Origin of the sequence: Cryobacterium glucosi (assembly GCF_004402235.1) — a bacterium.
GTDB classification, from domain to species: domain Bacteria; phylum Actinomycetota; class Actinomycetes; order Actinomycetales; family Microbacteriaceae; genus Cryobacterium; species Cryobacterium glucosi.
This window is the reverse complement of record NZ_SOFS01000045.1, coordinates 1-114154: the sequence shown is the minus strand read 5'-3', so window position 1 is coordinate 114154 and position 114154 is coordinate 1. Positions and strand designations below refer to the sequence as shown.

General features: G+C 69.1%; 105 protein-coding genes, 2 pseudogenes and 2 riboswitches (1 of these 109 cut by a window edge). Of the genes and pseudogenes, 48 read left to right on the top strand and 59 right to left on the bottom strand.

Going from position 1 to position 114154, the window contains the following annotated elements; translation table 11 throughout:
- Positions 1-228, bottom strand: the start of a protein-coding gene (locus E3O46_RS17835; RefSeq protein ID WP_134562251.1) for a carboxylesterase/lipase family protein. Its footprint begins 1395 nt before the window's first position; only the first 228 of its 1623 coding nucleotides appear in the window; the start codon lies at positions 226-228; its stop codon lies beyond the left edge, outside the window.
- Between the two features lie 58 nt (positions 229-286).
- On the opposite strand from E3O46_RS17835, the gene E3O46_RS17830 reads away from it, so the two are divergent.
- Positions 287-1564, top strand: coding sequence for a uracil-xanthine permease family protein (locus E3O46_RS17830; RefSeq protein ID WP_134562249.1), 1278 nt, complete (start codon positions 287-289; stop codon positions 1562-1564).
- 181 nt (positions 1565-1745) lie between these two features.
- On the opposite strand, the gene E3O46_RS17825 is transcribed toward E3O46_RS17830, so the two are convergent.
- From E3O46_RS17825 to E3O46_RS17815, 3 genes are all read right to left on the bottom strand, one after another.
- Complete coding sequence (locus E3O46_RS17825) at positions 1746-2078, bottom strand: peptidase (protein WP_134449566.1); 333 nt, start codon at positions 2076-2078, stop codon at positions 1746-1748.
- Positions 2075-3265: an inorganic phosphate transporter gene (locus E3O46_RS17820; protein WP_134449565.1), complete on the bottom strand. Its 1191-nt coding sequence runs from the start codon at positions 3263-3265 to the stop codon at positions 2075-2077. The genes E3O46_RS17825 and E3O46_RS17820 overlap by 4 nt, the downstream gene beginning before the upstream one ends.
- Positions 3266-3456: 191 nt before the next feature.
- Complete coding sequence (locus E3O46_RS17815) at positions 3457-3930, bottom strand: 8-oxo-dGTP diphosphatase (protein WP_134562247.1); 474 nt, start codon at positions 3928-3930, stop codon at positions 3457-3459.
- 38 nt (positions 3931-3968) lie between these two features.
- Here E3O46_RS17815 and E3O46_RS17810 point away from each other — a divergent pair, with 38 nt between their 5' ends.
- Positions 3969-4223 (top strand): mycoredoxin, encoded by a 255-nt coding sequence (locus E3O46_RS17810; RefSeq protein WP_134449563.1) that lies wholly within the window; start codon positions 3969-3971, stop codon positions 4221-4223.
- A 141-nt stretch (positions 4224-4364) separates the two neighbouring features.
- Here the strand turns inward: E3O46_RS17810 and E3O46_RS17805 are convergent, their stop codons facing one another.
- From E3O46_RS17805 to nudC, 7 genes are all read right to left on the bottom strand, one after another.
- Entirely contained in the window at positions 4365-5393 is a 1029-nt protein-coding gene (locus E3O46_RS17805) for a 6-phosphofructokinase (protein ID WP_134449562.1), read from the bottom strand.
- 106 nt (positions 5394-5499) lie between these two features.
- A complete protein-coding gene (locus E3O46_RS17800; RefSeq protein ID WP_134449561.1) occupies positions 5500-7680 on the bottom strand; it encodes a DEAD/DEAH box helicase in 2181 nt (726 codons plus the stop codon).
- Positions 7681-7906: 226 nt separating this feature from the next.
- Positions 7907-8236, bottom strand: coding sequence for a DUF6804 family protein (locus tag E3O46_RS17795; protein WP_241975349.1), 330 nt, complete (start codon positions 8234-8236; stop codon positions 7907-7909).
- Positions 8236-10119, bottom strand: coding sequence for a DUF2207 domain-containing protein (locus E3O46_RS17790; protein WP_134562245.1), 1884 nt, complete (start codon positions 10117-10119; stop codon positions 8236-8238). The genes E3O46_RS17795 and E3O46_RS17790 overlap by 1 nt, the downstream gene beginning before the upstream one ends.
- A 9-nt stretch (positions 10120-10128) precedes the next feature.
- On the bottom strand, positions 10129-11616 hold the full coding sequence (locus tag E3O46_RS17785) for an SDR family oxidoreductase (protein WP_134449560.1): 1488 nt from the start codon (positions 11614-11616) through the stop codon (positions 10129-10131).
- A 933-nt stretch (positions 11617-12549) separates the two neighbouring features.
- Complete coding sequence (locus tag E3O46_RS17780; protein WP_134449559.1) at positions 12550-14265, bottom strand: ATP-dependent helicase; 1716 nt, start codon at positions 14263-14265, stop codon at positions 12550-12552.
- Positions 14256-15278 (bottom strand): NAD(+) diphosphatase, encoded by a 1023-nt coding sequence (nudC, locus tag E3O46_RS17775; RefSeq protein ID WP_134559129.1) that lies wholly within the window; start codon positions 15276-15278, stop codon positions 14256-14258. Before nudC ends, E3O46_RS17780 begins: the two co-directional genes overlap by 10 nt.
- Before the next feature lie 92 nt (positions 15279-15370).
- On the opposite strand from nudC, the pseudogene E3O46_RS18805 reads away from it, so the two are divergent.
- A pseudogene (locus tag E3O46_RS18805) lies at positions 15371-16063 on the top strand (phosphotransferase); the annotation flags it as partial.
- Positions 16064-16416: 353 nt separating this feature from the next.
- On the opposite strand, the gene E3O46_RS17765 reads toward E3O46_RS18805, so the two are convergent.
- On the bottom strand, positions 16417-19845 hold the full coding sequence (locus E3O46_RS17765) for an ATP-dependent DNA helicase (protein ID WP_134562263.1): 3429 nt from the start codon (positions 19843-19845) through the stop codon (positions 16417-16419).
- An 83-nt stretch (positions 19846-19928) separates the two neighbouring features.
- Positions 19929-23369 (bottom strand): ATP-dependent helicase, encoded by a 3441-nt coding sequence (locus tag E3O46_RS17760; protein WP_241987457.1) that lies wholly within the window; start codon positions 23367-23369, stop codon positions 19929-19931.
- A gap of 98 nt (positions 23370-23467) precedes the next feature.
- Between E3O46_RS17760 and E3O46_RS17755 the strand changes: the two genes are divergently transcribed.
- On the top strand, positions 23468-23692 hold the full coding sequence (locus tag E3O46_RS17755) for a DUF3107 domain-containing protein (protein ID WP_134449555.1): 225 nt from the start codon (positions 23468-23470) through the stop codon (positions 23690-23692).
- A 7-nt stretch (positions 23693-23699) separates the two neighbouring features.
- Positions 23700-24008 carry a hypothetical protein gene (locus E3O46_RS17750; protein ID WP_134449554.1) on the top strand — a complete coding sequence of 103 codons (309 nt, stop codon included), beginning with the start codon at positions 23700-23702 and terminating at the stop codon, positions 24006-24008.
- Between the two features lie 104 nt (positions 24009-24112).
- Here E3O46_RS17750 and E3O46_RS17745 read toward each other — a convergent pair whose 3' ends face one another.
- Positions 24113-24859 (bottom strand): ferritin-like fold-containing protein, encoded by a 747-nt coding sequence (locus E3O46_RS17745; RefSeq protein ID WP_134449553.1) that lies wholly within the window; start codon positions 24857-24859, stop codon positions 24113-24115.
- A gap of 186 nt (positions 24860-25045) precedes the next feature.
- Between E3O46_RS17745 and E3O46_RS17740 the strand changes: the two genes are divergently transcribed.
- Positions 25046-26593, top strand: a complete 1548-nt coding sequence (locus tag E3O46_RS17740; protein WP_134562243.1) for a DEAD/DEAH box helicase — start codon at positions 25046-25048, stop codon at positions 26591-26593.
- Between the two features lie 171 nt (positions 26594-26764).
- Here the strand turns inward: E3O46_RS17740 and E3O46_RS17735 are convergent, their stop codons facing one another.
- Complete coding sequence (locus E3O46_RS17735) at positions 26765-27634, bottom strand: PHP domain-containing protein (protein ID WP_134449551.1); 870 nt, start codon at positions 27632-27634, stop codon at positions 26765-26767.
- Between the two features lie 105 nt (positions 27635-27739).
- Here E3O46_RS17735 and E3O46_RS17730 point away from each other — a divergent pair, with 105 nt between their 5' ends.
- Complete coding sequence (locus E3O46_RS17730) at positions 27740-29287, top strand: aminopeptidase P family protein (protein WP_174775142.1); 1548 nt, start codon at positions 27740-27742, stop codon at positions 29285-29287.
- A 101-nt stretch (positions 29288-29388) separates the two neighbouring features.
- Here the strand turns inward: E3O46_RS17730 and E3O46_RS17725 are convergent, their stop codons facing one another.
- Positions 29389-30036 carry a YflT domain-containing protein gene (locus E3O46_RS17725; RefSeq protein ID WP_134449549.1) on the bottom strand — a complete coding sequence of 216 codons (648 nt, stop codon included), beginning with the start codon at positions 30034-30036 and terminating at the stop codon, positions 29389-29391.
- A gap of 54 nt (positions 30037-30090) precedes the next feature.
- Here E3O46_RS17725 and E3O46_RS17720 point away from each other — a divergent pair, with 54 nt between their 5' ends.
- The 3 genes and pseudogenes from E3O46_RS17720 to E3O46_RS17710 all read left to right on the top strand — a co-directional run bounded on the left by E3O46_RS17720 (position 30091) and on the right by E3O46_RS17710 (position 33368).
- Entirely contained in the window at positions 30091-31422 is a 1332-nt protein-coding gene (locus tag E3O46_RS17720) for a magnesium transporter MgtE N-terminal domain-containing protein (protein ID WP_134449548.1), read from the top strand.
- Positions 31409-31933, top strand: a pseudogene (locus E3O46_RS17715) (DUF1003 domain-containing protein); the annotation flags it as partial. The gene E3O46_RS17720 and the pseudogene E3O46_RS17715, both read left to right, overlap by 14 nt.
- A 235-nt stretch (positions 31934-32168) precedes the next feature.
- Positions 32169-33368 (top strand): P-loop NTPase, encoded by a 1200-nt coding sequence (locus E3O46_RS17710; protein WP_134562239.1) that lies wholly within the window; start codon positions 32169-32171, stop codon positions 33366-33368.
- A 100-nt stretch (positions 33369-33468) separates the two neighbouring features.
- Here E3O46_RS17710 and E3O46_RS17705 read toward each other — a convergent pair whose 3' ends face one another.
- From E3O46_RS17705 to ppk2, 3 genes are all read right to left on the bottom strand, one after another.
- Entirely contained in the window at positions 33469-34461 is a 993-nt protein-coding gene (locus E3O46_RS17705; protein WP_134559116.1) for a bacteriorhodopsin, read from the bottom strand.
- A gap of 90 nt (positions 34462-34551) precedes the next feature.
- Positions 34552-34887, bottom strand: a complete 336-nt coding sequence (locus E3O46_RS17700; protein WP_134449544.1) for a DUF7882 family protein — start codon at positions 34885-34887, stop codon at positions 34552-34554.
- Positions 34888-34945: 58 nt separating this feature from the next.
- Positions 34946-35779: a polyphosphate kinase 2 gene (gene ppk2 / locus E3O46_RS17695; protein ID WP_174774610.1), complete on the bottom strand. Its 834-nt coding sequence runs from the start codon at positions 35777-35779 to the stop codon at positions 34946-34948.
- Positions 35780-35901: 122 nt separating this feature from the next.
- Here ppk2 and E3O46_RS17690 point away from each other — a divergent pair, with 122 nt between their 5' ends.
- Positions 35902-36801 (top strand): helix-turn-helix domain-containing protein, encoded by a 900-nt coding sequence (locus tag E3O46_RS17690; protein WP_134562237.1) that lies wholly within the window; start codon positions 35902-35904, stop codon positions 36799-36801.
- A 24-nt stretch (positions 36802-36825) separates the two neighbouring features.
- Here E3O46_RS17690 and E3O46_RS17685 read toward each other — a convergent pair whose 3' ends face one another.
- Positions 36826-37215 (bottom strand): twin-arginine translocase TatA/TatE family subunit, encoded by a 390-nt coding sequence (locus E3O46_RS17685; RefSeq protein ID WP_134449542.1) that lies wholly within the window; start codon positions 37213-37215, stop codon positions 36826-36828.
- A gap of 85 nt (positions 37216-37300) precedes the next feature.
- Here E3O46_RS17685 and E3O46_RS17680 point away from each other — a divergent pair, with 85 nt between their 5' ends.
- Positions 37301-37933 carry an O-methyltransferase gene (locus tag E3O46_RS17680; protein ID WP_134449541.1) on the top strand — a complete coding sequence of 211 codons (633 nt, stop codon included), beginning with the start codon at positions 37301-37303 and terminating at the stop codon, positions 37931-37933.
- A 93-nt stretch (positions 37934-38026) separates the two neighbouring features.
- On the opposite strand, the gene E3O46_RS17675 is transcribed toward E3O46_RS17680, so the two are convergent.
- From E3O46_RS17675 to dapE, 3 genes are all read right to left on the bottom strand, one after another.
- Entirely contained in the window at positions 38027-38203 is a 177-nt protein-coding gene (locus E3O46_RS17675; protein WP_134449540.1) for a DUF3117 domain-containing protein, read from the bottom strand.
- Positions 38204-38307: 104 nt separating this feature from the next.
- On the bottom strand, positions 38308-39498 hold the full coding sequence (locus E3O46_RS17670; RefSeq protein ID WP_134449539.1) for a hypothetical protein: 1191 nt from the start codon (positions 39496-39498) through the stop codon (positions 38308-38310).
- A gap of 107 nt (positions 39499-39605) precedes the next feature.
- Positions 39606-40733 carry a succinyl-diaminopimelate desuccinylase gene (dapE, locus tag E3O46_RS17665; protein ID WP_134559145.1) on the bottom strand — a complete coding sequence of 376 codons (1128 nt, stop codon included), beginning with the start codon at positions 40731-40733 and terminating at the stop codon, positions 39606-39608.
- Between the two features lie 74 nt (positions 40734-40807).
- On the opposite strand from dapE, the gene dapD reads away from it, so the two are divergent.
- On the top strand, positions 40808-41788 hold the full coding sequence (gene dapD / locus E3O46_RS17660) for a 2,3,4,5-tetrahydropyridine-2,6-dicarboxylate N-succinyltransferase (protein WP_134559112.1): 981 nt from the start codon (positions 40808-40810) through the stop codon (positions 41786-41788).
- Positions 41789-41860: 72 nt separating this feature from the next.
- On the opposite strand, the gene E3O46_RS17655 is transcribed toward dapD, so the two are convergent.
- The 4 genes from E3O46_RS17655 to E3O46_RS17640 form a co-directional block, all read right to left on the bottom strand.
- Entirely contained in the window at positions 41861-43171 is a 1311-nt protein-coding gene (locus E3O46_RS17655; RefSeq protein WP_198413359.1) for a citrate synthase, read from the bottom strand.
- Positions 43172-43388: 217 nt separating this feature from the next.
- Positions 43389-44495 carry a succinyldiaminopimelate transaminase gene (dapC, locus tag E3O46_RS17650; RefSeq protein WP_277612987.1) on the bottom strand — a complete coding sequence of 369 codons (1107 nt, stop codon included), beginning with the start codon at positions 44493-44495 and terminating at the stop codon, positions 43389-43391.
- 6 nt (positions 44496-44501) lie between these two features.
- Complete coding sequence (gene fdxA, locus E3O46_RS17645; protein WP_104099174.1) at positions 44502-44819, bottom strand: ferredoxin; 318 nt, start codon at positions 44817-44819, stop codon at positions 44502-44504.
- An 83-nt stretch (positions 44820-44902) separates the two neighbouring features.
- A complete protein-coding gene (locus E3O46_RS17640) occupies positions 44903-46051 on the bottom strand; it encodes a PIG-L deacetylase family protein (protein ID WP_134562235.1) in 1149 nt (382 codons plus the stop codon).
- A gap of 103 nt (positions 46052-46154) precedes the next feature.
- On the opposite strand from E3O46_RS17640, the gene efeU (E3O46_RS17635) reads away from it, so the two are divergent.
- The 6 genes from efeU (E3O46_RS17635) to E3O46_RS17605 all read left to right on the top strand — a co-directional run bounded on the left by efeU (E3O46_RS17635) (position 46155) and on the right by E3O46_RS17605 (position 52825).
- The gene (gene efeU, locus E3O46_RS17635) at positions 46155-47012 is read left to right on the top strand and encodes an iron uptake transporter permease EfeU (protein ID WP_134449536.1); all 858 of its coding nucleotides are present in this window, start codon (positions 46155-46157) and stop codon (positions 47010-47012) included.
- Between the two features lie 195 nt (positions 47013-47207).
- Positions 47208-48401: an iron uptake system protein EfeO gene (gene efeO, locus E3O46_RS17625; protein ID WP_134562231.1), complete on the top strand. Its 1194-nt coding sequence runs from the start codon at positions 47208-47210 to the stop codon at positions 48399-48401.
- Positions 48401-49819 carry an iron uptake transporter deferrochelatase/peroxidase subunit gene (gene efeB, locus E3O46_RS17620; RefSeq protein ID WP_134562229.1) on the top strand — a complete coding sequence of 473 codons (1419 nt, stop codon included), beginning with the start codon at positions 48401-48403 and terminating at the stop codon, positions 49817-49819. Before efeO ends, efeB begins: the two co-directional genes overlap by 1 nt.
- Positions 49820-50041: 222 nt before the next feature.
- Positions 50042-50908: an iron uptake transporter permease EfeU gene (gene efeU, locus E3O46_RS17615; RefSeq protein ID WP_134449622.1), complete on the top strand. Its 867-nt coding sequence runs from the start codon at positions 50042-50044 to the stop codon at positions 50906-50908.
- A 50-nt stretch (positions 50909-50958) separates the two neighbouring features.
- Positions 50959-51735, top strand: a complete 777-nt coding sequence (locus E3O46_RS17610) for an alpha/beta fold hydrolase (RefSeq protein WP_134562227.1) — start codon at positions 50959-50961, stop codon at positions 51733-51735.
- A gap of 64 nt (positions 51736-51799) precedes the next feature.
- Positions 51800-52825 (top strand): NADPH:quinone reductase, encoded by a 1026-nt coding sequence (locus tag E3O46_RS17605; protein WP_134449532.1) that lies wholly within the window; start codon positions 51800-51802, stop codon positions 52823-52825.
- A gap of 37 nt (positions 52826-52862) precedes the next feature.
- Here E3O46_RS17605 and E3O46_RS17600 read toward each other — a convergent pair whose 3' ends face one another.
- From E3O46_RS17600 to E3O46_RS17575, 6 genes are all read right to left on the bottom strand, one after another.
- A complete protein-coding gene (locus tag E3O46_RS17600) occupies positions 52863-53309 on the bottom strand; it encodes a hypothetical protein (protein ID WP_134449531.1) in 447 nt (148 codons plus the stop codon).
- 98 nt (positions 53310-53407) lie between these two features.
- Positions 53408-55318: a translational GTPase TypA gene (typA, locus tag E3O46_RS17595; RefSeq protein WP_134449530.1), complete on the bottom strand. Its 1911-nt coding sequence runs from the start codon at positions 55316-55318 to the stop codon at positions 53408-53410.
- 234 nt (positions 55319-55552) lie between these two features.
- Complete coding sequence (locus tag E3O46_RS17590) at positions 55553-57301, bottom strand: dipeptide ABC transporter ATP-binding protein (protein WP_134449529.1); 1749 nt, start codon at positions 57299-57301, stop codon at positions 55553-55555.
- Positions 57298-58245, bottom strand: coding sequence for an ABC transporter permease (locus E3O46_RS17585; protein ID WP_134559103.1), 948 nt, complete (start codon positions 58243-58245; stop codon positions 57298-57300). Before E3O46_RS17585 ends, E3O46_RS17590 begins: the two co-directional genes overlap by 4 nt.
- Positions 58235-59164, bottom strand: coding sequence for an ABC transporter permease (locus tag E3O46_RS17580; RefSeq protein ID WP_134449527.1), 930 nt, complete (start codon positions 59162-59164; stop codon positions 58235-58237). The genes E3O46_RS17585 and E3O46_RS17580 overlap by 11 nt, the downstream gene beginning before the upstream one ends.
- Before the next feature lie 124 nt (positions 59165-59288).
- Positions 59289-60899: a peptide ABC transporter substrate-binding protein gene (locus tag E3O46_RS17575; protein ID WP_134449526.1), complete on the bottom strand. Its 1611-nt coding sequence runs from the start codon at positions 60897-60899 to the stop codon at positions 59289-59291.
- Between the two features lie 237 nt (positions 60900-61136).
- Between E3O46_RS17575 and E3O46_RS17570 the strand changes: the two genes are divergently transcribed.
- Positions 61137-61532 carry a thiol-disulfide oxidoreductase DCC family protein gene (locus E3O46_RS17570; protein ID WP_134449525.1) on the top strand — a complete coding sequence of 132 codons (396 nt, stop codon included), beginning with the start codon at positions 61137-61139 and terminating at the stop codon, positions 61530-61532.
- A gap of 26 nt (positions 61533-61558) precedes the next feature.
- Positions 61559-62371: a CPBP family intramembrane glutamic endopeptidase gene (locus tag E3O46_RS17565; RefSeq protein WP_134562257.1), complete on the top strand. Its 813-nt coding sequence runs from the start codon at positions 61559-61561 to the stop codon at positions 62369-62371.
- Positions 62372-62532: 161 nt separating this feature from the next.
- Here E3O46_RS17565 and gcvP read toward each other — a convergent pair whose 3' ends face one another.
- The 5 genes from gcvP to E3O46_RS17540 form a co-directional block, all read right to left on the bottom strand.
- Positions 62533-65448: an aminomethyl-transferring glycine dehydrogenase gene (gene gcvP, locus E3O46_RS17560; protein WP_241975351.1), complete on the bottom strand. Its 2916-nt coding sequence runs from the start codon at positions 65446-65448 to the stop codon at positions 62533-62535.
- Between the two features lie 133 nt (positions 65449-65581).
- Positions 65582-65953, bottom strand: coding sequence for a glycine cleavage system protein GcvH (gene gcvH / locus E3O46_RS17555; protein ID WP_134562225.1), 372 nt, complete (start codon positions 65951-65953; stop codon positions 65582-65584).
- 98 nt (positions 65954-66051) lie between these two features.
- Positions 66052-67179: a glycine cleavage system aminomethyltransferase GcvT gene (gene gcvT, locus E3O46_RS17550; protein ID WP_134449522.1), complete on the bottom strand. Its 1128-nt coding sequence runs from the start codon at positions 67177-67179 to the stop codon at positions 66052-66054.
- Between the two features lie 66 nt (positions 67180-67245).
- Positions 67246-67347: riboswitch (glycine riboswitch) on the bottom strand.
- Position 67348: 1 nt separating this feature from the next.
- A riboswitch (glycine riboswitch) is annotated at positions 67349-67444 on the bottom strand.
- 149 nt (positions 67445-67593) lie between these two features.
- Positions 67594-68196, bottom strand: coding sequence for an LON peptidase substrate-binding domain-containing protein (locus E3O46_RS17545; protein ID WP_134449521.1), 603 nt, complete (start codon positions 68194-68196; stop codon positions 67594-67596).
- Positions 68197-68257: 61 nt separating this feature from the next.
- On the bottom strand, positions 68258-69934 hold the full coding sequence (locus E3O46_RS17540) for an ABC-F family ATP-binding cassette domain-containing protein (protein WP_134562224.1): 1677 nt from the start codon (positions 69932-69934) through the stop codon (positions 68258-68260).
- 92 nt (positions 69935-70026) lie between these two features.
- Here E3O46_RS17540 and E3O46_RS17535 point away from each other — a divergent pair, with 92 nt between their 5' ends.
- The 3 genes from E3O46_RS17535 to E3O46_RS17525 all read left to right on the top strand — a co-directional run bounded on the left by E3O46_RS17535 (position 70027) and on the right by E3O46_RS17525 (position 72555).
- Positions 70027-70377 (top strand): LysR family transcriptional regulator, encoded by a 351-nt coding sequence (locus tag E3O46_RS17535; RefSeq protein ID WP_134449519.1) that lies wholly within the window; start codon positions 70027-70029, stop codon positions 70375-70377.
- 112 nt (positions 70378-70489) lie between these two features.
- Complete coding sequence (locus tag E3O46_RS17530; protein ID WP_134449518.1) at positions 70490-70990, top strand: DUF2231 domain-containing protein; 501 nt, start codon at positions 70490-70492, stop codon at positions 70988-70990.
- 122 nt (positions 70991-71112) lie between these two features.
- Positions 71113-72555: an FAD-binding oxidoreductase gene (locus tag E3O46_RS17525; protein WP_134562222.1), complete on the top strand. Its 1443-nt coding sequence runs from the start codon at positions 71113-71115 to the stop codon at positions 72553-72555.
- Between the two features lie 32 nt (positions 72556-72587).
- On the opposite strand, the gene E3O46_RS17520 is transcribed toward E3O46_RS17525, so the two are convergent.
- Both E3O46_RS17520 and E3O46_RS17515 read right to left on the bottom strand, forming a co-directional pair.
- Positions 72588-72953: a zinc ribbon domain-containing protein YjdM gene (locus E3O46_RS17520; protein ID WP_134449516.1), complete on the bottom strand. Its 366-nt coding sequence runs from the start codon at positions 72951-72953 to the stop codon at positions 72588-72590.
- A 38-nt stretch (positions 72954-72991) separates the two neighbouring features.
- Positions 72992-73420 (bottom strand): DUF1761 domain-containing protein, encoded by a 429-nt coding sequence (locus E3O46_RS17515; RefSeq protein ID WP_166787384.1) that lies wholly within the window; start codon positions 73418-73420, stop codon positions 72992-72994.
- Positions 73421-73672: 252 nt separating this feature from the next.
- Between E3O46_RS17515 and E3O46_RS17510 the strand changes: the two genes are divergently transcribed.
- On the top strand, positions 73673-74365 hold the full coding sequence (locus E3O46_RS17510; RefSeq protein WP_134559091.1) for a hypothetical protein: 693 nt from the start codon (positions 73673-73675) through the stop codon (positions 74363-74365).
- Between the two features lie 63 nt (positions 74366-74428).
- Here the strand turns inward: E3O46_RS17510 and E3O46_RS17505 are convergent, their stop codons facing one another.
- Positions 74429-75001, bottom strand: coding sequence for an HhH-GPD-type base excision DNA repair protein (locus E3O46_RS17505; protein ID WP_134562220.1), 573 nt, complete (start codon positions 74999-75001; stop codon positions 74429-74431).
- Positions 75002-75239: 238 nt separating this feature from the next.
- Here E3O46_RS17505 and E3O46_RS17500 point away from each other — a divergent pair, with 238 nt between their 5' ends.
- The 5 genes from E3O46_RS17500 to E3O46_RS17480 all read left to right on the top strand — a co-directional run bounded on the left by E3O46_RS17500 (position 75240) and on the right by E3O46_RS17480 (position 80971).
- Positions 75240-76352 (top strand): hypothetical protein, encoded by a 1113-nt coding sequence (locus tag E3O46_RS17500; protein WP_134562218.1) that lies wholly within the window; start codon positions 75240-75242, stop codon positions 76350-76352.
- A 48-nt stretch (positions 76353-76400) separates the two neighbouring features.
- Positions 76401-79115 (top strand): winged helix-turn-helix domain-containing protein, encoded by a 2715-nt coding sequence (locus E3O46_RS17495; RefSeq protein ID WP_134562216.1) that lies wholly within the window; start codon positions 76401-76403, stop codon positions 79113-79115.
- Between the two features lie 111 nt (positions 79116-79226).
- Entirely contained in the window at positions 79227-79913 is a 687-nt protein-coding gene (locus E3O46_RS17490; protein WP_134562214.1) for a hypothetical protein, read from the top strand.
- 33 nt (positions 79914-79946) lie between these two features.
- A complete protein-coding gene (locus tag E3O46_RS17485) occupies positions 79947-80198 on the top strand; it encodes a hypothetical protein (protein WP_134562212.1) in 252 nt (83 codons plus the stop codon).
- Positions 80195-80971, top strand: a complete 777-nt coding sequence (locus E3O46_RS17480) for a DUF2306 domain-containing protein (RefSeq protein WP_241987456.1) — start codon at positions 80195-80197, stop codon at positions 80969-80971. The genes E3O46_RS17485 and E3O46_RS17480 overlap by 4 nt, the downstream gene beginning before the upstream one ends.
- A 22-nt stretch (positions 80972-80993) precedes the next feature.
- Here E3O46_RS17480 and E3O46_RS17475 read toward each other — a convergent pair whose 3' ends face one another.
- From E3O46_RS17475 to E3O46_RS17465, 3 genes are all read right to left on the bottom strand, one after another.
- Positions 80994-82445, bottom strand: coding sequence for an HNH endonuclease signature motif containing protein (locus tag E3O46_RS17475; protein ID WP_166791100.1), 1452 nt, complete (start codon positions 82443-82445; stop codon positions 80994-80996).
- Between the two features lie 175 nt (positions 82446-82620).
- A complete protein-coding gene (locus E3O46_RS17470; RefSeq protein WP_134562208.1) occupies positions 82621-83085 on the bottom strand; it encodes a phage tail protein in 465 nt (154 codons plus the stop codon).
- A gap of 93 nt (positions 83086-83178) precedes the next feature.
- Positions 83179-83829: a hypothetical protein gene (locus E3O46_RS17465; RefSeq protein WP_134562207.1), complete on the bottom strand. Its 651-nt coding sequence runs from the start codon at positions 83827-83829 to the stop codon at positions 83179-83181.
- A 231-nt stretch (positions 83830-84060) separates the two neighbouring features.
- Here E3O46_RS17465 and E3O46_RS17460 point away from each other — a divergent pair, with 231 nt between their 5' ends.
- A complete protein-coding gene (locus E3O46_RS17460) occupies positions 84061-84843 on the top strand; it encodes an SDR family oxidoreductase (protein WP_134562205.1) in 783 nt (260 codons plus the stop codon).
- A gap of 220 nt (positions 84844-85063) precedes the next feature.
- On the opposite strand, the gene E3O46_RS17450 is transcribed toward E3O46_RS17460, so the two are convergent.
- The 3 genes from E3O46_RS17450 to ychF all read right to left on the bottom strand — a co-directional run bounded on the left by E3O46_RS17450 (position 85064) and on the right by ychF (position 87523).
- On the bottom strand, positions 85064-85738 hold the full coding sequence (locus E3O46_RS17450; RefSeq protein WP_134562203.1) for an SDR family NAD(P)-dependent oxidoreductase: 675 nt from the start codon (positions 85736-85738) through the stop codon (positions 85064-85066).
- Between the two features lie 100 nt (positions 85739-85838).
- Positions 85839-86063, bottom strand: a complete 225-nt coding sequence (locus E3O46_RS17445; RefSeq protein ID WP_134562202.1) for a hypothetical protein — start codon at positions 86061-86063, stop codon at positions 85839-85841.
- A gap of 386 nt (positions 86064-86449) precedes the next feature.
- On the bottom strand, positions 86450-87523 hold the full coding sequence (gene ychF / locus E3O46_RS17440) for a redox-regulated ATPase YchF (RefSeq protein ID WP_134449502.1): 1074 nt from the start codon (positions 87521-87523) through the stop codon (positions 86450-86452).
- Positions 87524-87586: 63 nt separating this feature from the next.
- On the opposite strand from ychF, the gene E3O46_RS17435 reads away from it, so the two are divergent.
- From E3O46_RS17435 to E3O46_RS17425, 3 genes are all read left to right on the top strand, one after another.
- The gene (locus tag E3O46_RS17435) at positions 87587-88204 is read left to right on the top strand and encodes an exonuclease domain-containing protein (RefSeq protein ID WP_134449501.1); all 618 of its coding nucleotides are present in this window, start codon (positions 87587-87589) and stop codon (positions 88202-88204) included.
- 25 nt (positions 88205-88229) lie between these two features.
- Positions 88230-88841, top strand: a complete 612-nt coding sequence (locus tag E3O46_RS17430) for a hypothetical protein (protein WP_134449500.1) — start codon at positions 88230-88232, stop codon at positions 88839-88841.
- Between the two features lie 100 nt (positions 88842-88941).
- Positions 88942-90297: a DNA recombination protein RmuC gene (locus E3O46_RS17425; protein WP_134558098.1), complete on the top strand. Its 1356-nt coding sequence runs from the start codon at positions 88942-88944 to the stop codon at positions 90295-90297.
- 126 nt (positions 90298-90423) lie between these two features.
- On the opposite strand, the gene glpX is transcribed toward E3O46_RS17425, so the two are convergent.
- Complete coding sequence (glpX, locus tag E3O46_RS17420; RefSeq protein WP_134449619.1) at positions 90424-91356, bottom strand: class II fructose-bisphosphatase; 933 nt, start codon at positions 91354-91356, stop codon at positions 90424-90426.
- 246 nt (positions 91357-91602) lie between these two features.
- Between glpX and fbaA the strand changes: the two genes are divergently transcribed.
- The 3 genes from fbaA to E3O46_RS17405 are packed head-to-tail and all read left to right on the top strand — an operon-like array spanning position 91603 to position 94226.
- Complete coding sequence (gene fbaA, locus E3O46_RS17415; protein WP_134449498.1) at positions 91603-92628, top strand: class II fructose-bisphosphate aldolase; 1026 nt, start codon at positions 91603-91605, stop codon at positions 92626-92628.
- Between the two features lie 19 nt (positions 92629-92647).
- Positions 92648-93697 (top strand): class I SAM-dependent methyltransferase, encoded by a 1050-nt coding sequence (locus E3O46_RS17410; RefSeq protein ID WP_134562200.1) that lies wholly within the window; start codon positions 92648-92650, stop codon positions 93695-93697.
- Positions 93675-94226 (top strand): DUF6264 family protein, encoded by a 552-nt coding sequence (locus tag E3O46_RS17405; RefSeq protein ID WP_134562198.1) that lies wholly within the window; start codon positions 93675-93677, stop codon positions 94224-94226. Before E3O46_RS17410 ends, E3O46_RS17405 begins: the two co-directional genes overlap by 23 nt.
- Positions 94227-94270: 44 nt before the next feature.
- Here the strand turns inward: E3O46_RS17405 and E3O46_RS17400 are convergent, their stop codons facing one another.
- Complete coding sequence (locus tag E3O46_RS17400; RefSeq protein WP_134449618.1) at positions 94271-95311, bottom strand: 4-hydroxy-3-methylbut-2-enyl diphosphate reductase; 1041 nt, start codon at positions 95309-95311, stop codon at positions 94271-94273.
- A gap of 89 nt (positions 95312-95400) precedes the next feature.
- Between E3O46_RS17400 and xseA the strand changes: the two genes are divergently transcribed.
- Genes xseA through E3O46_RS17375 form a run of 5 tightly spaced genes read left to right on the top strand, consistent with a single transcriptional unit; the run spans position 95401 to position 99753 of the window.
- Positions 95401-96687 carry an exodeoxyribonuclease VII large subunit gene (gene xseA / locus E3O46_RS17395; protein WP_134562196.1) on the top strand — a complete coding sequence of 429 codons (1287 nt, stop codon included), beginning with the start codon at positions 95401-95403 and terminating at the stop codon, positions 96685-96687.
- Positions 96688-96697: 10 nt separating this feature from the next.
- Positions 96698-96943, top strand: coding sequence for an exodeoxyribonuclease VII small subunit (locus E3O46_RS17390; RefSeq protein ID WP_370294584.1), 246 nt, complete (start codon positions 96698-96700; stop codon positions 96941-96943).
- Positions 96940-97602, top strand: coding sequence for a DUF4245 domain-containing protein (locus E3O46_RS17385; RefSeq protein WP_134558101.1), 663 nt, complete (start codon positions 96940-96942; stop codon positions 97600-97602). Before E3O46_RS17390 ends, E3O46_RS17385 begins: the two co-directional genes overlap by 4 nt.
- A 23-nt stretch (positions 97603-97625) precedes the next feature.
- Complete coding sequence (locus E3O46_RS17380) at positions 97626-98285, top strand: carbonic anhydrase (protein WP_370294599.1); 660 nt, start codon at positions 97626-97628, stop codon at positions 98283-98285.
- A gap of 52 nt (positions 98286-98337) precedes the next feature.
- Entirely contained in the window at positions 98338-99753 is a 1416-nt protein-coding gene (locus E3O46_RS17375; protein WP_277612986.1) for a class II fumarate hydratase, read from the top strand.
- An 80-nt stretch (positions 99754-99833) separates the two neighbouring features.
- Here E3O46_RS17375 and E3O46_RS17370 read toward each other — a convergent pair whose 3' ends face one another.
- From E3O46_RS17370 to E3O46_RS17360, 3 genes are all read right to left on the bottom strand, one after another.
- Positions 99834-101132 carry a PhoH family protein gene (locus E3O46_RS17370; RefSeq protein ID WP_241984953.1) on the bottom strand — a complete coding sequence of 433 codons (1299 nt, stop codon included), beginning with the start codon at positions 101130-101132 and terminating at the stop codon, positions 99834-99836.
- Positions 101133-101378: 246 nt separating this feature from the next.
- Positions 101379-102500, bottom strand: coding sequence for an aminotransferase class V-fold PLP-dependent enzyme (locus E3O46_RS17365; RefSeq protein WP_134562192.1), 1122 nt, complete (start codon positions 102498-102500; stop codon positions 101379-101381).
- A gap of 8 nt (positions 102501-102508) precedes the next feature.
- Positions 102509-103294, bottom strand: coding sequence for an isoprenyl transferase (locus tag E3O46_RS17360; RefSeq protein ID WP_134449490.1), 786 nt, complete (start codon positions 103292-103294; stop codon positions 102509-102511).
- A gap of 68 nt (positions 103295-103362) precedes the next feature.
- Here E3O46_RS17360 and trhA point away from each other — a divergent pair, with 68 nt between their 5' ends.
- The gene (trhA, locus tag E3O46_RS17355; protein ID WP_134449489.1) at positions 103363-104118 is read left to right on the top strand and encodes a PAQR family membrane homeostasis protein TrhA; all 756 of its coding nucleotides are present in this window, start codon (positions 103363-103365) and stop codon (positions 104116-104118) included.
- Here the strand turns inward: trhA and E3O46_RS17350 are convergent.
- On the bottom strand, positions 104109-104411 hold the full coding sequence (locus E3O46_RS17350; protein ID WP_134562190.1) for a hypothetical protein: 303 nt from the start codon (positions 104409-104411) through the stop codon (positions 104109-104111). The two genes, trhA and E3O46_RS17350, sit on opposite strands and share 10 nt — an antisense overlap.
- The gene (mca, locus tag E3O46_RS17345; RefSeq protein WP_174774567.1) at positions 104408-105271 is read right to left on the bottom strand and encodes a mycothiol conjugate amidase Mca; all 864 of its coding nucleotides are present in this window, start codon (positions 105269-105271) and stop codon (positions 104408-104410) included. Before mca ends, E3O46_RS17350 begins: the two co-directional genes overlap by 4 nt.
- Positions 105272-105340: 69 nt before the next feature.
- Between mca and E3O46_RS17340 the strand changes: the two genes are divergently transcribed.
- Both E3O46_RS17340 and greA read left to right on the top strand, forming a co-directional pair.
- Positions 105341-105772, top strand: coding sequence for a DUF4307 domain-containing protein (locus E3O46_RS17340; protein WP_134449487.1), 432 nt, complete (start codon positions 105341-105343; stop codon positions 105770-105772).
- Between the two features lie 144 nt (positions 105773-105916).
- Positions 105917-106408 (top strand): transcription elongation factor GreA, encoded by a 492-nt coding sequence (gene greA, locus E3O46_RS17335; RefSeq protein WP_134449486.1) that lies wholly within the window; start codon positions 105917-105919, stop codon positions 106406-106408.
- Positions 106409-106504: 96 nt separating this feature from the next.
- On the opposite strand, the gene ilvA is transcribed toward greA, so the two are convergent.
- Together ilvA and E3O46_RS17325 are read right to left on the bottom strand one after the other, a co-directional pair.
- Positions 106505-107740 carry a threonine ammonia-lyase gene (gene ilvA, locus E3O46_RS17330; RefSeq protein ID WP_134449485.1) on the bottom strand — a complete coding sequence of 412 codons (1236 nt, stop codon included), beginning with the start codon at positions 107738-107740 and terminating at the stop codon, positions 106505-106507.
- Entirely contained in the window at positions 107737-109080 is a 1344-nt protein-coding gene (locus tag E3O46_RS17325) for an AI-2E family transporter (protein WP_134449484.1), read from the bottom strand. The genes ilvA and E3O46_RS17325 overlap by 4 nt, the downstream gene beginning before the upstream one ends.
- A gap of 59 nt (positions 109081-109139) precedes the next feature.
- Here E3O46_RS17325 and E3O46_RS17320 point away from each other — a divergent pair, with 59 nt between their 5' ends.
- Entirely contained in the window at positions 109140-110351 is a 1212-nt protein-coding gene (locus tag E3O46_RS17320; RefSeq protein ID WP_134562188.1) for a winged helix-turn-helix domain-containing protein, read from the top strand.
- 9 nt (positions 110352-110360) lie between these two features.
- Here E3O46_RS17320 and E3O46_RS17315 read toward each other — a convergent pair whose 3' ends face one another.
- On the bottom strand, positions 110361-111245 hold the full coding sequence (locus E3O46_RS17315) for a M48 family metalloprotease (RefSeq protein WP_134449482.1): 885 nt from the start codon (positions 111243-111245) through the stop codon (positions 110361-110363).
- A 12-nt stretch (positions 111246-111257) separates the two neighbouring features.
- The gene (locus tag E3O46_RS17310) at positions 111258-111824 is read right to left on the bottom strand and encodes a LemA family protein (protein WP_134449481.1); all 567 of its coding nucleotides are present in this window, start codon (positions 111822-111824) and stop codon (positions 111258-111260) included.
- Positions 111825-111995: 171 nt separating this feature from the next.
- Here E3O46_RS17310 and E3O46_RS17305 point away from each other — a divergent pair, with 171 nt between their 5' ends.
- Both E3O46_RS17305 and E3O46_RS17300 read left to right on the top strand, forming a co-directional pair.
- Positions 111996-112802 (top strand): ABC transporter ATP-binding protein, encoded by an 807-nt coding sequence (locus E3O46_RS17305; RefSeq protein ID WP_134449480.1) that lies wholly within the window; start codon positions 111996-111998, stop codon positions 112800-112802.
- The gene (locus E3O46_RS17300; protein ID WP_134449479.1) at positions 112799-113533 is read left to right on the top strand and encodes an ABC transporter permease; all 735 of its coding nucleotides are present in this window, start codon (positions 112799-112801) and stop codon (positions 113531-113533) included. Before E3O46_RS17305 ends, E3O46_RS17300 begins: the two co-directional genes overlap by 4 nt.
- Positions 113534-113588: 55 nt before the next feature.
- Here the strand turns inward: E3O46_RS17300 and E3O46_RS17295 are convergent.
- The coding region (locus tag E3O46_RS17295; RefSeq protein WP_134562186.1) for a family 1 glycosylhydrolase at positions 113589-114154 on the bottom strand (566 nt) is incomplete at its 5' end.

Below are 114154 nucleotides of genomic sequence, written 5' to 3'. Positions count from 1 at the left end.
CTGCGGGGAGACGGGTCCCCAGTCGGTCGCGTCGCGCACGCCCGGCCAGGCCGCCGGCGGCTGCGGGGCCCGGAACCGCAGCGGTCCGACGGGCGCAGCGGCATAGGGGATGCCCCGCCAGGCGCGTACGCCCCGCACCCGGATCCCGCGCACCAGGCCGGTCCCGATCCGCACCGTCAGTGCCGCGTCAAGCGAGTCGTCGTGGGCAGGCTGAACGGTTCGGGTCACTGTCCGATCCTAATTCTTCACTACGATCGGAATACGTCCCACTACGAAACGAGCGACAATGGCACTGCCCTGGACCCTGCACGGCGACGGAAAAACGGTCGGGGTCGGGGACGTGGTCGGGCCGGGTGAGCGCCTGAACTGGCCGCTCACGATCGGGATCGGCGCCCAGCACGTCGTCGCGATGTTCGGTGCGACCTTCCTCGTTCCGCTGCTCACCGGCTTCCCGCCGAGCACCACCCTCTTCTTCTCCGGCGTCGGAACGCTGCTCTTCCTGATCATCACGAAGAACAAGCTGCCGAGCTACCTCGGCAGCTCGTTCGCCTTCATCGCCCCGATCACCGCGGCCGTCACGACGGCGGGCATGGGCAGCGCCCTGTTCGGCATCCTCGCCGTCGGCGCGCTGCTCGCGATCATCGGCGTCGTCGTGCAGGTCACCGGCACCGGCTGGATCGACGCGCTGATGCCGCCCGTCGTGTCCGGCGCGATCGTCGCCCTGATCGGCTTCAACCTCGCCCCGGTCGCGAAGGCCAACTTCGCCCTCGCACCCCTGACCGCCGTGATCACCCTGGCCGCGGTCATCCTCTCGACCGTGCTGTTCCGCGGCATCCTCGGTCGCCTCTCGATCGTGATCGGTGTCGCGGTCGGCTACCTCGCCGCCGTCCTCTCCGGCCAGGTCGATTTCTCGAAGGTCAACGACGCCGCCTGGATCGGGCTGCCGCCGTTCACGCTGCCGACGAACCCCTTCGAGAACGCCGCCGTGCTCGGGGTGCTTCCCGCGTTCCTGCCGGTCGTGCTCGTGCTCGTCGCCGAGAACGTCGGCCACATCCGCGGCGTCGCCCAGATGACGGATGCGAAGGTGAACCGGTTCACCGGGCGCGCCCTGATGGCCGACGGGCTCGCGACGATGCTCGCCGGGTTCAGCGGCGGCTCGGGCACGACGACCTACGGCGAGAACATCGGCGTGATGGCCGCGACCCGGATCTACTCGACCGCCGCGTACTGGGTCGCCGGCCTCGTCGCCGTGCTGCTCGGCCTCTCCCCCAAGATCGGCGCGGTCATCAACACCATCCCCGCCGGGGTGCTCGGCGGCGTCACGACCGCCCTCTACGGCCTGATCGGCATCATCGGCGTCAAGATCTGGCTCGACAACAAGGTCGACTTCAGCCGCCCGGTCAACCAGTTCACGGCCGCGACCGCGCTCATCATCGGCATCGCCGACTACACCTTCACCGCCGGTTCGCTGAGCTTCAACGGCATCGCGCTCGGCACGGTCGCCGCGATCGTGATCTACCACACCATGACCGTGAACGGCCGGCTCCGCCGCACCGACCGCTGACCCGCTGACCCGCGACACCGTCGTTCGACGCAACGTCGGAGTTTTTCGCGACACGCCGCATCCCCGGGCAGCGGATGCCGCGGGTCGCGAAATTCTCCGACATAACCGAGCCTGAGCCCCGACCGGGGAGCCGCTCCGAGCACGCGCGACCGGTCACGCGGACCGTGCGTGCGACATCCGGTCAGCGGTGCAGCGCGGGCACGATCAGGTAGACGCCGTACAGCACGGCCGCGACGCTGACCGAGAAGCAGGCATAGGCTCCGACGAGCGCGAGGCGCTTCTGGAACACGGTCAGCGGGTTCGCGGTCGCCGATTTGCGCCGCCGCTTGGCCTCTTTGGCCGCCCGCTTGGGCGTGAGCACCGTGATCGCGCCGGTGAAGGACGCCGGATCCACCACGAGCGCGCGGCCGGCACTCGTCAGCAGCCGGAGTCCGAGGGAGTACAGGCTCACGACGAGGGTCGACGAGAGGAGCGAAGCCCCGGCGACGACGAAGAATGCGCCCCAGTCGATCACAGCGATACCTTCTTCCGGTCGCGGCGCGCGATTCGCCTGGGCGTCTTCTTGATCTTCACGACGAGGGCGGCGTCGTCGATGTCGTGGAGGTTGTCGTGGGTGATGCGGGTGCGCCGCGACTGCCGGAACAGCAGGGCGACGATGACCGAGCCGAGGACCAGGTCGATGACGAGCCCGATCGGCCCGAGCAGGGTGAAGCCTGCGGCGAACGCGCCCATGACCGCGGAGGCGGGCAGGGTCAGCAGCCAGCCGAGCGCGATCTGGCCGGCCATACCCCAGCGCACGGTCGCCCCGCGGCGGCCGAGGCCGGAACCGATGACGGAGCCGGAGGCGACCTGGGTGGTCGAAAGCGCGAAGCCGAGGTGGCTCGAGGCGAGGATCGTCGCGGCCGTGCTCGTCTCCGCGGCGAAGCCCTGGGCGGGCTTGACGTCGGTGAGTCCCCTGCCCATCGTGAGGATGATCCGCCAGCCGCCGGTGTACGTGCCGATCGCGATGGCGAGCGCGCACGTGCAGATGACCCACCACTGCGGGCCGCTGCCGACCGCCTGGAATCCGCCGGCGATGAGGGTCAGCGTGATCACGCCCATCGTCTTCTGCGCGTCATTGGTGCCGTGGGCGAGGGCGACGAGGGAGGACGAGAAGATCTGCGCGTACCGGAAGCCACCCCGGCCGTCCGCCTTGCCTGCGTCACGACGCGTGATGAAGTAGGCGAGCCTGGTCGCGACGAGCGCGACGACACCGACCGTGACCGGTGCGATCAGGGCGGGCAGGATCACCTTCGCGAAGACGACGGTGAAGTCGACCGACTGGACGCCGATGCCGATGATGGCCGCGCCGATCAGGCCGCCGAAGAGTGCGTGGCTCGAGCTCGACGGCAGGCCGCGGAGCCAGGTGATCAGGTTCCAGACGATCGCGCCGATGAGCCCGGCAAAGATGATCTGCGGCGTGATCTGCACCCCGCCGTTGCCCTCGCGGATGATGCCCCCCGACACGGTCTTCGCGACCTCGGTGGAGAGGAATGCGCCGACGAGGTTGAGCACGGCTGCGAGGCCGACGGCGACCTTTGGCCGCATCGCCCCGGTCGCGATGGGCGTCGCCATCGCGTTCGCGGTGTCGTGGAAGCCGTTGGTGAAGTCGAAGACGAGGGACAGCGCAATGACGAGCGCGACGATCAGGGTGAGATCCACCGGAGGCTTTCTTGTTCGGCTGCAACAGGGTGCAGCCGAATCCGCGCTGCTTCCCGGACGCCGGACGGACAAGCGACCTAACGATCCTGACACTCCCGGGAGGTCAGGTCAATTCAGCGGGAATACTGCTCGCGTTCAGACGCCGTTCACCGGCGGCCCCTGCCCGCCCAGCCGCCCGCCCGGCTGCCCGCTCAGCTGCTCGCGACCACCGTCGCCAGGTCCGCGCCGAAGGTGAACGTGCGGCGCACGGGCACGCCAGCGAGCACGCCAGGCAGCCAGTGCCTGGCATCGTCCCACATCTCGTCGAGGGGCAGCGCTGCGACGTCGAACCAGACCGGGTTGAGTTCGTCCGATTCCCGGGGAGTGCCGCTCCAGTCGCTGCATACGAAGACGGACGATTCCTGGCTCCATGCCTCCCGGTGCGGGAACAGGTAGGTCAGCACCCCGAGGGCGGTGAGAGCGGATGCCGCGACGGAGAGTCCGGACTCCTCCTCGATTTCGCGCACCGCGGCATCCACCGCGGTTTCACCGGGTTCGAGCTTGCCGCCGAGGCCGACGATGTTGCCGAGGCCGAGGCCCTTCTTCTTCCGGCCGAGGAGCACCTGGGTGCCTCCGGCGGGCAATTCGCGGGTGAGGTAGCACACGCACACCTGGGGCAGGGTCATGGACCCAGCTTAACGGCGGGGTTTGTTAGGCTGCGCCTATGAATTTCGTTCCCGAATCGGGCACCATCACCATGTTCACGACCAACTGGTGCGGCTATTGCTCCCGGCTGAAGTCCCAGCTGGACAAGGCCGGCGTCGGCTACACCGAGGTCAACGTCGAAGAAGTCGACGGCACGAGTGAGCTCGTGATGAGCCTGAACGGTGGAAACCGCACCGTGCCGACGGTCCTGTTCCCGGACGGGTCGAGCGCGACCAACCCCTCGCTCGCGCAGGTCCAGGCCAAACTCGCCTGACCCTCTCCTCCCCGGTTCCACCAGCTGAGGGGTCGCAAATCGACCTTGTAACACGCTGAGGGGTCGCAATTCGACCTTCCCGTGTGCTGCGAAGGTCGATCTGCGACCCCTCAGGGATGCGATCGGGTGATGGTGCCGGATCTAGCCGAAGAGGACGGCGGCCTCGTCGTAGCGTGCCTGCGGGACGGTCTTCAGGCCGATCGTGGCGTCGGCGATGCTGACGATCTCGATGTCGGTGCCCTTGAGCGAGACCATGGAGCCCCACTGGCCGGCGTGGATCGCGTCGACGGCGGCCATGCCCAGGCGGGTGGCGAGCACGCGGTCGTATGCCGACGGGGAGCCGCCGCGCTGGGTGTGGCCGAGGACGGTCGCGCGGGTTTCGATGCCGGTGCGCTCTTCGACCATCGGGGCGATCATTTCGCTGATGCCGCCGAGGCGGGGACGGTTGAACGCGTCGAGGCCCTTGGTGGAGAGTGCTTCCTCCATGCCGGCGAGCTTGAAGCCCTCAGAGACGACGAGGACCGGCGCGCGGCCGCGGTCGCGGACGCTGAGGACCCACTCGCAGATCTGCTCGATGGTCTGGCTCTGCTCGGGGATGAGGATGGCGTGTGCTCCGCCGGCCATGCCGGAGTGCAGGGCGATCCAGCCGACGTGGCGGCCCATGACCTCGACGATCATGCAGCGGCCGTGCGACTCTGCGGTGGTGCGGAGGCGGTCGATGGCCTCGGTCGCGATCTCGACGGCGGTGTTGAAGCCGAACGAGTAGTCGGTGGCCTCGAGGTCGTTGTCGATGGTCTTCGGCACGCCGACGATGCGGATGCCTGCGTCGGTGAGGCGGCGGGCTGCGGTCAGCGTGCCCTCGCCACCGATCGCGATAATGGCGTCGATGCCCTCGGCATCCATCATCTTCTGGATGTTAACGGGTCCGCCGTTCTCGCCCTCGAACGGGTTCGTGCGCGAGCTGCCCAGAATGGTGCCGCCCTGACGGGATAATCCACGCACACTGTGGCGATCGAGGGTCATGAACTCCCCCTGCACCAGCCCGCGCCAGCCGTTGCGGATTCCGATGAATTCATCATCGAGAACGCGGACACCTTTAAGGACGGAACCGCGAATAACCGCGTTCAACCCGGGGCAGTCTCCACCGCTCGTGAGGATACCAATTTTCATCTGTGACTGCTCCTTCATGCTCAAGTACTCATGTCGGCGCCTGCACCAACCCCTAATGATGGTCCCGAATCGGGGCCAGACTCAAATCCGCGCCGGGGAGTGCGGGCTACAGCTCCCCGTCGAGTGCCTGGGTGAGCAGGAACACGAGGGCGCTGGCCTGGATCGAGTCCTCGGACGAGGCCTCGCCCTCGACCCCGTCGAGCGCGCGGGCCGCGAGACCCTGCTTGCTGCCGATCAGTTCGGCGATGCGCGCGTCGATCGTGTGCGCGGCGATGATCCGCCACGCGGTGACCGGTTCCGACTGGCCGATGCGGTGCACCCGGTCGATGGCCTGGGTCTGCTCCGCGGCCGTCCAGCTGAGCTCGGCGAGCACGACGTTCGAGGCCGCCTGCAGGTTGACCCCGACGCCGGCGGCGCTGAGCGAGCAGACGACGACGGCGACACCCGGGTCGTTGTTGAACGAGTCGATCGCGGCCTGGCGGGCGAGCGCGGTCTGGTCGCCCCTGAGGGAGACGGAGCGCATGCCGCGCTTGGCGAAGATCTGCTCAGCGGTGTCCATGACGTCGATGTGCTTGGCGAAGAACACGACCTTGCCGACCGAGTGCGCGAGCTGCACGGCGTAGTCTGCGGCGAGCCCGGCCTTGGCCTGGCCGATCTTGCGCACCATGGTGAACACGTTCTCGCCCGTCGTCTGGCCCTTGGACTCCTCGAGCTCGGCGTGGGCGACCGCGCGGATGAATGCGGCCCGCTGGGCTCCGTCGAGGCTGGGCGCCGTGCGGCCGGGATGGCGCGCGGACACGAGGCCGTGGTACCGAGTGACGAGACGGGCTGCGAGTTCCCGTTCGGCCTGGCGGATCGAGCGCCCGAGGTCGTCGTCGAGCTCGACCGGCAGGTCGGCGATGCGCTTGGCGGGCAGGTCCGTCGCGACGTCGACCTTGCGGCGGCGCACGATACCCATGTCGATGACCGCGGCCCTGGCTTCGGAGTAGAAACCGGCATCCGCCGGGGTGAGGCCGGTGGCCTCGAGCCGGGCCATCAGCTTCGCAGTCGGCTTGTCGCCGTCGATCCAGCCGAGGAACTGCCAGATGGCGCGGAAGTCGTCGACGTCGTTGATCAGGGGGGTGCCGGTCAGGGCCATCAGCAGCGGGTTGCCGCCGGGGGTGCGGCGGCGGATCTGCTCGGCGAGGGCGAGTACGTGGCGGGAGCGCTGCGACTGCAGGTTCTTGATGAAGTGCGCCTCATCGACGACCATGCCCTTGAAGCCGAGGGTACCGAGCCAGGCCCTGTGCCGGTCGAGCACGTCGTAGTTCACGATGACGACGTCGGCGAAGGCGTCGAGGGTGTCGCCGTCGCCGTGGATGACGGTCGCCCGGCGCTGCGGCGTCCACATCTCGACCTCGCGCACCCAGTTCATCTTGACGACGTTGGGCACGATGGCGAGCAGCGGGTACGCGCCGGCGACGGATGCCGCGAGCAGGCTCTGCGCGGTCTTGCCGAGACCAGGCTCATCGGCGAGCAGGTAACTGCGATGGCCGAGCCGTGCGCTCTCGATGAAGCGGGACTGGTGCCGCATGAGTTCCATGCCGGGCGGGGAGAGCCGGTCGATGACGGGCGCCTCCGGCAGGTCCATGCTCGCGGCCTGGCCGCCTGAGCCGTATTCGAAGGACTTGAAGAGCGGGCCGATCAGTTCCCAGTTGGCGAGGCGGCGCCCGGAGATGACGGGAGCGGCCTGGACGGCGCTGAAATCGGGGGCGAGGAAGGGGTTCGCGAGCTGGCGCGCCCGCACGGACTGCGGGACGACCTGGTTCTCCGGCTCATCGGGCTTGACCTCGGGCTCGCGGGTGATGATCAGTTCGTCCGGGCTCAGGTCCGCCCCGGATTCGAGGAGCCAGTCGCGGCGGAAGCGCTGTGCGACGGTCGACACTCCGGCGTCGGGTTCGAGGAGGGTGATCAGGCTCGTGTCGCGGGCCGCGGTCTTCGCGAGGATCTGCGCGATGCCGTCGAGGCGTTTGAGCAGCTCTGCCCTGTTCGCGTCGGTCAGTTCGCGGTCGCCCTTGACCCTGGCGCGTTCCTCGCGCATCAGGAGCGCGATGACCTGGTACTTCGTGCGGTTCGTCGGCCCGAGCTTGGTGCCCGACTGGGCCTTGGCCTCGACCTCGCGCACCTTGCGGGCGAGGATCGGGATGATCGGGGCGTCGTCGTCCCTCGAGCGTGCGCGCTGCCTGGCGCGGCCTCCGGCCGGGGCATGGTTGTTCGAGCCTGGGGCCTGGTGGCGGGTGTATGCCATTCTTCTCCAACTTCACAGCGGCTGTGGCAGCGTGATCCACGCGCGACGTCGTGCGGCATCCGTGGACACCAGAGCGATCAATCGAAAGAACCGGGCCGAGCCAACGAAACGATTGTGCTGCAGACCGCTTCGGTACTACACCGGGGAGGTCGAGACGACGACCGGGTTTCGACGCACCTGTAGTCTACGCCCGCGCATCCGCCCGATGACACACCCCGCACGACGCTCAGTGCACGGGGACCTTGACGCGCACCCCGACGACGATGAAGAGCAGCGCCGCGACATACTGTGCGGCCACCCAGCCTTGCCCGTTCAACCCGATCACGAAGATCGGGTTCCACAGCACGGCGATGGGGGCGAGGCCGATGAGCCACCACCAGGCCTTCCCCTGCACGGCGAAGACGCAGAGGATGAGGGCGAGGATGCTGACGGTGTACCGGATGATGATGAAACTGTCGGCGTCGATCAGGGCGAGACCGGCAAGCAGGGCGATGGCGCCGAGCAGGCCGGGCGCGAGAGCTGCCCGGGAAAAGGTGGGTGCGACCGGGGTGCCCATCAGACGCCCCCTCCCCCGCCGCCGCCGCCTCCGCCGCCGACGGACCCGCCGCCGCCGAACCCGGAACTCGAGGAGCTGGACGCGGTGCCCGACCACGCCGACGTCGTCGAGCTCGCGAAGCCGCTCAGGCTCGCCGCGAAGAACCCGGCGTTGAACGCACCGGTGCCGTAGTACCAGTCCGGCTGGGACCGGCTCTGCGCGTAGTACTCACCGAGCACGGCCGACCAGTCCTTCTCCTGCCCGAACAGCACGGCGAACGGCAACAGGCGCTCGTAGAGCTTGAGGACCTGCAACGGCTGCCCGGGGTCGACCATCATTTCCGGGCTCCCCGGCTCCGGGCGGTACGGCGAGCGCAGGGCGCCCTGGGGGCTCTGCAGCACCCGCAACCTGTCGGTCTCGGCGACTCCGATGTACAACCTGACTCCTTCGAGGTAATCGCGCAGTTCCGCCCCTGCTGCGGTGAGCGGGCGGATGCTCGACGCGAGTGACACGGTCGTGATGGCGCCGATCAGCCCGGCGAGGAGGACGAGGAACGGCCACGCCCCGCCGATCTCGAGCGCGAGACCGACGACGCCGCCGAGAACGGCGACGAGGCCGCCGACAACGGAGAGGCCGAGCAGCGCGGAACGCAGGGACCCGCCCTTCTTCTCACGGAAACCGGTGGGGATCGCCGCCCGGCGGGTCGCCCGCAGTTCGCCCTGAAGCGCGGTGGTGAGGCTGGTGCTCTTCTTCTTGAGGTCGCGCTGGGTGCCCGGTTTGAGCCCGGGAAAGAGGTGGCCGAGCATGGAGAGCTCCGTCGCGTCGACGCCCCGGGTGTCCCGCAGCTCGAGCAGGTAGTGCTTGGGCCCGGAGCCTTCGAGCACCCGCACGTTGCCGCGCACGGCGAACTGCAGGAACTGGGCGGTGATGGCCTTCGTGGACGTGCGGGTCACCTCGCCGGCCTGGAGCAGGTTGACACCCTTCGGCGGCAGGTATTCGGCGATGATCGTGGGCCGGCCGGGCGCATTGCGCCAGCGGGTCGCCCGCAGGGCGATCGCGAGGGCGGCGCAGACGAGCGCGAGCACGGCACCGGCGAGGCCGACGGCGGGGATCGGGCTCGCGAAGAACGAGTTGTCCCTCGGCACGAAGGTACCCGGGGTGAAGCCGACGACCAGGGTGAGTCCCTCATGGGCGGCAAGGCTGCCGCTGCTCGCGCTGATCCGGGTTCCGGTCGTCGCCGCCGCACTCGAATCCGTGCTGATCTCGGAGCAGTCGGCCGAGGAATTCGTCGATCCCTGGAGGCACCTGGCCTGGCCGGTCAGCCGGCCGGTGAGCTCAGGGTCGACCGTGAGCGTCGCGGAGACGGAGCCGAAGGGCTGGGCCCAGCCGGTTCCGTTGACCTCCCAGTAGAACTCCTCATCCTGCGCATCCGTCGGAACGAGGGTCACGTCACGCTGCGTGTATGTGATCACATAGGTCTGCGCGCCGTGCACGTAGCCGTCGGCTGCGCTCGTCACGATGAAGAAGTCGCCGGCGTCGCTCTCGCTCGTGTCGCTCGGCCGCGGGGCACCGTTCTCGTCGGTGAGGCTCACAAGGTCGATCCCGGTCGGATGCCCGTCGTAGTGGCTCGGGATCGACCGACGGATGCCGTGGTTCTGATCGAAGTCCGGGAACCGGGCGACGATGGTCTCCGTCGTCGTCAACGCGGAGTGCCCGTCCGCTGACCGGCTGAGCACGAAGTCGGAGTGCATCGAGTCGAAGCTGAAGTCGTCGACGCCGCCGGGCACGGAGACGGCGGGCTGCCCCAGGGGCGCGGCCGCGACGGCCGCCGCAGGCACCGACAGGGTGAGGAGGGCGAACGCGCCCAGGATGGTGACGAACAGGGATCGAGCCAATCGGCGCATGCCCCCACTCTAGCGAGCGGGCTGGGGCGCAGACGTCGCTTCGGCCGTGGCCGTGATGCGGTTGGCCATCCCGCTGAAGATGATCCCGTGGAACGGCAGGATCGAGAACCAGTAGAGCCGGCCGCCGAGGCCGCGTGGGAAGAACACGGCACGCTGCCGGTAGACGGAGCCACCGTCCGCGGCCGGTTCGGCGGTCATCTCGAGCCAGGCCAGCCCGGGAACCCGCATCTCGGCACGGAGCCGGAGGAAACGCCCGCGCTCGAGGCTCTCCACCCGCCAGAAGTCGAGCACGTCGCCGGTGTGCAGCCGTTCCGCGTCGCGCCGGCCACGGCGGAGCCCGACGCCGCCGACGAGCTTGTCCGCCCAGCCGCGCACGGCCCAGGCGAGAGGGAATGAGTACCAGCCGTTGTCGCCGCCGATGCCCTCGATGATGCGCCACAGTTCGGCGGGCGCCGCGGGGGTGTGCTTCGTACGAACGTCGGTGTAGACGAGGTGCCCCGCCCACTCCGGGTCGCTCGGCAGCGGGTTGCTGCTCGCCCCCTCGATCGAGGCGTTCCGCCAGCTGGTCTCGACGTCGCCGTCGCGCATCCGCCCGAGCGCGAGCCGCACGGCCGTGCGGTACCCGGTGAGACCGCCGTCGGGGACGGGGATGTACCCGTCGATGTCGTGTTCGCCCATCACGCAGTCGTTCTGCAGGGAGGCGATGATCGGCACGGCGAGGTTGCGCGGGATCGGGGTGACGAGGTTGACCCACTGCGAGGCGAGCCACGGGGTCAGCACCGGCAATGAGGCGATCGGGCGCTGGCGAAGTCCCGCCTCGAGGGCGTAGCCGTTCATCATCTGCCCGTAGCGGAGCACGTCGGGACCGCCGATATCGAAGGTTCGGTTGACGGAGTCTGGCAGGTCCGCCGCGGCGACGAGGTAGTAGAGCACGTCGCGCACGGCGATCGGCTGGATCTTGTTGCGTACCCATTTCGGTGCGGGCATGTACGGCAGCACGTCGGTCAGGTGCCGGATCATCTCGAAGGACGTCGAGCCGCTGCCGATCACGACGCCGGCCTGCAGGGCGGCGGTCGGCACGCCGGAGGCCAGCAGGATCCGTCCGACCTCGGCCCGGGAGCGCAGGTGCCGGGAGAGGGTCTCGGTGTCCGGGTGCAGCCCGCCGAGGTAGACGATCCGCGACACGCCGGCCGCCGCAGCTGCCGACGCCACCGTGCGGGCGGCCCGTGCCTCGGCCTGCTCGAAGTCGCCCGAACTGCCCATCGCGTGCACGAGGTAGTAGACGACGTCGATCCCGGCGCACGCCGCGTCCACGGCGTCGGCGTCTGCGAGGTCGCCGACCCGGATGTCCACCCGGTCCCGCCAGGGGACGTCGGTGAGCTTCTGCGGCGAGCGCACGAGCACGGTCACCTCGAATCCGGCGTCGAGGAGGAGCGGAACCAGCCGCCCGCCGATGTAGCCGGTCGCCCCGGTCACGAGTGCTCGTCTGGCAGTCATGGTCAGAGCCTAGGGCGAATGCCGGCGCTGAGGCTGGGAGCCTGCCGGGCCTGTGGATGAATCGCTCGCGCTCGATGCGAATCCGGCAGGATCGGCGCATGACTCTTCGACTCGACCCCCGGTATCCGCTCGTCTGGCGCTCGCCGGACACCATCCAGCTCGGCGTCGACCACCCGGCGCTCCGCCTCCGCGTGCCCGGCCCCGGCCTCGAACGCGTCATCGACGCGCTCCGGTCCGGGGTGCCCCGCAGCGGCGCCGTCATGCTCGGCCGCACGGGCGGGGCGACTGCAGAATCCGTCTCCGCCCTCCTCGCCGCGCTCCGCCCGGTCCTGCTCGACGACCTCGGGCCGGAGTCCTCGACGCCGGCGCTCCGGCACTGGGTGTCCGTCGACGGGCGCGGCACGACGGCCGCGCGGCTCCGTTCCTTCCTCGACGACCTCGGGCTCGACACCCACGAACTCGACGACGGTGTCGGCGGAAGCGCACGGGTCGCCTACGATTCCGGCTACGGCACCGGCATCCGTTTCAGCACCGCGAGCGGCACCGGCGCGGATGCCGCCGCCCCCGCGGACACGGACCTCGCGGTGATCATCGGCCGGTTCGCGATCGAGCCGGCGCGCTACCGGCGCTGGCTGAACCGCGACGTGCCGCACCTGCCGGTCGTGTTCGGAGACCGGAAGGTGCGGATCGGCCCGCTCGTGGAGCCGGGGCTGGGCCCGTGCCTGTTCTGCCTCGAGCAGGCCAGGGTCGACGCCGACCCGGCCTGGCCCGCGATGGCGAGCCAGCTGGCCCACCGGCCTGCGCCGACGGAGTCAGCGCGTCGTGGCCTCGAGGTCGCTGTCCGGGTTGCGGGGATCGTGCAGGATCGTGTGCTGTCCGGTCACTCGGCGCTCGCGGGCGTCTCCCTGTCGATCGACGCCGCGAGCGGAAGGATCACGCGCCGCGTCCACCGGCCGCACGAGCGTTGCGCATGCCGAGCTCTGTCAGGAACCGCGATCGTTCCCTCGGTGCCCGTTGCTGGTGCCCGGACGCGGACCAGCTCAGGGCGAGTCGCCGGCGTGCCCTGGTGATGCCGACGTAGAGCAGCCGGCGTTCCTCGTCGATCTGCTCGAAGGTACCCGCGTAGCTGATCGGGACGAGCCCCTCTGACAGCCCCACCACGAAGACGGCGTCCCATTCGAGGCCCTTGGCAGAGTGCAGCGTCGCGAGGGTCACCGCCGAGACGGTCGGTTCGTGCTGGCCTGCCTGCCGCTCCATCAGTTCGTCGGTGAACTGGCGGAACGTCGTTCCGGGCGCGGCCTGGTCGACGAGCCCCATGATCGCGTTGAGCGATTCCCAGCGGTCCCGCACCGCACCGGCGGCCTCCGGCGCTGTCTGGCTCCAGCCGAGCGAGCGCAGCACGTCGCTGGCCGACTTGAACAGCGGCTCGCCCACGATCGAAACGGATGCCGCTCGCAGCTGCATCACGGCCTGCTTGACCTCGGTGAGGTCGAAGAACCGCTTCGATCCACGGATCTGGTAGCTGATGGACAGGTCGCCGAGCGCGGTCTCGAGCGCCGCGGCTTGCACGTTGACCCGGTAGAGCACGGCGATGTCTTCCGGCCGGATGCCGGATTCGATCAGTTCGAGGATCTGCTGGGCGACCCCGCGTGCCTCCGCGAGGTCGTTCGCGTACTCGTGCACGCTCGGTTCGACCCCCGGCTCCGCCGAGTGCGCGCGCAGGGTGAGCGCCCCGGTGCGGCCGCGCATCAGCTGGTTCGCGGTCGTGACGATCGCCCCCGTCGACCGGTAGTTCTGTTCGAGGCGCACGACCGTCGCATCCTCCCAGCGCTTGGGGAAGTCGAGAAGGTAGTCGCTGCGGGCGCCCGCGAAGGAATAGATGGTCTGGCTGGCGTCGCCGACCACGCACAGGTCCCTGCGTGGCCCGACCCAGAGGGCGAGCAGGTCGTGCTGCAACGGCGACACGTCCTGATACTCGTCGACGACGAAGAACCGGTACTGCTCGCGCACCTGCAGGGCGACGGAGGGTTCGGACTCGATCATCCCGGCCATCGCGAGCAGGACATCCTCGAAGTCGATCTGCTTGCGCTCATCCTTCAGCCGCTCGTAGCGTTCGTGCATCGCCACGACCTGGTCGGCGTCGAGCCGGCCGGGCAGGCTGCGCCTGGCGATGCCGGCGGCGTAGTCCTCGATGCTGAGCCCGGTGGTCTTGCGCCACTCGACCTCGGCGGCGAGGTCGCGCAGGGTCGCGGTGTCGAGCCGGAGTTTGAGCTGTTCGGCGGCGTGGCCGAGCAACCGACCCTTTCCGTCGAGGATGCGCGGCGCCTGGCCGCCGACGACGTGCGGCCAGAAGTAGTTGAGCTGGGAGAGCGCTGCGGCGTGGAAGGTGCGTGCCGCGACGCCGCCGGCGCCGAGTTGGCGCAGCCGGCCCCGGAGTTCCGCGGCGGCCCGCGAGGTGAAGGTGAGCGCCATCACCCGGTTCGGGGCGTACGCGCCGGTCATCACCCCGTAGGCGATCCGGTGGGTGATCGCGCGGGTCTTGCCGGTGCCTGCGCCCGCGAGCATGCACACCGGCCCGACGAGGGCCTCCGCGGCGATGCGCTGCTGGTCGTCGAGGCCGGCCAGAAGCGTCTCGGGGGTCAGCGCCATCCGGCGACCAGGTCGGGGCCGAAGTCGATCGGTCCGCCGTACCACTGCTCGATGATCGCGCGTGCGATCGAGGAGCGGCCGGGCAGGATGATGCTGTCGCCGGCCGCGGCCAGTTCGGAGCGGCTGAACCAGCGCAGGTCGAGGATCTCGTCACCGTCCGGCAGGACACCGTCCGGCTGCTGGCCGTCGGCGAGGCGCGCGGTGAAGCCGAACATGATCGAGGCGGGGAACGGCCACGGCTGGGAGCCGAGGTAGACCGGGTCGGTGACGCGGAGGCCGGACTCCTCGAACATCTCGCGGATGACGGCCGCCTCGAGGGACTCCCCCGGTTCGACGAAGCCCGCGAGCAGGGAATAGCGGTTGTTCTCCCACAGGGCGTTCGACCCGAGCAGGATGCGCTCGTCGGCATCGGTGATCAGCACGATCACGGCGGGGTCCGTTCGGGGGAACACCTGGCTGCCGTCCACGGGGCACCGGCGGCTCCAGCCGCCGCCCTCGACCTCGGTTGCGGCGCCGCAGCGCGGGCAGTGCGCGTGCGAGGCGTGCCAGTTCGCGAGCGCGAGCGCTTCGGTGAAGAGGCCGGCGTCGCGGTCGGAGAGGGCGCTCGCGACAGTGCGGAGCGGCACCCAGAGGGACTCGTCCGGTTCGAGGGTCGCGGCCGCGCCGTCGTCGAGGATAACGGCGACCAGGCGGGTGCCCGCGGGTTCCGCGCCCTCGTCGGCGAGGGACCTGCCGAGGTAGAGCTCGATCGGGGTCTGCGCGACGAGGGCGGGCGGGAACAGGCGCAGCCGGGGCCGGCGGCTTCCGGTATCGGTTGCGGCGAGCTCGTGGGTGCCTGCGGGGGCCGCACCCGGCGTTCCCGCCAGGAGGGTGGACCCGCGCCAGAGCGGGAGGACGCGCGTGGAGGCATCCGCCCGGAGCTCGTCGAAGAGTCCGGGTATGGCCCGGGTGAGGTGGTCCCTGTCGACGGCGTGGCGGGACAGCGGCAGTTGGGAGGTGAACGTGAACGGCATGAAGACCCTTCGGACTCTGGCGTGACTGCCGAAGTTATGTGGAGGCGTGGCGAACGACCACACCGAGGGGAAGTCGACCTAACCTAGTAGGCATGGCCAGATCCCATCTCACTCTAGCCGCGCTCGCCACTTCAGCCGTGCCCGGTCTCGACGTCGTCCAGGCCCGCAGCCATGGCTCCAGCGGGCGCTCCTCCGGCGCGCCCGGAGCATACGATTCCGCTGTCCTGCTGGACCGCGACGGACGCTCCCTGATCATCCGGGTGCCGCTTTCCCAGGCCGCGGAGACCGAGCAGTCCGCGGACCTCGTCGCGCTCCGCGCCCTGACCGTCGGCAATCGCAGCCGCCTGCCGTTCGACGTTCCGCAGTTCGTCGGGCAGGCCCCGCTCAGCGGGACGCGCGCCGTCGTCTACGAGTTCCTGCCCGGCGACACCTTCGACGCGGACGCCCTCACCGGACACGCCGGGGTCTCCGGGTCGATCGGCCGGGCCATCGCGGCCATCCACGGCCTGCCGACCGCGGTGGTGAGCGATGCCGGGCTCACACAACGCAGCGCCCAGGACTGCCGCACCGAGGTGATCGACCTGATCGGCCGCACCGAGGCGACGGGGTACCTCCCGGCGGCCCTGCTCCGCCGCTGGGAGCTCGCGACCGACGACGACGCGCTCTGGCAGTTCCTGCCCTGCGTCATCCACGGTTCACTGTCCGCGGAGTCCTTCCTGATCGGCGAGGATTCCGTGACGGCCGTGCTCGGCTGGGCGGCGCTGAGCGTCGGCGACCCGGCCAGGGACCTGAACTGGTTGCTCGCCTCCCGGGGAGCCGCCGGCGAAGCGGCGATCGCATCCTACGGCGGCGTGCGCCAGGGCAACGACCCGCGCATCACGCAGCGGGCGATGCTCTACGCAGAGCTCGAGCTCGCACGCTGGCTGCTGCACGGCACCGACACCCGCAACCAGGGAATCGTCGATGACGCCGTCGCGATGCTCGACGGGCTCGTCGAGAACGTGCACCACGCGACCTCGCACCCGCTGTCCCCGAAGACCGGCCCGATCCTGAACGTGTCCGAGGTCGAGAGCCTGCTCGCCGCGACCCCGTACGCCGCGGTGAAGCGCGCGCCGGCCGCCGCGATGCACACGGATGCCTACACGCTGTCCGACTTCGAGACCGGCGAGTTCGCCGACGAACCGGACACCACCGGCGCGATCGACGTCGTGGGCGACGGCACGGACACCGGCACCGGCGCCGAGGTGCGGGACACGACCGAGGACCACGCCGCCACGAGGTCCGCCTCGGAGTAGAGCCGCTCGGGGGCGACCACGGTGTCGTCGGCGACGAAATAGAACACCGCGTCGACCTCGTCAGGGTCGATCCCCTTCCAGGTCGCGTACGCGAGGCGGTAGAGCGCGAGCTGCGTCTGCTTGAGTTCGAGGTCCGCTGCGTTCTTCGGCGCCCGGCCCGTCTTCCAGTCCACGACCTGGTAGCCCGTCCCTGTGCGGTACACCGCGTCGAGCTTGCAGATGAAGACCTGGCCGGCGAGCACGTAATGGATCTCGATTTCGACCTCCTCCGGTTTGAGGCCGGCCCAGGGCGACCGTTCGAAGGTCGCCTGGAGGCGTTCGAGCTGGGCCTGCTCGAGCGGCTGGTTCTGGTTGAGGTCGAGATCGAAGGCATCGGCATCCGTGTCGGTGTCTGCTTCGAAGAGCCCGGCGTCGATCCGGTCGCCGCCGAGGAGGCCGCCGGCCCGCCGCTCGACCCAGGAATGGAAGAGGGTGCCGAGCCGGGTGGCCCGGTACGGCCGCTCGGGCATGGGGCGGCGCACCTGTGCGGCGACCCCGGCGGGATCGTCGACGTAGTCCTTGAACCGCGAGGCGGGGATGCGGGCGGGCAGCGGTGCGACCGTGCCTGCGCCCAGGCGGAGGGCGCGTTCCTCGAGCAGCAGGGTCACGACGTGGGACCAGCGTGTCTCGCGGGCCAGGGTGTCCGGATCGTTCGCGGCGGCGCGCACCCCGGAAGCGGCCGCTTCGACGACGGCCCGGCGGGTGCCGAGCGGGTCGAAGGGCCAGGCCGGCGTGAGGCCGTCCTCCGGGGCCGGTTTCTCGGCGTTGGCGCTTTCCTCTGGCAGGGGGTCGATGAGGCCGGCCTCCGCGAGCTCGACGAGGTAGCGGCTCGGGGTGCGCACGGTCGAGCCAGAGCCCCAGAACGAACCGGTCAGCAGGAGTTCGTGCCTGGCCCGGGTGGTGGCGACGTAGATCAGCCGGCGTTCCTCGTCGTCGTGGCGGCCGGCGAGGTCCGCCTTGTACGCCTGGAAGGCGAGGTCGTAGGACAGCTGGCTGTCGTGGCCGGTCCAGTCGAGCTGGGGCAGTTCGGCGTGGTCGCCGCGGAACGGGTACGGCAGCTCGCCGAAGCGGATCCAGCCGGTGACCTCGCGCGCGGGGGCCGGCAGGCTCTTGTCTGTGAGGTTCGGGATCGCGACGTAGTCCCACTCGAGGCCCTTCGCGCCATGGATGGTGAGGAGTTGCACGGCGCCCTGTTCGGCCACCTCGGCGCGCGGTCCCCTGTCGTCGGCGAGTTCGGCCCGGCCGAGCCAGCGCAGGAAGCTCGCGGCGGTGCCGAGCTCGTCACTCGCGAGGAAGTCGGAGATGGTGTCGTGGAAGGCGTAGAGGTTCGCGAGGCCGAGGCTGTTGTTCTCGTTCGCGACGAGTTCGACGTCGAGGAGGAGCTCCTGTTCGACGAGGCGCACGAAGTCGAGCAGCGGAAGACCGGCCCGCGAGCGCAACCAGGCCAGCAGCTTGCCTGCTGCGCGCAGCCGCTCACGGCCGGTGTCGGTGAAGCCGGCGAGCTGGCCGTGACCGGGCGGCGCCGCCGCGGCGAAGTCGAGGGCGTCGACGAGGGAGGCCCCCTCGTCGTCGGCGACGGACGCACGGAGCTTCTCCGTGAGCTCCCGGCTGACGGCCTTCTGCGCCCAGTCGTGGGCGGCGAGCCAGCGCGAGACGGCCGCGAGGTGCTGCAGGTCGCGCGGGCCGACCTGGAACCGGGCACCACTCAGCAACCGGACGAGTTCGCTTCCCGCCGAGGGATCGTGCACGACCCTGAGCACGCTGACGACGTCGGTGACTTCCGGGGTGGAGAGCAGCCCGCCGAGGCCGAGCACGTGGGCGCGGACGCCGTTCGCGCGGAGGACCCCGGCGAAGAAGTCCATGTCGCGCCGGGCGCGGAAGAGGATGGCGCCGGACTTGTCGCTGCCGGCGCCGAGCCGGGCGGCGAACCAGCTGGCAACGGCCTGGGCCTCGTCGGTGGCCGTCTCGGCGAGCTGTGCGGAGACAGCGCCGGGCCGGGTGCCGTCCGGCACCTTGAGCGTCTCGACCTGGATGCCGTCCGTCCGGCGGCGCAGGACCTCGCTGAGCGGGGCGACGAGCGTGTTCGCGGCGTCGAGGACCGACCGGGGGTTGCGCCAGGTGAAGGAGAGCGACATGGACGGGGTGACCCGGCGTTCCGAGCGGGCGTCGGGGTCGAAGTCGGCGGAGAAGGCGAGCAGGTTCGCGGAGCTCGCACCGCGCCAGCCGTAGATGGACTGGTGCGGGTCGCCGACGGCCATCACCGGATGCCTGGCGAAGAGGGTGTGCAGGAGTTCGGTCTGGAGCACGGAGGTGTCCTGGTACTCGTCGAGCAGCACCACCCGGTACTGTTCGCGGTACCCCGCGACGACCCGCGGAACCCGCTGGCTCACCTGCAGGGCGAGGGCGACCTGGTCGGAGAATTCGATCAGGCCGAGCCGGCGCTTCTCCCGGTCGTACCAGTCGGCGAGTTCGGCGAGCACGGGCAGCGGCCCGACCGCGGCGAGTGAGTCGACGACGGAGGTGTACGGGACCTTCTTGCGCGGGTTGCCGTATGGAAGGTCTTCGAGGTAGGCGAAGCCGGCGGCGAGGCCGGCGAGATCGTGCCCGGCGCGGCCGGGGGCGCCCGCCGGGCCGGTCGTTGCCAGGCCCGTTGTTGCCAGGCCGGTCGTTGCCAGGCCCGTTGTAAGGGGAGGCGGGTTCTCGGCGAGCAGGCGGCTGAACCGGAGCACGGCATCCGTCACGGCGTCGAGGCTCTTGCCCCAGGGCACGAGCCTGTGGTCGCCGTGTTCGATCACGACGCGGCGGGCGAGCAGCCACGCGCTCGTCTCGGTGAGCAGGACGGACTCGGGTTCGCGGCCGAGCAGGAGGGCGTTGTCGGTGAAGAGACGGCTCGCGAAGGAGTTGTACGTCGACACGGTCGGGGTGTTGAACAGGCCGGAGTCGACGAGCTCGCCGGTGGTCTCTGCGCCCGCGGCCGGAGCCGGCGCGGGCAGCAGTCCGTTGGCGTCGAGCTGCGCGATGCGGTCGCCGATGCGCTCGGCGAGTTCGCCGGCCGCCTTGCGGGTGAAGGTGAGGCCGAGGACCTGGTCTGGGCGGGCGAGGCCGTTGGCGAGCAGCCAGAGCACCCGGTTGGCCATGGTCTCGGTCTTGCCGCTGCCGGCTCCGGCCACGACGAGGGTCGGCGCGAGCGGGGCCTCGATCACCGCCTGCTGTTCCGGGGTGGGCGGGAACATGCCGAGCGTGCCGGCGATCTCGAGGGCGCTGACCGGGTTCTGCGGACGATGCGGGTCGTGCGGCACGGGCGTTCCGTTCTGGCTCACGAGCTGACCTGCCCGATGATGTGGATGCGGCAGGCCCCGTGCGAGCGCGGGTCGAGGCAGTGTGTGGCGAGCTCGGCGACGAAGGTCGCCCCGCCCATCAGCGCCGCGTCGGCACCCACCCTGGTGCGGAAGGCGAGGAGCTGTTCCGCGGTGAAGGTGGTCTGGGTGGGGTTGCGGTAGTTCTGCTTAGCTGTGCCGGAGGAGACGATCACGAGGCGGGCTCCCGCGAGGGGGGTCCCGGCGGGGACGCCCTCGATCTGGCCTTCCTGGAAGGCGAGCTGGTAGGCGCCGAGCTGCGGGTGTTCCGCCACGCCCGCGTCGCTCACGGGGTCTCCGCGCCCGGTCTTGAGATCGACGATGACGGCGCTGCCGTCGGCGAGGCGTTCGACCCGGTCGACGGTGCCGGTGAGCCACGCGCCGTCGACGTCGAACCCGAAGCTGCCCTCGGCGCTCAGGAGTTCGCCGCCGGCGTGTTCGAAGTCGAGCAGGTAGGAGGCGAGCCGGTCGGTGAGGACGCGCGCGTCGGCGCGCTGCACCTCGGACTGCCACTCCGCGTCGAAGCGGAGCTCGCCCCAGCGCTCGTCGACCGCCTGCCACAGTGCTTCCGGCTGGCGGTCGGTCGACTCCTCCATGACCGCGTGGATGATCGTGCCGAGGTTCGCGGCCGTGTTCGAGCTGCCGCCGCCGAGCCGGCCGATCGCCCAGTGCAGCGGGCAGGTCTCGACAGCGGCCATCTTCGACGGGGAGACCCGCACCGGCTCGTCACCGGCCGTCGGGTCGTTGAGGGGCTGCAGCGTGCTGGGGCCCGCGAGGCCGTACCACTGGCCGGGGTCAGCACCGGGCACGGCTGCCGCGGCGAGCCTCGCGAGGGTTGCCGCGGCATCCGTTGCGCGCTCCGACCGTTCGGGGTGTTCGGACAGGGCGCCCGCCGCGACGCCCCTGGTGAGGTCGCGGCGCAACCGGCCGACGAGACCGCGGAGTGACACCGGGTAGCGCCCGGCGGGATCGGTGCCGTCAGCCCCGGCCGGCGGGGTCGGCCGCGGCAGCAGCTTGAGGAACACCGACGGTTCGTTCTCCTCGTTGTCGACGGCCGTGACGAGGAGTTCGCTCCGGGCCCGGCTCGCGGCCTGGGCGAACATGCGCAGCTCGTCGTGCAGGACCTCGGTGCGCGCGTCGCCGCCTCGGGGGTCGCGTCCGGAAGCGAGGGCGGCGAGATCGCCCGAACCGAGCAGCGAGCCGCGGATGCGCAGGTCCGGCCAGACGTTCTGCTGCACGTTCGCGATCACGACGAGGTCGAACTCGCGGCCGATCAGCCCGTTCGGGGTCGAGACGGTGACGGCGTCCCCGAGGGCGCGGGGGGCGAGGGTGTCCTCTGGGACGTCGGTGTCGACGAGGTGTTCGAGGAAGAGCACCGGCGGGGCCGCCGGGGTGCGTTCGACGTAGCGTTGCGCTGCGGAGAACAGGGCTACGACGGCGTCGAGGTTGTGGTTGGCCTCGTCGGCGATGATGCCGATTCCGGTGGACTGCTCGAGCCATTCCCTGGCGAGGCCGCTGCGCTGCCAGAGGCCCCAGAGCAGTTCCTCGATGGTGGCCCCCGCCTCGTATTCGACGGATGCGGCGAGCAGGCTCTCCGCGCAACTCGCCGCGCGGCGGGCGGTGCGGTTGTCGATCGCCGACAACAGCGACGGCGTCGCGAACACGGCGGCGAGAAGCTCGTCGGCACTGCGGGTACGGGCGGCGCTCGGGGTCGCGCCGGTTGCCGGCTCGCCGGGCTCCTGTTGGCCGAGTTCCTGTTGGCCGAGTTCCTGCTGGCCGAGTTCGTGTTGGCGCAGCGCCGCGCGGAGGCGCCGCAGGGTGATCGGGTCGAGGCCACCGAGGGGGCCGCGCAGGAGTTCGGTCGCCGCTTCGGCGTCGAGGGGACGGCGGCCGAGAGTGACGTCGAGGGCGAGGATGAACGCACGCACCGCCCATTCGTCGCGGAGGGCGGTCTGCGCTGAGGGCACCTGGGTGGGCACCTCGAGGGCCGCGAGGCCGCGGGCGAGTGCCGGGATGGCCGAACCGCTCCGCGCGACCACGGCCATGCGGCCCCACGGCACTCCGTCGAGCACATGCCGTTCCCTCAGCCGCCCGGCGATGAGCGCGAGCTGGTCGGCGGGGCTCGCCGCGAGGAGGGTTTCGACAGAGGCGGCGGATGCTTCGGTGCCGGCCGCGTCGGTGCCGGACTTTGCGACGCCCGACTCTGCGGCTCCTGGGTCTGCGGTGCCGGACTCGACTGAGGGCACGTCGGACGGGGACTCGACGCTCCCGGCCCGGCGTTGGGTGCCCGCGGACGCGGTCCCGATCCGGTGGGTGATCTCCCGCACGACGCCCCGGATGGCGGGTCCATGCCGGTAGACGGTGTCGAGCACGAGGGTCGTGACGCGTGGTGCGCCCGGAGCGAGGTAGTCGGCGAGCCTGCCGAGGGCATCCGCGTGGGCGCCGTTGAACGAGCCCGTCGTGATGTCGGGGTCGCCGGCGGCCACGATCGCGACGCCGCGCGCCGCGAACTGGGCGAGCAGGGTGAGGGTGGCCCTGTTCAGTTCCTGGGCGTCGTCGACGACGATGAGGCGGAGGCCTGCAAGGGTGCCGAGGGTCGCGGCTCCCGCGGACCCGGGAGCCGCTGCGGCGACGACGGCCGCGGCGAAGCCGGCGAGCTCGGTGGAATCGTACTGGCCGGGCCGGCTCTGGTCTTTGACCTCGTCGTAGCCGCGGATGAACCGGGCAGCCGCGATCCATTCCGGGCGGTCGGTCGCTGCACCGAGCTCGGCGAGGCGGGTGGGGGTGATCCCGTATTCCACGGCCCGCATCATCAGATTGCGCAGTTCGGTGCGGAACCCGCGCAGCCGGCGCACGCCCGCGTCGAGGGTGGGCGGCCAGGCCGGGCCGGACGGACCCGCCCCGTCGCCGTCACGGACCCCGTCACGGTCACGCACGCCGCCGAAGTCGCCGCTGCCATCGACGGGGTTGCCGTCGTCGAGGTCGCCCTGGAGGAGTTCGGCGATGATCTGGTCCTGCTCGCCACCGGTGAGCAGCGTCGGCGCCGGGCCGCCGGCCGCGGCTTCTGCTCCGCGCACGAGTTCGAACGCGACGGAGTTCGCCGTGCGGGCGAGCGGGCCGTTGGTCGGGACGCCGAGGCGGAGCGCAAGCCGGTCACGCAGCACGGTGGCGCCCGCCCGGGTCGGCACGAGCAGGAGGACCTCCCCCGGCGCATACCCGCGCTCGAGGACGCGTTCGGCGAGGAGCTCGATGAGGGTCGTGGTCTTCCCGGTGCCCGGGGCGCCGATGAGCGCGGCGGAGACCCCGTCGGCCAGCTCGAGGGCAGCCCGCTGGGAACCGTCGAGGGGGAAGGGAGGCGCGGAAACGTCGCGGTCGAGGGTCGGAATTCCGGGGCTGGTCACGTTTTCAAAGCTAGCGGGTTGCGCCGACAGTGAACGTTGTCCGGCTGCCCCGCCGTTCTGTCGTAATCTGGGCGCTTAGGCAACGAAAGGCGCATCTGGTGGATATCCGCATTGGCATCTTCAACTCTCCCCGTGAGATCAGCTTCGAGACGTCGCAGGCCGCGACCGAGGTCGAGGAAGCGGTAGCCGCCGCCCTCTCCGGTTCGACCGGGTACCTCAAGCTCGCCGACAGCAAGGGCCGGGTGTTCATCGTCCCGACGATCGGCCTCGCCTACGTCGAGCTGGGCTCCGAGGAGTCCCGTCGCGTCGGTTTCGTCGCGTAACACCGGCATGGAACTCCTCTTCGCCGCGCTCGGCGGGGCCGTCCTCGGCCTCGCGGCACGGTACGCGCTGCCCGGGCGCACGAACCACGGTGCCGTGCTGCTGCCCGCGATCGGCACGATCGTCGCCATGGTCGTCTGGGTCGCACTCACGTGGTTCGGCTGGGCCTGGGACGGTGGCTGGATCTGGTGGGCCACCCTCATCATCGCCGGCGGGGCATCCGTCGCGGCAGGCACGACCCTCGCGCGCTCACGCGTCGACGGTGACGCACGGATGCTGCACGAGCTGATGCGCACCGGTCGCCCGGGCCGCGCCTAGGCTTCCCTCGCGCCGAGCGCGAGTTCACCGCCGTTCCGCGTGCGGTGCGCCACCCGCGCAGCGGCGCACCGCCCGCGCTCGAACGCGGGTTCACCGCTGCATGCTCAGGCGGTGAGGCCGAGGCCGTCCATTCGCCGGGTGTGCGCGGCGATCAGTTCGGTGAAGACCGGCTCGATGCGCTCCTCGGTGGGACCGGCTGCCAGAACGACGCCGGACGGGTCAGGCGTGCCCGCGAACGCGAGCGCGGAGCGGGCGATGAGCAGGGTGTCCCCGACCAGCCGGCGGCCCCAGAGGGCCAGGTGCGAGGCGAGCGGCGCATCCGCTGCGATCGCGGCCGCGAGCTGGGTCGCGAGGATCGCGGTCCCGGCATCCTCGCCGAGAAGGTGCGCGACCCGCGGGCCGACCTCACCGGGCAGCCCGTCGGAGAGCCGGATGAAGAAGTCGTCGAGCAGGCCCCCGGCGAGGTAGCAGCTCAGCAGCAGCTCGGTCCAGTCGGCGCCGCTGATCTCGGCACGGAAGGCGTCGAGGGCCGGTACGAACGGCGCCATCACGTCGGCGGGTTCCGCTCCGCGACGGCGGATCTCGGCGACGAGGCCCTGGTGCTTGGAGAGCGCGCGCCCGGCGGCGGTGCTGAGCGCCTGCTTGGCGGCGAGGTCTGGCGCGATCGCGACGGCGCGGGCGAGGCTCTCGAAGACGCCGAGCTCGAAGTATGCGGACTGGCCCAGGAACGGGAGCAGTTCGGGGGTGAGGTCCTTGATGTCCACTTTCGTGGTCGATGGACGTTCCCCCCGGGTGGTGAGCCGGGGGATAATCTCGACGCGCTTGGCGCGCCCATCAAACCAGGAGAACACCAGCCCAGCTTAGGACAGAGCTGCGGCATCCGCGCGGCCCGACACCGACCGCGCCCGCGTGGCTTCGGCTGCTTCCCAGACAGCTCCCGGTAAGGTGAGACAAGCCATCGGCGTGGATCGGTGGCTGGTGCCCGAGGCAGAAGACGGGCGCATCTTTCGTTTCCAGCTAATGACAGGCAAACTTTCGTGACTTTCTCCGAACTCAATATCGACCAGGACCTGGTTGACGCTCTCGCCAGCAAAGGCATCCTCGAGCCGTTCCCGATCCAGCTCCAGACCATCCCGCTCGCGATGAGCGGGCAGGACATCATCGGCCAGGCCAAGACCGGCACCGGCAAGACCCTCGGCTTCGGCCTCCCCCTCATCCAGCGTCTCGGACTCGACCCCGAGCCCGGCGTGCAGGCGCTCGTGGTCGTCCCGACCCGCGAACTGTGTGTGCAGGTCAGCGAGGACCTCGAGATGGCCTCGCAGAACCGCAACACCAAGATCGTGTCCATCTACGGCGGCAAGGCGTACGAGGGCCAGATCGAGCAGCTCAAGGCCGGCGCCCAGATCGTCGTCGGCACCCCCGGCCGCCTGCTCGACCTCGCGAGCCAGCACCTGCTCAGCCTCGCCAACGTGCGCGAGATGGTCCTCGACGAGGCGGACAAGATGCTCGACCTCGGCTTCCTGTCCGACATCGAGCGGCTCTTCGCCCAGACGCCGTCGACCAGGCACACCATGCTCTTCTCCGCGACGATGCCCGGCCCGATCGTGGCCCTCGCCCGCCGGTTCATGAACCGGCCCATCCACATCCGCGCGCAGGAGCCCGACGAAGGCCTCATGCAGGCCAATATCCAGCACATCGTCTACCGTGCCCACAGCATGGACAAGGACGAGGTCATCGGCCGCATCCTGATGGCGGAGGGCCGCGGCAAGACCGTGATCTTCACCCGCACCAAGCGCGCGGCCGCCAAGCTCGTCGAGGAACTCGGCGACCGCGGCTTCAACGCGACCGCCGTCCACGGCGACCTCAACCAGGACCAGCGCGAACGCGCCATGGCCGCGTTCAAGGCAGGCAAGAAGGACATCCTGATCGCAACGGATGTCGCCGCTCGCGGAATCGACGTCGACGACGTCACCCACGTGATCAACCACACCATCCCCGAGGACGAGAAGGCGTACCTGCACCGCGTCGGGCGCACCGGGCGCGCGGGCAAGACCGGCATCGCGGTCACGTTCGTCGACTGGGACGACATGCACAAGTGGACGCTGATCAACACCGCACTCGACTTCGGCGTTCCGGTCCCCGTCGAAACGTACTCGTCCTCACCGCACCTGTACTCCGACCTCAACATCCCGGTCGGCTCGAAGGGGCGCCTGCGCATCTCGCCCGTGCGCGAGCACGCCGCGGGAAGCGGTCACTCCGACTCCGGCCGTTCGGACGGTCGCTCCGGTGGCGCCGGGCGCACCGGCGGCGCCGGGCGCACCGGCGGCGCCGGCCGCTCCGGCGGATCGGGCCGCGGCGGAGACGGGGCACGCTCGGATTCGGGTCGCACCGCAGACGCCGGCCGTTCGGCTGCAGCACGCACCCGCACCCGTGTCAGCCAGTCCACCAACCCCGACGCCCCTGCTGTGACCCCCGCAGCGGGCACCCACGACGGCGGCGGAGCCCAGCACCACGACGGCAACAGCGCACCGCGCCGACGCAGCCGTTCGCGTCGCTCGGCTCCTGCGGCCGGCGGCGTCAACTAGCCGCTCCGGCCTCCAGCCGCCACTTTCGACAGAGAAGGGCGCGCCCGCTTCTGCGGGCGCGCCCTTCTGCGTGCCGCGACCGACAGCATCCGCGGCGGGTAGCTCGCTGAGGTGTCGCAGATCGAGGTTCCCGCAGCGCGCGAACCTCGATCTGCGACACCTCGCGGGGCCCTAGGCGAAGACGGGCTCCGAGCCGGTCGCCTGCTGCAGGATGCGGTCGAGCACCTCGGGCGTCGTGGTGTTCTCCCCGAGACGGTTCGGTTTGCCCTCGCCGTGGTAATCGCTCGACCCCGTGACGACGAGACCGTACTTGGTCGCGAGCGAATAGAGCCGCGCCTTCGCGGCCGTCTTGTTCTCGCGGTGCTCGAGTTCGAGCCCGAAAAGCCCCGCCTCGACGAGGCGGGCGAGCCTGGCCTCCGGGATGACGTCGCCCGCTCCGCGGGTCGCGGGGTGCGCTATGACCGGCACTCCCCCCGCCGCGACGACGAGGCCGACGGCGCGCAGCAGGTCGGGGGCGTAGTGCGGCTGGTAGTAGCCGGACTCCCAGTGCAGGATGCCCGCGAAGGCCTCGCTCCGAGTGAGGGCGAAGCCCCGGGCGACCAGGGCGTCGGCGATGTGCGGGCGGCCCACCGTCGCATCCGGTGTGGTCTGCGCGAGAACGTCATCCCAGGTGAGGGCGTAGTCGACACCGATCCTCTCGACCATCTCCTCGGCGCGGACGAGGCGGGCCTGCCGCACCCGCGCTGTCTCCGCGACGATTCCGGCATCCGAAGGGTCGAAAAGATATGCCAGCAGGTGCACGCTCGCAGACGACACCCGAGTACTGAATTCCATTCCGGGAATGAGCGTGATGCCGGCGGTGCGGGCAGCTGCGGCCGCCTCGTGCCAGCCTGCCGTGGAGTCGTGGTCGGTCAGCGCGACGGTGCCGAGACCAGCGGCGGAAGCGGCCCGCACCAGCTGGGAGGGGGTCTCCGTGCCGTCTGAAACGCTCGAGTGCGCGTGCAGGTCGATGGGACCCCTGAATTGCCGTTCGCCTGCCATGACCCCATGCTAGTTGCGCACGGACCGCCCACCGCCCGGTGCCCGCCCTCCCCTCGCCCCGGCGGCTCTCGCCGAAGATCCAGCGGGCAATGGGACAATGGGGCCATGGCCAATTCCACCGAAACCGTGCCCACCGTCACCGCCAAGCCCCGCCCGAACGAGAACCGTTCGACGACGCCGGGGTCGGACGGCTTCAAGTCCTACATCTCGAGCGGCTGGGCCGAGCGCGTCGACACGCTTCCGCCGGCCCGCGAGCAGGCGCCGTTCGCAGCGGCACGGCGTGCTCGCGTGTCCGCGATGTACCCGGGGCAGCGCCTCATCGTTCCGGCCGGCCGCCTCAAGCAGCGCTCGAACGACACCGATTACGCCTTCCGCGCCCACTCCGCCTTCTCGCACCTCACCGGCTGGGGCAGCGACGCCGAGCCCGGAGCCGTGCTCGTGCTCGAGCCGACGACGACCGGGCACGACGCGACGCTGTACTTCCGTGAGCGCGCCGGACGCGACTCCGACGAGTTCTACGCCAACGCGGACATCGGCGAGTTCTGGATCGGCCCGCGCCCCTCCATCGCCCAGGTGGCGAGCGACCTCGCCATCACCGTGCGCGGGATCGCCGACCTCGACTCTGTGCTCACGGTCGTCGACTCCGAGACGCTCGTCATCCGCGAGGCAGACCCGGCGTTCACCGTGGCCGTCGACGAGGGCCGCCTCCGCTTCGCCGCGGACAAGGTGCTCGGCGACAACGCCACGAACACTCCGTTCAGCCTCGAGGTCAACGGCGAGCACGAAACGGACGACCGTTTCGCCCGCGACCTGTCCGAGCTGCGCCTCGTGAAGGACTCCTACGAGATCGCCCAGATGCGCCTCGCGATCGCGGCCACCGGGCGGGGCTTCGAGGACGTCATTCGCGACCTGCCCCGGTCGAGCGCCCACGAACGCGGCGAACGCCTCGTCGAGGGCGTCTTCAACACCCGCGCCCGCTCCGACGGGAACGCGGTCGGGTACGACACGATCGCGGCCTCCGGCCCGCACGCGTGCATCCTGCACTGGACTCGCAACGACGGCCCGCTCAACCCGGGCGACCTGATCCTGCTCGATGCGGGTATCGAGGTCGACAGCTATTACACCGCTGACGTCACCCGCACCCTCCCCGTCGACGGCACCTTCTCCCCCGTGCAGCGTCGCGTGTATGAGGCCGTGCGCGAGGCAGCGGATGCCGCGTTCGCCGTGGCCAGGCCCGGCGCGATCTTCCGTGAGGTGCACGCCGCAGCCATGGCGGTCATCGCCCGCCGGACCGCGGAGTGGGGCACGCTCCCTGTCACCGCCGAGGAGGCGCTCAAGCCGGAGAACGGGCAGCACCGCCGGTACATGGTGCACGGCACGAGCCATCACCTCGGCATCGACGTGCACGACTGCGCCCAGGCCAGGCGCGACATGTACCTGGACGGCGTGATCGAGGCCGGGATGATCTTCACGATCGAACCGGGCCTGTACTTCCAGCCGGACGACCTCACCGTGCCGTTCGAGTTCCGCGGCATCGGTGTCCGCATCGAGGACGACGTGCTGATCACGGCGACGGGCGCCGAAAACCTGTCCGTCGGCATCCCCCGCACCGCCGACGACGTCGAGGCCTGGATCGCCTCTCTCACCGCCTGACCCGCCTCACCCGCCGCGAAAGCGGGTGAATCGTCGTTCTCACGAGGTCAAACCGACGATTCACCCGCCTTCGCGAGCCTGCGTGGGCTGTGGAGCTGCGGCTAGTCGGTGGATGCGGTGGGCGAGGCTTCCGGGGCGGGCGTGACCGCCGGAGGGGCGAACTGGCCGTACGGCGGGGCAGGCTGGTCCGGACGGGCCGCCGGGGCCGTGGGCTCCGGCTGGGCAGGCTCCGGATCGACGGACCTGACCGCGACGGGTTCCACTGTGCCGTGCAGGAGGTTGCGCGCCTTGTTCACGAGCGCGGCCTCGACGATGATCTGGTAGTTGCTCGCCATCACCTGCATCGTCGAGGTGAAGTCCCGGCGCCTGCGGTTGAGCGCGTAGCTCACAACACCGAACAGCATCCCGAATCCGGCGCCCATCAGCACCGCAGCGAGGACGAAGGGCAGTCCAGCCCCGGTCGGCGAGAAGATGAAGAACAACAGGCCGAAGAAGATTCCGAGCCAGGCGCCGGAGGCCGCACCGGCGAGGGCGACGCGTCCCCAGGTCAGTTTCCCGGTGACCCGCTCGACGGTCTTGAGGTCGTTGCCGACGATTGAGAGCTGCTTGACCGGGAAATCAGCCTTCGCCAGGGTGTCGACTGCGGCCTGCGCCTCGGCATACGTCTCATAGGTCGCGAGCACCTCGCCCTTGGGTAAAACGGGGAACAGGGCCGGACCGCGATTGCCAAAAGGGTTCTGATTGCTCATGCCGCCATTCTTCCACAGCACGCCGAAGGGCCGCAGGTGGCCTACATTTGTAACGTGACTGCCACCAGAGTCTTCGTCGCCCGATTGGCCGGGTGTTCCGTCTTCGACCCCGCGGGCGACCGCGTCGGCAAGGTCCGTGACGTGCTCGTGGTCTACCGAAAAGACGATCCGCCCCTCGCGGTCGGACTCATTGTGGAAATCCCGGGCAAGCGCCGCGTCTTCGTGTCGATGAGCCGGGTCACGAGCATCGGCTCCGGCCAGATCATCACGACCGGCCTGATCAACGTGCGCCGCTTCGAACAGCGCGGCGGCGAGGTCCGCGTCATTGCCGAGCTCCTGGGCCGCGAGGTCATCTTCAACGACGGCTCCGGCGAGGCTACCGTCGAGGACGTGTCGATCGAGGAGACCAAGCAGGGAGCCTGGGAGATCGCCCAGCTCTTCGTCCGCCGTCCCAAGGCGAGCGTGTCCCTCTTCGCGAAGGGCGCGACGACGTTCGCCACCTGGAGCGACGTCCGCGAGAAGACCACCGTCGGCCAGGCCCAGTCCGCCGAGCAGCTCATCGCGACCTATTCCGACCTCAAGCCCGCCGACCTCGCCAACACGATGCTCGACCTTCCGCCCGAGCGCATGCACGAGGTCGCGAGCGAGCTTCCCGACGGCCGCCTCGCCGACGTCCTCGAGGAGATGCCGGAGACCGAACAGGTCGCCATCCTCACCCGGCTCGGCGACGCCCGCGCCGCCGACGTGCTCGACCACATGCAACCGGACGACGCAGCCGACCTCATCGCCCAGCTGCCTGAGGAACACGGCGAGCAGCTGCTCGACCTGATGGAGCCGGAGGAAGCCGACGACGTGCGCTTCCTGCTCACCTACGCGCCGGACACGGCCGGTGGCCTGATGACGACGGAGCCCATCATCGTCTCCGCCGACGCGACCGTCGCAGAGGGCCTCGCCCTGATCCGCCGCCACGACCTCGCGCCAGCGCTCGGAGCTGCGATCTGCGTCACCCTCCCGCCGTACGAGCCGCCGACCGGCCGTTTCCTCGGCATGGTGCATTTCCAGCGGATGCTGCGCTACCCGCCGCACGAGCGCCTCGGCACGCTGCTCGACCAGGGTCTCGACCCCGTCACCGCAGACACCTCGGCCGCGGAGGTCACCCGGATCCTCGCGAGCTACGACCTCGTCTCCGTTCCCGTTGTCGACGACAACCACCGACTCGTCGGGGTGGTGACAATTGACGATGTCCTCGACTACCTGTTGCCAGACGACTGGCGAAGTCACGACGGCAATGACGATGTACGCCGCCGGGCAGCCGCCCGCAGCGAGCTGAAGACGGGAAGCATCCCGCTGCCACACGGACGGAGGACCGGCAATGGCCCGAAGTGATCGCTCGGATCAACGCCTCGACTCGCCCAAGGGCCTGCGCGTCGCTCCCCTGTCGCGAACCAGGAACCGCAATCGCAACCGCGACCGGCCGTCGAGCGACCGTTTCGGCCGGCTGACAGAGGCCATCGCCCGCGGCATGGGCACCCCGTGGTTCCTGCTCGGGCTCACGCTTTTCGTTCTCTTCTGGATGGGCTGGAACACCCTCGCCCCCGTCGCATGGCGCTTCGACTCCGTCGCGCTCGGCTTCATCGCACTCACCCTCGTGCTCTCGATGCAGGCCTCCTATGCCGCCCCGATGATCCTGCTCGCGCAGAACCGTCAGGACGACCGCGACAGGGTCCAGTTCGAACAGGACCGGCAGCGCGCCGAACGCAACCTCGCCGACACCGAGTACCTCGCCCGCGAGGTCGTCGCCCTCCGCCTCGGCATGAAGGACCTCGCCTCCCGCGACTTCCTCCGCAGCGAACTCCGCGCCCTGCTCGAGAACCTCGAACAGCGTGAGGACGAGGAGAAGCGCAGCCGCAAACGCTCCCGCAAGGGCGACCGCGAGCGGGAAATCGACCACGACCACGACCACGACCGCGAGGCAGGCCAGGACAGGGCAACCGCCACGGCGCAGGCGACGGCACGGGGCGTCGAACCCACAACCGCACCAGCTGCGTCAGCCGTACCCGCACCATCAGCCGCACCGGCAACGCCCGCCTCACCCCCGGCATCCGCCAGGACCATCGAGGAGCGACCCCCGATTGGCCGCTGACTCGCCCCTGGCACCGGGTACGGCAACCGCCGACCCCGCCGGGATCGACGCCAGGGTCGGCGCTGCGCTCTCCCGGGTGATCGACCCGGAGATCCGCAAGCCGATCACCGAGCTCGGCATGGTCGCCGGGGTGCACACCGGGAACGGGCACACCACCGTCGACCTGCTGCTCACGATCGCCGGATGCCCCGCCGCACGCCAGATCGAACGGGACGTGCTCGAGACGGCAGAGTCCGTCGCCGGTCCAGGACACGTGACCGTGTCGGTCGGCGTGATGACCCGTGAGCAGCGCCGCACGATGACCGAGAAACTCCGCGGCGGCGCGGCCGCGCGCACGACGCAGTTCGGTGCGGGTTCCCTCACCCGGGTCTACCTCGTGACGAGCGGCAAGGGCGGCGTCGGCAAGTCGACGATCACGGCGAACCTCGCCGTCGCGCTCTCCGGCCGCGGCCTCAAGGTCGGCGTCGTCGACGCGGATGTCTACGGTTTCTCCATTCCCGGACTGCTCGGCCTCGTCACGCCCGGCGTCGACGGCGCCAAGGGGACAGCGGTCAAACCGACCAGGGTCGGCGACATGATCCTGCCGCCGATCAATTACGACGTGAAGGTCATCTCGATCGGCATGTTCGTGGAGGACGGCGGCGTCGCGGTCGCCTGGCGCGGGCCGATGCTGCACCGGACGATCACCCAGTTCCTCACCGAGGTCTACTTCGGCGACCTCGACGTGCTCCTGCTCGACCTCCCGCCAGGGACCGGCGACGTGGCGATCTCGATCGGTCAGCTGCTGCCCCAGGCCGAGGTCATCGTCGTGACGACCCCGCAGCCCGCCGCGGCGGACATCGCCGAACGCAGCGGCGTCGTCGCCCGCCAGACCGGGCAGACCATCTTCGGCGTGATCGAGAACATGTCCGGCGCCCTCCAGCCCGACGGCAGCCTGCTCGAGCTCTTCGGCGCCGGAGGCGGAGCCGAGGTCGCGCGGCGACTCTCGGCCGGCCAGGACACGCCGGTGCCGCTCCTGGCGAGCGTCCCTCTCAGCATTCCGCTCCGCACCGGCGGCGACGACGGTCGCCCGGTCGTGCTGAGCGACCCGCTCGACCCGGCGGCCCTCGCGATCGACGCGGTCGCCGAGCGGCTGTTCTCCCGCGCCCGCGGCCTCTCCGGCCGCAGCCTCGGCGTCTCCCTCAAATAACGCCGGTCACCGCGCCGCGCGCCCGGGCGTGAGGTGTCGCATATCGACGTTCACACGGCCCGCGAACGTCGATGTGCGACACCTCAGGGTCGGGACGACGCTAGGGCTCGAGGTCGGCGAACAGCTCGGGCTGCGGGTCCGCGAACAGTTCGGGCTGCGAGGTCGGCGCGGCCGTACTCGTCGGCGGCTGCGGACGCCGCACGTGCACGGCCGCACCGGCCGCGAGGTACACCTCCCGCGGCTTGCCGGCGTCAGACTGCTTGACCGAGGAGATCCAGATCGCCTCCGGGTGAACGTCACGGCCCGCACGGACGTCCTCCGCGGTCCGGAGCTTGGCCACGCGGTGGAGCACGCCGCCGAACCAGATCTTCGCGACGATGTCGGCGACGGTGAGCATGATCTGCATGACCACGACGAGCGTCCCACCGGAGCCGACGAGCGGCATCGCGTACACGATCGGGTACACCGCCCACGAGGACAGCAGCAGGATGGTCGCGGAGCGCAGCAGTGCGGCCGAATCCACCGTGAGCACGGGCAGGGAGCGCCGCACCACGCTCGCGAGCAGGGCCGTCGTCGCCAGCCAGAACACTCCGGCGGCGATCCCCCACCCGACGAGCGCGGCGGCATCCGTGCCCCCCGAGGCGACGATCGCGCCCAGGTACGCCAGGAACACCATGAAGAAACCGCCGGCCATCGCGATCAGGCGGATGCGCCGGGCCACGCCGCCGAGGACGACGCACACGGCGAGGAGCTCGATGACGACGAGGGGAACCGCAACCGACCACTCGACGTAGCGCACGCCGAAGGTGAGGAGCGCAAGCCCGTTGGGCACGAACTCCGCGCCTTCACGGGTATACCCGAAGAGAAGACCGGACAGGAGGACGAGGTAGGACAGGAACATGGCGCTCATGATGCCGAGCCGCGCGACAACGGCGGTCCGGTACCGGGCGCCGACCTCCCCCCGGGTCACCCAGGCCCGCAGGAAACCCACGAAGAAGCACAGGGCGCCCATCCCCACGAAATAACAGATGAGCTGGTACTGGGCCGGGGAGAGTCCGGCCTCCCACGGGGCGGCCAGGGATCGGACTAACACGGATACCCTTCATCAGCGACGGTGTCTTCGAAACGTGAGTGCGTCAGGAACGAGCAGGAGAGCCAGGAGCGAACGGTCGTGGAACGAGTGTCAGGATCGTGATTTCAGGACAGGGACGACCGGCGGCGGTTCCACGGAGAAGAACAGGCCGCCCGCGCTGTTCGCCGACACCATCAGCCGCTCGATCCAGTCCCGGTTGATGTTCGGCACCCGGCTGACCGAATAGCGGTAATAGAGTGTGCTGCTGGCATCGAGCCAGATGGCGCTGCGCCCGCTCTCGGTCTCGTCATCGGCCGACTCCGTCCACGAAAAAATGAAGCCCTCCCTGCGCCGCAGTTTCGTCGTAATGACGATCTGCAGGTGCATCAGGGCACGATCCTCAAAACTGACCACAATTCCTGGACTGCCGTACAACAACGTACCCATGAGCTCCCCCTCCGGATGGCTTACTCTAACGGACGAATCCCCCGCCGCCTAGCAGCTGCTATCCGGACGCGTCACCGGCTCCACCGAGCGTAGCCGCATGGTCGGGGACGGTGCGGTTGAGTTCGCGCGGCGGACGCTCGTAGTCGGCGCCCTGCGGCCGATGCGGAATCGAGACCCGCGGCGGTTCACGGTGCTCGTACGGCACGATCGAGAGCAGATGGTTGATCATGTTGAGCCTGGCCGCGAGCTTGTCCTCGCTCTCGACGACCCACCAGGGCGCCTCGGCGATGTCGGTGTGCACGAACATCTCATCCTTGGCCTTGGAGTAGTCCACCCACTTCGTGATCGAGAGCAGGTCGGTCTCCGAGAGCTTCCAGCGCCGCATCGGGTCCTTGAGCCTCGAGCGGAACCGGGCCTCCTGCTCGTGGTCGGATACGGAGAACCAATACTTGACGAGGAGGATCCCGTCCTCGACCAGCATCCGCTCGAAGAGGGGCGCCTGGTGCAGGAACCGGCGGTACTCGTCGGGGGTGCAGTACCCCATCACGCGTTCGACGCCGGCCCGGTTGTACCAGGAGCGGTCCATCAGCACCATCTCCCCCGTCGACGGCAGGTGCTCGATGTACCGCTGGAAATACCACTGGCCACGCTCACGGTCTGTCGGCACCGGCAGCGCGACGATCCGGGCGATCCGCGGATTCAGGTACTCCGTGACCCGTTTGATGGCCGAGCCCTTGCCCGCAGCATCGCGGCCCTCGAAGATCACGACGATGCGGGCGCCCGACTCGCGCACCCACTCCTGCATGGCGACGAGCTCCGTCTGCAGCCTGCGCAGCTCGGCGTTGTATTCGGCCTTGCGGATCCTGCCTGGTGTGGGTTTCTTCTTCGCCATCCCCGACCTTTCGTTCGCGTGATGACAGCCTAGGAGCCAGAACGACCCGGATGGCTCTATCCGGCGCGGGCGAGTCTGTCTATCCTGTTCCGAACAGTCGCGGGCGACAGGTTAGGAGCGGGATGGCGCTGGAACACCGCACCCTCATTTCCTCGGTCCAGCGCGCCCTGAGGATCGTTGACATCGTCTCGGGCGCCCCCCGGCCGATGCCCGTCAAGGCGGTCGCCCAGGCCTCGGGGCTCAGCCTCGGCACGGCGTACAACCTGACCAGGACCCTCGTGCACGAGGGCTATCTCGGCACGGAGCCCGACGGCCTCGTCCTCGGGCTCCGGTTCCCGAGCCTCCGCGACGCAGACGCCGGCGTCTTTCTCGCCCGGGTGCGCCACACCCTCCGCCAGGTTGCCGGGGAGAACGGCGCGACGGCGTACCTCGCGCGCTTCAGCGACGGGAGGGTGGGCCTCATCGACATCGTCGACGCCGCGGGCACCCCGAGATCCGAGCCGTGGACAGGGCTCAGCGCCAGCCCGTACGCCTCCGCACTCGGCCGCCAGATCCTCTCCCAGCTCAGCCGCGAGCAGCGCGCCGACTTCCTCGCCGCGCACGGCCGTCCGCCGGGGGCCCACGCCGCGCCGGGGGCTCCAGACGCCCGTGGCATCCCCGCCGCGCACGCTGCCCATGCCGCATACGCCGCAAACGGTTCGAACGCTGCGCACCTGGCAGGCCCGGCGAGCGTGACGAACGCGGGCACGCCCGCCGGCACACACACGGCAACGCACCTCTATGGCACGGTCACGCTCCCCCGCCCGGCGGATGCCCGCGGCACGCACCAGGGAGCGGCCCACGGCAACGCGTGCCTCGCGGTCCCGGTGCGGGCGCCCGGCGTGATCGCCGCCCTCGGTGTCGCCGTGATCGGGGAGTGGGGGACAGCCGAACTCGGCGCGCTCACGCTGCGGTTGCGCGCATCGGCGAACGCTCTCGCGGCGCAGCTCGGCGCCGAACGGCCCGTGCCGGCCCGTGCCTGAGCGGACGGCCGTTGTCGGGTGCTGCTACGTGGCCTCCGAGTCGAACGGAGCGGGTTCCGCCGGCGCGAGGGCGTTCTCCTTCGCCCGCTTCCTGGACAGGTATGCGCCGTTCGGGTTCGGCGACACCCGGGACACGACGGCGGACTGCTCCTTGACCGGTTCATCCTCGATGAGGGCCTCACGGATGATCCGGCGCGGGTCGTACTGCCGCGGGTCGAGCTTCTTCCAGTCGACGTCGTCGAATTCGGGGCCCATCTCGTCGCGCATGCGTTCCTTGGCGCCGTTGGCCAGGTCCCGGAGCTGCCGGACGAGCCGGGCGAGCTGGGCCGCGTAGTGGGGAAGCTTCTCGGGTCCGAGCAGGAAGACGGCGACGATCCCGACCAGGAGGAGCTTCTCGAACGTCAAACCAAGCATAGGTTGAGGATAACGCGCGGCGGGGCCTCCGCCGACCGGCGGGGAGCCCCCTTAAGCTGGACCCATACAAAACTGGAGTTGCACCGTGTCTGACAAAGATTTGAACTGGAAGTTTTCCGACGACTCTGTCGTTGAGAGCGAGGCCGTCATCCGGGCGCGCCAGCAGTCGCTCGAGCTCGGCATCGACGCGATCTCCCCGGCGGTCGGTGCCCAGTCGGCCGTGATCGCCGCAGCGACCGGAGCACGCAGCATCCTCGAGGTCGGCACGGGGGCCGGCGTCTCCGGCATCTGGCTCCTGACCGGGGCGCCAGGGGCGACCCTCACCTCGATCGACACCGAGGTCGACCACCAGCAGCACGCCCGCGCCCTGTTCACGGAGGCGAAGATCCCGGCGAACCGGGTACGGCTGATCACGGGCAAGGCAGCGGATGTCCTCCCCCGGATGAACGAGAACTCGTACGACATCGTCTTCATCGACGCCGACCCGCAGTCGGTCATCGAATACGTCGAGCACGGGCTGCGGCTGGCCCGGCCGGGCGGAACCGTGCTCGTGGCCCACGCCCTCTGGCGCGGCCGCGTCGCGAACCCGGCGCAGCGCGACGAGGTCGCCACCGGCTTCCGCACCCTGCTGAGCGAGATCAGCGGCTCGACCGCCGTGATCAGCGCCCTGTCGCCCGTCGGCGACGGCCTGCTGCAGATCACCAAGCTCCGCGCGTAGCGCAACGGCACGAAAAAGATCGGCCGTGCAGCAGGGCTGCACGGCCGATCCGTAATTCTCCTCGGTTACGAGGTGGAGACGTGATCTCCGACGCTAGGCAACCGGGCGTACTACGCCGGCGAGTGCATCGTGAAGCTCCTTGGCTTCCGCGTCGTTCACAGAGACGACGAGTCGTCCTCCGCCCTCGAGCGGAACACGCACAATGATCAGGCGCCCCTCCTTTACAGCCTCCATTGGCCCGTCTCCGGTCCGTGGCTTCATGGCCGCCATGAACTCCCCTTCCACTCATTCGTCTGAACTTCTATTATCGACCATCGCGGCCCGAGACGAAAATTCACGAGGTCCGGGCGGGTAACGAAGGCGGTCGCGCACGGTTAGGGCGGCGTCCAGTCCTTACCGTCGACGCCCCAGCAGATCAGCAGCCACCCCCACTGGCCGAGGACGCACAGCACCACGATCCCGATCCGGTACCAGAGCCGTTTCGGCTGCGCGATCGCGCCGAGCACCGGGAACATCGGCATCAGCAGCCGGAAGGTGCTCGATTGCGGGAAGAAGACCGCGAAGAGGTAGAGCCCGTATGCGGCGAGCCAGAATCTCAGGTCCACGCCGAGCCGGCGGACCGCGGGAGTGAACAGCAGGACGGCGAAGCCGACGACGAGCGCGAGCACCACGACGATGCCGAGCGGTGTGCCGAGCCACCAGATCCCGCCCTGGAACCAGGCTGTGAAGGGCACGAGTTCCTGGTAACCGATGTACGAGGACCGCCAGGCGAGCTCGGTGTCGGTGTATGCGGTCGCCGAGCCGGTCGCGATCCAGGCGATGAGCGGCCAGGCGAAGCCGCTGAGGGCGCTGAAGACGGTGACGGATGCAGCGGTGAGGCGTTCTGCCGCTGGGAACGGGTCGCTGCGACGGGTCAGCCAGCGATGCACGATGTGGAACCCGAGTGCGAGGGCGAAGGCGAGGCCGCTCGGCCGGGTGAACGCCATCACCGCGACCACGGGGAACAGCAGCACGTAGCGCCGTTCGAGGAGCAGCAGGAGGGCGAGGGTGAGGAAGAAGAGGTACATCGCCTCGGCGTAGCCGAACTGCAGGATCGGGGTCAGGGGCGCGACGCAGAACAGCACGACGGCGAACAGTGCGGTGCCGCGGCCCTGGACGCGCAGCATCAGCCGGTAGAAGACCAGGGTGGCCCCGAGGCTGAAGGCGAGCGAGACGACCACGGCGGCCGGCGCCCACGGCGCCCCTGTGAGGAACATCAGGACGCGCACGACGGCGGGGTAACCGGGCAGGAACGCCCACGCGTTCTCGCCGATGTGGCCGGTGCTCGTGACGGGCAGCACCGCCGGGTAGCCGGACACGGCGACGATGTTGTACCAGCGGGCGTCCCAGATGTTGGCGAAGTCGAAGTACCCCGGGCTGGCGCCGGTCCACGGGTTCGCGCCCTGGACGCGCGCCAGGATCAGGACGAGGGTGGTCGTCACAACGCGGGACAGCACCCAGATGCCGGCGACACCGGCCCACCACGGGGCCAGCCGGGCGCGGGCCCGCCAGCGGGCCGGCAGCATCCGCTGCGCCGCCTGGGACGGCGGGACCCGCGGCGTTGGCGACGTCCCGCGCAGCGAGCGCGGCGGTCTCCCCCTCGGAGGACGAGGCGGGGCCTCCGCGGCCACGGCTAGAGCTTCCGGCCCGGGGTGGCGGTCAGCCAGGACCGGAGGGCGACCTCGCAGTCCGTGATCTGGTGCACGGCGACGCGCTCGTCGTCGGCGTGGGCCTTGAGCGGGTCGCCGGGCCCGTAGTTGACGGCAGGGATGCCGAGGGCGGAGAACCGGGCGACGTCCGTCCAGCCGTACTTGGGCCGGGCTTCGGCTCCGACGAAGGCGAGGAATTCCTGCGCGAGCGGGGCGTCGAGTCCCGGGCGTGCGCCCTCCGCGCGGTCGACGACGGTGATCTCGTACCCGGCGAACAGTTCGCGCACGTGCTCGAGGGCCTCCGCGGAGCTGCGGCTCGGGGCGAAGCGGTAGTTGATGTGCACCATGCACTCGTCGGGGATGACGTTGCCGGCGATGCCGCCGCTGATCCCGACGGCGTTCAGGCCCTCCCGGTAGACGAGGCCCTCGACCTCGACGGCGCGAGGCTCGTAGCCGGCGAGGATGGCGAGGATCGGGGCGGCCTTGTGGATGGCGTTCTCGCCCACCCAGCTGCGGGCGGAGTGCGCGCGCAGCCCGTGGGTGCGCACCTCGAACCGCAGGTTGCCGTTGCAGCCGCCCTCGACCTGGCCGTTGCTGGGTTCGCCGAGGATGGCGAAGTCGCCCTCGAAGAGGTCGGGGCGGTTCCGGGCGAGCCGGCCGAGGCCGTTGAGCTCGTCGGAGACCTCCTCGTGGTCGTACCACATCCAGGTCACGTCGAGGCCGGGGTCTGTGAGCTCGGCGGCGAGCTTCAGCTGAACGGCGACGCCGGCCTTCATGTCCACCGTGCCGCGGCCCCACAGGTGCTCGACGCCGTCGACGGTCTCGAACCGGGTCGGCAGGTTGTCGTTGACCGGGACGGTGTCGAGGTGGCCGGCGATGATGACCCGCCGGTCGCGGCCGAGGCGGGTGCGCGCGACGACCGTGTCACCGTCGCGGATGACCTCGAGGTGCGCGAATCCGGTGAGCGCCTGCTCGACGGCGTCCGCGAGGGGGGTCTCATCACCGGAGACGGACTCGATGTCGCAGATCGCCTGCGTGATCGAAACGGAGGACGCGGCGAGGTCGAGCTGGCCGGCGCGGCGGGCGCCCGCTGCATCCGGTGCGGGGTTCACGTACGGGTTCACCGGCGGGGATGCGGGCACGGACACGGGCTGGGGGGTCGAAGGCACCCTACTAATCTAGAGGAATGACCGAGACAGAGTCCCCGCAGTCCGCCGTCCCCACCACCGCCTGGGGCTACGGCCTGGCCACCGTCGCCGAGGACGGCACGGTCCTCGACACCTGGTTCCCCGCTCCCCTGCTCGGCTCGCTGCCCGCCGGCCGCGACCGGTGGATCGTGCCCGCCTCGGTCACCGAACTCGCCGGGGCGGACCCGCGGCGTGCCGTGCGCCTCGAGACCGTGACGATCGAGATCGACCTCACCGCGCCGCCGGCCGGCACTGCGGATGCCTACCTGCGGCTGCACCTGCTCTCGCACCTGCTCGTCAGGCCCAACAGCATCAACCTCGAGGGCATCTTCGGCCACCTGCCCGTCGTGGTGTGGACGAACGCCGGCCCGATGCTGCCCGCCGACTTCGACCGGCTGCGCCCGGCCTTGCAGCGCGCGGGCATCCAGGCCAGCGGCGTTGACAAGTTCCCGCCGCTGCTGAACTACGTCACCCCCGACCGGGTGCGGATCGCGGACGCCTCGCGGGTCCGCCTCGGCGCCTACCTCTCCCCCGGCACCACGGTCATGCACGAGGGCTTCGTGAACTTCAACGCGGGCACCCTCGGCGTCTCCATGGTCGAGGGGCGCATTTCGCAGGGGGTCGTCGTCGGCAACGGCGCTGACATCGGCGGCGGCGCCTCGATCATGGGCACCCTGTCCGGCGGCGGCACCGAGCGCGTGCGCATCGGTGAACGCGCCCTGCTCGGCGCGAACTCCGGCATCGGCATCTCGATCGGCGACGATTCCGTCGTCGAGGCCGGCCTCTACGTCACGGCAGGCACGAAGGTATCCCTGCCCGACCAGCCGCGCACCGCGGACGGCCGCATGCAGACGATGAAGGCCGTCGAGCTGTCCGGGGTGCCGAACCTGCTCTTCCGACGCAACTCGATGTCGGGCGCCGTCGAGGTTCTCGCCCGCAGCGGGAACGGCATCGTCCTGAACGAGCAGTTGCACGCCTGACCCTGGTCCGACGAAAGCGGATGCCCGGCACGCGATCGCGTGCCGGGCATCCGTCGTTCTGCGGGTGTGCAGCTAGCGGCGGGGGAAGTCCCTGGCCGGGGAGCCCGTGTACAACTGCTGTGGGCGGCCGATCTTCGTCGTCGGGTCCGCGTTCATCTCGCGCCAGTGCGCGACCCAGCCGGGAAGGCGGCCCACGGCGAAGAGGACCGTGAACATGCTCGTCGGGAAGCCCATCGCCTTGTAGATGACGCCGGTGTAGAAGTCGACGTTGGGGTAGAGCTTGCGCTCGCGGAAGTAGTCGTCGTTGAGGGCGATGTGCTCGAGCTCCTTGGCGATGTCGAGGAGGTCGTCCTTGACGCCGAGGGCGGCGAGCACCTCGTCGGCGCTCTCCTTGACGAGGGTCGCGCGCGGGTCGTAGTTCTTGTACACCCGGTGGCCGAAGCCCATCAGGCGCACGCCCTGCTCCTTGTTCTTGACCCGTTCGACGAACTTCTCCACGCTCTCGCCGGAGGCCCTGATCTCGCCGAGCATCTTGAGCACGGCCTCGTTCGCGCCGCCGTGCAGCGGACCGGAGAGAGCGCTGATGCCGGCGGACACGGAGGCGAAGAGGTTGGCCTCGGTGGAGCCGACGAGGCGCACGGTCGACGTCGAGGCGTTCTGCTCGTGGTCTTCGTGCAGCATCAGCAGGCGTTCGAGCGCCTTGCTCACCACCGGATCGACTTCGTACGGCTCCGCGAGGGTCCCGAAGATGAGCTTGAGGAAGTTGTCGACGTAGCCGAGGGAGTTGTCCGGGTAGAGGAAGGCCTGCCCGACGCTCTTCTTGTGGGCGTACGCCGCCATGACCGGAAGCTTGGCGAGCAGGTGGATCGTGGCGATTTCGACCTGGTCCGGGTCGTTCGGGTCGAGCGAGTCCTGGTAGTACGCGGCCATCGCGGACACGCCGGAGGCGAGCACGGACATCGGGTGCGCGTTGAACGGCAGCACGTCGAAGAAGCGGCGCATGTCCTCGTGCAGCAGGGTGTGCTTGCGGATGCGCTTGTCGAAGGCCTCGAGCTCGCCTGCGCTCGGCAGTTCGCCGTAGATGAGCAGCCACGCGGTCTCGAGGAAGTTGGAGTTCTGGGCGATCTGTTCGATCGGGTAGCCGCGGTAGCGCAGGATGCCCTTGCCGCCGTCGATGTACGTGATCGCCGAACGGGTCGCCGCGGTGTTCACGAAGCCGGAGTCCAGGGTGACGAGCCCGGTCTGCCGGGTCAGTGTCGAGATATCGATGCCGGAGGGGCCCTCGGTCCCGTGGGCGATCGGGAACTCGGCGATGCCCCCTGGGAAGGCGAGCGTCGCCCCCAAGGGGTCGATGGACGGTGTTCGCTGTACGACGTCGCTCACGGCGCCTCCCTGAATATCACTGAGTGTCACTGAATCACTGCCTTACGGACTGGGGGTGGCCGCCATGGCACACCGGTGTGGCTAGAGACGTCCAAGCGGATACAGCCTAATCGGCCCCACCACCCACTGTTGCATCCGCCAAACTTTCGGCAGTTTCACCGGAGGAGTGCCACAAGAATGTCGATGTTACCCGCTCCGGGTACACCGTGGGCAGTTGCTACTCTAGCGACCGGAGCCGAGCGGCGGCTGCGTGGATGCGCTCATCCGTCGCCGTGAGCGAGAATCGAACGTGCTGCGGGTACCCGTCCCCGTAGAAGGATCCCGGTCCGGCGAGGATGCCGAGGCCGGCGAGTTCGGCGATCGACTGCCAGCAGTCGACCCCCTTCGTCGCCCACAGGTAGAGGCCGGCCTCGCTCCTGTCGATCCGGTACCCGGCGGCCTCGATCGCCGGCAGCAGCACGGCTCGCCTGCCCCGGTACCGTTCACGCTGGGCCGCAACGTGGGAGTCGTCGCCGAGGGCGGCCACCATCGCGGCCTGGAGCGGCTGCGGGAGCATCAGGCCGGCGTGCTTCCGCACGGTGAGCACGCGGGCGAGCACGTCGGCGCAGCCGGCCGCGAAGGCGCCGCGGTAGCCGGCCATGTTGGACTGCTTGCTGAGGGAGTAGATCGCGAGCACGTTGCGCCGGTCGGTGCCGATCACGCGCGGGTCGAGGATGCTGGGAATCGGCTCGGACGCCCAGGGTCCCGCCCAGCCGAGCTCGGCGTAACACTCATCGGACACGATGACGGCCCCGAGGTCCAGTGCGCGCGCGACGGCGGCACGCAACTCGGACACCGACAGCACGCGGCCATCGGGGTTTCCCGGGCTGTTCAGCCAGATGAGCTTCGTCGTTGCCGGCCACGCGGCCGGGTCGTCGGAGGCGAACGCGTCGCATCCGGCCATCGCGGCGCCGATCGCATAGGTGGGGTATGCCGCGAGCGGGTGGACGACGGTGTCGCCCTCGCCGAGGCCGAGCATGAAGGGCAGGAGGGCGACGAGTTCCTTGGAACCGATCGTGGGGAGCACGTTGGCCGGCGTCAGCCCGGCGACCCCGCGACGACGCGCATACCAGTCGACGATCGCGGCCTGCAGCTCAGGCGTGCCGACGGTCTGCGGGTACGCGTGGGCATCCGTTGCCGCGACGAGGGCGGTGCGCACGACGTCCGGGGTCGGATCGACGGGCGAGCCGATCGACAGGTCGACGATGCCGTCGGCGTGCGCGCGGGCCTGGGCCGCGAACGGCGCCATCTGGTCCCACGGGTAGTCAGGGAGCGGCTTGAGCACGACCGGTCAGACCTGCGGGGGCAGGACGGCGATGATCGGGTGGTCCTTGTGGATCACGCCGACCTTCGCGGCGCCGCCGGGAGACCCGATGTCATCGAAGAATTCGACGTTGGCCTTGTAGTACTCGGCCCACTGCTCGGGGACGTCGTCCTCGTAGTAGATGGCCTCAACGGGGCAGACCGGTTCGCAGGCGCCGCAGTCGACGCATTCGTCCGGGTGGATGTAGAGGGAACGGTCGCCCTCGTAAATGCAGTCGACCGGGCATTCGTCCACGCAGGCGCGGTCTTTCACGTCGACACACGGCAGGGCAATGACATAGGTCACGAGCGGGGAGCTCCCTTCACGAGCTGAACGTCCAGTCTAGGTCAAGCGCCCCGGGTCAGGCGTCGTGGCTCAGGCGTCGTGGCTCAGGCGCCCTGGCCCGACCGGCCCCTTCGCTGCGGGAGCCGCGGCCAGGCCAGCACGAGCGAGGCGACGAGGGTCGGCAGCACCGTCCACAGCGTGCCGGCCAGTCCGGCGGGCACGAGCACGGAACCGCCCGTGCTCTTGAGCGACAACAGGAAGATCGATCCGACGAGGCCGATCGTGCACGCGAGCACGACCACCCGGTCGTCGAGCACGAGCCGGAGGCCGACGAGGAGGGCGCTCGCAGCCAGTGTCGCGAGAACGAGGCCGACGGGCAGGGTCACGGGGCCGAGCACGAGTGTGGCCTGGTGCGCCACCGTGCCGAGCACCCCGAAGACCACGCCGGCGGCGAGAGCGAAGAGGCTCGCGACGGCGCGCAGCGCTCCGGTCGCGAAGGCGCCGGCCGGCGCCGGGTCCGTCGGGTCCGCCGGGTCCGTCGGGTCCGCCGGGTCCGCCGGGGACGGCTGCTTCGCCGCGCCCTCCGGGTCCGCTCCGGGCTGCGGTGCCTGAACGGCGGATGCCGCGGCCCGGCCTGCGGGCGCGGCCGGCGGCGGTGTGGCCCTCAGGTAGGTTTCGGTTCCCGTGACCGACCCGGCGGGGTCCCCGGGACGGACGGCCGTCACGACGCGTCCGTCAACGGTCCAGCGGTCCGGGTATGCGGAGAGGGCGGCGAGCTTCTGCTCAATGTGGTCGCTGACGTCGATCGCGACGATCCGCTGCCCGATGGCCTCGGTGACCCCGCGACTCACGAAGACCGGCACCCGGGAGGCGTGCGCGGCATCCACTGCAGCAGCCTGGAGCAGCTCGCTGCGGGCGCCGATCACGATCGCCGTCGCCCGGACCTCGTCGAGCACGGCGCGCACGGCCGCGGCGGGGTCTGTCGAAGGGGGCAGGACACGCCAGTCGCTGACGCCGAGTGCGGAGAGTGCCGCACGCACATCGGAGCTCGCCCCCGAGGTGCTGTCACCGGTGTCACCCGGCGCCCGGGCGCCGAAGAGCACGACGACCCCTGCGTCATCGCCGCGCAGGCGGGCAATGGTCCCGCCGGTGAACCAGGCCTCGTCGCCGGGACGGTCGTGCACGAAGACGATGCGTTCTGCACTGCCGGACATGACCATCGATGAGCTCCCCAGGGTCGGATTGGCGGACACCCACCTCAGAATAATAACTGGACATTCGCGGCCGACCGCCGGTAGAGTCGCTCGAGTAAGGATAGCCTTACCAAACTCAACCGCTCCCGAAGACCAGGAAACCGTGCTCGCAAACTATCTGATCGGCCTCCGTGAGGGCCTCGAAGCCGCACTCATCGTGACGATCCTCGTCGCCTATGTCGTCAAGATCGGGCGGAAGGACGTTCTGCCGCGAATCTGGGCGGGCGTCGGACTCGCCGTGCTCCTCGCGCTCGCCATCGGCGCCCTGCTCACCTACGGCACATACGGCCTCTCGTTCGCGGCCCAGGAGACGATCGGCGGACTGCTCTCGATCGCCGCGACCGGGCTCGTGACCTGGATGGTGTTCTGGATGCTCCGCACCGCGCGCACCCTCTCGAGCCACCTCCGCGGCAGCATCGACAAGTCCCTGCTCGGCTCCGGCATCGGGCTCGTCGTCGTCGCCTTCATCGCCGTCGGCCGGGAGGGCATCGAAACGGCGCTGTTCCTCTGGGCCGCCGTGCAGGCGACCGGGGAGACCACCCTGCCGCTCCTCGGCGCCTTCCTCGGCATCGTCACGGCTGCCGGCCTCGGCTGGCTGATCTACTCGGGGATGCTGCGGATCAACCTCGCGAAATTCTTCACCTGGACCGGCGGCATCCTCATCGTCGTCGCGGCCGGCGTGCTCTCCTACGGCGTGCACGACCTGCAGGAGGCCGGCGTCCTGCCGGGCCTGCACAGCATCGCCTTCGACGTGAGCGCCGCCATCCCGCCGGACAGCTGGTACGGCACCCTGCTCAAGGGAACGCTCAACTTCTCCCCCGCGACGACCTGGCTCGAACTCCTGGTCTGGGTCGCCTACGTCGGAACCACGCTCACCTTCTTCGCCCGCGCAGTCCACCGCGGCCGCACCCGAACCACCTCGACGGAGGATCTGCCCGACACCGTGCTGGCAAGCGCCTGATCGCTCCGCAACCCGAAAACTCCCGTCGGCTCGGTTCGAATCGGCTCGGTTCGAATCGGCTCGGTTCGAATCGGCTCGGTTCGAATCGGCTCGGTTCGAATCGGTTCGGGCTCCCTCGCCCGCCCGTCGCACACCGGGCGCGCCCGGCATCCGCGCCGCGGACCATGTTCCCGCCCCACCACCCCTAAGGACTCCATGCAGCCCCGAATCCTCCCCCTCGCCGGGAGCGTCACCCTCGGCCTCGTCTCCCTGCTCGCCCTCACCGGCTGCGTCCCGAACGCCTCGGCGCCCGGCGCCGCGCACGCCGCCCTGACCGTCGACAGCAGCGCGACGGCGTGCACCGTGTCCGGAGCGGAGGCCCCGGCCGGCAACGTCACCTTCACCGTCTCGAACTCCGGAGACCAGGTCACCGAGTTCTACCTCCTCGGCGACGACCAGCTCCGCATCGTGGGTGAGGCGGAGAACATCGGCCCCGGCCTCAGCCGTACCCTCGTCGTCGACCTGAGCGCCGGCAGCTACTTCACGGCGTGCAAGCCCGGCATGACCGGTGCGGGCATCGGCCAGGCCCCGTTCACCGTGACTCCGGCGAGCGCTGCGGATGCCGCGACGAACGCCCCCGGCGACGCCGAACTCAGCGCGCGCATCGACACCGCGAACGCCAACTATGCGTCCTACGTGAAAGACCAGATCGGCCAGCTCGTCACCGGGACCGCCGCGTTCGCCGCCGCATACACCGCCGGCGACGACGACACCGCCCGCGGACTCTACGCGGCCACCCGCGCGCACTGGGAGCGGGTCGAGACCGTCGCGGAATCCTTCGGCGACCTGGATCCGAAGCTCGACCTCCGCGAGGCCGACCTCGAAGAGGGCCAGGACTGGACCGGCTGGCACGCCATCGAGAAGGACCTCTGGCCGACCGAGGCCGAAGCTGGCTTCGCCGCATACCCGGCCGCCGAGCGCGCTCGCCTTGCCGGGCTGCTCGTCACGGACACGGCGACCCTGAACGAGAAGGTGCAGCCGCTCACGTTCACTCTTTCCCAGCAGACCAACGGCGCGATCGGTCTCCTCGACGAGGTCGCGAGCGGCAAGGTCACCGGCGAGGAGGAGGTCTGGTCACACACCGACCTCTGGGACTTCCAGGCCAACGTCGACGGCGCCCGGGTGCTCTACGCCGGGGTGCGGGACGTCCTCGTGCAGAAGGATGCCGCCCTCGCCGCGACCCTCGACACCCGCTTCACCGCCCTGCAGAGCCTCCTCGACGCCCAGCGAGTCGGCGACGGCTTCGTCCTGTACACCGACCTGTCCACCGGCACCGTCAAGGGCCTCGCCGACCAGGTCAACGCCCTCGCCGAACCCCTCGGCCGGCTCACCGCGGCTCTCGTCCTGTGATGAAGGGCGGCGATTCGCGAGAGCGGAAAAATGGCCCCTTCCCGCGCGCCGAAGGGGCCGAAACTCCGCTCTCGCGGGAGGAAGGGGACGACCAGGCGGATGCCGGCGCGAGCGCGTCGGGGACGGCGCCCGCCGTCGGGGCGCCAGCGAAAGCCCCGCGCGGCATCTCCCGGCGCGGCCTCCTCGGCCTCGCCGGGGCAGGCGTCGCGGGCCTCGGCATCGGTATCGCCGCTGACCGCGGGGTCCAGGCCCTCGCAGCGGCGGGCGCCCCGGCAGCGGGAAGCACCGTCTACCCGTTCTACCAGGATCACCAGGCCGGCATCGTGACGCCCGCCCAGGACCGGCTGCACTTCGCGGCGTTCGATCTGACCCCAGGAGCCAGCCGCGCCGACCTGGTCTCCCTGCTGCAGGACTGGACGACCGCGGCCGCCGCCCTGACCGCCGGTCACGACATCGGCCGGTACGGGGCCGTCGACGGGCCGTACGATGCCCCGCCAGAGGACACCGGCGAGGCGTTCGGGCTGCCTCCGGCCGGCCTGACGATCACGGTCGGCTTCGGCCCGACGCTCTTTGCGACGAGCGCAGGCGAGGACAGGTTCGGCCTCGCATCCGCTCGCCCGGACGCCCTCGTCGACCTGCCGCACTTTCCAGGAGACCAGCTCGATGCCGCGCGCAGCGGCGGCGACCTCTGCGTCCAGGCCTGCGCCGACGACCCGCAGGTCGCGGTGCACGCGATCCGCAACCTGTCCAGGATCGCCTTCGGTCGCGCGGCGATCCGCTGGTCGCAGCTCGGCTTCGGTCGCACCTCGTCGACGAGCACGAGCCAGGCCACCCCGCGCAACCTCTTCGGGTTCAAGGACGGCACCGCCAACATCAAGGCCGAACAGCCGGCCGTCGTCGACGACCAGGTCTGGGTCGGCTCGGGCGACGGCCCCGCGTGGCTCACCGGGGGCTCCTACCTCGTCGCCCGGCGGATCCGGATGACGATCGAGACCTGGGACCGCACCGCACTGCGCGAACAGGAAACCGTGTTCGGCCGCACCAAGGGCGAAGGCGCCCCGCTCTCCGGCGGCACCGAATTCACCGAGCCCGACTTCGCCGGCACCGGCAAGGACGGCGCCCCGCTGATCGACCCGGCCTCACACGTGCGCCTCGCCCACCCCGCCCAGAACAAGGGGGTGCAGATGCTGCGGCGCGGTTACAACTTCGTGGACGGCAACGACGACCTCGGCCGGCTCGAGGCCGGGCTGTTCTTCATCAGCTACCAGCGCCGCCCCTCGCAGTTCACGACCGTGCAGCTCGCCCTCGCGCGGCACGACGCCATGAACGAGTACGTCCGGCACGTCGGTTCAGCCCTTTTCGCCGTCCCGCCCGGCGCCGCCCGCGGCAGCTACCTCGGCGCCGCCCTCTTCGCCTGACCGCCGCCGCGGCGCATCCGCCCGCCCTTCCTGCCGCGAGAGCGCACTTGTGGCCCTGAAAACGCGGTGAGAAGGGCCACAAGTGCGCTCTCGCGGACCGTCCGGGGGTCTCGGAGCAACCCTCGCGGATTCTCAGGATCGTGGAGCGATCGGTAAGGGTAGGCTAACCATCCCCGTGCTATCGTGATGCTGCATCAGTATCCAGACCAGAACCGGAGTGCCGTGCTCGCCAACTACCTGATCGGACTCCGAGAGGGGCTCGAAGGTGCCCTCATCGTCACCATTCTCGTCGCCTACCTCGTGAAGATCGCCCGCCGCGACCTGCTCGGCCGTCTCTGGACGGGCGTCGGCCTCGCCGTGCTCCTCGCCCTCACGATCGGCGCCGTGCTCACCTTCGGCACCGCGAGCCTTCCGGAATCGGCCGAACCGGCCATCGCCGGCACGCTCTCCATCGCCGCGACCGGCCTGGTCACCTGGATGGTGTTCTGGATGCTGCGCACGGCCCGCGACCTGAGCGGCCACCTCCGCGGCACGATCGACCGCTCCCTCGTCGGCACCGGCGTCGGCCTCGTTCTGATCGCCTTCCTCGCCGTCGGGCGGGAGGGCATCGAAACGGCCCTGTTCATCTGGGCCGCCGTGCAGTCGACCGGCGAGACCACGCTGCCGCTCATCGGGGCCGCGCTCGGCATCCTCAGCGCGGTCGGCCTCGGAGCGCTCATCTACTTCGGCATGCTCAAGATCAACCTCGCGCGGTTCTTCACCTGGAGCGGGGCGATCCTGATCGTCGTCGCGGCCGGGGTACTCTCCTACGGTGTGCACGACCTGCAGGAGTCCGGGATCCTCCCCGGCGAGCACAACCTCGCCTTCGACGTGAGCGCCGCCATCCCGCCGGAGAGCTGGTACGGCACGCTGCTGAAGGGCACTCTGAACTTCTCGCCGGAGACCACCTGGCTCTCGCTGCTGGTCTGGCTCGCATACACCGGAACGGTGCTCACGATCTTCCTCGTGTCGAGCGCCCGCAACCGGGCCGGGCGTCCGGTCGTCGCCCCCCGCGTCGATGCCGTGAAGATGGCCGCCACCGCCCGCTGAGCCCGCTGAACGCGCTGAACCCGCCGCACCGTCGCCAAAGGAGACCACAGATGCCCGAATTCGTCCGGTCGGCCGATGGCACTCGGATCGCGTACGACAGCCTCGGTTCCGGGGACCCGGTCATCGTCGTCGGCGGTGCCTTCAACACCCGGTCCTCCCCGTATCCGCTCGTGACCCTGCTCGCCGAGCACGTCACGGCGTACACCTTCGACCGGCGCGGCAAGGGCGAGAGCCCGGAATCCGGGCCGTACGCGGTCGAACGCGAAATCGAGGACCTGGCCGCCCTCGTCGCCGTGGCCGGAGGCGCAGCCGGCGTGTACGGCCATTCCTCCGGAGCGATCCTGGCGATCGAGGCCGCCGCCGCCGGCGTGCACATCACCCGGCTCGCAGTCTACGAGCCGCCATACACCGCCGATCCGGAGCACCCGGCCCCGGCGGACGACCTCGGCCTCCAGGCCGCCCTCGACGCCGGAGACCCCGCTGCCGCAGCGGCGCTCTTCCTCCGCATCACCGGAATGGACGACGCGGCCGTGCGCTCCATCACGTCCGCACTGTTCTGGCCTGGACTCGTCCACCTCGCCCCCACCCTGCCGCACGAACTCGCCCTGACGGGCGACGGCCTGCCCCCTCGTGAACGCCTGACCGCGATCACGGCACCCACGCTGGCACTCGCCGGTGGCAGGAGCCCGGCCTGGGCAGCCCGTGCAGCCGTGGCCGTGGCGTCCTGCGTCGCCGACGGTACGGTGCTGACCGTGCCCGGCCAGGGTCACGACGTCGACCAGGCCGTGCTGGCCCCGCTGCTCGCCGACTTCTTCCTGGGCCGCTGACCTCGTTCCGCCGATTCCGTGCCGCCGCGGGAACCTTTTCCGCCGCCGGGGCGTTGGAACCTGCATGAGAGCAATCGTCTACAGCGAAACCGGCACCCCCGACGTCCTCCGTCTCGTCGAACGCGATCTTCCGCAACCCGGACCCGGCGAGGTACGGGTGCGCATCCTCGTCTCGGGCGTGAACCCCACCGACTGGAAGTCGCGCGCGGGCAGCCGGCCCGGCGAAGCGCTCTTGTTCCCCGAGGTCGTGCCGAACCAGGACGGCGCCGGCATCGTCGACGCCGTCGGCGCGGGCGTCGAGCGCCTGGACGTCGGCGACCGGGTCTGGACGGCCATCGCCGCGTACGGACTCGCCTCCGGCGGCACCGCCCAGGACTTCACCGTGCTCCCGGCCGAACGGGTGTACCCGCTGCCGGACTCGGCGAGCTTCGACCTCGGCGCGACCCTCGGCGTTCCGGCCATGACAGCGCACCGCGCGCTCACCGTCGCCGAAGACGGACCCCGGCGCCTCTCCCCCGGTGCACTCACCGGACGGACTGTGCTCGTCGCCGGTGGCGCAGGCGCGGTCGGCCACGCGGCCATCGAGCTGGCCCGCTGGGCAGGGGCGACCGTCATCACGACGGTGAGCAGCGCGGAGAAGGGCGCACTCGCATCCGCCGCCGGCGCGCACCACGTCGTGAACTACCGCGAGGCGGATGCCGCCCGCGCCATCCGGGCGCTGGCGCCCGAAGGCGTCGACCTTGTCGTCGAAGTCGCTCCCGCGCAGAATGCGGTCCTCAACACGGCCGTGATCCGCACCCGCGGCTCGATCGCGGTGTACGCGACGACGGGAAAGCCGCTCGCGCTCGACATCCGTTCCCAGATGACCCTCAACGTGCGCTACCAGTTCCAGTTGCTCTACACGCTCGGCCAGGACCTCCTCGACGCCGCAGCCGCCGACATCGGTTCGGCCATCGGTGACGGCGCCCTCCACGTCGGTGCCGAAGCCGGCCTGCCCCTGCACCGCTTCCCCCTCGAGAGCACCGCGGGCGCGCACGCCGCCGTCGAGGCCGGCCTGGTTGGCAAGGTCCTCATCGACGTCGCCCCCTGAGGAATTCGGCGGGCAGGCGCCGTTCGGGGCCCGGCGGTCAGGAGACCGGCGTGACCGTATAGAGCAGGCCGTCCGTGTTTCCAGCGACGAGCACCGCGTAGTGGTCGTTCTTCATCGAGACGAGACCTGCGGAGCCCACCGTCGCCGAGACGTCGCTCCCGGCCACGAAACCGGCGGCCGTCAGGGTCCGGGTGGCCTCGGCTACGGGATCGGCGGCGGTTGCCTTGACGGTCACGGTCCAGCCGGGCTTGTCACCCTTCTGGGCCGACGCGAACAGGATTTCGCCGTCGACGATGGGCACCTCGGACGGCCAGCCGGCCGGGAGCGCGCCGCCCAGGCTCACGTCTCCGTTTGTCGCACCCTGCACGGCCCCGTTCACGGCCTTCTGCGCGGCGTCGGCGCTGCATCCGGTCAGCAGCGTGCCGCCGACCAGGGCAAGCGCGATCGTCGCCAGGACGCGGGCGTGCAGGAGGGGTGTCGTCATCTTCTTCTCTTCCTCAGTCGTGGGGCAAAACAAACGGCGCCGGCGGTGCCGCTCTGGTCTACCAGAGCGTAACCGCCGGCGCCGCCGACAAGGTGGGACTAGTTCGCGTCCTGCTTCTTGATGCGCGAGACGTTGCGTGCGCGAGCGGATGCCGCGAGCTCGACCTTGCGGATACGCACGATCGCGGGGGTCACCTCGACACACTCGTCTTCACGGGCGAATTCGAGGCACTCCTCGAGCGTCAGCTGACGCGACGGCGTCATCGACTCGAAGGTGTCGGAGGTGGACTGACGCATGTTGGTCAGTTTCTTTTCCTTGGTGATGTTGACGTCCATGTCGTCGGCGCGCGAGTTCTCGCCGATGACCATGCCTTCGTAGACCTCTTCGGTCGGGTTGACGAAGAAGGACATCCGCTCCTGCAGGGCGATGATCGCGAACGGCGTCACGACGCCGTTGCGGTCGGCGACGATCGAGCCGTTGTTGCGGGTGATGATCGGGCCGGCCCAGGCCTCGTAGCCGTGGAAGATCGCGTTGGCGATACCGGTACCGCGGGTGTCGGTCAGGAACTGGGTGCGGAAGCCGATCAGGCCGCGGGACGGAACGATGAATTCCATCCGGACCCAGCCGGTGCCGTGGTTCGCCATGTTCTCCATGCGGCCCTTGCGCGCGGCGAGGAGCTGGGTGATCGCGCCGAGGTACTCTTCGGGCGAGTCGATGGTGAGGTGTTCGTACGGCTCGTGGATCTTGCCGTCGACGCGGTGCACGACGACCTGCGGCTTGCCGACGGTGAGCTCGAAGCCTTCGCGGCGCATCTGCTCGACGAGGATGGCGAGGGCGAGTTCGCCACGGCCCTGGACCTCCCAGGCGTCCGGGCGTCCGATGTCGACGACCTTCAGGGAGACGTTACCGACAAGTTCGCGGTCGAGACGGTCCTTGACCATGCGGGCGGTGAGCTTGTGGCCCTTGACCTTGCCCATGATGGGCGAGGTGTTGGTGCCGATCGTCATCGAGATGGCGGGCTCGTCGACCGTGATGGTCGGCAGCGCGCGGGGGTCGTCGGGGTCCGCGAGGGTCTCACCGATGGTGATGTCCTCGAAGCCGGCGACGGCGACGATGTCGCCGGGGCCCGCGCTCTCGGTCGGGTAGCGGTCGAGAGCCTTGGTGATCAGGAGCTCGGTGACGCGCACGTTGTGCACCGAACCGTCGTGCTTGATCCAGGCGACGGTCTGGCCCTTGCGGATCGTGCCGTGGAAGACGCGGAGCAGCGCGAGGCGGCCGAGGAACGGCGAGGCGTCGAGGTTGGTGACGTGGGCCTGCAGCGGGTGCTCGTCGTCGTAGACGGGGGCCGGGATGTGCTCGAGGATCGCTTCGAAGAGCGGCTCGAGGTCGGCGTTGTCGGGCAGCTGGCCGTTCTCGGGCTGGTTGCGGCTCGCGGCGCCGTTACGGCCGGACGCGTAGACGACGGGGACGTCGAGAATGGCGTCGAGGTCGAGGTCGGGGTGCGTGTCGGCCATGTCGCTCGCGAGGCCGATGAGCAGGTCCTGGCTCTCCGCGACGACCTCTTCGATGCGCGCGTCCGGGCGGTCGGTCTTGTTGACCAGGAGGATCACGGGCAGGTGGGCCTCGAGCGCCTTGCGCAGCACGAAGCGGGTCTGCGGCAGCGGGCCCTCGCTCGCGTCGACGAGGAGAACGACACCATCGACCATGGACAGGCCGCGCTCGACCTCGCCACCGAAGTCGGCGTGGCCGGGGGTGTCGATCACGTTGATCGTGATGGGGCCGTCGGTGGCGTGGATGCCCTTGTACGAGATCGCCGTGTTCTTGGCGAGGATGGTGATGCCCTTTTCGCGCTCGAGCTCGTTCGAGTCCATCGCGCGCTCGTCCACGTGCGAGTGGTCCGAGAACGAGTTGGTCTGCTGGAGCATCGCGTCAACCAGCGTGGTCTTGCCGTGGTCGACGTGGGCGACGATTGCGACATTTCGGAGGTTATTGCGCGTGGCAATCGCCATGAAGTGAATCCTTACGAAGAATGATGCCGCGGACAAACGGATGCGGCGAAGAATGGATGTATGTGGTCAAGGTCCGACCCAACGGATAATCCTACCGCACTCTCCCTGCCGGGAGGCTGGGAGCCCCGTTGCGGCCGCGTCTCCGGGGTGTTCCGGGCATCCGCTTGGACGACGAACGGGGCGGGGACCGCAGTCCCCGCCCCGTTTCCCGGCGCTGAAGCCGGCCGGTCCGGTCTAGCGCCCGAACTCGAAGTTGCCGCCAGGGATCGCGGCGAGCAGCTCCTGCGTGTAGGTCTGGCGGGGATTGTCGAAGACCTCGTCCGTCGTTGCGGCCTCGACGATCCGGCCCTGCTGCATGACGCAGACGTTGTCCGCGACGAGGCGGACCACGGCGAGGTCGTGGGTGATGAACAGGTAGGTCAGGTCGAGTTCCGTCTGCAGCTCGGTCAGGAGGTTGAGCACCTGGCCCTGCACGAGTACGTCGAGGGCGGAGACCGCCTCGTCGAGCACGAGCACGTCGGGCTTGAGCGCGAGCGCCCTTGCGATCGCGATGCGCTGCCGCTGGCCGCCCGAGAGTTCGCTCGGGTAGCGGTGCCGGGAGGCCCAGGGCAGGGAGACCTGGTCGAGGAGCTCGCGCACCCGTTCCTGTCGTTCCTTCGCCGTGCCGACCTTGTGCGCGAGCAACGGCTCTGCGATCGTGTTGCCGACGTTGTACTGCGGGTCGAGGGAGCCGTACGGGTCCTGGAAGACCGGTTGCACCCGGCGCCGGAACTTGAGCAGGTCCGCGCCCTTGAGGCCGGCGACGTCCTGGCCGTCGAACTCGATCCGGCCGCTCGTGATGGTCTCGAGCTGCAGGATGAGCTTGGCGACGGTGGACTTGCCGGAGCCGGACTCGCCGACGAGAGCGGTCGTGGTGCCCTTCTGAATGCCGAAGGACACGTCGTTGACCGCGAGCAGGTCGTTGTACTTCAGGCCCTTGGTGCGGATCCGGTACATCTTGGAGATGCCCTCGACCGAGATGAGGTCCTTGGTCGGGGCGGCATCTTCCCGCTCCCTGGCGCGCTTGATCAGGACATCGTCGTTCGCCCCTGCCACGGACGTGGCGGGAGCGGCGACGACGGGATGCTTGGCCGACTGGATCCGACGCGATGCGAGGCTCGGAGCCGCCGCGACGAGACGCTGCGTGTAGGGATGCTGCGGGTTGGCCAGGATCTCCTGCGAGGGCCCGGATTCGACGACCTTGCCCTTGTACATCACCACAAGCTGTTCCGCACGCTCGGCGGCGAGGCCGAGGTCGTGGGTGATGAACAGCACGGACGTGCCGTAGTCACGCGTCAGGGTGGCGAGGTGGTCGAGAATCTGGCGCTGGACGGTCACGTCGAGCGCGGACGTCGGCTCGTCGGCGATCAGCAGCTTCGGACGGGCCGAGAGGCCGATCCCGATCAGCACGCGCTGCCGCATGCCGCCGGAGAACTGGTGCGGATACTGCTTGAGCCGGTCCTCTGCGTCGCTGAGCCCGGCCTCCTTGAGGACCTCGATCGTGCGGAGCTTCGCGGCCTTGCCCTGGGCGACCCCGTTGGCACGGATCGCCTCCTCGACCTGGAAGCCGATGTTCCAGACGGGATTGAGGTTCGACATCGGGTCCTGGGGGACGTACCCGATCAGGCGCCCGCGGACGTCCTGCATCTCCTTGGCCTTGAGGGTGGTGAGGTCGCGGCCCTCGAACAGGATCTGGCCGGCGGTCACCTTGCCGGTGTTGGCGAGCAGGTTGATGATCGCCTGCGCCGTCGTGGTCTTGCCCGAACCGGACTCGCCCACGATCGCGAGGGTCTGGCCCGGGTACAGGGTGAGGTTGACGCCGCGAACGGCGGGAACGACTCCGTGCTGGGTCTGGAAGCCGACCTCGAGGTCGCGGATCTCGAGGAGCGGGGAATTCTCGTCGCGTACGGCGGTGGTCACTGGTTCGATCACGGTCTGGCTCATCGGCGTGCCCTCGATTCGGGGTCGAGTGCGTCGCGCACGGCGTCGCCGAGCATCAGGAAGGCGAGCACGGTCATGGACAGGGCGATGGCCGGGTAGATCAGCACCTGCGGGTTGGTCCGGATCGAGGTCTGGGCCGAGTTGATGTCATTGCCCCAGGACATGATCTGCGGGGGCAGGCCGATGCCGAGGAAGGACAGCGTCGCCTCGGCGACGATGAACGTGCCGAGGGAGACCGTCGCGATCACGATCACGGGGGCGATCGCGTTGGGAACGACGTGACGGACGAGGATCCGGAACTTCGAGACGCCGAGGGCGATGGACGCCGTGACGTAGTCGGAATTCCGGGCCGAGAGCACGGAACCGCGCATGATCCGCGCGATCTGGGGCCACGCGAAGATCGACAGCACCAGGGCGATCGTGACCGGGGTGCGGTCCGGGAGGACCGACATCAGGACGATGGCACCGAGGACGGTCGGGACGGCGAAGAAGATGTCGCCGATCCGGGAGACGATCGCGTCGAAGACGCCGCCGTAGTAGCCCGCGAGGGCTCCCACGACCACGCCGAAGAGCGTGACGATGACGGTTGCGAGCAAGCCCACGGTGACGGAGGCCTGGGTGCCGTGGATCATCCGTGAGTACACGTCACAGCCCTGGCGGGTGAAGCCGAGCAGGTGTCCCTCTTCCGGGCCCTTGTTGCTGTTGGCGAGCAGGCAGTTCTGGTCCGGCGGCACCTGCGTGAAGATGCCGGGGAAGAGCGCCACGATCACGATCAGCAGGATGAGGACGGAGGAGATCCAGAAGCTGGGCTTGCCGCGCAGCGACTCCCAGGCATCCGCCCACGTGCTGCGGGCCTTCTCGGTCTCGTCCAGGCGGTCGACCGCCGCGACGGGGGTGTCGTCGAGAGCCGCGACGAAGTGCGGCTGCGTGTTCCGGTTACTTGGCATAACGAATCCTCGGGTCCAGGGCTGCGTACAGCAGGTCGACGAGCAGGTTCGCCAGCACGAAGATCACGACCATGACGGCGATGAACGACACCACGGTCGGTCCCTCGCCGAGTTTGATCGCCTTGTAGACGGTGCCGCCGACACCGTTGATGTTGAAGATGCCCTCTGTCACGATCGCGCCGACCATCAGGGAGCCGAGGTCGACGCCGAGGAAGGTGACGACCGGGACAAGCGAGTTCCGCAGCACGTGCACGGTGACGACGCGGCGTCGCGACAGCCCCTTCGCCGTCGCGGTGCGCACGAAGTCAGCACCGAGGTTCTCTGAGACGCTGGCCCGGGTGAGCCGCACGATGTACGCGAACGAGACGGATGCGAGCACGATGGCCGGCAGGACCAGCTCGGAGAGCGGCGCCTCGCTGCTGACCGTCGTGCGGGCCCAGCCGAGCTTGACCGCGAACACGTACTGCAGGATGAAGCCGATCACGAACGTCGGCACGCTGATCAACAGCAGGCTGACCACGAGGGCGCTCGCGTCGAAGAGCTTGCCCTTGCGGAGTCCCGCGACGAGGCCGACGAGGATACCGGCGACGGACTCGAAGAACAGCGCGAGGAGCGCGAGCCGGGCGGTGATCGGGAAGGCGGCGGCCATCACGTCGGAAACGGCACGACCGGAGTACGTGGTGCCGAGGTCTCCGTGGAAGAACCCGCCGATGTAGATGAGGTACTGCACGATGAACGGCTGGTCCAGGTGGTACTGGATGCGGAGCTGTTCGATCACGCCGGGTGCCGGTTGCCGGTCACCGAAGAGTGCAGCGATGGGGTCTCCGGGGAGGGAGAACACCATGAAGTAGATGAGGAAGGTGGCGCCGAAGAATACCGGGATCATCTGGAGCAGGCGTTTGCCGGTGTACCAGAGCATCAGGTTCCCGCGCTGGAACGAACGGACATAAGGATCACAATCACTGGTCGAGTCTAGCGAGCGATGCCCGGGACTGAGTGCCCCGGGCATCGCTACGCATGAAACTGGGTCTTATTTTGTGGAGTTAGCCTTTGGTGATTTCGTTGTACAGCGGCACGGAATCCCAGCCGAAGACGACGTTCTCAACCTTGTCGGACCAGACGGCGGTCACGTTGGAGTACCAGAGCGGGATGGTCGGAAGGTCCTTGAGCAGGACTTCCTGGGCCGCCACGTACTTCGCGGTCGCGTCGTCGACGGACTTCGCTGCCGAACCCTCCTTGAGGAGGGTGTCGAACTCGGTGCTGCTGTACTGCTCGTAGTTCGAGCCGGCACCGGTCTGGTACAGCGGCGCGAGGAAGTTGTACATCGAGGGGTAGTCGCCCTGCCATCCGGCGCGGGTGGCACCGGTCAGCTTGTGCGCCTTGCGGTCGGCGAGAGCGGCCTTGAAGGTCGCGTACGGCTTGCCGACTGCGTCGATGCCGAGGGTGTTCTTGATGCTGTTGGCCACGGCGTCGACCCAGGCGGCGTGTCCGCCGTCCGCGTTGTACGCGATGTCGAAGGTGCCGGTGTACGGGGAGATCTTGTCAGCGGCCGCCCAGTCCTTGACGGCTTCTTCCTTGTTGAACTTCAGCACGTCGGAACCGTCGAGGGAGTCGGAGTAACCCGCGATGACCGGCGAGGTGAAGTCGGTCGCGGGGGTGCGGGTGCCCTGGAAGATGACGTCCGTGATTTCCTTGCGGTCGATGGCCATCGAGATGGCCGCGCGACGCAGCTTGCCCTCTTCGCCACTCCAGTGCTCGAGGTAGTACGGCATGTTGAACGCCTGGAAGATCGCGGCCGGCTGGTTCACGAATCGCTCCGGGAAGTCAGTCTGGTATGTCGCGAATGCGGAGTCGGGGACGGCGTCGAGGACGTCGAGGTTTCCGCCCTGCACGTCGGCGTATGCGGCATCCGTCGAGGAGTAGAAGACGATGCTCAGGCCGCCGTTTGCGGGGGTGCGCAGGCCCTTGTACTCCGGGTTCGTGATGAGGTCGATCTTGACGTTGTGCTCCCACGCGCCGGTCTTGGCCAGCATGTACGGGCCGTCGCCGATCGGGTTCTCACCGAATGCCGCCATGTCGGCGTATGCGACGGACGGCAGCGGCATGAAGGCCGTGTAGCCGAGGCGCAGCGGCCAGTCGGCCTCCGGCGAGGCGAGCGTGACGGTGAAGGTCGTGTCGTCGACGACCTTGAGCCCGGTGAGCTCGGTGTCGGCGTCGTAGCTGAAGCCCTCGATGTCGTCGAAGAAGTAGGAAGCGCTCTGCGTGTTGCTGAACTTGGCACCATAGTTCCAGGCGTCGACGAACGACTTGGACGTGACGGCCTCACCGTTGGTGAACTTCCACCCGGTGTTGAGCGTGATGGTCCAGTGCTGTGCGTCGTCGGCCGAGATCGACTTGGCGACCTCGTTCTTGCCCTCGCCCTTGGCGTCGTAGGACACCAGTCCGGCATAGATCGAGGTCATAATCTTGCCGCCACCGGTTTCGGTGGTGTTCGTCGTGATCAACGGGTTCTGCGGTTCGCTGCCGTTGGTCGAGATGATGGCTTTCGCGTCACCCGTCTTCGCCGGCGTCGTCGAGCCGCTGGCACAACCGGAGAGCATGAGCGCTCCCGCTGTGGCCAGAGCGATGGGAATGCCCAGTCTCCTGATTTTCAATTTTCCTCCAGTGCGCAGGGAAACGCCGCGCGATTCGGGACCGCGAAGACGCCTCAGATACTTCTGACCCTAAGTATTCGTTGAGCCAAAAGCACAATCATGAGTCGAATCGTTACCTCGACGAAACATTCTGCGCAAACATGTTGCGCAGATGGACGTTCTTTCGCCGAAACTCGCGCCGCTCTGCCGGGATCGCTCGCCGCCACGCCCTGCCGGCATCGATGCGAGGATAGGGGGATGACTGCTGGTATCCCCGCGCGCGCGACTGTGTTGATCTTCGACGGCGACTGCGCATTCTGCACGACCGCCGTCGGCTGGATGCGCCGCTTGTTGCCGGCAATGCCGGATGCGTCGCCGTACCAGTGGTCCGATCTTCCGGCGCTCGGCCTGACCGAGACGGATGCCCGCTCCCGGGTCTGGCTCGTCGATTCCGCTGGAGCGCGGTTCGGCGGTGCCGCCGCAGTGGCCGCCCTGCTCCGCCACCAGCCGGCTCCCGGCCTGCGTTTCCTCGGCTGGCTCGGCACCGTGCCGCCGTGGTCGTGGGCCGCTGAGGCCGGCTACCGGGTGGTGGCCCGCAACCGGCACCGCCTGCCCGGCGGGACCCCGGCCTGCCGGATGAAGCCGGCCGAGTAACCATCAGCGGAGGGAGCACCAGCTTGATGAGCACCAGCGGCAGGGATTCTTCCGGCGTGGTCCCCGCGGGGACCAGGGGCGTGAATCGGGCGCGACTGGCCTGGGAAGTCGTCATCGTCCTCGGGTTGTCGCTCGGGGCATCCGCCGTGTATTCGATCGTGTCGATCATCGCGCGCCTGACCGACACGACCCCGCTCGGCAACCAGTCGACGACCATCAACGGCTCGCAGTCGACCCGGGAATGGCTCGACTTCACCTACCAGTTCCTCGGCATCTTCTTCGAGCTGTTCTCGGTCGCCCTCGTGCTCTACCTGCTCTGGCGGCCCGGGGCCAGCAGTTTCCGGCGGCTCGGCTTCGACCTGACCCAGCCGCGGCGGGACCTGGCGGGCGGTGTCCTGCTCGTGCTCGCCATCGGCATCCCCGGTCTCGGCCTCTACCTCGCGGGACGGGCGCTCGGGATCACGGTCGCGGTCGTCGCCTCCCCCATCGACACGTTCTGGTGGACGATCCCGATCCTGCTGTTCTCCGCGCTCCGCGCCGCGCTCAGCGAGGAGCTCATCGTCGTCGGGTACCTCTTCACCCGGCTCAGGGAGCTCGGCTGGTCGACCTGGACGATCATCACGGCATCCGCACTTCTCCGTGGCAGTTATCACCTGTACCAGGGCATCGGGCCGTTCGTCGGCAACGCGGCCATGGGCGTCGTCTTCGGGTGGTGCTACACCCGCTGGGGCCGCACGGCGCCGCTCGTCGTGGCGCACACGATCCTCGACGTGGTCTCCTTCGTCGGCTACCCCCTCGCGCTGTCCTGGTGGCCCGCCCTCCTGGCTCCCGCCACCTGAACCGCACGCTCCCCCGCGGCCCGTCCCCGTCCCGCCCCGTCCGTAGTACCGCCGATTTCCTTCCGCGAGAGTACAGTTTTGGCCCTTAAGTCGATGATTTAAGGGCCAAAACTGTACTCTCGCGGCCGGGCTACGGACGCGTCAGGGCGCAGCGGATGCTGCTAGTCGGCGAAGGCCTCTGGCGGCGGGCAGGCGCAGACCAGGTTCCGGTCTCCGAAGGCGTTGTCGATCCTGCGGACCGGCGGCCAGTACTTGCCCCGGATGAGGCTGCGCAGCGGGTAGACGGCGGTCGCGCGGTCGTAGGCGTGCTCCCACTCCCCCTCGATCACTGACTGCGCCGTGTGCGGGGCATTGTGCAGAGGGTTGTCGTCGGCCGGCCAGACGCCGGCGGCGACGGCATCCGCTTCGGCCTTGATCGCGATCATGGCCTCGATGAAGCGGTCGATCTCGCCGAGGTCCTCGCTCTCGGTCGGTTCGACCATGAGCGTGCCCGAGACAGGGAAGCTCATCGTGGGCGCGTGGAAGCCGTAGTCGACGAGGCGCTTGGCGACGTCGTCGACGGTCACGCCCGTCGCGGCGGTCAGCGGGCGCAGGTCGAGGATGCACTCGTGTGCGACGAGACCGTTCTCCCCGGAGTAGAGCAGAGGGTAGGCGCCCTCGAGCCCCTTCGCGACGTAGTTGGCGGCGAGCACCGCAGCGCCGGTGGCCTGTTTGAGGCCGGCCGCGCCCATCATGCGCACGTAGGCCCACGAGATCGGCAGGATGCCCGGGCTCCCGTACGGTGCGGCAGAGACCGGGCCGCCGCCGTGCACGACGGTTCCGACGGTGCCGGTCGCGATGCCCGTTGCGATTGCGCCCACGGTGGCGCCGCCGCGCAGGTAGTGCTCCGCGTCCTGGGCGAGCGGGTGGCCCGGCAGGAACGGCGCAAGGTGCGCCTTGGCCGCGACCGGGCCGACACCGGGTCCGCCGCCGCCGTGCGGGATGCAGAAGGTCTTGTGCAGGTTGAGGTGCGACACGTCGCCGCCGAAGTCGCCGTACCGGGCGAAGCCGAGCAGCGCGTTGAGGTTGGCGCCGTCGACGTAGACCTGCCCGCCGGCCGCGTGCACGGCCTGGCAGATGGTGCCGACCTCGTGCTCGTAGACGCCGTGCGTCGAGGGGTAGGTGATCATGAGCGCGGCGAGGCTGTCGGCGTGCTCGGCGATCTTCGCGCGCAGGTCGTCGAGGTCGACGTTCCCGAGGTCGTCGCACGCGACGACGACGACCTTCATGCCGGCGAGCACGGCGGATGCCGCGTTCGTGCCGTGCGCGCTCGACGGGATCAGGCAGATGGTGCGTTCAGCGTTGCCGTTGGCGAGGTGATAGCCGCGGATGGCGAGCAGCCCGGACAGTTCGCCCTGGCTCCCCGCGTTCGGCTGGAGCGACACGGAATCGTACCCCGTGACATCCGTCAGCCACGTCTCGAGCTGCCGGATGAGTTCGAGGTAGCCGTCGACGTCGTCGCGTGGGGCGAAGGGGTGGATTCCGCTGAATTCGGGCCAGCTGACGGCCTCCATCTCGGTCGCCGCATTGAGCTTCATGGTGCAGGAGCCGAGTGGGATCATGCCGCGGTCGAGCGCGTAGTCGTAGTCGGCGAGGCGCTTGAGGTAGCGCATCATGCTCGTCTCGGAGCGGTGCGTGTTGAAGACAGGGTGCTCGAGGTACGTCGTGGTGCGGGCGAGCTCCTCGGGGAGCCCGGTGACGGATGCCTCGAGGTCGACGTGTCCGAAGGCATCCGTTCCGCCGAACGCGCCGAGCACCGCGGCGAGGTCGCTCCGGGTGGTGGTCTCGTCGACACTGATGCCGATCGTGTCGCAGTCGACCTGGTAGAGGTTGACGCCGGCGCCCGAGGCGCGGGCGACGATCTCGGCGGCACGGGACGGCATCGAGACCCGCACGGTGTCGAAGAAGGTGTCGTTCAGCACCGTCACGTCCGCGGCGCGGAGTGCGGCGACGAGCCGGCCGGCGTTCTCGTGCACCCCGCGGGCGATCTGGCGAAGCCCGTCCGGGCCGTGGTAGACCGCGTACATGCCCGCCATGACGGCGAGGAGCACCTGGGCGGTGCAGATGTTCGAGGTTGCCTTGTCCCGGCGGATGTGCTGCTCGCGCACCTGGAGCGACAGGCGGTAGGCCGGGTGGCCGGCCGCGTCGACGCTCACGCCGACGAGGCGCCCGGGCATCTGGCGTTCGAGGCCCTTGCGGACGGCGAGGTAGCCGGCGTGCGGACCGCCGAAGCCCATCGGCACGCCGAAGCGCTGGCTCGTGCCGACGGCCACGTCAGCACCGAGTTCGCCGGGCGACATGATCAGGGTGAGCGCGAGCAGGTCGGCGGCGACGACGGCGAGAGCGCCCTGGGCGTGTGCTGCCTCGATCACGGCGGCAGGATTCCAGACCGTCCCGGTCGCGCCGGGGTACTGCACGAACACGCCGAAGTAGTCGCCGAGCCCGGCGGAGGCATCGGCGTCACCGGCGGCGGCGGGCTCCGCGTCGGCGCCGGGCGTGCCGAAGTCGGTCTCCACGAGCTCGATCCCGAGCGCGGCGGCCCGGTTCGCGAGCAGTGCCTTCGTCTGCGGGAGCGCGTCGGCGTCGACGAGGAACCGGTGCGACGGCGACTTCGAGCCGCGCCTGGCGAGGAGCATGCCCTCGACGACGGCTGTCGACTCGTCGAGCATCGACGCGTTCGCGGTGTGCAGACCGGTCAGGTCGGCGATCATCGTCTGGAAGTTGATCAGCGCCTCGAGCCGGCCCTGGGAGATCTCGGGCTGGTAGGGGGTGTACGCCGTGTACCAGCTCGGGTTCTCGAGGACATTGCGCTTGATCACGGCCGGCGTGATCGTGTCGTAGTAGCCGAGCCCTATCATCGAGCGCTGTACGGTGTTGCGGCCGGCGAGGGCGCGCAGCTCCGCGAGCGCCTCGCGCTCGCTCGCTGCGGGCGGAAGCAGGGTGTCCGACTCCGACCGGAACGCGTCGACGTGGATCGAGGCGGGAACGGCGGCGGCCACGAGGGCGTTGACGGAGTCGTAGCCGAGGCGGGCGAGCATCGTGGCCTGCGCCGCGGCATCCGTGCCGATGTGCCGCTCGGTGAACGGGCGCTCGGTGGCCTGGGCTGAGGCCTGGGCGGTCAGGGTGGGACTGAGGTGCTTGGTCATCTGGCGCTGCCTGCTTCCTGGGAGCTTATTCGCCGGTGAGGGCGGAGTATTCGGCGTGGCTGAGGAGGGGCGGCAGCTCGAGGAACGTGACCTTGATCAGCCAGCCCTCTCCGAACGGGTCGCTGTTGACGAGCTCGGGGCTGTCGACGACACCGTCGTTGGTGGCCGTGACCGTGCCACTGACCGGCGCGAAGAGCTCGCCGACGGACTTGGTGGACTCGATCTCGCCGACGATCGAGCCGGCGATGACGCCTGTTCCGACGGCGGGCAGCTCGACGAAGACGACGTCACCGAGCTTCTCTGCCGCGTACGCCGTGATTCCGACGGTTGCGGTGTCGCCCTCGATGAGGACCCACTCGTGTTCTGCGGTGTACTGGAGGGTGGTCTGGTCGGTCATGGGGTGTCCTTTCGGCGGAACAACGGGCAGTGCGTGCTGGTCTGGAGGGGTGCCGGCGAGAATCGCCGCCGGGAGTGCGTGGGCGGATGCCCTCGGGGTCAGGGCTTGCGGGAGTAGAACGGGAGCGCGGTCACGGTCGCCGGGATGCGTGTGCCGCGCACGTCGACGAAGACCTCGGTGCCGAGCCGGGCGATCGACGGCGAGACGTACGCCATCATGACCGGATGTCCCAGGGTCGGGGAGAGGGCGCCGCTCGTGATCATCCCCTCCGGTGTGTGCGCGTCAGCGCTGCGGAAGACGTCGTAGGAGGCGCGGCCGGCGCGCTTGCCCGCGGACACGAGTCCGACGAGCACGGCGGACCCCGCCTGCGGCCCCTCTTCGCTCGCGGCGCGGCCGATGAAGTCGGTCTCCTTGGCGAGGTTGACGACCCGGCCGAGTCCGGCCTGGGCCGGGTAGGTCGCCTCGCTCAGTTCGTGGCCGTAGAGCGGCATGCCGGCCTCGAGGCGCAGGGTGTCGCGGCTCGCGAGTCCGGCGGGCACGAGGCCGTGGTCGGCGCCGGCCGCGGTGAGCGCATTCCAGAGGGCGAGGGCCCGATCGATGGGCACGTACAGTTCGAAGCCGTCCTCCCCGGTGTACCCGGTGCGGGCGATCAGCACCGGGACGTCGGTGAAGGTGCCCGTCATGGCCCGGTAGTAGCGGAGGGCGCCGAGGTCGTCGGTGGCCGTGAGACCGGCGGTCGCCTGGAGGATGGCGAGGGAGTTCGGGCCCTGGACGGCGATGAGCGCGGTGTCGTCGCTCTCGTCGGTCACGGTCACGTCGAAACGGGCAGCGCGCTTGGTGAGGGCCTCGAGCGCCGGGAAGTGGTTGCCGGCGTTGGCGATCACGAGGAACTCGGTCTCCCCGGTGCGGTAGACGACGATGTCGTCGACGATGCCGCCTGCCGCGTTCAGGATCAGGCTGTACTTCGCCTGGAAGAGGGCGATCGCGGAGAGCTTTCCGGCGAGGGCGTAGTCGAGGTACGCAGCGGCATCCGCCCCGCTCACCCGGATCTCGGCCATGTGGGAGAGGTCGAACAGGCCGGCGGCGGTACGCACCGCGTGGTGCTCGGCGAGATCGCTCGAGTAGCGCACCGGCATCTGCCAGCCGGCGAAGTCGGTGAAGCTGGCTCCGGCGTCGACGTGCGCCTGGTGCAGCGGGGAATACCGTTCGGTCAGATCCGGGGTCATGAGTTCTCCAGGCAGGTCGGCCGCGGCCGAGCGAGATTCTCGGGGTCGTGGCGACCCCGTGGGAACTCCCCCTCTGTCGTCAGGCCTGAGAGCTTCGCCGCGTCCTGGTCGGGACGTGACTTTCACCATGGGCGAGCCGCATTGTGCTGCGACTACTTTTCAGAGTGGCCAGTCCGATGCGGTACGAGTACCTGAGAGATTGTCGGGGAGGATTGCTCCTTCGGTGTCCGGCCGCCGAGGCGCCGGACTCTCCCGCATCGGCCGTGTCGGCCCGGTATTCAGTTGGACGGCGCGCCTGGTCGGGCTCAACCGCTTCGCGAGCAGCTTAGCAGCCGGAGTTCCACTGGGACCGGCTCCGGCCTGCCCGATCGCGCAGCACGCCGGCGCCGGATCCTGCCTCGCCGGGCACCCCGGTCAGGCGCCGAAGGAGTCGGCGACCGCGTCGGTGACCTCGACCAGCCGGGTGAGCAGGGCCTCCATCGACTCCGACCGCAGCAGCTCGATCTGGTCGAGGGGGCCGACCGGCGCGATCGCCGCGAGCTGCCAGGCCGCGACAGCCGGGTCGCCGGAGAGTTCGACGTCGGGCGCCCAGGGCTGCTCGGTGAATTCGCTCGCGAGCGCAAGCGCCCGGCGCACCACCCGTTCGGCCCGCTCCCGCAGAGGGAACAGCTCGTCGTCCCACTCCAGCTCGGGGAGCTCGCGCACGCTCGCCTGCGGATACGGGTCGTCGTCGAGCCACTCGAGCACCTCGATGCGCCGCTCGCCGTGGGCGACCACGCCGACGAACCCCTCTGGGGCCTCGATCTGCGTGATCCTGGCCACCGTCCCGATCCCGAACCGGTGCTCACCGCCGCCGACTTCCTGGCCGCGCTCGATCAGCACGACGCCGAAGACCGCGGTCTCGGCGTCGAGCACCCGCGCCATCATCACCAGGTAGCGCTGTTCGAACACGCGCAGGTGCAGTGGCATGTGCGGAAACAGCACCGCGCCCAGCGGGAACATCGGCAGAGTGGTCACCCGCCCACCCAACCACGCTCGAGCCCGCGGACCAAGCCCCTCCCCTCCCGGAGCGCGAGGGTCAGGATTCGGTGACGGTGCCTGCGACGACCTTCCAGTGCCGGTCGGTGTGGACCGTGGCGAGCATCCGCCGGTCGTGGGTGACCAGGAGGAGGGTGCCCTCGTAACTCTCGAGGGCCTGCTCGAGCTGTTCGATCGCGGCGAGGTCGAGGTGGTTCGTCGGTTCGTCGAGCACGAGGAGATTGATGCCGCGGGCCTGGAGCAGGGCGAGGGCCGCGCGGGTGCGCTCCCCCGGCGACAGCTCGCCGGCCGGCCGGGTGACGTGATCGACCTTGAGCCCGAACTTGGCGAGCAGGGTGCGTACCTCCGCCGTCGAGAGGTCGGGCACAAGCTCCTCGAAGCCCTCGGCGAGCGGCCGGGAACCCAGCAGCAGTGACCTGGCCTGGTCGATCTCGCCGATCCGTACGCTCGCGCCAACGCTCGCGGTGCCGCTGTCCGGAACCGAGCGGCCGAGGAGGGCGCCCAGCAGGGTTGTCTTGCCCGCGCCGTTCGGCCCGGTGATGCCGATCCGTTCGCCCGCGTTGACCTGCAGCGACACCGGCCCGAGGGTGAACCCGCCCCGGCGGAAGACGGCCTCGTTGAGGGTCGCGACGACCGCGCCCGACCGCGGCGCCTCGCCGATCGTGAAGTCGAGCTGCCATTCCTTGCGCGGTTCCTCGACCTCGTCGAGGCGTTTGATCCGGCTCTCCATCTGCCGCACCTTCTGCGCCTGCTTCTCGCTCGATTCAGCGGATGCCTTCCGCCGGATCTTGTCGTTGTCCGGCGACTTCTTCATCGCGTTGCGCACGCCCTGGCTCGACCACTCCCGCTGGACGCGGGCCCGGCCGACGAGGTCGGCCTTCTTCTCGGCGAACTCCTCATAGTGTTCGCGCTTGTGCCTCCTGTCGGTTTCGCGCTCCTCGAGGTAGGAGTCGTAGCCGCCGCCGAAGATCCGGTTGGCGCCCTGGGCGAGATCGAGTTCGAGCACCCGGGTGACGCAGCGGGCCAGGAATTCCCGGTCGTGGCTGACGAGCACGACCCCGCCCCTGAGTCCGTGCACGAAGGCCTCGAGCCGTTCGAGTCCGTCGAGGTCGAGGTCGTTCGTGGGCTCGTCGAGCAGCACGACGTCGAAGCGGCTGAGCAGCAGGGCCGCCAGGCCCACCCGGGCGGCCTGACCGCCGGAGAGCGAGGTCATCGCCGCGTCGGCGGCGAGGCTGAGTCCGAGGTCGGCGAGCTGGGCGGGCATCCGCTCGTCGAGGTCGGCGGCGCCGCTCGCGAGCCAGCGATCGAGGGCAGCGGAGTAGACGTCGCCGGGATCGCGTCCGTCGGGGCGACTGCCGGCGCCGCCATCGCCGACGGGCGCCTCACCCGCGAGCAGGGCGGCGGCGGCATCGAGCTCGCGGCTCGCGTCGGCGCAGCCCGTGCGGCGGCCGATGTAGTCCGCGATCGATTCGCCCGGCCTGCGGTCCGGCTCCTGCGGCAACCAGCCGACGAAGGCATCCGCCGGGGAGAGTCCGACGCTGCCGGCCTGCGGGGCGAGCCGGCCGGCGAGCAGCCGCAGCAGCGTCGACTTGCCGGAGCCGTTGACCCCGACCACCCCGACGACGTCGCCGGGCGCGACGGTGAGGTCGAGTGAATCGAAAAGGGTACGGTGCGCGTACCCGCCGGCGAGGCCCTTGGCCACGAGCGTTGCGGTCATTACTCCATGGTCTCATTGCACCTGTTCTCCCGGCACCGCGTAGCCTGTTACTGTCCCGTGACCGGCACGGCGGCAGTTCGAAGGGCTTTCTTGTGGACACCACCCTGCTCCGGCGTTTCGTCACGACCGCCGAAGCCACTAACTGGGGTGCCGCGGCGAAGACCCTCAACATGACCCGCGCCACCCTCCTGATCTCCATCAGGAAGCTCGAGGAGGAGGTCGGCGGCGAACTGTTCGTCACCGTCGACGACGTGCCCACCCTGACGAGCGCCGGACTCGAGCTGCTCGAGGTCGCGCGTCCCGTGGTGCGGAAGCCCGCTGCAGCGGCAGCCCCGCAGAAGCCCGCGAAGGCCGGAGGCAAGGCGAAAGCCTCCAAGGGCCAGGGCCGGGCGCCCGCGGTCAAGGGCGCGCCGAAGCCCAAGGGGCGCCGCCAGTCCCGCTGAGCGGCGTGACCGGCCCGCCCGATAGGGTGGTCTCGTCCACCCCGAGGAAGGGCACGATCATCAGAGAACCACGGCGAATCGATTCAGAGTCCGTCCAGCGGATGGCTTCCGCATGAACTGGGTGATCGCCGGGCTTCCCCTGCACCCACTTCTCGTGCACGCGAGCGTGATCCTGATCCCTCTTGCCGCCCTGTGCACGATCCTGACTCTGGTCTGGCCGGCCGCCCGGCGGCGGCTCGGCATCGTCACGCCGCTGCTCGCGTTCGCCGCGCTCGGCGCGACCCTGCTGACTGTGCAAGCCGGGGAGGCCCTGGCGCAGATCATCACCCCGACCGCGCTGAGCGGGGCGCACGTCGCCATCGGCGAGACCGTGCGGCCGTGGGTCTTCGGGCTGTTTCTTGTGGCTGCGGCCCAGTGGCTGTGGTTCCGGTATTTCGGGACCGGGCAGAAGTACGGCGCCCGGATCCCCTCCCCGGGAACCCGCACGGCCCTGACAGTCGTACTCGCTGTCGCAGTGGCCCTGACGAGCGTCGGATCCGTCGTTTCGGTCGTCGTCGTGGGCGATTCCGGCGCCAGGGCCGTGTGGTCGCCGGTCGTCGACGGCACGAAGTAGGGACGGCCGACGGGCCTGATTCCCACCCTCCTGCGGTGCCTTGACCACGGCCCGCGATGGGTGTACTACGGACGCCGTGAGGGCCCGGACCGGTTCCGGGCATGCCGTCCAAAGGAGGAATCATGGCACCCTTCACCCTTGACTCTCTGCGTGAACGAGTCCGCGGATCCGTGATCGGACCTGACGACCCGGGGTACGACGACGCGAGAGCCGTCTACAACGGGATGATCAACAAACGTCCGGCCGTCGTCGTCAGGCCCTCGCAGGTCGCCGACGTGATGACGAGCGTCGCGTTCGCCAGGGAACACGAACTCCCCGTCGCCGTTCGCGGCGGCGGGCACAGCGCCCCCGGATTCGGCACGGTCGACGGCGGCCTCGTCATCGACTTCGTCGCGCAGACCGGTGTTCGGGTCGATCCGGCCGCGGAAACGGCACGTTCCGGGCCCGGGGCGACCTGGGCGGACTTCAACCACGCGACCCACGCCTTCGGCCTCGCAACGACCGGCGGGATCATCGGCTCGACGGGCGTGTCCGGGCTCACCCTCGGCGGCGGAATCGGGTACCTCTCGCGGCAATTCGGATTGTCGTGTGACAACCTGCTCTCCGCCGATGTCGTGACCGCGGACGGACGGTTCCTCGTGGCGAGTGAAACCGAGAACGCGGACCTGTTCTGGGCGCTGCGCGGCGGGGGCGGTAACTTCGGAGTGGTCACCTCGCTCGAGTTCCGGCTGCACCCGGTCTCCACCATCTACGGGGGCCTGGTGATCTACCCCGCGGCGGAGGCAGACACCGTCGGCCGCTTCTACCGGGACTTCATCGCGAACGCCCCGGAGGAGTTCGGCGTGTTCCTCGGGTTCCACCAGGGACCGCCGGTGCCGTTCCTGCCCGAGCAGTGGCACGGTCAACCCGTCTGCGTCATCGTCGGCGCCTGGACCGGACCCCTCGACGAGGGCGAGAAGCGCTGGCAGCCGATCCTCGACGCCGCGCCCGTCGCCGGTTCGTTTGTCGGGCCGCTCCCGTACCCCGTGCTGAACGGTCTGTTCGACCCGATGCTGCCGAAGGGCATGCAGGCGTACTGGAAGGCGGACTTCCTCGCCTCCCTGAGCGATGACGCGCTGCGGGTCGCCGTCGACTTCGGCAGCCGGATCCCGAGCATGGAGTCCGCGAACCACTACTACCCGATCGACGGGGCGGTGCAGCGGGTCGCACCGGGGGCGACGGCATTCCCCTACCGGAACGTGGACTTCGCGCCGGTCATCGCCGGGATGTGGCACGACCCCGCGGACAATGCGGCGAACATCCGCTGGGTTCGGGACTACTGGGAGGCGCTGCACCCCTTTGCCGAGCCCGGCGGCTACATCAATTTCATGGACGCCGACGATCAGGGCAGGATCGCGCAGAACTACGGGCCGAACTACGAGCGGCTCGCGGAAGTGAAGGCCGTCTACGACCCGGACAACGTGTTCCGCGTCAATCAGAACATCAGTCCGCGCGTCAGTGCCCCGTCCGCCGGCACCCAGGCTCCGGGGGCCCAGGAGGGAGGCGTCACGAGCGTCGAGGACTGACCGGTCGTCGCGTGACCTTGCGTGGCCTCGGGTCAGGCCTTCTTGACCACGCTCGACTTCAGCTGCATCGCTCCGACGCCGTCGATCTTGCAGTCGATGTCGTGGTCGCCGACGCCGTCGACCAGGCGGATGCCACGCACCTTCGTGCCGACCTTCACCACGGTCGAGCTGCCCTTGACCTTGAGGTCCTTGATCACGGTGACGGTGTCGCCGTCCGCGAGAACGGTTCCGAAGGCATCCGTGATCACGCGCTCGGCGGATGCGTCACCCGGGTCGGCCGTCAGGCTCACGTCGGCCGCGGCCCATTCGTGCCCGCACAGCGGGCAGACGAGCAGTGCGCCCATCTCGTAGGCGAGGTCGCTGGAACATTCGGGGCACGGGGGCAGGGTATCGGTCACTTCCCCACCGTAGTCGAGCGGGGTCGAGCAACAGGCGGTTAGCGCCAGCTCCCGATGATCAGGCCCATGATCGTGAGATTGAGCACGTCGCTCGAGACCTCGATCAGCCAGACCCGGAATCCAGCCCCGGCGAAGAGCCGGTGCGAGAGCGACGAGGCAGCGGCGAGCCCGATGCCGAGCAGGAAGCCGGTGAGTGCGCCCTGGAGCGGGCCGAAACCGGGAGTGGCGGGCGCGACGAACGAGATCACGACGGCGACGCTGACGGCTTCGACGAACGCGGCGACGGCCGTCGCACCGAAGACGACGGCCATGTTGCTGGCGGCGCCCGGCACCGCCGCCGGGTCCTTGCCCATCAGTTTCCACCAGAGCGGGAAGAACGTCTTCGGGCCGAACCAGATGCCGCCCGCGATGAAGGCGGCGACGGTGGCGGCCAGAATCGCCAGCCAGTTGAGGTGGGTCAGGTCCACAATCGTTCCTATCGGTCGTCCGGCGCGAAGAACTCGACTGTATCGACAAGCGGATGTCCGCGGCTACCGGTACTGGGCTTCCGTTCGCCGTCGGCGATCGTGGTGACCGGCAGCAGGCGCCGCGTGTCTCGATCCCGGAACCGATCCTTCCCACCGGTCCGGGCTGGATCCCTCACAGTGACAGGAGAGGGAAGACGTGCGAAGCTTCTGGTCAGGGGTGATTTTCGTCGTCCCTGTGATGGGGGATGCACGATGAGACGTCCGGTCCTGTTCCTTGCTGCGGCTTGTGCCGCCGCGCTCCTGCTGAGCGGATGCGCCGGGCCGGCCACGGGGGGCACCGCAGCCGATTCGTCCCCGCTCGCAACCCCGTCCCCCTCCCCTGCGCTGGTCTCGCCTGCGCCCACAGCCACGGCGAGCGCCGCCCGCCTCTCGATCGGCGCGCTCACCGTCAGCACCATCGACGCGACCGGCGCGACGATCGCGACGACCCCGTACTCCGACGGCGCCCCGGCCATGGTCGCCTTCCTCTCCGCGGCGATCGGGGTCGCGCCGACCGTGGCCCGCGCCGACCCCGAGACCGGCTGCTCGGGGGCGGCAACCACGTACTCCTGGGCCGCCGGGTTCCTCGTCAACGTTCCAGACACCGAGAGCCCGCCGCTCTACACCTGGACAGTCCAGGCCCGCTCCGCGCAGGTGGGCGCCGCCGGGGTGACCGTGCAGTCCAGCACGGGGCTCGTCGTCGGCACGGATGTCTCCGCGAGCGCCGCGAATCTCCCCGCCGACCAGAAGATCGACGAGTACAACGACGGCACCGGTCCCCTCGTCTTCGAGGTCGCCGGCCGGAACGCGGAGGGCAAGCCGTACGGCGGCGCTGCCCTCGTCGGGCAGGGGGGCGTGTTGTCCGCGATCGCGGCCCCCGCCGGCCTCGGCCAGTTCTACTGCTGACACGGACTCAGCCGGCCACCGGCATCCGCCTCCTGTAATGGCCGTAACGGCGTAACGACGAGATTAGGCCGTCGTCTTCGCGGCCGCCTTGGCCGCCCGCTTGGTCTCCCGTACCCGCGCGAGCGACTCGGCATCGACGATGTCGGCAACGGATGCGTGCGAGCCGTCCTGCCCGTACGGCGCAGACGCCTCCTGCCAGCCCGGCGCGGCGAGAGCGAATCGCTTCCCGAGGATGGCCAGGAAGATCTTCGCCTTCTGCTCGCCGAAACCGGGCAGCGCCCTGAGTCGACGGAGCACCTCTGCGCCGTCGGGGGCCCCGGAGGCCCAGATCGCGGAGGCGTCGCTGTTCCAGTCCCGCGCGACGACCTCGGCGAGCGCTTGCACCCGTCCGGCCATCGAGCCGGGAAAACGGTGCACGGCCGGCGTCGTTCGGAAGACTTCGACAAAGAAATCGGCGTCGAATGCCGCAATCCTCGCGGGATCCAGGGTGCCGATCCGGTCCCGGATCTTGGCCGGCCCGGCGAATGCCGTCTCCATCGGTACCTGCTGGTCCAGGAGCATCCCGACCAGGAGGGCGAACGGGTCTTCGCTGAGCAGGGCGTCTGAGGCGTCGTCGCCGGTGATGTGCAGCGTCATTCCGCCATTGTGGCACCGGCGGGACAGGGCCGCGCGGTCGACGCCGCGAGAAACCAGCGGCAGCGACAGCGCCTGCCGGAGTGATCAGCGTGCCCGCTTCGGCAGCCCGCGCCCGAAACGGCTGGCGCGGTTTGCCGATCAGGGTGCATCGGCGACGGTACCCCGCCTTCGGGGTATGCGGGGCGAGCCGACCGGAGCGGATGCCTCCTGGTTCACGCGCGCGTGTCATACTCCGCGGGTGACGCTCTTCGAATCCGGCCAGGACTGGGCCCCGCGCCCGGCGCGGCGACCGCCCCGGTGGCGACTGCGGGGCACCGTCTTCGGAATCGTGCTCGGGACCGTCGCCGGTGTGACGCTGGCCGCCACCTACCTCCCGTCGAGCCCGCTCGCTGGTGCCGCAGCGTACTCGCTCTCGGCGGATCTCTCGCCGATCGCCGACCGGATCGGCTTCAGTGACGAAGGCAGGGATATCTTCCTGACCACACGTCCGCAGCTCCTCGACAGCGGTGATTTTCGCAAGGCCTGCGAAGGGACACCGGATGGGACCGTCCACGGGGACTTCGCGACCGTCGGTTGCTTCTACGGTCTCGGGGAACACTTCGGACGGATAGCGATCTTCCGCCCCACCGACGCCAGGCTGGCCGACCAGATCGTGGTGACGGCTGCCCACGAGTTCCTGCACGCCGCGTACGCCCGGCTCACGTCCGGCGAGCAGGCGCGCCTCGACGCGCTCCTCGACAAGCGCTGGTCCACCATTGCGGCGGACGACCCGATTCAGGCCAGCGTCGATTCCTCGGTGGGGTCGGCGGCCGAGAACCGGTCTACCGAGGAATTCGCGTATTTCGGGACCGAGATCGCCGATGCGGTCGACCCGGCGCTCGAGGCGTACTACGCCCGCTATTTCCGCGACCGGGGTGCGCTCGTCGCGATCCACGACGCCGACCGCGCCCTCCGGGACGGCCTGGAGGCCGACTACAGCGCGAAAGCGGATGCCCTCGCCATCCGGGAACAGGCGAACGCGGACGCGGGCGCGCAGTTGCAGGCCGACCGTGCGCAACTGGCCGCCGACCGCGCCTGGTACAACCGGCAGGCCGATGAGTACAACGCTCTCTCCCCGGAGGTCCGCGCCCGCACCTACGTTGCAGACTCCGGCGGCACCGCGGGCGGTGAGCCGTATGGTAGCTATCTGGCCGGCAGACTGGCCGAATTCGCGACGAGGGAGGCAGACCAGTCGCAGCGTCAGAGCGACCTCGACGCGGCCGAAGCCGCAGCCCCGGCGGCGCGCACGGAGGTGGAACGACTCTATGCGGACATCGAGGCGCTCAATGTCGCCGCCGTGCCCGCCACGTGACGCGGCGCCGTTGTTGCCGAAAGCCGGCCGAGGTGCTCTGATGAGCGAATGAGCGAATCGCCCCTGCCCGTTCTGGCCACGAAGCTCTTCATCCCGTCGCCCCGACCGAACGCCGTCTCCCGCCCCCGCCTCATCGCGCGTTTGCGGGAGGGGCTCCGCGCCGGTCACCGGGCGACTCTTCTGTCGGCGCCGGCCGGATTCGGTAAGACCACGGTGGCGAGCCAGTGGATCGCCGACACCGTGGCCGGTGAACCCGGCGCTCGTGTCGCCTGGCTCTCGCTCGACGCGAGCGATAACGATCCCTCACGGTTCCTCACGTACCTCGTAGCGGCCCTGCACCGAGCCGATCCCGCGGTCGCCGCGGATGCACACGCACTTCCGCTTTCGTCGATCGAGGGCACGATGGCCGCGCTCATCAATGACGTGGCGGCAGCACAGCACCCGATGGTCCTGGTGCTCGACGACTTCCACCTCATCGAGGACGGCACGATCCGCGACGGGCTCGTGTTCCTGATCGATCACCTGCCGCCGAACCTGCACCTGGCCATCCTGAGTCGCTCCGACCCGCTCCTGCCGCTGGCCAGGCTGCGCGCGCGGGGCGAGTTGACCGAGTTGCGTGCCGCGGACCTGCGCTTCACTCCCGATGAGGCCGCAGCGTTCCTGAACGAGGTCATGCACCTGGGGCTCTCCCCCGCGCACGTCGCCGCCCTCGACACCCGGACGGAGGGCTGGATCGCAGGCCTCCAGCTTGCGGCACTGTCCATGCGGGACAGCTCGGACGTGGGCGGTTTCATCCAGGGCTTCACCGGCAGTCACCGGTTCGTGATCGACTACCTCGCCGAAGAGGTGCTGCACCGCCAGCCCGATCACGTCCGCGCCTTCCTCTTCGACACCGCGATCCTCGGCCGACTGAGCGCTCCCCTGTGCGACGCGGTCACCGGTCGCTCCGACAGCGGCGAGATGCTCGCGGCCCTCGAGCGGGACAACCTCTTCGTCGTCCCCCTCGACGACCGGCGCGAGTGGTATCGCTATCACCACCTCTTCGCCGACGTGCTGACGGCTCGCGTGCTTGCGGACGGTCCCGACCGGGTACCGGACCTGCACCGGCGCGCCAGCGAGTGGTTCGAACAGAATGGGCTGCCGGAAGATGCGGTCGCTCAGGCCCTGGCCGCCGGGGATTTCGGGCGGGCCGCCCGGGTGATCGAGTCGACGGTGCCCGGCGTGCGCAAGAGCAGGCAGGATGCGACCCTGCTCGGCTGGCTCGCGCTGCTTCCGGGCGACGTCATCAGGCGCAGGCCCGTTCTGGGCGTCTACCGCGCCTGGTCATTGCTCGTGTCCGGTGATGTGGATGCCGTCGAACCGTTGCTGGCGGACGCCGAGCGCGCGCTCGGCGCACCAACGGACGACGGCACGCCGACCCATGATTCGGCAGCAGGCGAGGAACTGCGGATACTCCCCGTCACGATCGCCCTGTACCGTGCCGCGGTCGCACAGGCGCGCGGCGACGTCGCGGGAACCCAGGTGCAGGCGCGCCGGGCCCTCGACCTCACCGGCCCCGACGACCACTTCGGGCGCGGCGCAGCATCCGGTTTTCTCGGGCTGGCGTCCTGGGCCGTCGGCGACCTCGGCGCCGCGGTCGACGCGTTCGGCGAGGTCGCGACGAGCCTCCGGCGATCCGGCAACCTGGCCGACATGCTCGGCACCACGATCGTCATGGCCGACCTCCTCATCCAACAGGGGCGGCTGCGAGACGCCCAGCGCGCCTGCGAGGATGCCCTGCGCCTCGCGGCGGAACAGGGAGAGCCGGTTCCCCAGTCGACGGCAGACCTCCACGTCGCCGTCAGTGAGCTCCTTCGTGAACGCTCCGACCTGCCCGCCGCCCGGGAGCAATTACTGATCGGCCAGGCACTCGGCGAGCGGGCGTCCCTGCCCGAAAACCGGTATCGCTGGTTCGCCGCGATGTCCCGGATCGACGAGGCGGAGGGACGACTCGACGACGCCCTTGACGCGCTCGGCGCCGCGGAGCGCCTGTACCGGCCCGGGTTCTTCCCGGAGGTGCGGCCTCTTGCCGCGATGAAGGCCCGGCTCTGGGTCAAGCAGGGACGGCTCGGTGATGCCCAGGGCTGGGCAGACAGCCAGGGGCTCGCGACAACGGATGCGCCGGGTTACCTGCGCGAGTTCGACCACCTCACGCTGGCGAGGCTCTCGATCGCACGGCACACGTCCGATCCACAGGCCGGCTCCCTCGACGCGACAGCGGCCCTGCTCGACCGCTTGCTCGAAGCGGCGGATGCCGGTGGCCGCGCCGGCCGGGTGAACGAGATCCTGGTCCTGCAGGCGTTGGCGCACGCGGCAGCCGGCAACACCGACCTGGCGCTCCGCCCGCTCGCGCGCGCCCTCGCGCAGGCGGAACCAGAGGGGTACGTACGGCTCTTCCTGGACGAGGGCGAGCCGATGGCCGCGCTTCTCCGAACGGCAGCCGACGAGGGAATCGCCCCCGACTATGCTCGCGGCCTCAGCGCGGCGTTCGTGCGCGAGGACGATCCGGGGGCATCCGCCCGGCCGCTCGCCGAAACGCTGAGCGAACGCGAACTGCACGTGCTCAGGCTTCTGGCGACAGAGTTGAGCGGGCCCGAGATCGCCCGCGAACTGTACGTCTCCGTGAACACCCTCCGCACCCACACCCGGCATATCTTCGGCAAACTCGAGGTCACCAACCGGGCGGATGCGATCCGTCGCGCTGAAAAGCTCGGCCTCGTCTGACAATCACCACAGGGATCACCACGTGGAGTGATGCCCCGTCATCACATGTCTCCCTAGATTCAGGGTGTCTTCAGGCAACCGCCTGGGTCACGCAGAACATCGGAGCCTCTCATGAGCATCACGACATCCACCCTCACCCGCGCGGCCGCCGGAGCGGCCGCACTCTCCGGGCTCATCTACATCATCATCCAGTTCGTCCACCCGGCCGACGTGGTCGCCTCGCTCTCCACTCAGATGTGGATCACGGTGCACGTCCTCAGCTTCGGCATGGCCGTTCTGGCCATGATCGGTCTCACCGGAATCTACCTGCGGCAGGTGCAGAAGTTCGGGCTGCTCGGCCTGATCGCCTACCTGATGTTCGGATTCTTCTTCATCCTGCAGGCATCCTTCAACTTCACCGAAGCCCTCATCGCGCCGCTGGTCGCGACCGCAGCCCCCCAGCTCGCCGTGGACATCGTCGGACTGTTCGGCCGCTACCCGGCCGTGAACGACCTCGGCCCCCTCGCGGCGCTCCCCCAGGTCGGCGGTCTGCTCTACGTCGTCGGCGCCCTGCTGTTCGGCATCTCCATCCTCCGCGCCCGTGTCCTGTCACGCGGGGCCGGCATCCTTCTGATCGTCGCAGCGGCCGTGACGCCCATCGCGGGCGCACTGCTCCCGCACACCCTCGAACGGATGGCCGCCATCCCCATGGGCCTGGCCCTGATCTGGCTCGGGTACTCCCTGTGGTCGAACCTGCGCACAACGACGGCGCCCGCGGCGGTCAACCCTGCACGGCTCGACACGACGCCGACGGTCTGACCCGGATTCGCCGGACCACCGAGGAGGAATGACATGAAAAACGGACACGTGGCGCCCCTCGGGCGCGGTGAACTCGACACCTACGAGATCCGGCTTCAGGGGCAGCTGGATGCCTGTTGGACCGACTGGTTCGACGGCTTCCGGCTGACCGAGGCGAACGACGGGACAACGATCCTCACCGGCCCGGTCGTGGACCAGGCCGCCCTGCACGGGCTACTGAGACGGGTCGCAGACCTCGGAGCCACGTTGATCTCCGTCAACGTCCTGACAAGGAGTGACCGGTGACGAACCACAAGATCACTCGAGACACGTCGACACGGGACAAGGCGACACGGGACAGGCCGACACAAGACGGTGCAACGCAGGACAGGCCGGCTGCCGCGGTTCCTCGCGCTGATCGCACCCGGGCACGCACGCGAACTCCGCGGCCGCAATGGCTCGCACCGGCCGGACTGATCCTGCTGAGCCTCATCCCGATTCTCGCCGGGGCTGCGCGCCTCACCGAGCTGACGGGGGGCTCCACCGCCACCGAGCACAACGTCCGGTTCCTCGACTCCCCCATGCCCGTCGTCACGCACATCGTCACGCACATCGTCAGCGTGACCGTCTTCTGCCTCCTCGGCGCCTTCCAGTTCGTTCCCGCCCTGCGGCGCCGGGCGAGCAGGTGGCACCGCATCGCGGGAGTCATCCTCATCCCCGCCGGCCTGCTCTCCGCGCTGTCCGGCCTGTGGATGGTGGTGTTCTACCCGCACCCGCCGGGTGACGGCATCGCCCTCGGCGTGATTCGGCTCTTCTTCGGATCGGCGATGGCCGTGAGCCTCGTTCTCGGTATCCGCGCGATCCTGCGCCGCGATTTCGTCAGGCACGGCGAGTGGATGACTCGGGCCTACGCGATAGCCGTCGCCGCTGGCACGCAGGCGCTGCTGCTGATCCCGGGGGCGATCCTTTTCGGGGCGCAGGACGAGCCCTCCCGCGCGGTCCTGATGGGTGCCGCCTGGGTCCTGAACCTGACGGTCGCCGAGTACCTCATCCGCAGTCGGCGCCGTCGCCGTCGCTAGACGGCGTCGGCCCAGGTCCGTTCTAGAACGGTGTCGGGTCGTCGGGGTCGTCGGGTGCGGGGTCAAGGTTCCAGACGTCAACGATCGGGACCGGTGGTTTCGGTTCGGGTTTGGGTTTCCGGGGTGGTCTCATATCCGCGGAGGGTTCGACGATGTAGCTGTACCCGGCCGGGGAGGTCCATTCGATGCGGCCGTCGCCGAGGTGTCTCGGCGTCCACCGGGTGTAGCTCTTCACCGCGTGGTGATACGGGCAGAGGTGGGCGAGGTTCATCGCGTCGGTCTCCCCGCCGTGCTGCCACTCCACACTGTGGTCGAGGTCGGACCGTTTGGCGGAGCGGCGGCACCCGGGGAAGGTGCAGGTTTCATCCCGTACCTCGAGCCATTTCTTGAGCGCGGCCGGTGGTTTGTAGGTGTCGCGTCCCATGGAGAGCACGACGCCGGTTTCGGGGTGGGTGAGTAGCCGGGTGAAGCTCGGCGCCCCGGCGGCGAGACGCCTCGCGGTGTCGGGGTCGATCGGCCCGTACCCGGCCAGGTACCCGGGCTCCTCGCTCTTCCCCAGCGGGGTCAGTACCGGGACCGTGACGTTGACTTGCGCGGCCACCCCTTTGCCGAGTCCGTCCGGGGTGACCCCGCTGATCAGGACGTCGGTGAGGACGTCCGCCGCCAGCTGGGTCAGCGTGCGGGTTTCCTCCGGGCCCTGCAGGGTCAGCGCCGTGTCGAGGGTGCGGTGGTAGGCGGCCTGCACCTTCTCGGCATCCCCGGTCAGGTACAGCGACGCCATGCCGTCGTTGAGGGCCTGGAACACCACATGCCGGTCCTCGACGCTTTTCTGGTGCCTCGCGGTGATGGTCTCCGGGTGGGTGCGCTCCCGCACCCTCCGGGCCCGGTCGGCGAGCTTCGCCACGGTCAGCACTTCCGCGTCGGGCACGAGGACCTCCTCGAACACCGCACGCGCCCGCGCGGACGCTTCCGGGTCATCATCGACCCGGATGCCCCAGGCCTGCTCCATGATCACCTGGGCGTGCCGGTAACTGATCACCCCGGTCGCGAGGGCCTCCCGGGTCACGGGGAGGTCCTCCGCGAGGGTGCGGCTGGCTTCAATCAGGGTCTCCGCCGTCCGGCGCGGCAACCGGAGCAGAGCGCCGACCTCGCACGTGAACTCCTCTTTCGTGGCTTCTTCCGGCGACCACGGCGGGCGCGGGCCACCGGCGCGTTCTGCGGCCTCCGCCCGGGCCCGGCCGACATCGGCGAGCACCCGTTGGGCGGTGTAGATCGCGGCCGCCCGCTTCGCGGCGGCCCGGTTCATCTCCCGGTCCGCCTCCCGGATCGCGTCATAGAAATCGGCGAGGGACGGCTCCACCAGGCTGAGATGCCGGGGGTTGAGGTAGGTGTCGGGAGGACTCTCGGGAGGGGTCCCGGGCGGGGGTTCCGCCGTGCTTTCGGGCTGAGGTTCTGAGGTATTTTCAGTTGTCATACCGGTCACTCTACGGACGACCACCGACATTCTTGAGGCATCCGCACGCCCACGAATCACCTGTGGAAAACCCGGTCAGAAGCACTTTGTTGAGGACAAGCCGGCGACTAAGCCACACTCGTCCGGACAGTGCCACAGGTGCGCCACGGACTATCGACGTCGACGGGTCGGGAACTCAGTACTCGCCCTTGACCACGAAGTAGGAACCTCGGATGACGCCGGCCAGCTTCGATTTCTGCCGTGCGAATTTGAATCGAGTGGCCAGTTCTTCGGGCACCTCCATGCCGTCGGCGAGCTTGAACCCGACGGCTCGCTTCTGACCGTCCTCGATGCCGTACATGACGTTGATCGACAATCCGGACTCGTAGAACACGTAGGCCATCCGAGTTCCCTCGACTTCGAAGGCGGTCACCTCGAGCGGGCTCGAGGCGATGACGATGTCACGCTCCTCCTTGAGGATGCGGCTCACCCACTCGAGCACGTCCGGGGCATCGCTCACAGGGCTGACGGTGAAGACATGATCGTATTTGTTCTTGAAGTAGCGCGCCTCGTTGGCCCGCAAGCCGGCGAGCGCGTCCATCACCGGCGACGATTCAAGTCCGACGGTCGATACGTTCACGAAGTCGACAATGTACGACATGCGGCCCCTCTTCGTTTGTGGTGCCGCCCACGCTAGCGCCGCATCCGCCTTCAGAGTATCGAACTAGCCGCAGAGTTCTTTAGCGATGCCGGCCTATGGCGACACGATGATCTGGCTCACCTTGTCCTCCAGCACCACAAAATGGATCCACTTCCCCTCTCCGCTGGCCCGTGCGTACTGGGCGATGGGAGTGCCGGCATCCTGGTACGTGATCGCGGGGTACGCGATCGTGAGCTGGTCGAGCGTGGCACCGATTCCGATTCCCGCACTCGTCCGCGCCGACGACGTGGCGGAGCCAGCAGCGCTCTCCCCGGTCTGCACGACAACCTGCTGGATGATGCCGTCGCCGCCCTGATCGGCGATGACGAAGCTGGGAGATCCGGCCTCGGCGAAAGTGACGACAGAACGTGAGGGGCACTCGTCCCAGAGGGTCTGGCTGAAGGCGGTCATCGACTCCTTGGTCGAAGTCAGATCAGCCCCGAGCACCATCGGTCCGACACCGGAGAAGCCGATGATCCACGAGCTCGGGTCGTTCAGTTTAAGTGGAGCCGCTGTTGCGGTCACCGTAGGTGCAGACGTAGGCGCCGCGGTGGGCTGGATCGTGCTGGCGATCGGAACGGCAGAAGCGGTCGAACCCGGCGCCGGCGCATCCGCGTGCTGGCTGGAGCATCCGGACAGCAGGAGGCCCAGCGCCAGGATTCCGGCGAGCCTTGCCGTGGTGAGTCCGGATAGGTCGTGCACCATGTCGATTCCCCCGAGTTCTTGCTGATCAACCTAGCCAGAAGGCTAGCGCACCCAGAGTCCCGGCCCGCATAGGCCAAAATCGCGACTGATGTGGGATTTCGGCTCCGGCGGTTGGGCGCCCCATTGCACAGTGGAATGAACAGTGGTTCCGTGGATCCACGGATGCCGGAACCCCCCTCCCATCATCTCAACGACATTCACCATTCGACCTTCGAGCAGAGGAACCCGAACATGAATCTCGATCTTGCCGGAAAGACAGCCGTCGTCACGGGTGCCAGCAAGGGCATCGGACTCGCGGTGACCACCGCGCTCGTCGCCGAGGGAGCGCAGGTGATCGCAGGCTCCCGATCGTCGTCCTCCGAACTCGACGCTCTCGGCGACGCTGTCCGATTCGTTGCGGTTGATCTGTCGACCCCGACCGGCCCGGACAAGCTGATCTCCGAAGCCGCCGATGGCCTCGACATCCTCGTCAACAACGTCGGTGCGCTCACACCGCGCACTACGGGATTCCTCGACGTGACCGACGAGGACTGGCTCAACACCCTGAACCTCGATCTGATGGCCGTTGTGCGCACGACCCGAGCGGCCATTCCCCGGCTGATCGAGCGGGGAGGCGGAACCGTGGTCACCATCGCTTCCGTGAACGCTTACCTTCCCGACCCCGGAGTCATCGACTATTCCGTCGCGAAAGCAGGGGTCTGGAACCTCTCGAAGGCGCTCTCCAAGGAGTTCGGTGACCGGGGCATCCGCTTCAACACGGTCAGCCCCGGGCCGGTTTCGACGCCGCTGTGGTTGGGCGAAACCGGGGTGGCGTCGACGGTCGCTAAGGCCATGGGCGTCTCCCCCGACGAGGCACGCAAGCGCATCATCGAAGCCGGCGGCGGATTCTCCACCGGCCGCTTCACCGAACCAGGGGAAGTCGCGGACCTCGTGCTCCTGCTGGCCAGTGGGCGGGCCGGCAACGTCACGGGTGCCGACTTCAGAATCGACGGCGGGCTGACGAAGGAACTCTAGAACGACAGCGTGAGACGTCGCCGAGTGGGCGGAGAAGTTCCTGCTCACTCAGCGGGTGGCCGTCGCCCCGGGTTCCGCCTTTGGATCCGCCGGCGAGGGCTGGATCCGGGTCTGTCTGGCCGGACAGCAGGAACCGCTCCTGACGGCGCTCTCCCGTCTGCCCACACTCTGAGCCTTCACCCGGACGATACCTGCGGTCGCGGGCAGGGTAGCTACCGCCCTACTCCCGGCCGTCCTCAAGCGGGATGAGCATGGTGCGGAACGGTCCGGCGACGGCGTGGAGGTCCCAGATGCGATCGGCGACGCCGTCGATGCCGTTGGCCAACTGAAGCCGGGGAATGCCGCCCGGGATCACCAGCTGGCTGACCCGGATGCCCTCATCCGCCAGGGCATCGTGGAGCATCTCGCCGTAGGCGCTCTCGGCAGGGAAGGCCACCGAGGTTCCCGCGAAGCCGGCGCGGGCCTTCACAGAGGTTCCGCCGTTGATCAGGATGATGCTGCCGCTCCCCGCCAGCCGCATTGCCGGGAGCACCGCACGCGCCGCGTGGATGAGCCCGAGGGCCGAGAACTGCAGTGCCTCCAGAGCCAGCTCCGGAGTCATCTCGAGAACCGGCTTCAGGTAGTCGCGGGACGGGAGCGGGCTGTACTGCAACACCGTGATGGCTCCGAGCTCCGCTTCGGCACGCGCAAGGGCCGCCTCGAGCGATGCCGGCGTGAGGACATCCGCTGCGTACGCCCTCGCGGTGAAGCCGGAAGCGGCCAGCTCGGCTGCCATGGCGTCCAGTTTCGACTGATTCCTGGCGATCAGGGCAATAGAGAAGCCTTCGCGCCCGAACCTTCGCGCGACGGCGGCTCCGAGTCCCGGTCCGGCTCCGATGATGGCGATGACGGGCACGGTGGTCTCCTTCGATGGATGCTGCTGCGATGACTATCGCAAGGAGCACGAGCCTAACGCGAAAGCGGATCTCAACCGGACGAGCGCAGACCGCGACCGGTTACTTTTCGGCCACTTTCGCTTGCCGCGCGCGCAGATATCCGCGCACAAATTGCCACTCCATGATGAGGCCGAGAGCTGTCAGGATGAATGCGGTCGGGGTCCGGGTCATCCCCATCACAACCGAAACCACGACGATGGCCGCACAGATCAACATGTTCCACAACGCCGCTACTATTCGACCGTTTGGTGAAGTGAGCCAACCGAGTCCGTTGTGATCACTCACCGAATCTGCCCTGTGAGTGCTCCGATTGATACGCAGGTACCAAGAACCACGAGGAGTGCGCCGCTCACCGCCATCAGTGCGGGTGATTGAGTTCGCTGCGATACGCGGAGGCCCTGCTGGCGTCGTTGGCGTCTCGCCAACTCCGATATCCGAGCGCGCTTCACGATGAACGTCACTCCGAATGCAATCGCGAACGGTCCCCATAGGAGCGCAAATACCTGGCCGGAGCTCATGGTGTGAATCCTACGGGCCGAAGAAAGTTCGCCCGGCTGTTTCGCGCTCGGAGTCTCCTGCGCGGTTCGGGTGCCATCCGCGCGACGCCAACAACGGAAGAGCGACGACCGGCACCTCTGCCGGTCGTCGCTCAGAAATTGGGATGCCGGAGGCTAGACGTTGAAGCGGAACTCCACGACGTCGCCGTCCTGCATGACGTATTCCTTGCCCTCGATACGGGCCTTGCCCTTGGCGCGGGCCTCGGCGATGGAGCCGGCGGCGATCAGGTCGTCGAAGGAGAAGACCTCGGCCTTGATGAAGCCCTTCTGGAAGTCGGTGTGGATCACTCCGGCGGCCTGCGGGGCGGTCCAGCCCTTGTGGATCGTCCACGCGCGGGTCTCCTTCGGGCCCGCCGTCAGGTAGGTCTGCAGGCCGAGGGTGTCGAAGCCGATGCGGGCGAGCTGGTCGAGACCGCTCTCGGCCTGGCCGGTCGAGGCGAGCATCTCCGCGGCGTCGGCCGCGTCGAGCTCGCTGAGCTCTGACTCGAGCTTGGCGTCGAGGAACACCGCGTTGGCCGGGGCGACGAGGGCGGCCAGCACGGCAAGCTTCTCGGCGTCCTGCAGCACGGCCTCGTCGACGTTGAACACGTAGATGAAGGGCTTGGCGGTGAGGAGGCCGAGTTCCCGGATCGGCTCGATGTCGAGCTTCGCGGACGACAGCGGCTGGCCGGCGTCGAGCACGGCCTGCGCCTTGAGCGCGGTCTCGAGCACGATCGGAGGCATCTTGCGGCCCTTGACCTCCTTCTCGAAACGACTGATTGCCTTCTCGAGGGTCTGCAGGTCCGCGAGGATGAGCTCGGTGTTGATGGTCTCCATGTCGCCGGCCGGGTTCACGGCGCCGTCGACGTGCACCACGTCGGGGTCGGCGAATCCGCGGATGACCTGCGCGATGGCATCCGCTTCACGGATGTTCGCGAGGAACTTGTTGCCGAGGCCTTCGCCCTCGCTCGCGCCGCGCACGATGCCGGCGATGTCGACGAAGGACACCGGTGCCGGGAGCAGGCGTTCGCTGCCGAAGATCGCGGCGAGCGCGGCGAGCCGGGAGTCCGGCAGGTTCACGATCCCCACGTTCGGCTCGATCGTGGCGAACGGGTAGTTCGCCGCGAGCACGTTGTTCTTGGTCAACGCGTTGAAGAGGGTGGACTTGCCGACATTGGGCAGTCCGACGATTGCAATAGTAAGAGCCACGAGAATCCATCGTACCGGGCGGGCCCCGCCGGGCCTGTCGGTGGGCCGTGAGAGCATGAAGGGGTGCCCCTCAACTTCACCGCGATCGACTTCGAAACCGCCAACTCCTCAAGCGCCTCCGCGTGTTCGGTCGGGCTCGTGAAGGTGCGTGACGGGCTCGTGACCGATCGGGTCGGCTGGTTCATCCAGCCCGCGCCCGGGCACGACGAGTTCCTGAAGTGGAACATCAAGATCCACGGCATCTACCCGGCGGATGTCTTCGGCGCCCCGACCTGGGCCCAGCAGCTCCCGGCACTGGTCGCCTTCGCCGACGGTGACACCCTCGTGGCCCACAACGCCGGCTTCGACCTCGGCGTCATCAAGACCGCCTCGACGGTCGCGGGACTCCCGGTGCCCGACTTCAGCTATGTGTGCAGCCTGCAGGTCGCCCGCCGCACGTACCACCTCGACTCGTACCGGCTCCCGGTCGCCGCGATGGCGGCCGGTTTCGAGGACTTCGCGCACCACGACGCCCTCGCCGACGCGGAGGCGTGCGCCGCCATCATCATCCACGCGGCGAAACGGCACGGCGCGGACACGGTCGAAGACCTGGCCCGGATCACCAAGGTCGCGGTCGGAGCCATCGGGCCCGTCGCCATCGCAGCGAAGGCCGCGGTCCACGGGCCGATGGCCCTGAGCTAGCAGCAAGACGATCCGGGCCGCCATCGTGGACTCCGAAGACCTGCCACTGAGCCCCTGGCCCCAGGACATGCAGATCAACGTCGAGGAGTGCTGGTCGCCCCTGACCTTCCTGCTCTTCGTGCGCAGCGCCTGGCACCTCGAGATCGACAGCGTTCCGCGCCTGGATTCGGAGCCGGACCCGGGTACCTCGCGCCGGCCGGCCGACCTCGACGTCGACGCCGCCGTGCAGCGCTGGCTGGCCGAGTGGCGGCGGGCCTGGACCCACTTCGACGTGGCCGAACCGACCGTGAGCATCCCGGACGAGGAGATCCAGCGCCTCCTGGACACCCTCACCGACGCGGAGCTGTGGGCGGCGACATCGACCTCGACCTGGCCCTCGGACTTCTGGAACTCCGGCATCGACCAGGAAGCCTATGGAATGTGGCGCACGACGATGCCCGCACCGCTCGGCGCCCTGCCGGAGAACCGCGTCATCCCCGCGCTCGTCACGGCAGGACAGGGCGGCCTCACGACGATCATCCAGCTGCCGTACCTCGGATTCTTCGCGCAGCGGATCAACCGGGAACACCTCGTCGTGTCGCGGACCACCCGGAACGACCCGGAAATGCTGACTCTCGCGCTCGCGCTCGAAGCCTGACGCGCTCCCAGCTCACCGGGTCGCCAGACCGGTGAACCCTCCTCGGCGGGTTCCCGCCTGCCGCGACGCCAATGTCGGTGGCCACTGGCAGGGTTGAGACATGGATCCCTGGCTCACCCTCCTTCTCGGCATCGCCCTCGGCGCCGTACTCGGCGCCCTCTGCACGGTCATCGTGCTGCAACGCCGCGCCGCCCGGGACGGCGCAGCCACGCCCACCGTCGATCCCGCCGTTCTCGAAGCCCGCCACCAGGTCGACCTCGCCGAACTGCGGTCCTCCGAGGCCGCCGTCTCGGCCATCCTGCGTGAAGAACTGGCCTCGGTGCAGGCCACGACGGATGCCCTCCGCGAGCAACTCGCCGAGGCGCAGCGCCGGGGACGCGAGTTCGACGAGCGGCACCGCGAGGAGGCCGCCGCCCGCACCGAACGCGAACAGCGGGAGAGCAAGGTCCTGCAGGCCCTGGCCCCGGTGCGGGAAAGCCTGCACGACATGCAGCTGAAGGTCTCCGAACTCGAGGCCCAGCGCAGCCTGCAGCACGGCGAGCTCAGCCAGCAACTCCGCAGTGCCACTGAATCCGAAGAGCGCCTGCGCAGCACCGCCGAGTCACTGGCTTCCGCCTTGCGCGCCAACAACACGCGCGGAGTCTGGGGCGAGACCCAGCTGCGCAGCGTCGTCGAGGCCGCCGGGCTCATCGAGCGGGTCGATTTCGACGTGCAGTCGAGCATCAGCTCAGACGCGGGCGCCGGCCGGCCTGACATGGTCGTGCACCTGCCCGGAGGCAAGAACATCGCCGTCGACGCCAAGGTGCCGTTCACGGCGTTCCTCGAGGCGAGCCAGATCCCGGCGACGGCCACCGGTGCGGAGGGCGCACGGCGCACGGCTCTTTTGGGCGCCCACGTGAAGGCAGTGCGCGACCACATCACCGCCCTCGGCAGCAAGGCATACTGGCAGGGCCTCGAGGCCTCCCCCGAGATCGTGATCGCGTTCATCCCGAGCGAGTCGCTCGTGTCGTCCGCTCTCGAAGCCGACCCTTCGATCATGGAGTTCGCCTTCTCCAAACGGGTCGCGCTCGCCTCCCCCGTGACGCTCTGGTCGGTGCTCAAGACCGTCGCGTTCACCTGGCAACAGGATGTGCTCACGCACGACGCGAAAATGCTCTTCGACCTCAGCCGCGAGCTCTACGCCCGGCTGGCCGTCACCGCCACCCACATCGAGAAGCTGGGGCGCTCCATCGAGCGCACCGTCAAGGACTACAACGGTTTCGTCGGTTCGATGGAACGCCAGGTCCTGCCGACGGCGCGCAAGCTCAACGCACTCGACGAGTCCAAAGTGCTCGCCCCGCTGGCGGGCGTCGAGGAGTCCCCGCGGGAACTCGTCGCCTGGGAGTTCGTGACCGAACTGGAAGCCGCGGGACTCGCCGAGGCAGGACTCGAGGCATCCGCCCACCGCGCGGACTGAGCGGGCGCAATACGACAATCGCCGTTCCGGCCGAGCGTCTCCCGAAGAACGGGGGTACTCGGCCGAAACGGCGATTGTTGTAGGGAGATGCGGGGGTGCGGTCAGTGCGAGGTCAGTGCCCGCGGGCTACAGCCACTTGGCGGCGAGGTGGTCGGCCACGACCCGGCGGACGGTGCCGGACTTGCCGCGCATGACGATGCTCTCGGTGCGAATGATCGGACCCTTACGACGCACGCCGTCGACGAGACCGCCGTCGGTCACGCCGGTAGCGACGAAGAAGGTGTTGTCTCCCGAGACCATGTCGTCGAGGTCGAGCACCTTGTCGACGTCGAGTCCGGCAGCAATGGCCCTGGCACGTTCGGCGTCGTCCTTGGGGGCGAGTCGGCCCTGCATGAAGCCGCCGAGTGCCTTGAGCGCGCACGCCGTCGTGATGCCCTCCGGGCTGCCGCCGATACCGACGCACATGTCGATGCGGGTGCCGTAACGGGCGGCGTTGATGCCGCCGGCGACGTCGCCGTCGGACATGAGACGGGTGCCGGCTCCCGCGCTCCGGATCGCGTCGATCAGGCCTTCGTGGCGCGGACGGTTGAGCACGGCGACGACCATCTCGCCGATGGGCTTGCCGGTGGCCTGGGACAGCGCGCGCAGGTTGTCGCCGATTGGCTGGTCCAGGTGCACGACGCCGAAGCCGGCGGCGCCCGTGACGATCTTGTCCATGTAGAACACCGAGGAGGCATCGAGCATCGTGCCCCGGGACGATACGGCGATCACCGAGAGCGCGTTCTGGCGCCCCTCGGCCGTGAGGCTCGTGCCGTCGATGGGGTCCACGGCGATGTCGCAGGCCGGACCGGTGCCGTTTCCGACGTGCTCGCCGTTGAAGAGCATCGGGGCCTTGTCCTTCTCGCCCTCGCCGATGACGATGACTCCATCGAAGTTGACGGTACCGAGGAAGACTCGCATCGCGTCGACGGCGGCCTTGTCAGCCGCGTTCTTGTCTCCGCGGCCGATGAACGGCACCGCGCGGATAGCCGCGGCTTCGGTCGCGCGCACCAGCTCCATGGCCAGGTTTCGGTCCGGGTGGGTGAAATTGGGGGCGATTTCGGGGCTGTTCACAGATGGTCCTTCCCGGACGAAGAGTGCGGCAGTGGCAAGGCCCAGCGTTGGGCCGGCGCCGGTCGCCCAGCGCTGCCGTTTAAGAGCCTAGCGCCCGCCCAGCGGGAACGGCTGATGTTTCCCGTCCAGCCATCCAGCCGCCATCGGTAGGATGGGAAGACCGAATCTGTACAACCGAGGAGACGCAGAAACATGCCCATCGCAACCCCAGACCAGTATGCAGAGATGCTCAACAAAGCCAAGACCCAGGGTTTCGCTTACCCGGCGTTCAACGTTGCGTCTTCCCAGAGCATTAATGCCGTCCTGCAGGGCCTGACTGAAGCCGGCTCCGACGGCATCATCCAGGTCACCACCGGTGGCGCCGATTATTTCGCCGGCCACACGGTCAAGAACCGCGCATCCGGTGCGCTCGCCATGGCTCACTTCGTGCAGTCCGTCGCCGACAATTACCCCGTTACCGTTGCCCTGCACACGGACCACTGCCCCAAGGGCGCCCTGGACGACTTCGTCCTCCCCCTCATCGCCGCTTCGGAAGCCGAAGTCAAGGCCGGGCGCAACCCGATCTTCCAGTCGCACATGTGGGACGGTTCCGCCATCCCGCTCGCTGAGAACCTCGTCATCGCGAAGGACATCCTCAAGCGCACGAAGAACATCAACGCGATCCTCGAGGTCGAGATCGGCGCCGTCGGCGGCGAAGAAGACGGTGTCGAGGGCGACATCAACGAGAACCTGTACACGACCCTCGCCGACGCGAGCGCCATGATCGACGCCCTCGGCCTCGGCGAAGACGGCCGCTACATGGCCGCGCTGACCTTCGGCAACGTCCACGGCGTCTACAAGCCCGGCAACGTCAAGCTGCGCCCGGAGCTCCTCAAGGAGATCCAGGACGGCCTCGCCGCCAAGTACGGCACCGGCCCGAAGCCGCTTGACCTCGTCTTCCACGGCGGGTCCGGCTCGACCGCCGACGAGATCGCCGAAGCCGTCGCCAACGGCGTCGTGAAGATGAACATCGACACCGACACTCAGTACGCGTTCACGCGTGCCGTTGCCGGCTACATGCTGAAGAACTACGACGGCGTCCTCAAGATCGACGGCGAAGTCGGCAACAAGAAGCTGTATGACCCGCGCGCCTGGGGCAAGGTCGCCGAGACGGCGATGGCCGCCCGCGTCGTCGAAGCCACCCAGCAGCTCGGTTCCGCTGGACACTCGGAGAGCTAATCCGGAGTAAATTCATCCAATGGGCGAAACATCGGCGTACTCCAGCCACCTGTTCGTGCGGGGAACCCGTAACAACAGCTGGTCCAACATGCTCTCCTTCATTCCTGAAGGATCGAGGGTGCTGGATGTGGGGTGCTCGGCCGGAAATTTCGGTGAAGCCCTGGAACAGATGAATAACTGCACCGTCGTCGGTGTCGACCTGAATCCGGTCGACATCGACGAGGCGCGGGGCAAGATCTCCGAGGCCTACGTGCTCGACGTGAGCGACACGGTCGCCGTCGCCGGGCTCGGAGCTTTCGACGTCGTCCTGTTCGCCGACGTCCTCGAACACCTGCCCGACCCGCGCGCGACCCTCGTGGCCATTCGCGCCCTGCTGCGGCCCGGCGGAGTCGTGGTCTACTCGATTCCCAACATGGGTCACCTTTCCGTACGGCTGGACCTGCTCGAGGGCCGGTTCACCTACACGGAGACCGGGCTGCTCGACAAGACTCACCTGCATTTCTACGATGCCTTCGAGATCGAAGACATGTTCACGGCCGCCGGTTACGGCATCCGTGAGGAGGACCCCGTCGTCTCGGAATATCCGGAACGCTGGGTGACCGAACGTCTTGCCGGCCTCGGACTCACCGCGGACGAGACGTTCTTCGACCTCCTCAAGGCCACGGACAGCCACGTCTACCAGTACGTCGGAGTCGCGATCCCCCTGGCCTTCCTGCCGCGGAACACCGCGCCGATCCGCACGCGTGCAACTCCACCCGACGAGATCCTCGGATTCGCGAACCGGATCGCCGCCGAGAACGAGGCGCTCAAGAACACGGATGCCGCCCTCGTCACAGCCGCCCAGGCCCGCCTCGAGGCGGACCTCCTCGCCGCTGACAAAGCAACCGCCCTGGCCGAACGGGACGCCGCGACGGCCGAGCTCGTCGCCACCGCCGCCGCCCGGGATGCCCTGGCCGGCGAAGTAGCCGGTCTCCGGGCGCACCTCACCTATATGAAGACGCATCCCGTCGCCTTCCTCACCCGCAAATTAGTCGAACGGCTCCCCCGTGCCCAGCGAAAACGTCCCTGACCGCCCCCGCCGGGACCCCCGGCCCCAGCCCCGCTACGGGGAGCTGGCCCCTGAAGGCTGGAGCTGGGATCCGGGCATCACGACACCACGCTCGCCCACCGGCGGCCCGAACTCCGCCGTCTCCTCGCCGTCGCTCGGGACGCTGACCGGACCGGCCAAGCCCGATGTTCCCGCCTGGGACCGGCGGGTCACCCTCGGCCTGCTCGCGCTCGGCCTCGCCGCGACCTTCATGTCGATCGGGGTGCTCAACGCCCTCCCCGACGCCATCCAGATGCTCTACACCCAGTCCCACCTCGGCACCTACGTGCCGGACTCCTCCGTCGCCGGGCTCGTCACGGCGGGCGGCATCACCGAAGCGATCGTCTGGCTGCTCACCGCCGCCGCGGCGATCCTGCTCATCTCACGCCGCAAGCGGGCGTTCTACGTCCCGGTGATCGGCGCGGTGATCGCGCTCGTGGTGATCTTCGCCTTCATGATGGTCGTCGTGACCACCGACCCGACGCTGATCGACTTCTACAGCCAGCCGTAGGCATCCGCGCGGGAGCCCCCACCGGCGCCCCACGGTGATCGGCGCTACTCGACCCGGGTCACTCGCCCGCCGAGGGCCCGTGCGTCGTTGTTGCCCGCGAGGTCCTTGCGCAGTTCCTTCGGGAGCGAGAACAGCAGGTCCTCCTCGGCGGTCTTCACTTCCTGCACGTCACCGAAGCCGGCGCCGGCGAGGTCGCGCAGGAGTTCGGTCACGAGTTCCTCGGGCACGGACGCCCCGCTCGTCACTCCGACGGTCGCGACGCCGTCGAGCCACTCCTGCTTGACCTCGCTCGCGAAGTCGACCCGGTAGGCGGCGCGGGCGCCGTATTCGAGGGCGACCTCGACGAGGCGCACCGAATTGGACGAGTTCGCCGAACCGACGACGAGCACGAGGTCGGAGGCCTCGGCGATCTTCTTGATCGCCACCTGCCGGTTCTGGGTGGCGTAGCAGATGTCATCGCTCGGCGGATCCTGCAGCAGCGGGAACCGGGCGCGCAGCCGGCTCACGGTCTCCATGGTCTCGTCGACGCTGAGGGTGGTCTGCGACAGCCAGACGACCTTCTCCGGGTTGCGCACCACGATCGTGTCGGCCTCGTCCGGGCTGCCCACGAGGGTCGTGTGCTCCGGGGCCTCCCCTGCCGTGCCCTCGACCTCTTCATGTCCTTCGTGGCCGATCAGCAGGATCTCGAAATCATCGCGGGCGAAGCGCACGGCCTCGCGGTGCACCTTGGTGACGAGCGGGCAGGTCGCGTCGATCGCGCGCAGCCCCCGCGCAGCGGCCGCGCTGACGACGGCCGGCGACACTCCATGGGCGCTGAAGACGAGGTGCGAGCCGCGGGGCACCTCATCGACCTCGTCGACGAAGATGGCGCCCTGCTTCTCGAGTTCGGAGACGACGTGCACGTTGTGCACGATCTGCTTGCGCACGTAGACGGGCGCTCCGTACAGCTCGAGCGCCTTCTCGACCGCGATGACGGCCCGGTCGACACCCGCGCAGTAGCCGCGCGGGGCAGCGAGCAGCACCCGTTTCGGCCCATCCACCGGGGTATCCTTGAGGACGTTGCGTGCCCGGGGAATCCGGGGCATGCCGAGGCCGATAACGCTTGAATCCGAGCTGATAGTCACCGGCTCATTCTATGGGTGCGTGGCTGGACAGGCCGTGGGAGGAACGATTCATGACCGATGCACCACCCACCCTCGAGGCCCCGTGGCCCGTCGCCCTGCTGGCGAACAAGATCCGCGGCTACATCGAGCGGCTCGGCACAGCCTGGGTCGAGGGTGAGATCACCCAGTGGGGCGTCAGTGGCGGCAACGTGTACGGCAAGCTCAAAGACCTCAGCGAGGACGCCACCGTCGGCTTCACCGTGTGGTCGTCCGTCAAGGCCCGGCTGAGCGACGAGTTCAAGCAGGGCGACCGCGTCATCGCACTGGTCAAACCGAATTACTGGGTCAAGGGCGGCACACTCACCATGCAGGTCTTCGACCTGCGCCACGTCGGCCTCGGCGACATGCTCGAACGCCTCGAGCGTCTCCGCAAGCAGCTCGCGGCCGAAGGCCTCTTCGCCACCTCCCGCAAGAAACCGCTCCCGTTCCTGCCGCACTGCATCGGCCTCGTCACCGGCAAGGACTCCGACGCCGAGAAGGACGTCATCCGCAACGCCCAGCTGCGCTGGCCCGCCGTCGATTTCCACCTCGCGTACGCGGCCATGCAGGGCGACCGCTCGGTGGCCGAGGTCGTCGCCGCGATCCAGCGCCTCGATGCCGACCCCGACGTCGACGTCATCATCGTCGCCCGCGGCGGCGGCGACTTCCAGAACCTGCTCGGCTTCAGCGACGAACGCGTGCTCCGCGCCGCGGCGGCCTGCGCCACCCCCCTGGTCAGTGCGATCGGCCACGAGGCCGACCGGCCCCTGCTCGACGAGGTCGCCGACCTCCGGGCCTCCACCCCGACGGATGCCGCCAAGCGGGTCGTTCCCGACGTCTCGGACGAACTCAACCGCGTCCAGCAGGCCAGGGCCCGGTTGAGCACCCGGCTGACCGGAATCCTCGCCGCCGAGGTCGACCGGATCGGCCAGCTCCGGTCACGCCCCGTGCTCAGCAGCACGGCCTGGATCGTCGATTCCCGTGCCGAGGACCTCACCCGGTACGTCGCCCGGGGAACGGAGCTAGTGGAACGCGTCGTCGAGGCATCCGCCGGCGTCGTCACGGAGCTCCGCTCGAGGCTCCGCACGCTGTCCCCGCAGGGCACCCTCGATCGCGGTTACGCGATCGTGCAGGTGCGCGAGGGCCACGTGCTGCGTGCCGCCGCCGATGCTCCGGACGGTACCCGGCTCAGGATCACGCTCGGCGCGGGAACCCTCGCGGCCACAGCGGGCCCGTCCGCCGAGTCGGCCGCAGACCCGGCCACGGACCCTGCAGCTGACCCGGCCACCGGGCCGAAAACGACAGCCAGGACTCAATAGAATGGACGCCATGACCGCTCCCGCCGACATCTCCACCCTGAGCTACGAGCAGGCCAGGGACGAACTCGTACGGGTCGTGAGCGCCCTCGAACAGGGCTCTTCGACCCTCGAAGAGTCCCTCGCCCTGTGGGAACGCGGCGAGGAACTCGCGAGCCGCTGTGAGGAATGGCTGATCGGAGCCAAGGCCCGCCTCGACGCCGCTCGCGCGCGCCAACTGGACTCCGCCTCCCCCTCGACCGGCCCCGGCACCGAATGACCACCACGAAGCGCCCGCCCCGGGTCGTCGCCGAGCTCGGCAGGCCTGAGACCGCCCAGGAGACGGCGGACCGCCTCGCGACGAACTCGCGGAACTACCGGTCGCGCAAGACCGTCAACAACCTGGTCCTGTCCCTCCTCGCCACCCTCGGTGCGGTCTTCGTTCTCGTCCTCCTCGTCCCGCGCAGCGACGGGCCCGTCGACCGCACCGTCGATTTCGCCGCCGTCGCGAGCCAGGTGCAGGTCGGGATCGACGAGCCGCTTGTGGTCCCTGAGCTCCCGGATGGCTGGCGGGCGAATGCCGCCCAGTGGCGTCTCGGCGGCACAGACAAGATCCCGTCCTGGTACATCGGCCTGCTGACCCCCCGCAACGAGTTCATCGGCCTCACCCAGGCCCTCGGCGCGAATCCGACCTGGATCGGGCAGCAGTTGAACGACGCCCCCGCAGCCCAGACGCTCACCCTCGCAGGAGTCACCTGGGACGTCTACCGGAACCCGGCGGCCGAGAAGGACCGCGGCAACTTCGAATACGCCCTCGTGACGAGCGCAGGGACGAGCAGCTACCTGCTCGTCGGAACGGCAGACGAAGACGAATTCGCGGCGGTCGCGACCGCGATCGCCGCCCAGATCAGTGCCAACGGACAGGCGGTGACCCAGTGACCGGACAGGGCAAAGACGTGCTCATCAGCCAGGCTGCGGCCCCGGGCGACGCCGTGGGCCCGGCAGCGGTGTGGAGCCGGCTGCAGCGCGGCAACCAGCGATTCGTGGACGGCGAGCCGCAGCATCCGCGCCAGGACGTCGACCGGCGCACCGAGCTCGCGACCGCGCAGACCCCGGCCGCGGCCCTCTTCGGGTGCAGCGACTCGCGTCTCGCCGCCGAGATCATCTTCGACATGGGCCTCGGCGACCTTTTCGTCGTGCGGAACGCCGGGCAGGTCATCTCCGATTCCGTGCTCGGCTCCCTCGAGTACGCGGTCGCCGTGCTCAAGGTCCCGCTCATCCTCGTGCTCGGCCACGACGGCTGCGGCGCGGTCCAGGCCGCCGTTGACGCGCAGGCGCCCGGGGCGGCTCCCCTGCCCGTGCACATCGGCCGGATCATTGAGAAGATCGTGCCCGCCGTGCACCGGGTGGTCGCGGCGACGGATGCGACGCTGACCGAACCCGGGAGCATCGATGCACTCATGGTCGGCAGGGAACACCTGCGCGACACCGTGACCGAGCTCCTGGAACAGTCCGAGTTGATCAGCGACGCCGTCGCAGCGGGTACATTGGCTATCGTCGGCGCCAATTACCGACTGCTCGAAGGCCGGGCCGTTCCCGACGTCGTCGTCGGCAACGTCTGATCCCACAGCCCGGGCAGTACCGTCTCCCAATCGAAAGGTCTTACACACAGTGGTGCAAAAAACCGCAGATGCCGGCTACCGAATCGAACACGACACGATGGGCGAGGTGCAGGTTCCCGTCGACGCCCTCTACGGCGCCCAGACCCAGCGGGCCGTTGAGAACTTCCCGATCTCCGGCTCCGTCCTCGAACCCGCGCAGATCTCGGCCCTCGCCCGCATCAAGAAATCCGCCGCCCTCGCGAACGCGCAGCTCGGGGTGCTCGACGGCGACATCGCCGAGGCGATCGCCGGAGCAGCAGACGAGGTCATCACCGGTCTCTACGACGACCAGTTCCCGATCGACGTCTACCAGACCGGCAGCGGCACCTCCTCGAACATGAACATGAACGAGGTGCTCGCGACCCTCGCCACCCGCACCCTCGGCCGCCCGGTGCACCCGAACGACCACGTCAACGCCTCACAGTCCTCGAACGACGTCTTCCCCACGTCGGTGCACCTCGCCGTCACGAGCGCGCTCATCGACGACCTCATCCCCGGGCTCGACCACCTCGCCGTCGCCCTCGAGGCCAAGTCGGTGCTCTGGGCCGATGCCGTCAAGGCCGGCCGTACCCACCTGATGGACGCGACCCCGGTCACCCTCGGCCAGGAGTTCGGCGGCTACGCCCGCCAGATGCGGCTCGGCATCGAGCGCATCCGCAGCGCCCTCCCCCGCGTCGCCGAGGTGCCCCTGGGCGGCACTGCAGTGGGCACCGGCATCAACACCCCCGCCGGCTTCCCCCAGCTCGTGATCGAGCTCCTGGTCGCCGAGACCGAGCTTCCCGTGACGGAAGCGCGCGACCACTTCGAAGCGCAGGCCAACCGCGACGGCCTCGTCGACGCATCCGGTGCCCTGCGCACCATCGCGGTCAGCCTCACCAAGATCTGCAACGACCTGCGCTGGATGGGCTCCGGCCCCAACACCGGCTTCGGCGAGCTGCAGATCCCCGATCTTCAGCCCGGCTCCTCGATCATGCCCGGCAAGGTCAACCCGGTCATCCCCGAGGCCGTGCTGATGGTCTGCTCCCGCGTGATCGGCAACGACGCGACCGTGGCCTGGTCGGGCGCGTCTGGCTCCTTCGAGCTCAACGTGGCCATCCCCGTGATGGGCACCGCGCTGCTCGAGTCGATCCGCCTGCTCTCGAACGCGACACGGGTGCTCGCCGACAAGACCATCGACGGGCTCGAGGCCAACCTCGACCGGGCGAAGGCCCTGGCCGGCTCCTCCCCCGCCATCGTGACGCCGCTCAACCGGGTGATCGGCTACGAGGCCGCGGCGAAGGTCGCCAAGCACGCGGTCGCGAACGGCGTCCCCGTGCGCCAGGCCGTCATCGACCTCGGTTTCGTGGAACGCGGCGAAGTCACCCTGGCCCAGCTCGACACGGCCCTGGACCTGCTCAGCATGACGCGTCCCCCCGCGCGCACCGCCTAGCCCCGGTACCTTTCCGGTCGAGGGCGCCCTTTCCGCGGGTCACTCTCGACCGGAAAGGGCACCTTCGCCGGATCGCGGGGTCAGTTCGGGTCGTTGCCCTCGAGCATCTCGGTGACGAGCGCGGCGATCGCGCTGCGCTCCGAGCGGGTAAGCGTCATGTGGGCGAACAACGGATGCCCCTTGAGCGTCTCGATCACGGATGCGACGCCGTCGAAGCGGCCGACCCGGAGATTGTCCCGCTGGGCGACGTCGTGGGTGAGGACCACCCGCGAGTTCTGCCCGATGCGACTGAGCACGGTGAGCAGCACGTTGCGCTCGAGCGACTGCGCCTCGTCGACGATCACGAACGCGTCGTGCAGCGAACGGCCCCGGATGTGGGTGAGCGGCAGGACCTCGAGGATCCCCCGCTCGAGGACCTCTTCGAGCACGTTCTCGGACACGAGCGCGCCGAGGGTGTCGAAGACCGCCTGGGCCCACGGGCTCATCTTCTCACTCGCGTCACCGGGCAGATAGCCGAGTTCCTGGCCGCCGACCGCGTAGAGCGGGCGGAACACCATGATCTTGCGATGCTGCTGGCGTTCCAGGACGGCTTCGAGTCCCGCACAGAGCGCGAGCGCCGACTTCCCCGTCCCCGCTCGCCCTCCCAGGGAGAGGATCCCGATCTCAGGGTCGAGCAGCAGGTCGATCGCCAGGCGCTGCTCGGCCGACCGGCCCTTGAGTCCGAACAGGTCCCGGTCGCCGCGCACGAGCCGCATTTCGCCCTTACCGGTGACCCGGCCGAGCGCCGAGCCGCGGTCAGAATGGACCACGAGGCCGGTGTTGATCGGCATGTCCTGCACCAGACGGGTGTTGAGCACCTCGTTGTCGTAGAGTTCGCTGATCTGGTTCGACCCGAGAGTGATCTCGTCCATCCCCGTCCAGCCGGAATCGACCGCGAGCTCGTGTCGGTACTCATCCGCGAGCAGGCCGATCGATGCCGCCTTGACCCGCAATGGCAGGTCCTTGGAGACGACCGTGACGGCGAGGCCGTCGTTGGCGAGGTTCATCGCGACCGCGAGGATCCTCGAATCGTTGTCGCCGAGTTGCAGGCCCGAGGGGAGCACCGACATGTTGGAGTGGTTCAGCTCGACACGCAGGCTGCCACCCTCTCCGACCGGGATCGGGAAGTCGAGGCGTTCATGCTTGACACGCAATTCGTCCAGGAGCCGGAGGGCCTGGCGGGCGAAGTACCCGATCTCCGGGTCGTTGCGCTTGGATTCGAGTTCGGCGATCACGACGACCGGCAGCACGATGGCATGCTCGGCGAACCGGAAGATCGCCTTGGGATCCGACAGGAGGACCGAGGTGTCCAGCACGAAGGTGCGCTCGGTTTGCTTGATGTCGGAAGCCGTCTGGTTCGAACCCTGATAGTCGGTCTGATTAGCGGTCACAACCACTCCCACCCCGTGCCTCGAAAGGCGCGGATTGTGTTGGCGAGCTGGCCACGGGGGTTCTCGAGCCGTACTTATGTGGCCGTCTCGATCAGGCGCCGTACCTGATGGGGATGACGCTACTTACACTCGGTGAATATCGGAAGTGCGACACACACATTGTCACCAGACGTTAATGGGCGCGGCATCTGGGACTCAGTAAATGGCCGCCGTCGCATACGACGTGAATGCCCCGCGCAGCATGTCCACGGTGTCGACGCTGAGCACGGCGTGGGCGCTGAGTCGCACCCGGCCGTCGCGGGTCGTTGCGGTGATCCCGTGGTTGTGCAGGGCGATCGTGAGCGTGTTGAGCTGGGCGGGAGGGGGCTCGAGCACGAGGATCCCGGCCCGCTCGCGTTCATCCCTCGGCGACACCACGGGTACCGCGTACTCGTCGGCGAGGTCGATCAGTTGCGACACGTTGTCCGCGACCGCGGCCTCGATGTTATGAATGCCCGTCACGGCAATCTCTTCGAGAGCCGCGGAGAACCGCGCCTGCGCGATCGCGTCTCCATTGCTGACCCGGAATGCGCGGGCGCTGTGGCTCGGCGGCAGCACCTCGTCCCACGGCTCAGCAACGTCCGTTCCCGCGAAGCCCGAGAACACCGGAACGAGTCGTTCGACCGCACGGTCGCTCAGCGCCAGGAAACCGGTGCCCCAGCCCGAGCGCACCCATTTCTGGCCACCGGATGCGACGACATCCGCCATCTCATAGGCTGCGTCGGTGACACCGAAGCCCTGGATCGCGTCAACGATCAACAGACGGTCGCCGATCACCTGGCGGATGCCGTCGAGGTCCACCCGGAATCCGGTCCGCGAGTCGACGAGGCAGACCGCGACGGCGACCGTCGCCGGCGTGAGCTGCTCGCGGATCTCGCCCGGGGTCACCCTGCCGTGCTCGGTCCCCAGCCAGATCGGGGTCACGACGCGCAGGGCCTCAGCCGCGCGCACGGCAGCAAAGGGGACGGTGGGGAAATCGCCGGGCGAGAGCAGCACGCCCCCGGTCAGGCCGAACATGGCCTGCATGATGCCGGTCGTCGTGTTCGGCTCGCAGACGACCTGGTCGGCCCGGAAACCGGTCACGGCGGAGACGGCCTCGCGCATCCGCTCGTCCTGCTGGAAGAGGTGGTCGAGGCTGCCGAAGCGGGCCCGGGACAGGATCTCGGTCTGGCCGAGGCTCTCGGCCACCACCGTCGCCGAGAGCGGTCCGACGCGGCCGTAGTCGAGGTAACCGGGCTCCTCGACGAACCCCGCGGCATAGGCATCGATCTCGGTCATCCGGTCTCCTAGCTTCCGAAGCGGCGCTGGCGTTTGGCGAAGTCGCGCAGGGCGCGCAGGAAGTCGACCTGGCGGAGGTCGGGTCCGAGCGCCTCGACGAAGTAGAACTCGCTGTGGGCGCTCTGCCAGAGCATGAAATCGCTGATCCGCTGCTCACCGGAGGTGCGGATCACGAGGTCGGGGTCGGGCTGGCCACCGGTGTAGAGGTGCTGGCCGATGAGTTCGGGAGTAAGCGTCTCGGCAAGGTCCGCGAGGGTGTGCCCGTTCTCGAGGTGCGCGGCGACGATGCTGCGCATGGCGTCGGTGATCTCGGTGCGTCCGCCGTAGCCGACCGCGAGATTGATGTGCATGCCCTTCTTGCCCGCGGTGCGGGTCTCGGCGTCGCAGAGCGCCGCGATGAGCGGCGCGGGCAGGCCCTTCTTCGTGCCGACCTGCTGGACCCGCCAGTTGCGCTGGCGCGAGAGCTCTTCGGCGAGCTTGGCGATGATCTTGGTGAGCTCGGAGAGTTCCTCGCTCGGGCGGTTGGTGAGGTTGTCCGAGGAGAGCAGGTAGAGCGTGACCACCGAGATGCCGAGGTCGTCGCACCAGCTCAGGAACTCCCGCATCTTCGCCGCGCCGGCACGGTGGCCGTGTGCGGCGGACTCGAGCCCGAGCTGCCGGGCCCAGCGGCGGTTGCCGTCGATGATCATCGCGACGTGGCGTGGCAGGTTCTCCGGCGTCAGCCCGCGACGAAGGCGGCGCTCGTACAACCGGTAGAGGATGTCGCGCGCCAAGGGGACCTGCCTCTTCTGCACGTATTTACGCTAGCCCACTCGGGCAGCCCGTGCTTCTTCCGGCATGTTCGCTGTCGTATTCTGGCTGCATGGCCGCAGAGAGCAGCACCGGGGACGACGCAACCGCACGACAGCCGCTGAAGGCGCCCGACGACGAGTTCATCCCGCAGCTGCCGCTGCTCGAGTCGGAGGTGCCCCGGCCGGAGGATCTCAAGCCCACCTGGCGCGGCTGGATCCACGCGGGCACCTTCCCGGTCACGATCGTCGCGGGGATCGTGCTTCTGTCCCTCGCAGAGGGACCCGCGGCGAAGTGGAGCTGCCTCGTCTTCGTGATCAGCTCCCTGCTCCTGTTCGGTAACTCGGCGCTGTACCACCGCATCAACTGGAAGCCGCGCACGAAGCTCGTCTTCAAGCGCATCGACCACGCCAACATCTTCCTGCTGATCGCCGGTTCCTACACGCCGATCACGGTGCTCGCGCTACCGCCGTCGAAGTCCGTGCTCCTGCTCTCCCTCGTCTGGGGCGGCGCACTTCTCGGCATCGCCTTCCGGGTGTTCTGGATCACCGCACCGCGCTGGCTCTACGTGCCGTTGTACCTGCTTCTCGGCTGGGGCTCACTGATGTTCATCGTCGACTTCTTCCAGGCGAACGCCGCGATGATGACCCTCATCATGATCGGCGGCCTGTGCTACTCGGTCGGCGCTGTCATCTACGCGCTCAAGAAGCCCAACCCGTTTCCCGGGGTCTTCGGGTTCCACGAGATCTTCCACAGCCTGACCGTTGTCGCGTTCCTCTGCCACTGGGCGGCGATCCTGATCATCGCCACGCATCCGCTCTACCCCTGAGGCTGCTGGGTCTCCCGCGGGGTGGATGCCTCACCCGGGTGCGTCTCCGCCTCGACGCGGGCAGCGAGTTCCGCCTGCAGGCGCTCGGCGATCTCCGCGCGATACGTCGTGCGGCGGATGCGGCGGACCAGATCGAAGCCGAGCAGCACGACGGCGACCACGACGAAGAGGATCGCCAGGAAGCCGGCGGGCCCCGGCGTGACGGTGTCGGGGTTGAATTCGGGCGGCGGCGTGTTGGCGAGCATGAAGCCCGTCACCGCGTCGACGAGGTGCGGGAGCAGGACGGCGCTCATGCCTCGTCCCGGATACCGGCGAACAGATCTGATTCAGGCATGACCGTTTCAACTTTCGATTCGACGAGCTGGAAGTCCTCGTACGGCCACGCCTCACGGATGAGGTCGTTCGGCCAGAAGAAGAAGCTGCTCGTGGGGGAAACCTGGCTCGCGTGGGCTCGCAGCGCCGCGTCCCTCGCGTCCAGGAAGTCGCCGACCGGAACGTGGGTCGTCGCCAGGGCCGGGTAGTTCTTCATCCAGTCGCGGGCCTCCCCGAGCGGCTCGAGCAGCGGGGACTCCGGTTCCTTGACGCTCAGCAGCAGGAAGAGGGCATCAATGCGTTCGAGGTTGAAGATGCGATCGTAGTAGAGCTTGTCGATCTGCCATGGTTCCCCGTCACCCGGGTACCGGGTGGGGTCCGCGGCGGCGCGATACGCGGCCATCGAGACCTCGTGGCAGCGGATGTGGTCCGGGTGCGGGTATCCGCCGTTCTCGTCGTACGTGATCAGGACCTGGGGGCGGAATTCGCGGATGATCCGCACGAGCGGTTCCGCGGAGAACTCGAGGTCGATGGTCGAGAAGGAATTCGGCGGGACCGAACCGTCTTCGTTCATGCCGGAATCCTGGTAGCCGAGCCACCGGTGTTCGATGCCGAGGGCCTGCTGCGCCTGGCGCATCTCCCGTCGGCGCAGGCCGGCCATGTCTCGCTCGGCCATCGCCGTGTCTGCGAGGGCGTCGTTGAGGATGCTGCCGCCCTCTCCGCCCGTGCAGCTCACGACCATGACCTCGGCGCCGCGGCTCCGGTAGTACGCATAGCTCGCAGCCCCCTTGCTCGACTCGTCGTCGGGATGGGCGTGAACGGCCAGGAGGCGCAGTGTCATCGGACTCCTCAGAAATGGCGGATAACCTAGGGACAAGACTAATCGTTGAACCGTGAGTGTGGAGTCTGAGTGACCGGCAGCAGGAACGTCGACAGCGGTACCCGCAGCGAGGGCACCCTGGATTCCCGGTACGGTCGCGCCCCGAACCGGCGCCTGCGCGACCGTCGGTCCCTGTGGATCACCGCCGGGGCCTTCGCCGTCGTGCTGGTGGGCTGGGTCGTCTGGGTCGGGCTCGGCGCCTCCCAGCCCCTGCTCGAAACCAGGGACATCCGCAACGTCGTCCAGGACGACCGGAACGTGACGGTGACCTTCGAGGCCTCGATTCCGGTGGGGTCACCGGCGAGTTGCGCGGTCGAGGCGCTCAACCAGAGCTTCGCGGTCGTAGGGTGGAAGGTGATCGACCTGCCGCCGAGTGACCAGTATTCACGTACGTTCACGGAGCAGCTACTGACGAGCGAGCCCGCCACCACCGGATTGATTTACCGGTGCTGGCTGACCTAGACTGACGTATTCGCCCCGACGTTCTTCGCCGGGGCGAGCGTTGTTTTCCTGCTGCGATCCGCCCGGAATCACGCACACAACACCGCACGATCACGCACATCCGGTACCACACGCATGACTCGAGCATGAGGAGGAGACCCACCCATGACTACTGAAACCACCGTCACCTGGCTGACGCAGGAGGCGTACGACCGCCTCGCCTCCGAGCTGGAGGCCCTGAGCACCGTCGGCCGGATCGAGATCGCGAAGAAGATCGAATCCGCGCGTGAAGAGGGCGACCTCAAGGAGAACTCGGGGTACCACGCGGCGAAGGACGAACAGGGCAAGCAGGAGGCGCGCATCCGCACGCTCATCGTGCTGCTCCGCAACGCCGAGGTCGGCCACGCCCCCGAGAGCAAGGGCGTTGTCGAGTCCGGAACCGTGATCACCGCCACCATCGCCGGTGACGAGGAGCGCTTCCTGATCGGCAGCCGCGAGATCGCCGGCGACAGCGACCTCAACGTCTACAGCGAGCAGAGCCCGCTCGGCGCCGCGATCCTCGGCCTCAAGGTCGGATCGAAGACGAGCTACACCACCCCGAACGGCAAGGAAATCGCCGTGGAGATCTTCGCCGTCGAAACCTGGGGCGGCGACTAGCAGCATCCGCGGCAACTGTGGCCGTTACGGTCGACTGCGCCCCGTGCACGGGCCGCAGTCGACCGTAACGGCCACAGTCGTCCCGCGACGCGACCCTCAGTCGATCTGGGGGTCGTAACCGGCCGAGGTGAGTACGTCGACGACGTGCTGGCGGTGGTCGGGGCCGCGGGTCTCGACGCTGACGTTGAGTTCGACCTCGCTGATCTGCAGTCCGACGCCGTGCCGGGTGTGCAGGACCTCGACGACATTGGCGTGCGCTTCGGCGAGCAGCTCGGAGATGCGGGCGAGCTGTCCGGGGCGGTCCGGCAGCATGATGCGCAGGGTGAGATACCGACCGGATGCCGCAAGGCCGTGGCTGATGACACGCTGCATCAGCAGGGGGTCGATATTGCCCCCGCTGAGGATCGCAACGGTGGGGCCATCCGGGGTGACCTTGCCGGCCAGGATGGCTGCGACCGCGACGGCGCCGGCCGGTTCGACGACGAGCTTCGCGCGTTCGAGGAGCACGAGAAGCGCACGGGCGGTGTCGTCCTCTGTGACGGTGACGATCTCGTCGACCACGTCCCTGATGATCTCGAAGTTGAGCAGCCCCGGCTTCGCTACGGCGATGCCGTCGGCGATCGTCGGCAGGATCGGCACCTCGATCGCCTTCCCTGCCTCGATGGATGGCGGGTAGGCGGCGGCGTTGGCGGCCTGCACGCCGATGATCCGGATCGTGCGACCGTCGAGGAGCGCCTTCTGCTTCAGCGCGCTCGCGACGCCGGAGATGAGTCCGCCGCCGCCGATCGGGACGACGACGGTGTGCAGGTCGGGAACCTGGTCGAGGATCTCGAGGCCCAGCGTTCCCTGGCCGGCGATCACGTCCGCGTGGTCGAACGGCGGGATCAGGATCGCACCGGTCTCCGCGGCGTACGCCGCGGCGGCAAGCAACGGCTCGGCGACCGTGCTGCCCCGGAGGATGACGTGCGCGCCATAGTCCCTGGTGGCCTGGAGCTTGGGCAGGGCGACGCCGACGGGCATGAAGATCGTGGCCTTGATGCCGAGCTCGCGGGCGGCGAACGCAACGCCCTGGGCGTGGTTCCCGGCCGAGGCCGCCACGACGCCGTGTTCCTTCTCCTCGTCGGTGAGCTTCGAGAGGCGGTTGTACGCTCCACGGATCTTGTACGAACCGGTGCGTTGCAGGTTCTCGCACTTGAGGTGCACCTCGGCGCCGAGGACCGCGCTCAGGTAGCGGGAGCCTTCCATCGGGGTCACGGCGGCGACCTGGGAGACCACGGCGCGGGCGGCTTCGAACTCGGCGAGGCTCGGCCCGACGAGGGACAGGTTGGTCATGGGGTGCCTTCGGTAGTGGTCGTGCTGGACGGATTTCTTCTGGTCCTGGTGAAGCCGGGTCGTTGCGGGACGGTCCGCCACAGCGGCGATCCGGTACCCCGCGGAACGTCAGGGAGGTCGGCACGCCAACTGCCGCCCTGAATGTAGTTGATCATGACATTGAGCACGGCCGCGACCGGAACCGCGAAGAGCGCCCCCGGGATCCCGGCGAGCAACGAACCCGCAGCGACGACGAGCACAACGCCGAGCGGATGCACCTTGACCGCCGTTCCCATGATGAGTGGCTGGAGGACGTGCCCTTCGACCTGCTGGACCAGGAGCACGACCCCGAGCATGGCGAGCGCGATCGGCCAGGAGTTGAAGAGCAGAGCGATCACGACGGCGACGGCGCCGGTCGCGACGGCGCCCACGATCGGGATGAAGGAACCGAGGAAGACCAGGACACCGATCGGGATGGCGAGCGGGACGCCGAGCAGGAACGCGCCGAGCCCGATGCCGAGGGCGTCGATCGAGGCGACGAGGATCTGCACCTTCGCGAAATTGCCGAGGGTGGTCCAGCCGGCCTGCCCGGCGCCGTCGATCGCCGCCCGTGCCCGCCTCGGGAAGATCCGCACGATCCAGGCCCAGATTCCGGGGCCGTCGATCAGGAGGAAGAGCAGGCTGAAGAGCGTGAGCAGCAGCCCGGTGAGACCGTGGCCGAGCGAGGTGCCGAGCGAGAGTGCGCCGCTCAGGAAGACCTGGCTGTCGGCCTGGATCGCCGCAAGCGCCTGCTGCAGGTAGTCGTTGATCTGCGGTTCCGTGAGGTGCAGCGGTGACGCGAGCAGCAACGCCTTGAGGTCGCCGTAGGAGCCGGCGAGCCGGTCGCTGAGGCCGGAGAGGCCGCCGGCGAGCTGGGTCGCCGCGAGCGTGATCAGGGCGGCAGGGACGAGGAGAGTGGTGAGCACCGCGACGGCGATGGCCAGGCCCTTGGGCCAGCGGTGCCGCACGAGAAAGGAGACGAAGGGCGCCACGATCGAGGAGACCAGCACGGCGATGAGCAGCGGGATGACGATGAGCCGGAGCTGCACGACGACGAACAGGAAGACGGCGATGACGGCGAAGACGGCGAGGAGCCGCCACGACCACGCGCCGGCGAGCCGGATTCCCGCCGGGACGTTCTCATCGACGCCGTTCGGCGGAGCAGAGACGACGGCGATCGCTGCCGCTCCGGCCCGTTCGCCGGCCGCGGTGCGAGCTCCCGTGCCTGGCCCGCTGCCGGGCTCCCGGCCGATCGGGGCGGCACGTCTGCGCCGCCCGGTGAGGAGTGCGCTCCAGCCCGGCCTACCCGCGGATTCCGTCATCGGACCAGTCTAGGCAATCGGAGGCAGTCACTGTCCCCGGTCCTCGCTAGGGTCGAGGAATGGTCCAGTCCCTCTCCCCCGCACTCGCCAGGCGCGTGGCCCTGGCCGCCCAGGGATTCGGGCGTCCCGTCCCGGCCGCCCCGGGCATCCGCCAGCTGGACGCCCTGGTGACGCGGCTCGGCCTGTTGCAGATCGACTCGGTCAACGTCTTCGAGCGCAGCCATTACCTGCCGGCGTTCAGTCGGCTCGGCGGCTACGACAAGGCGCAGCTCGACCGGCTGACCTTCGCTGTCGGCAAGCAGGCCCGCTATACCGAGTACTGGGCGCACGAGGCCTCGTTCGTGCCCCTCGAGAGCTGGCCGCTGTTCGCCTGGCGGATGGACGATTTCCGCGAGCGGTCGGCGCGGACGCCGGGCGGCTGGTCGCAGGGCAACCGGCCGATGCTCGACTGGCTGCTCGCGGAACTGGCCGATAAGGGCCCGTTGCCGGCGAGTGCGATCGAGCACGACGCGAACAAGCGCAGCGGCCCGTGGTGGGGCTGGTCGGACGTCAAGAGCGGTCTCGAGACGCTGTTCCGCTGGGGCGACGTCGTCACCGCGGGCCGCAGCCGGTTCGAGCGGGTCTACGCGCTGCCTGGACAGGTTCTTTCCCAGGAGCTGCTGGCCCGCCGGGTGCACCGGGACGATGCACATCGCGAACTCGTCCGCCGGTCGGCGCGGGCGCACGGCATCGGCACGGCGAAGGACTTCGCCGACTACTTCCGCCTGAAGACGCCGGCGACTCTCGTCGCGATCCATGAACTCGAGGACGCCAGCGAGCTGATCCCCGTCGTCGTGCCCGGCTGGGGCCCGGGTGGCACGCCCGGTGCCGCCTGGCTGCACCGGGACGCCCGGCTGCCGCGGTCCCTGGACGCCGCGGCGGTGCTCTCGCCGTTCGACCCCGTGGTCTGGGACCGGGCCAGGGCTCTCCGCCTGTTCGGATTCCACTACCGGATCGAGATCTACACCCCCGAACCGAAACGGGTCTTCGGGTACTACTCGCTGCCGATCCTGCTCGGCGACACCCTCGTCGGGCGCGTCGACCTCAAGAACGACCGGCAGGCAGGCGTGCTGCGCGTTCAGGCGGCCTGGGCCGAAGCGGATGCCCCGGCCGACACCGCAGAACGCCTCGCGCCGGTGCTGCGCGCGACCGCCCTCTGGCAGGGACTCACCGAGATCACGGTCGCGCAGCGGGGTACCCTCGCGCCGGCGCTCGCCGCCCTCCTCGCCTGAGCGCAGTCGTCAGAACTTGTTGCCCATGGCGTGCAGGCGGTCGATCCGGTCCTCGATCGGCGGGTGCGTGCTGAACAGCTTCGCCATCATGCCGGGCTTGAGCGGGTTCGCGATCCACAGGTGCGCCATCGACGTGTTCTGCTTCTGCATCGGGCGCCCGTAGGTCTCGAGCTTGGCGAGGGCGCTCGCGAGGGCATCCGGATGCCGCGTCGTCAGCGCGCTCGTGGCATCGGCGAGGTATTCGCGCTGCCGGGAGACGGCGAGCTGCACCATGCTGGCGACGAGCGGTGCCACGATCATCGCGACCAGGCCGAAGACCATCACGACGGGGTTGCCGTTGTTGTTGTTATTGCGACCGAAGAACGCCATCCGCAGGAACATGTCCGAGATGAAGCCGACCGCGACGACGAGGCCGAACACGACCATCGACACCCGGATGTCGTAGTTGCGGACGTGCCCGAGTTCGTGGGCCATCACGCCCTCGAGTTCGGAGTCATCCATGATGGCGAGCAGGCCCGTCGTCGCGGCGACGATCGCGTGCTGCGGGTCGCGCCCGGTCGCGAACGCGTTCGGCGCGGGGTCGTTGATGATGTAGATCTCCGGCATCGGCGTTCCGGTCGTGATCGACAGGTTCTCGACGGTGTTCCAGAGCCGCGGATGCTCCGCCTTGCTGTTCACCCGGATGCCGCCGCTCATCGCGATCGCCTGGCGCCCGGCCGCGAAGTACTGCACGAGGGCGTAACCCGCGGCGACGACGATCGTGAGGATCAGGATGCCGTAGCCGCCGCGACCGTAGACGGCGTTGGCAATCCAGCCGAGGCCGGCGATGATCCCCAGGAAGAGGATGATGATGAAAACGGTGTTGCGCTTGTTCCGCGCGATCGCACTGTACATCTGGGCCTGCCGCTAGAACTGGACGCGAGGCGGCTCCGCGATGGCTGCGGAGTCGGTGACCTCGAAGAAGTCGCGCTGGGTGAATCCGAGGTTCTTCGCGATCAGGTTGTTCGGGAAGACCTGGATCTTCGTGTTGAGCTCCCGCACCCCGCCGTTGTAGAAGCGGCGCGACGCCTGGATCTTGTCCTCGGTGTCGACGAGCTCAGCCTGCAGCTGCAGGTAGTTCTGGCTGGCCTGGAGCTGCGGGTACGCTTCCGCGACCGCGAAGATGCTGCGCAGGGCGGACTGCATGTGGTTCTCGGCGGCCGCGGCATCCGCAGGGGTCGTCGCACTGATCGACTCGGCGCGGGCCTTGGCGACGTTCTCGAAGACCGCCTTCTCGTGCGCCGCGTAGCCCTTGACCGTCTCGATGAGGTTCGGGATGAGGTCGGCACGCCGCTTGAGCTGCACCGTGATGTCGCTCCACGCTTCGTCCACCCGCACCTTGAGGGTCACGAGGGAGTTGTACGTCGCCCAGAAGTAGATTCCGACGATGACGACAAGCACAACAACGATGAGTAGCGGGATGAGCCATTCCATGGCAGCGTCTCCTTGTATTTCAGCGGTGCGAGCGAGCGGGCCGCGGCGGCATACGAACAATGGTGCCATCATAACGACGCCGCCTGACACTCTCATCCGCTTCCCACCAGACTCCAAGAAACACCCCCGATCCATGGTTCTTTCCGGCCGAACCGGCGAATAATCAAAGGCATGAGCCATCTGTCTGCGCCCGCGGTCCACGTGACGGACCTGTTCGCCCGCCGGGGCAGGCATCCGGTGCTGCACGGGTTGAGCCTCACGGTGCCCCGTGGCCTCGTCGTGGGCCTGATCGGGCCGAGCGGATGCGGCAAGACGACCCTGATGCGCTCGATCGTCGGCGTCCAGCTCGTGCAGTCCGGGGAGGTCACCGTGCTCGGCCGCCCCGCCGGCTCCGTCTCGCTCCGGAACAGGGTCGGTTATGTCACGCAGGATGCGAGTGTCTACGACGATCTCACCGTGCGGCAGAACCTGAGGTACTTCCGGTCGGTGCTCGGCGCCCCCGCGAGCGATGTCGACCGGGTGATCGACGCGACCGACCTGGGAAGATATGCCGGCCAGCTGGCGGGTTCGCTCTCCGGCGGCCAGCGCAGCCGGGTGTCGCTCGCCGGCGCCCTGCTCGGGTCCCCCGAGCTGCTCGTGCTCGACGAACCCACCGTCGGCCTCGACCCGGTCCTCCGGGTGGAGCTCTGGGAGCTGTTCCACCGGCTCGCGGCCGGAGGGACGAGCCTGCTCGTGTCGAGCCACGTCATGGACGAAGCGAGCCGCTGCGACCGGCTGCTCCTGATGCGGGACGGTGAGATCCTCGCAGACGACACCCCGGCCGGGCTGCTCGCGTCGACCGCGACCGACGACGTCGAGGCGGCGTTCCTGAGCCTGATCCGGCGGCATCCGTCGCCAGAAGACCCGCAAGCCGATGACCCGTCGTCCGAAGGCCGGCCGACCGGGACCGGGTCGACCGGATTCGATGGTGCGCTGTGAACCCGCGCCGTACGCTCGCAACGGCCGGACGGGTGCTCGCCCAGATCCGGCACGACCCCCGCACGATCGTGCTGCTCCTCGTCGTCCCGAGCCTGCTGATCGGCCTGGTGGCGTGGATCTTCTCCGACACGCCCGTGTTCGACAGGATCGGGCCGGCGATGATCGCCCTGTTCCCGTTCATCGTGATGTTCCTCGTGACGAGCATCACGACCCTGCGGGAACGCCGCACCGGGACGCTGGAACGGCTGCTCTCGATGCCGCTCGGCAAGGGCGACTTCATCCTCGGCTACACCCTCGCCTTCGGGCTGCTCGCGGTGCTGCAGTCCGCGGTCGCGGTCGGGTACGCGGTCTGGGTCTGCGGCCTCACGATCGCCGGTTCGGTCTGGTTGCTTCTCGCGGTCGCCGTCGCCGACGCGGTTCTCGGCACGACATTCGGGCTGCTCGCGAGCGCGTTCGCCCGCACCGAGTTCCAGGTCGTGCAGTTCATGCCCGCGCTCGTGTTCCCGCAGATCCTGCTCGGCGGTATCTTCCTCCCCCGCGACCAGCTTCCGGACGCCCTGCGGATCATCAGCGACTGGCTTCCGCTCTCGCACGCGATCGACGCCCTCCAGGCGGTCGCCTCGAATTCGCAGGACGCCGCGTACATCGGCGGCGAACTGCTCATCATCGGGGCGTGGATCGTGGGAGCGGTCGTCGTCGGCTCGATCACGCTCCGCCGCCGCACCCCCTGACCCATCCCCCGCCGCGGATTTCGGCGGGCGGGAACGGGCGGGAACCGGACGCCGGTCAGCGGGCGGCGAGCACCTTCTGGAGCCAGCGGTACGAGGACTTCGGCGTGCGCTTCCGCTCGGGGTCTGCGAAGTCGACCCGCACCAGGCCGTAACGCTGGGTGTAGCCCGCGGTCCACTCGAAGCCGTCGAGCAGCGACCAGACAAAGGCCCCGCGCATGCTCACCCCCGCCGCCGGCTTGCCCGGTGCAACGGCGTCGAGTGCGGCCACGAGGTGTTCGGCGAGGTAGTCGATCCTGGCCGGGTCGTCGACGGCGCCGCGGCTGTCGACCTGGTCAGGGAAACTCGCTCCGAGGCTCGTGAGGTACACCGGCGGGAGTGCGTCGCCGTACCGGGTCGCGAGCTCGGTGAGGGCGACGCCGAGGTAGTCCGGCGCGATCGCGCGTCCCGCCCCCGTGACCGTGAACTCGCGGAACGGGAGCACGTGGAACGGGAAGGAGACCACGGGCGCGTTCTCGTCGACCCTGCCTGCGTTCGCGGCGGTCCGCGGCCCGACGCCCGAGCCGGCGGCACCCGGTCCGCCAGGGCCGCCCGCCCGGCTCGCCGGCCCGCGGGAGCCGGGAC

Bases quoted from the DNA above. Each gene is read 5' to 3' on its own strand.
- E3O46_RS17830 (WP_134562249.1), top strand. From the start codon at position 287: ATGGCACTGCCCTGGACCCTGCACGGCGACGGAAAAACGGTCGGGGTC.
- E3O46_RS17815 (WP_134562247.1), bottom strand. From the start codon at position 3,930: ATGACCCTGCCCCAGGTGTGCGTGTGCTACCTCACCCGCGAATTGCCC.
- E3O46_RS17810 (WP_134449563.1), top strand. From the start codon at position 3,969: ATGAATTTCGTTCCCGAATCGGGCACCATCACCATGTTCACGACCAAC.
- E3O46_RS17805 (WP_134449562.1), bottom strand. From the start codon at position 5,393: ATGAAAATTGGTATCCTCACGAGCGGTGGAGACTGCCCCGGGTTGAAC.
- E3O46_RS17800 (WP_134449561.1), bottom strand. From the start codon at position 7,680: ATGGCATACACCCGCCACCAGGCCCCAGGCTCGAACAACCATGCCCCG.
- E3O46_RS17795 (WP_241975349.1), bottom strand. From the start codon at position 8,236: ATGGGCACCCCGGTCGCACCCACCTTTTCCCGGGCAGCTCTCGCGCCC.
- E3O46_RS17790 (WP_134562245.1), bottom strand. From the start codon at position 10,119: ATGCGCCGATTGGCTCGATCCCTGTTCGTCACCATCCTGGGCGCGTTC.
- E3O46_RS17785 (WP_134449560.1), bottom strand. From the start codon at position 11,616: ATGACTGCCAGACGAGCACTCGTGACCGGGGCGACCGGCTACATCGGC.
- E3O46_RS17780 (WP_134449559.1), bottom strand. From the start codon at position 14,265: ATGGCGCTGACCCCCGAGACGCTTCTGGCCGGCCTCGACGACCAGCAG.
- nudC (WP_134559129.1), bottom strand. From the start codon at position 15,278: ATGCCGTTCACGTTCACCTCCCAACTGCCGCTGTCCCGCCACGCCGTC.
- E3O46_RS17765 (WP_134562263.1), bottom strand. From the start codon at position 19,845: ATGTTCCCGCCCACCCCGGAACAGCAGGCGGTGATCGAGGCCCCGCTC.
- E3O46_RS17750 (WP_134449554.1), top strand. From the start codon at position 23,700: ATGGAACTCCTCTTCGCCGCGCTCGGCGGGGCCGTCCTCGGCCTCGCG.
- E3O46_RS17735 (WP_134449551.1), bottom strand. From the start codon at position 27,634: ATGGCAGGCGAACGGCAATTCAGGGGTCCCATCGACCTGCACGCGCAC.
- E3O46_RS17730 (WP_174775142.1), top strand. From the start codon at position 27,740: ATGGCCAATTCCACCGAAACCGTGCCCACCGTCACCGCCAAGCCCCGC.
- E3O46_RS17725 (WP_134449549.1), bottom strand. From the start codon at position 30,036: ATGAGCAATCAGAACCCTTTTGGCAATCGCGGTCCGGCCCTGTTCCCC.
- E3O46_RS17700 (WP_134449544.1), bottom strand. From the start codon at position 34,887: ATGGGTACGTTGTTGTACGGCAGTCCAGGAATTGTGGTCAGTTTTGAG.
- ppk2 (WP_174774610.1), bottom strand. From the start codon at position 35,779: ATGGCGAAGAAGAAACCCACACCAGGCAGGATCCGCAAGGCCGAATAC.
- E3O46_RS17690 (WP_134562237.1), top strand. From the start codon at position 35,902: ATGGCGCTGGAACACCGCACCCTCATTTCCTCGGTCCAGCGCGCCCTG.
- E3O46_RS17685 (WP_134449542.1), bottom strand. From the start codon at position 37,215: ATGCTTGGTTTGACGTTCGAGAAGCTCCTCCTGGTCGGGATCGTCGCC.
- E3O46_RS17675 (WP_134449540.1), bottom strand. From the start codon at position 38,203: ATGGCGGCCATGAAGCCACGGACCGGAGACGGGCCAATGGAGGCTGTA.
- E3O46_RS17670 (WP_134449539.1), bottom strand. From the start codon at position 39,498: ATGCTGCCGGCCCGCTGGCGGGCCCGCGCCCGGCTGGCCCCGTGGTGG.
- dapD (WP_134559112.1), top strand. From the start codon at position 40,808: ATGACCGAGACAGAGTCCCCGCAGTCCGCCGTCCCCACCACCGCCTGG.
- efeO (WP_134562231.1), top strand. From the start codon at position 47,208: ATGCAGCCCCGAATCCTCCCCCTCGCCGGGAGCGTCACCCTCGGCCTC.
- efeB (WP_134562229.1), top strand. From the start codon at position 48,401: ATGAAGGGCGGCGATTCGCGAGAGCGGAAAAATGGCCCCTTCCCGCGC.
- E3O46_RS17610 (WP_134562227.1), top strand. From the start codon at position 50,959: ATGCCCGAATTCGTCCGGTCGGCCGATGGCACTCGGATCGCGTACGAC.
- E3O46_RS17605 (WP_134449532.1), top strand. From the start codon at position 51,800: ATGAGAGCAATCGTCTACAGCGAAACCGGCACCCCCGACGTCCTCCGT.
- E3O46_RS17600 (WP_134449531.1), bottom strand. From the start codon at position 53,309: ATGACGACACCCCTCCTGCACGCCCGCGTCCTGGCGACGATCGCGCTT.
- typA (WP_134449530.1), bottom strand. From the start codon at position 55,318: ATGGCGATTGCCACGCGCAATAACCTCCGAAATGTCGCAATCGTCGCC.
- E3O46_RS17590 (WP_134449529.1), bottom strand. From the start codon at position 57,301: ATGAGCCAGACCGTGATCGAACCAGTGACCACCGCCGTACGCGACGAG.
- E3O46_RS17585 (WP_134559103.1), bottom strand. From the start codon at position 58,245: ATGCCAAGTAACCGGAACACGCAGCCGCACTTCGTCGCGGCTCTCGAC.
- E3O46_RS17580 (WP_134449527.1), bottom strand. From the start codon at position 59,164: ATGCTCTGGTACACCGGCAAACGCCTGCTCCAGATGATCCCGGTATTC.
- E3O46_RS17570 (WP_134449525.1), top strand. From the start codon at position 61,137: ATGACTGCTGGTATCCCCGCGCGCGCGACTGTGTTGATCTTCGACGGC.
- E3O46_RS17565 (WP_134562257.1), top strand. From the start codon at position 61,559: ATGAGCACCAGCGGCAGGGATTCTTCCGGCGTGGTCCCCGCGGGGACC.
- gcvP (WP_241975351.1), bottom strand. From the start codon at position 65,448: ATGCTCGCCCGCCTCGGCTACGACTCCGTCAACGCCCTCGTGGCCGCC.
- gcvH (WP_134562225.1), bottom strand. From the start codon at position 65,953: ATGACCGACCAGACCACCCTCCAGTACACCGCAGAACACGAGTGGGTC.
- gcvT (WP_134449522.1), bottom strand. From the start codon at position 67,179: ATGACCCCGGATCTGACCGAACGGTATTCCCCGCTGCACCAGGCGCAC.
- E3O46_RS17540 (WP_134562224.1), bottom strand. From the start codon at position 69,934: ATGACCGCAACGCTCGTGGCCAAGGGCCTCGCCGGCGGGTACGCGCAC.
- E3O46_RS17530 (WP_134449518.1), top strand. From the start codon at position 70,490: ATGAACTGGGTGATCGCCGGGCTTCCCCTGCACCCACTTCTCGTGCAC.
- E3O46_RS17525 (WP_134562222.1), top strand. From the start codon at position 71,113: ATGGCACCCTTCACCCTTGACTCTCTGCGTGAACGAGTCCGCGGATCC.
- E3O46_RS17510 (WP_134559091.1), top strand. From the start codon at position 73,673: ATGAGACGTCCGGTCCTGTTCCTTGCTGCGGCTTGTGCCGCCGCGCTC.
- E3O46_RS17505 (WP_134562220.1), bottom strand. From the start codon at position 75,001: ATGACGCTGCACATCACCGGCGACGACGCCTCAGACGCCCTGCTCAGC.
- E3O46_RS17495 (WP_134562216.1), top strand. From the start codon at position 76,401: ATGAGCGAATCGCCCCTGCCCGTTCTGGCCACGAAGCTCTTCATCCCG.
- E3O46_RS17490 (WP_134562214.1), top strand. From the start codon at position 79,227: ATGAGCATCACGACATCCACCCTCACCCGCGCGGCCGCCGGAGCGGCC.
- E3O46_RS17485 (WP_134562212.1), top strand. From the start codon at position 79,947: ATGAAAAACGGACACGTGGCGCCCCTCGGGCGCGGTGAACTCGACACC.
- E3O46_RS17475 (WP_166791100.1), bottom strand. From the start codon at position 82,445: ATGACAACTGAAAATACCTCAGAACCTCAGCCCGAAAGCACGGCGGAA.
- E3O46_RS17470 (WP_134562208.1), bottom strand. From the start codon at position 83,085: ATGTCGTACATTGTCGACTTCGTGAACGTATCGACCGTCGGACTTGAA.
- E3O46_RS17465 (WP_134562207.1), bottom strand. From the start codon at position 83,829: ATGGTGCACGACCTATCCGGACTCACCACGGCAAGGCTCGCCGGAATC.
- E3O46_RS17460 (WP_134562205.1), top strand. From the start codon at position 84,061: ATGAATCTCGATCTTGCCGGAAAGACAGCCGTCGTCACGGGTGCCAGC.
- E3O46_RS17425 (WP_134558098.1), top strand. From the start codon at position 88,942: ATGGATCCCTGGCTCACCCTCCTTCTCGGCATCGCCCTCGGCGCCGTA.
- glpX (WP_134449619.1), bottom strand. From the start codon at position 91,356: ATGGAGCTGGTGCGCGCGACCGAAGCCGCGGCTATCCGCGCGGTGCCG.
- fbaA (WP_134449498.1), top strand. From the start codon at position 91,603: ATGCCCATCGCAACCCCAGACCAGTATGCAGAGATGCTCAACAAAGCC.
- E3O46_RS17410 (WP_134562200.1), top strand. From the start codon at position 92,648: ATGGGCGAAACATCGGCGTACTCCAGCCACCTGTTCGTGCGGGGAACC.
- E3O46_RS17400 (WP_134449618.1), bottom strand. From the start codon at position 95,311: ATGCCCCGGATTCCCCGGGCACGCAACGTCCTCAAGGATACCCCGGTG.
- xseA (WP_134562196.1), top strand. From the start codon at position 95,401: ATGACCGATGCACCACCCACCCTCGAGGCCCCGTGGCCCGTCGCCCTG.
- E3O46_RS17390 (WP_370294584.1), top strand. From the start codon at position 96,698: ATGACCGCTCCCGCCGACATCTCCACCCTGAGCTACGAGCAGGCCAGG.
- E3O46_RS17385 (WP_134558101.1), top strand. From the start codon at position 96,940: ATGACCACCACGAAGCGCCCGCCCCGGGTCGTCGCCGAGCTCGGCAGG.
- E3O46_RS17365 (WP_134562192.1), bottom strand. From the start codon at position 102,500: ATGACCGAGATCGATGCCTATGCCGCGGGGTTCGTCGAGGAGCCCGGT.
- trhA (WP_134449489.1), top strand. From the start codon at position 103,363: ATGGCCGCAGAGAGCAGCACCGGGGACGACGCAACCGCACGACAGCCG.
- E3O46_RS17350 (WP_134562190.1), bottom strand. From the start codon at position 104,411: ATGAGCGCCGTCCTGCTCCCGCACCTCGTCGACGCGGTGACGGGCTTC.
- mca (WP_174774567.1), bottom strand. From the start codon at position 105,271: ATGACACTGCGCCTCCTGGCCGTTCACGCCCATCCCGACGACGAGTCG.
- greA (WP_134449486.1), top strand. From the start codon at position 105,917: ATGACTACTGAAACCACCGTCACCTGGCTGACGCAGGAGGCGTACGAC.
- ilvA (WP_134449485.1), bottom strand. From the start codon at position 107,740: ATGACCAACCTGTCCCTCGTCGGGCCGAGCCTCGCCGAGTTCGAAGCC.
- E3O46_RS17325 (WP_134449484.1), bottom strand. From the start codon at position 109,080: ATGACGGAATCCGCGGGTAGGCCGGGCTGGAGCGCACTCCTCACCGGG.
- E3O46_RS17320 (WP_134562188.1), top strand. From the start codon at position 109,140: ATGGTCCAGTCCCTCTCCCCCGCACTCGCCAGGCGCGTGGCCCTGGCC.
- E3O46_RS17315 (WP_134449482.1), bottom strand. From the start codon at position 111,245: ATGTACAGTGCGATCGCGCGGAACAAGCGCAACACCGTTTTCATCATC.
- E3O46_RS17310 (WP_134449481.1), bottom strand. From the start codon at position 111,824: ATGGAATGGCTCATCCCGCTACTCATCGTTGTTGTGCTTGTCGTCATC.
- E3O46_RS17305 (WP_134449480.1), top strand. From the start codon at position 111,996: ATGAGCCATCTGTCTGCGCCCGCGGTCCACGTGACGGACCTGTTCGCC.